The organism is Rhodococcus sp. 15-2388-1-1a (genome assembly GCF_002259145.1).
Lineage (GTDB): Bacteria > Actinomycetota > Actinomycetes > Mycobacteriales > Mycobacteriaceae > Rhodococcoides.
In genome coordinates, this window is the sequence record NZ_NPFP01000008.1 from 57672 (window position 1) to 173014 (window position 115343).

At 65.4% G+C, this 115343-nt stretch carries 110 protein-coding genes, 2 tRNA genes, 1 other RNA gene and 1 pseudogene (2 of these 114 cut by a window edge); 76 read left to right on the forward strand and 38 right to left on the reverse strand.

Going from position 1 to position 115343, the window contains the following annotated elements; all coding sequences use genetic code 11:
- Together CH302_RS04750 and CH302_RS04755 are read left to right on the forward strand one after the other, a co-directional pair.
- A protein-coding gene (locus tag CH302_RS04750; RefSeq protein WP_037189874.1) for a ferritin-like fold-containing protein crosses the window boundary here: on the forward strand, positions 1–354 show its 3' end. 369 nt of this gene lie to the left of the window's left edge; 354 of the gene's 723 nt are visible here — the last part of the coding sequence; the start codon falls outside the window, past its left edge; the stop codon is at positions 352–354.
- A 129-nt stretch (positions 355–483) separates the two neighbouring features.
- The gene (locus CH302_RS04755) at positions 484–711 is read left to right on the forward strand and encodes a DUF3107 domain-containing protein (RefSeq protein WP_032397679.1); all 228 of its coding nucleotides are present in this window, start codon (positions 484–486) and stop codon (positions 709–711) included.
- A 72-nt stretch (positions 712–783) separates the two neighbouring features.
- On the opposite strand, the gene CH302_RS04760 is transcribed toward CH302_RS04755, so the two are convergent.
- Positions 784–1437: a TetR/AcrR family transcriptional regulator gene (locus CH302_RS04760; RefSeq protein WP_037190243.1), complete on the reverse strand. Its 654-nt coding sequence runs from the start codon at positions 1435–1437 to the stop codon at positions 784–786.
- Between the two features lie 300 nt (positions 1438–1737).
- On the opposite strand from CH302_RS04760, the gene CH302_RS04765 reads away from it, so the two are divergent.
- From CH302_RS04765 to CH302_RS04775, 3 genes are all read left to right on the forward strand, one after another.
- Complete coding sequence (locus CH302_RS04765) at positions 1738–2817, forward strand: DUF3152 domain-containing protein (RefSeq protein ID WP_037189873.1); 1080 nt, start codon at positions 1738–1740, stop codon at positions 2815–2817.
- Between the two features lie 89 nt (positions 2818–2906).
- Complete coding sequence (moeZ, locus tag CH302_RS04770) at positions 2907–4073, forward strand: adenylyltransferase/sulfurtransferase MoeZ (protein WP_037189871.1); 1167 nt, start codon at positions 2907–2909, stop codon at positions 4071–4073.
- Positions 4074–4133: 60 nt separating this feature from the next.
- A complete protein-coding gene (locus CH302_RS04775) occupies positions 4134–4988 on the forward strand; it encodes a TIGR02569 family protein (RefSeq protein ID WP_037190242.1) in 855 nt (284 codons plus the stop codon).
- Here CH302_RS04775 and CH302_RS04780 read toward each other — a convergent pair.
- The gene (locus CH302_RS04780) at positions 4978–5688 is read right to left on the reverse strand and encodes a FadR/GntR family transcriptional regulator (RefSeq protein WP_037189870.1); all 711 of its coding nucleotides are present in this window, start codon (positions 5686–5688) and stop codon (positions 4978–4980) included. The two genes, CH302_RS04775 and CH302_RS04780, sit on opposite strands and share 11 nt — an antisense overlap.
- Positions 5689–5769: 81 nt before the next feature.
- On the opposite strand from CH302_RS04780, the gene CH302_RS04785 reads away from it, so the two are divergent.
- The 6 genes from CH302_RS04785 (at position 5770) to CH302_RS04810 (ending at position 13642) form a co-directional block, all read left to right on the forward strand.
- Complete coding sequence (locus CH302_RS04785) at positions 5770–7011, forward strand: MFS transporter (protein ID WP_052047594.1); 1242 nt, start codon at positions 5770–5772, stop codon at positions 7009–7011.
- A gap of 238 nt (positions 7012–7249) precedes the next feature.
- The gene (locus CH302_RS04790) at positions 7250–8635 is read left to right on the forward strand and encodes a nitrate/nitrite transporter (RefSeq protein ID WP_037190239.1); all 1386 of its coding nucleotides are present in this window, start codon (positions 7250–7252) and stop codon (positions 8633–8635) included.
- A gap of 61 nt (positions 8636–8696) precedes the next feature.
- Positions 8697–11192, forward strand: coding sequence for a nitrite reductase large subunit NirB (nirB, locus tag CH302_RS04795; RefSeq protein WP_037189869.1), 2496 nt, complete (start codon positions 8697–8699; stop codon positions 11190–11192).
- 121 nt (positions 11193–11313) lie between these two features.
- Entirely contained in the window at positions 11314–11706 is a 393-nt protein-coding gene (nirD, locus tag CH302_RS04800) for a nitrite reductase small subunit NirD (protein WP_037189868.1), read from the forward strand.
- Positions 11703–12914 carry a uroporphyrinogen-III synthase gene (locus CH302_RS04805; protein WP_037189867.1) on the forward strand — a complete coding sequence of 404 codons (1212 nt, stop codon included), beginning with the start codon at positions 11703–11705 and terminating at the stop codon, positions 12912–12914. The genes nirD and CH302_RS04805 overlap by 4 nt, the downstream gene beginning before the upstream one ends.
- The gene (locus CH302_RS04810) at positions 12914–13642 is read left to right on the forward strand and encodes a sirohydrochlorin chelatase (protein WP_052047538.1); all 729 of its coding nucleotides are present in this window, start codon (positions 12914–12916) and stop codon (positions 13640–13642) included. The genes CH302_RS04805 and CH302_RS04810 overlap by 1 nt, the downstream gene beginning before the upstream one ends.
- On the opposite strand, the gene CH302_RS04815 is transcribed toward CH302_RS04810, so the two are convergent.
- The 6 genes from CH302_RS04815 to CH302_RS04840 are packed head-to-tail and all read right to left on the reverse strand — an operon-like array spanning position 13596 to position 18486.
- Entirely contained in the window at positions 13596–15383 is a 1788-nt protein-coding gene (locus CH302_RS04815; RefSeq protein ID WP_037189866.1) for an NTP transferase domain-containing protein, read from the reverse strand. The two genes, CH302_RS04810 and CH302_RS04815, sit on opposite strands and share 47 nt — an antisense overlap.
- Positions 15384–15396: 13 nt before the next feature.
- On the reverse strand, positions 15397–15843 hold the full coding sequence (locus CH302_RS04820) for a PaaI family thioesterase (protein WP_037189865.1): 447 nt from the start codon (positions 15841–15843) through the stop codon (positions 15397–15399).
- Complete coding sequence (locus CH302_RS04825) at positions 15840–16181, reverse strand: MGMT family protein (protein ID WP_037189864.1); 342 nt, start codon at positions 16179–16181, stop codon at positions 15840–15842. The genes CH302_RS04820 and CH302_RS04825 overlap by 4 nt, the downstream gene beginning before the upstream one ends.
- Positions 16182–16958: an alpha/beta hydrolase gene (locus tag CH302_RS04830; RefSeq protein WP_037190235.1), complete on the reverse strand. Its 777-nt coding sequence runs from the start codon at positions 16956–16958 to the stop codon at positions 16182–16184. It abuts the gene before it with no gap.
- 23 nt (positions 16959–16981) lie between these two features.
- Positions 16982–17758: an ABC transporter permease gene (locus tag CH302_RS04835; RefSeq protein ID WP_037189862.1), complete on the reverse strand. Its 777-nt coding sequence runs from the start codon at positions 17756–17758 to the stop codon at positions 16982–16984.
- Complete coding sequence (locus CH302_RS04840) at positions 17755–18486, reverse strand: ABC transporter ATP-binding protein (protein WP_037189861.1); 732 nt, start codon at positions 18484–18486, stop codon at positions 17755–17757. Before CH302_RS04840 ends, CH302_RS04835 begins: the two co-directional genes overlap by 4 nt.
- Before the next feature lie 136 nt (positions 18487–18622).
- On the opposite strand from CH302_RS04840, the gene CH302_RS04845 reads away from it, so the two are divergent.
- The 4 genes from CH302_RS04845 to CH302_RS04860 all read left to right on the forward strand — a co-directional run bounded on the left by CH302_RS04845 (position 18623) and on the right by CH302_RS04860 (position 27180).
- On the forward strand, positions 18623–19744 hold the full coding sequence (locus tag CH302_RS04845) for a sensor histidine kinase (RefSeq protein WP_037190234.1): 1122 nt from the start codon (positions 18623–18625) through the stop codon (positions 19742–19744).
- The gene (locus tag CH302_RS04850; protein WP_037189860.1) at positions 19741–20385 is read left to right on the forward strand and encodes a response regulator; all 645 of its coding nucleotides are present in this window, start codon (positions 19741–19743) and stop codon (positions 20383–20385) included. Before CH302_RS04845 ends, CH302_RS04850 begins: the two co-directional genes overlap by 4 nt.
- A gap of 64 nt (positions 20386–20449) precedes the next feature.
- Positions 20450–23767, forward strand: a complete 3318-nt coding sequence (locus tag CH302_RS04855; RefSeq protein ID WP_037189859.1) for an ATP-dependent helicase — start codon at positions 20450–20452, stop codon at positions 23765–23767.
- Positions 23764–27180 (forward strand): ATP-dependent helicase, encoded by a 3417-nt coding sequence (locus tag CH302_RS04860; protein ID WP_052047535.1) that lies wholly within the window; start codon positions 23764–23766, stop codon positions 27178–27180. Before CH302_RS04855 ends, CH302_RS04860 begins: the two co-directional genes overlap by 4 nt.
- Here CH302_RS04860 and CH302_RS04865 read toward each other — a convergent pair.
- Entirely contained in the window at positions 27143–27529 is a 387-nt protein-coding gene (locus tag CH302_RS04865; RefSeq protein ID WP_037190232.1) for a DoxX family protein, read from the reverse strand. The two genes, CH302_RS04860 and CH302_RS04865, sit on opposite strands and share 38 nt — an antisense overlap.
- Positions 27530–27634: 105 nt before the next feature.
- Between CH302_RS04865 and CH302_RS04870 the strand changes: the two genes are divergently transcribed.
- Positions 27635–28702, forward strand: coding sequence for a potassium channel family protein (locus CH302_RS04870; protein ID WP_032398311.1), 1068 nt, complete (start codon positions 27635–27637; stop codon positions 28700–28702).
- Positions 28703–28726: 24 nt separating this feature from the next.
- Positions 28727–29629, forward strand: coding sequence for an NAD(+) diphosphatase (gene nudC, locus CH302_RS04875; protein WP_037190229.1), 903 nt, complete (start codon positions 28727–28729; stop codon positions 29627–29629).
- Positions 29630–29635: 6 nt separating this feature from the next.
- Here the strand turns inward: nudC and CH302_RS04880 are convergent, their stop codons facing one another.
- Complete coding sequence (locus tag CH302_RS04880) at positions 29636–29905, reverse strand: mycoredoxin (RefSeq protein WP_032398313.1); 270 nt, start codon at positions 29903–29905, stop codon at positions 29636–29638.
- Between the two features lie 117 nt (positions 29906–30022).
- Here CH302_RS04880 and CH302_RS04885 point away from each other — a divergent pair, with 117 nt between their 5' ends.
- Both CH302_RS04885 and CH302_RS04890 read left to right on the forward strand, forming a co-directional pair.
- Positions 30023–32137, forward strand: a complete 2115-nt coding sequence (locus tag CH302_RS04885; protein WP_371828427.1) for an ATP-dependent DNA helicase UvrD2 — start codon at positions 30023–30025, stop codon at positions 32135–32137.
- A 603-nt stretch (positions 32138–32740) separates the two neighbouring features.
- Positions 32741–33061, forward strand: coding sequence for a WhiB family transcriptional regulator (locus tag CH302_RS04890; RefSeq protein WP_037189857.1), 321 nt, complete (start codon positions 32741–32743; stop codon positions 33059–33061).
- A 34-nt stretch (positions 33062–33095) separates the two neighbouring features.
- On the opposite strand, the gene CH302_RS04895 is transcribed toward CH302_RS04890, so the two are convergent.
- The 3 genes from CH302_RS04895 to CH302_RS04905 all read right to left on the reverse strand — a co-directional run bounded on the left by CH302_RS04895 (position 33096) and on the right by CH302_RS04905 (position 36922).
- Complete coding sequence (locus CH302_RS04895) at positions 33096–34406, reverse strand: ABC1 kinase family protein (protein WP_037189855.1); 1311 nt, start codon at positions 34404–34406, stop codon at positions 33096–33098.
- Positions 34407–34498: 92 nt separating this feature from the next.
- Positions 34499–35392 (reverse strand): hypothetical protein, encoded by an 894-nt coding sequence (locus tag CH302_RS04900; RefSeq protein ID WP_037189853.1) that lies wholly within the window; start codon positions 35390–35392, stop codon positions 34499–34501.
- A 123-nt stretch (positions 35393–35515) separates the two neighbouring features.
- Positions 35516–36922, reverse strand: coding sequence for a zinc-dependent metalloprotease (locus CH302_RS04905; protein WP_037189851.1), 1407 nt, complete (start codon positions 36920–36922; stop codon positions 35516–35518).
- Between the two features lie 146 nt (positions 36923–37068).
- On the opposite strand from CH302_RS04905, the gene CH302_RS04910 reads away from it, so the two are divergent.
- Positions 37069–38094 carry a YlbL family protein gene (locus CH302_RS04910; protein ID WP_037189850.1) on the forward strand — a complete coding sequence of 342 codons (1026 nt, stop codon included), beginning with the start codon at positions 37069–37071 and terminating at the stop codon, positions 38092–38094.
- Positions 38095–38107: 13 nt separating this feature from the next.
- On the opposite strand, the gene CH302_RS04915 is transcribed toward CH302_RS04910, so the two are convergent.
- Positions 38108–38686 (reverse strand): PPA1309 family protein, encoded by a 579-nt coding sequence (locus CH302_RS04915; protein ID WP_037190227.1) that lies wholly within the window; start codon positions 38684–38686, stop codon positions 38108–38110.
- A 276-nt stretch (positions 38687–38962) separates the two neighbouring features.
- Here CH302_RS04915 and CH302_RS04920 point away from each other — a divergent pair, with 276 nt between their 5' ends.
- A complete protein-coding gene (locus CH302_RS04920; RefSeq protein WP_170946050.1) occupies positions 38963–41923 on the forward strand; it encodes a UPF0182 family protein in 2961 nt (986 codons plus the stop codon).
- 144 nt (positions 41924–42067) lie between these two features.
- Here CH302_RS04920 and CH302_RS04925 read toward each other — a convergent pair whose 3' ends face one another.
- On the reverse strand, positions 42068–42631 hold the full coding sequence (locus tag CH302_RS04925; protein ID WP_037189848.1) for a transglycosylase family protein: 564 nt from the start codon (positions 42629–42631) through the stop codon (positions 42068–42070).
- A gap of 502 nt (positions 42632–43133) precedes the next feature.
- On the opposite strand from CH302_RS04925, the gene CH302_RS04930 reads away from it, so the two are divergent.
- Positions 43134–43210, forward strand: a tRNA-Met gene (locus CH302_RS04930).
- 111 nt (positions 43211–43321) lie between these two features.
- Positions 43322–43837, forward strand: a complete 516-nt coding sequence (locus tag CH302_RS04935; protein ID WP_037189845.1) for a putative immunity protein — start codon at positions 43322–43324, stop codon at positions 43835–43837.
- Between the two features lie 39 nt (positions 43838–43876).
- Here the strand turns inward: CH302_RS04935 and CH302_RS04940 are convergent, their stop codons facing one another.
- Positions 43877–44062 (reverse strand): hypothetical protein, encoded by a 186-nt coding sequence (locus tag CH302_RS04940; protein ID WP_037190223.1) that lies wholly within the window; start codon positions 44060–44062, stop codon positions 43877–43879.
- A 69-nt stretch (positions 44063–44131) separates the two neighbouring features.
- Between CH302_RS04940 and CH302_RS04945 the strand changes: the two genes are divergently transcribed.
- Entirely contained in the window at positions 44132–44677 is a 546-nt protein-coding gene (locus CH302_RS04945) for a GNAT family N-acetyltransferase (RefSeq protein ID WP_037189844.1), read from the forward strand.
- Here the strand turns inward: CH302_RS04945 and CH302_RS04950 are convergent.
- From CH302_RS04950 to CH302_RS04965, 4 genes are all read right to left on the reverse strand, one after another.
- Positions 44650–45930 carry an RNA polymerase sigma factor gene (locus CH302_RS04950; RefSeq protein WP_037189841.1) on the reverse strand — a complete coding sequence of 427 codons (1281 nt, stop codon included), beginning with the start codon at positions 45928–45930 and terminating at the stop codon, positions 44650–44652. The genes CH302_RS04945 and CH302_RS04950 overlap by 28 nt on opposite strands.
- Before the next feature lie 31 nt (positions 45931–45961).
- Positions 45962–46306: a YciI family protein gene (locus CH302_RS04955; protein WP_037189838.1), complete on the reverse strand. Its 345-nt coding sequence runs from the start codon at positions 46304–46306 to the stop codon at positions 45962–45964.
- A gap of 185 nt (positions 46307–46491) precedes the next feature.
- A complete protein-coding gene (locus tag CH302_RS04960) occupies positions 46492–47712 on the reverse strand; it encodes an acyl-CoA dehydrogenase family protein (RefSeq protein WP_037189836.1) in 1221 nt (406 codons plus the stop codon).
- 44 nt (positions 47713–47756) lie between these two features.
- Positions 47757–49166, reverse strand: a complete 1410-nt coding sequence (locus CH302_RS04965; RefSeq protein ID WP_037190220.1) for an acyl-CoA dehydrogenase family protein — start codon at positions 49164–49166, stop codon at positions 47757–47759.
- A gap of 142 nt (positions 49167–49308) precedes the next feature.
- On the opposite strand from CH302_RS04965, the gene CH302_RS04970 reads away from it, so the two are divergent.
- Positions 49309–49677, forward strand: coding sequence for a DUF1304 domain-containing protein (locus tag CH302_RS04970; RefSeq protein ID WP_037189835.1), 369 nt, complete (start codon positions 49309–49311; stop codon positions 49675–49677).
- On the opposite strand, the gene CH302_RS04975 is transcribed toward CH302_RS04970, so the two are convergent.
- Both CH302_RS04975 and CH302_RS04980 read right to left on the reverse strand, forming a co-directional pair.
- A complete protein-coding gene (locus tag CH302_RS04975; RefSeq protein WP_037189834.1) occupies positions 49674–50477 on the reverse strand; it encodes an inositol monophosphatase family protein in 804 nt (267 codons plus the stop codon). The two genes, CH302_RS04970 and CH302_RS04975, sit on opposite strands and share 4 nt — an antisense overlap.
- Positions 50478–50536: 59 nt before the next feature.
- Positions 50537–51028: a beta-class carbonic anhydrase gene (locus tag CH302_RS04980; protein WP_037190218.1), complete on the reverse strand. Its 492-nt coding sequence runs from the start codon at positions 51026–51028 to the stop codon at positions 50537–50539.
- Positions 51029–51252: 224 nt separating this feature from the next.
- On the opposite strand from CH302_RS04980, the gene prfB reads away from it, so the two are divergent.
- The 18 genes from prfB (at position 51253) to CH302_RS05070 (ending at position 68832) form a co-directional block, all read left to right on the forward strand.
- Positions 51253–52365 carry a peptide chain release factor 2 gene (prfB, locus tag CH302_RS04985; RefSeq protein ID WP_027496571.1) on the forward strand — a complete coding sequence of 371 codons (1113 nt, stop codon included), beginning with the start codon at positions 51253–51255 and terminating at the stop codon, positions 52363–52365.
- A gap of 38 nt (positions 52366–52403) precedes the next feature.
- Entirely contained in the window at positions 52404–53303 is a 900-nt protein-coding gene (locus CH302_RS04990) for a mechanosensitive ion channel family protein (RefSeq protein WP_037155702.1), read from the forward strand.
- Positions 53300–53746, forward strand: coding sequence for a hypothetical protein (locus CH302_RS04995; protein WP_037189833.1), 447 nt, complete (start codon positions 53300–53302; stop codon positions 53744–53746). Before CH302_RS04990 ends, CH302_RS04995 begins: the two co-directional genes overlap by 4 nt.
- A gap of 86 nt (positions 53747–53832) precedes the next feature.
- Positions 53833–54522: a cell division ATP-binding protein FtsE gene (ftsE, locus tag CH302_RS05000; RefSeq protein ID WP_027496574.1), complete on the forward strand. Its 690-nt coding sequence runs from the start codon at positions 53833–53835 to the stop codon at positions 54520–54522.
- A gap of 66 nt (positions 54523–54588) precedes the next feature.
- Positions 54589–55494, forward strand: coding sequence for a permease-like cell division protein FtsX (gene ftsX, locus CH302_RS05005; protein ID WP_037189832.1), 906 nt, complete (start codon positions 54589–54591; stop codon positions 55492–55494).
- 83 nt (positions 55495–55577) lie between these two features.
- A complete protein-coding gene (smpB, locus tag CH302_RS05010; protein WP_032397704.1) occupies positions 55578–56051 on the forward strand; it encodes an SsrA-binding protein SmpB in 474 nt (157 codons plus the stop codon).
- 8 nt (positions 56052–56059) lie between these two features.
- A complete protein-coding gene (locus CH302_RS05015) occupies positions 56060–56914 on the forward strand; it encodes a DMT family transporter (RefSeq protein ID WP_037189831.1) in 855 nt (284 codons plus the stop codon).
- A 31-nt stretch (positions 56915–56945) separates the two neighbouring features.
- On the forward strand, positions 56946–58406 hold the full coding sequence (locus tag CH302_RS05020) for an SDR family NAD(P)-dependent oxidoreductase (protein ID WP_052047534.1): 1461 nt from the start codon (positions 56946–56948) through the stop codon (positions 58404–58406).
- Between the two features lie 65 nt (positions 58407–58471).
- Positions 58472–58842: a transfer-messenger RNA gene (gene ssrA, locus CH302_RS05025) on the forward strand.
- A gap of 118 nt (positions 58843–58960) precedes the next feature.
- The gene (locus CH302_RS05030) at positions 58961–59656 is read left to right on the forward strand and encodes an alpha/beta fold hydrolase (protein WP_037189829.1); all 696 of its coding nucleotides are present in this window, start codon (positions 58961–58963) and stop codon (positions 59654–59656) included.
- Entirely contained in the window at positions 59635–60924 is a 1290-nt protein-coding gene (locus tag CH302_RS05035; RefSeq protein WP_371828438.1) for an NAD(P)/FAD-dependent oxidoreductase, read from the forward strand. The genes CH302_RS05030 and CH302_RS05035 overlap by 22 nt, the downstream gene beginning before the upstream one ends.
- A complete protein-coding gene (locus CH302_RS05040) occupies positions 60915–61694 on the forward strand; it encodes a DUF1365 domain-containing protein (RefSeq protein ID WP_082323599.1) in 780 nt (259 codons plus the stop codon). The genes CH302_RS05035 and CH302_RS05040 overlap by 10 nt, the downstream gene beginning before the upstream one ends.
- Entirely contained in the window at positions 61691–63004 is a 1314-nt protein-coding gene (locus CH302_RS05045) for an SAM-dependent methyltransferase (RefSeq protein ID WP_082323598.1), read from the forward strand. The genes CH302_RS05040 and CH302_RS05045 overlap by 4 nt, the downstream gene beginning before the upstream one ends.
- Positions 63001–64326 (forward strand): SAM-dependent methyltransferase, encoded by a 1326-nt coding sequence (locus CH302_RS05050; protein ID WP_052047533.1) that lies wholly within the window; start codon positions 63001–63003, stop codon positions 64324–64326. Before CH302_RS05045 ends, CH302_RS05050 begins: the two co-directional genes overlap by 4 nt.
- A gap of 56 nt (positions 64327–64382) precedes the next feature.
- Positions 64383–65114: a DUF1295 domain-containing protein gene (locus CH302_RS05055; protein ID WP_230596247.1), complete on the forward strand. Its 732-nt coding sequence runs from the start codon at positions 64383–64385 to the stop codon at positions 65112–65114.
- A gap of 70 nt (positions 65115–65184) precedes the next feature.
- Positions 65185–66825, forward strand: a complete 1641-nt coding sequence (gene pgm, locus CH302_RS05060; RefSeq protein WP_094649896.1) for a phosphoglucomutase (alpha-D-glucose-1,6-bisphosphate-dependent) — start codon at positions 65185–65187, stop codon at positions 66823–66825.
- A 77-nt stretch (positions 66826–66902) separates the two neighbouring features.
- Positions 66903–68060: an MFS transporter gene (locus CH302_RS05065; RefSeq protein WP_052047593.1), complete on the forward strand. Its 1158-nt coding sequence runs from the start codon at positions 66903–66905 to the stop codon at positions 68058–68060.
- A 25-nt stretch (positions 68061–68085) separates the two neighbouring features.
- Positions 68086–68832 (forward strand): DsbA family protein, encoded by a 747-nt coding sequence (locus tag CH302_RS05070; RefSeq protein WP_037189821.1) that lies wholly within the window; start codon positions 68086–68088, stop codon positions 68830–68832.
- On the opposite strand, the gene CH302_RS29935 is transcribed toward CH302_RS05070, so the two are convergent.
- Positions 68825–68989, reverse strand: a complete 165-nt coding sequence (locus tag CH302_RS29935) for a hypothetical protein (RefSeq protein ID WP_155292893.1) — start codon at positions 68987–68989, stop codon at positions 68825–68827. The two genes, CH302_RS05070 and CH302_RS29935, sit on opposite strands and share 8 nt — an antisense overlap.
- On the opposite strand from CH302_RS29935, the gene CH302_RS05075 reads away from it, so the two are divergent.
- A tRNA-Ala gene (locus tag CH302_RS05075) sits at positions 68960–69032 on the forward strand. The two genes, CH302_RS29935 and CH302_RS05075, sit on opposite strands and share 30 nt — an antisense overlap.
- Before the next feature lie 133 nt (positions 69033–69165).
- On the opposite strand, the gene CH302_RS05080 is transcribed toward CH302_RS05075, so the two are convergent.
- Positions 69166–69510: a histone-like nucleoid-structuring protein Lsr2 gene (locus tag CH302_RS05080; protein ID WP_037190211.1), complete on the reverse strand. Its 345-nt coding sequence runs from the start codon at positions 69508–69510 to the stop codon at positions 69166–69168.
- A gap of 537 nt (positions 69511–70047) precedes the next feature.
- Here CH302_RS05080 and CH302_RS05085 point away from each other — a divergent pair.
- Together CH302_RS05085 and CH302_RS05090 are read left to right on the forward strand one after the other, a co-directional pair.
- Entirely contained in the window at positions 70048–71118 is a 1071-nt protein-coding gene (locus tag CH302_RS05085; RefSeq protein WP_037190209.1) for an N-acetylmuramoyl-L-alanine amidase, read from the forward strand.
- 11 nt (positions 71119–71129) lie between these two features.
- Complete coding sequence (locus CH302_RS05090) at positions 71130–72176, forward strand: CobW family GTP-binding protein (protein WP_037189818.1); 1047 nt, start codon at positions 71130–71132, stop codon at positions 72174–72176.
- 5 nt (positions 72177–72181) lie between these two features.
- Here the strand turns inward: CH302_RS05090 and CH302_RS05095 are convergent, their stop codons facing one another.
- The 3 genes from CH302_RS05095 to CH302_RS05105 are packed head-to-tail and all read right to left on the reverse strand — an operon-like array spanning position 72182 to position 74785.
- Complete coding sequence (locus CH302_RS05095; RefSeq protein WP_037189816.1) at positions 72182–72595, reverse strand: molybdenum cofactor biosynthesis protein MoaE; 414 nt, start codon at positions 72593–72595, stop codon at positions 72182–72184.
- Entirely contained in the window at positions 72588–73598 is a 1011-nt protein-coding gene (gene moaCB, locus CH302_RS05100; RefSeq protein WP_082323629.1) for a bifunctional molybdenum cofactor biosynthesis protein MoaC/MoaB, read from the reverse strand. Before moaCB ends, CH302_RS05095 begins: the two co-directional genes overlap by 8 nt.
- A complete protein-coding gene (locus CH302_RS05105) occupies positions 73595–74785 on the reverse strand; it encodes a molybdopterin molybdotransferase MoeA (protein WP_037189814.1) in 1191 nt (396 codons plus the stop codon). Before CH302_RS05105 ends, moaCB begins: the two co-directional genes overlap by 4 nt.
- A 177-nt stretch (positions 74786–74962) precedes the next feature.
- Between CH302_RS05105 and moaA the strand changes: the two genes are divergently transcribed.
- A complete protein-coding gene (gene moaA / locus CH302_RS05110; protein ID WP_052047591.1) occupies positions 74963–76021 on the forward strand; it encodes a GTP 3',8-cyclase MoaA in 1059 nt (352 codons plus the stop codon).
- Positions 76014–76268 carry a MoaD/ThiS family protein gene (locus tag CH302_RS05115; protein WP_037189809.1) on the forward strand — a complete coding sequence of 85 codons (255 nt, stop codon included), beginning with the start codon at positions 76014–76016 and terminating at the stop codon, positions 76266–76268. The genes moaA and CH302_RS05115 overlap by 8 nt, the downstream gene beginning before the upstream one ends.
- A gap of 42 nt (positions 76269–76310) precedes the next feature.
- On the opposite strand, the gene nadE is transcribed toward CH302_RS05115, so the two are convergent.
- On the reverse strand, positions 76311–77156 hold the full coding sequence (nadE, locus tag CH302_RS05120) for an ammonia-dependent NAD(+) synthetase (protein ID WP_037189807.1): 846 nt from the start codon (positions 77154–77156) through the stop codon (positions 76311–76313).
- Between the two features lie 55 nt (positions 77157–77211).
- Between nadE and CH302_RS05125 the strand changes: the two genes are divergently transcribed.
- Entirely contained in the window at positions 77212–78000 is a 789-nt protein-coding gene (locus CH302_RS05125; RefSeq protein WP_052047590.1) for a fructosamine kinase family protein, read from the forward strand.
- Between the two features lie 61 nt (positions 78001–78061).
- Here CH302_RS05125 and CH302_RS05130 read toward each other — a convergent pair whose 3' ends face one another.
- The gene (locus CH302_RS05130) at positions 78062–78661 is read right to left on the reverse strand and encodes a TetR/AcrR family transcriptional regulator (RefSeq protein ID WP_037189803.1); all 600 of its coding nucleotides are present in this window, start codon (positions 78659–78661) and stop codon (positions 78062–78064) included.
- A 104-nt stretch (positions 78662–78765) separates the two neighbouring features.
- Between CH302_RS05130 and CH302_RS05135 the strand changes: the two genes are divergently transcribed.
- From CH302_RS05135 to nrdF, 7 genes are all read left to right on the forward strand, one after another.
- A complete protein-coding gene (locus CH302_RS05135; RefSeq protein WP_037189802.1) occupies positions 78766–79332 on the forward strand; it encodes an NAD(P)H-dependent oxidoreductase in 567 nt (188 codons plus the stop codon).
- 43 nt (positions 79333–79375) lie between these two features.
- Positions 79376–79498 (forward strand): type B 50S ribosomal protein L36, encoded by a 123-nt coding sequence (gene ykgO / locus CH302_RS05140; RefSeq protein ID WP_037189801.1) that lies wholly within the window; start codon positions 79376–79378, stop codon positions 79496–79498.
- 400 nt (positions 79499–79898) lie between these two features.
- Positions 79899–80132: a redoxin NrdH gene (locus tag CH302_RS05145; RefSeq protein WP_032398330.1), complete on the forward strand. Its 234-nt coding sequence runs from the start codon at positions 79899–79901 to the stop codon at positions 80130–80132.
- 24 nt (positions 80133–80156) lie between these two features.
- Positions 80157–80618, forward strand: a complete 462-nt coding sequence (gene nrdI, locus CH302_RS05150) for a class Ib ribonucleoside-diphosphate reductase assembly flavoprotein NrdI (protein WP_037189800.1) — start codon at positions 80157–80159, stop codon at positions 80616–80618.
- A gap of 36 nt (positions 80619–80654) precedes the next feature.
- Positions 80655–82820, forward strand: a complete 2166-nt coding sequence (gene nrdE, locus CH302_RS05155) for a class 1b ribonucleoside-diphosphate reductase subunit alpha (protein WP_037189798.1) — start codon at positions 80655–80657, stop codon at positions 82818–82820.
- 67 nt (positions 82821–82887) lie between these two features.
- Positions 82888–84282: a DUF2252 domain-containing protein gene (locus CH302_RS05160; RefSeq protein ID WP_082323596.1), complete on the forward strand. Its 1395-nt coding sequence runs from the start codon at positions 82888–82890 to the stop codon at positions 84280–84282.
- A 161-nt stretch (positions 84283–84443) separates the two neighbouring features.
- Entirely contained in the window at positions 84444–85409 is a 966-nt protein-coding gene (gene nrdF / locus CH302_RS05165) for a class 1b ribonucleoside-diphosphate reductase subunit beta (RefSeq protein ID WP_008717549.1), read from the forward strand.
- Between the two features lie 25 nt (positions 85410–85434).
- On the opposite strand, the gene CH302_RS05170 is transcribed toward nrdF, so the two are convergent.
- From CH302_RS05170 to CH302_RS05185, 4 genes are all read right to left on the reverse strand, one after another.
- Entirely contained in the window at positions 85435–85632 is a 198-nt protein-coding gene (locus tag CH302_RS05170; RefSeq protein ID WP_037189794.1) for a hypothetical protein, read from the reverse strand.
- Positions 85633–85635: 3 nt separating this feature from the next.
- Complete coding sequence (locus CH302_RS05175; protein WP_037189793.1) at positions 85636–86553, reverse strand: SPFH domain-containing protein; 918 nt, start codon at positions 86551–86553, stop codon at positions 85636–85638.
- 97 nt (positions 86554–86650) lie between these two features.
- Complete coding sequence (locus tag CH302_RS05180) at positions 86651–87124, reverse strand: NUDIX hydrolase (protein ID WP_037189792.1); 474 nt, start codon at positions 87122–87124, stop codon at positions 86651–86653.
- A 4-nt stretch (positions 87125–87128) separates the two neighbouring features.
- Entirely contained in the window at positions 87129–88133 is a 1005-nt protein-coding gene (locus CH302_RS05185; RefSeq protein WP_052047589.1) for an iron-siderophore ABC transporter substrate-binding protein, read from the reverse strand.
- 383 nt (positions 88134–88516) lie between these two features.
- Here CH302_RS05185 and ctaD point away from each other — a divergent pair, with 383 nt between their 5' ends.
- The 4 genes and pseudogenes from ctaD to yczE form a co-directional block, all read left to right on the forward strand.
- Positions 88517–90307, forward strand: a complete 1791-nt coding sequence (gene ctaD, locus CH302_RS05190; RefSeq protein ID WP_037189791.1) for an aa3-type cytochrome oxidase subunit I — start codon at positions 88517–88519, stop codon at positions 90305–90307.
- A 144-nt stretch (positions 90308–90451) separates the two neighbouring features.
- Positions 90452–91678 carry a phosphoserine phosphatase SerB gene (gene serB / locus CH302_RS05195; RefSeq protein WP_037189788.1) on the forward strand — a complete coding sequence of 409 codons (1227 nt, stop codon included), beginning with the start codon at positions 90452–90454 and terminating at the stop codon, positions 91676–91678.
- Positions 91679–91704: 26 nt separating this feature from the next.
- Positions 91705–92496 carry an aminoacyl-tRNA hydrolase gene (locus tag CH302_RS05200; protein ID WP_230596227.1) on the forward strand — a complete coding sequence of 264 codons (792 nt, stop codon included), beginning with the start codon at positions 91705–91707 and terminating at the stop codon, positions 92494–92496.
- A 65-nt stretch (positions 92497–92561) separates the two neighbouring features.
- A pseudogene (yczE, locus tag CH302_RS30530) lies at positions 92562–93143 on the forward strand (membrane protein YczE); the annotation flags it as partial.
- 11 nt (positions 93144–93154) lie between these two features.
- Here the strand turns inward: yczE and glgX are convergent.
- Positions 93155–95320 (reverse strand): glycogen debranching protein GlgX, encoded by a 2166-nt coding sequence (gene glgX / locus CH302_RS05210; protein ID WP_371828426.1) that lies wholly within the window; start codon positions 95318–95320, stop codon positions 93155–93157.
- Positions 95321–95351: 31 nt separating this feature from the next.
- Between glgX and CH302_RS05215 the strand changes: the two genes are divergently transcribed.
- The 5 genes from CH302_RS05215 (at position 95352) to CH302_RS05235 (ending at position 100193) form a co-directional block, all read left to right on the forward strand.
- Positions 95352–96194: an ABC transporter ATP-binding protein gene (locus CH302_RS05215; RefSeq protein ID WP_037190200.1), complete on the forward strand. Its 843-nt coding sequence runs from the start codon at positions 95352–95354 to the stop codon at positions 96192–96194.
- 48 nt (positions 96195–96242) lie between these two features.
- Positions 96243–97064 carry an NUDIX hydrolase gene (locus CH302_RS05220; RefSeq protein WP_037189787.1) on the forward strand — a complete coding sequence of 274 codons (822 nt, stop codon included), beginning with the start codon at positions 96243–96245 and terminating at the stop codon, positions 97062–97064.
- A 20-nt stretch (positions 97065–97084) separates the two neighbouring features.
- On the forward strand, positions 97085–97864 hold the full coding sequence (locus tag CH302_RS05225) for an enoyl-CoA hydratase/isomerase family protein (RefSeq protein WP_037189786.1): 780 nt from the start codon (positions 97085–97087) through the stop codon (positions 97862–97864).
- 105 nt (positions 97865–97969) lie between these two features.
- Positions 97970–98980, forward strand: coding sequence for a methyltransferase domain-containing protein (locus tag CH302_RS05230; protein WP_052047587.1), 1011 nt, complete (start codon positions 97970–97972; stop codon positions 98978–98980).
- A gap of 40 nt (positions 98981–99020) precedes the next feature.
- The gene (locus CH302_RS05235) at positions 99021–100193 is read left to right on the forward strand and encodes a THUMP-like domain-containing protein (protein WP_037189784.1); all 1173 of its coding nucleotides are present in this window, start codon (positions 99021–99023) and stop codon (positions 100191–100193) included.
- On the opposite strand, the gene CH302_RS05240 is transcribed toward CH302_RS05235, so the two are convergent.
- Positions 100181–101503 carry an outer membrane protein assembly factor BamB family protein gene (locus tag CH302_RS05240; protein WP_037189781.1) on the reverse strand — a complete coding sequence of 441 codons (1323 nt, stop codon included), beginning with the start codon at positions 101501–101503 and terminating at the stop codon, positions 100181–100183. The two genes, CH302_RS05235 and CH302_RS05240, sit on opposite strands and share 13 nt — an antisense overlap.
- Before the next feature lie 147 nt (positions 101504–101650).
- Here CH302_RS05240 and CH302_RS05245 point away from each other — a divergent pair, with 147 nt between their 5' ends.
- Positions 101651–102412, forward strand: coding sequence for an acyltransferase (locus tag CH302_RS05245; RefSeq protein ID WP_037189779.1), 762 nt, complete (start codon positions 101651–101653; stop codon positions 102410–102412).
- Positions 102413–102423: 11 nt separating this feature from the next.
- Here CH302_RS05245 and CH302_RS05250 read toward each other — a convergent pair whose 3' ends face one another.
- The 3 genes from CH302_RS05250 to CH302_RS05260 are packed head-to-tail and all read right to left on the reverse strand — an operon-like array spanning position 102424 to position 106063.
- Positions 102424–103671 (reverse strand): glycosyltransferase family 4 protein, encoded by a 1248-nt coding sequence (locus CH302_RS05250; protein ID WP_037189777.1) that lies wholly within the window; start codon positions 103669–103671, stop codon positions 102424–102426.
- Positions 103668–105200 carry a 1,4-alpha-glucan branching protein domain-containing protein gene (locus CH302_RS05255; RefSeq protein WP_052047586.1) on the reverse strand — a complete coding sequence of 511 codons (1533 nt, stop codon included), beginning with the start codon at positions 105198–105200 and terminating at the stop codon, positions 103668–103670. Before CH302_RS05255 ends, CH302_RS05250 begins: the two co-directional genes overlap by 4 nt.
- Before the next feature lie 23 nt (positions 105201–105223).
- The gene (locus CH302_RS05260; protein WP_052047532.1) at positions 105224–106063 is read right to left on the reverse strand and encodes a class I SAM-dependent methyltransferase; all 840 of its coding nucleotides are present in this window, start codon (positions 106061–106063) and stop codon (positions 105224–105226) included.
- Between the two features lie 155 nt (positions 106064–106218).
- Here CH302_RS05260 and CH302_RS05265 point away from each other — a divergent pair, with 155 nt between their 5' ends.
- From CH302_RS05265 to ligA, 10 genes are all read left to right on the forward strand, one after another.
- Positions 106219–107019: an electron transfer flavoprotein subunit beta/FixA family protein gene (locus CH302_RS05265; RefSeq protein WP_037189774.1), complete on the forward strand. Its 801-nt coding sequence runs from the start codon at positions 106219–106221 to the stop codon at positions 107017–107019.
- Between the two features lie 42 nt (positions 107020–107061).
- A complete protein-coding gene (locus CH302_RS05270) occupies positions 107062–108018 on the forward strand; it encodes an electron transfer flavoprotein subunit alpha/FixB family protein (protein ID WP_037189773.1) in 957 nt (318 codons plus the stop codon).
- Between the two features lie 147 nt (positions 108019–108165).
- Positions 108166–108984, forward strand: a complete 819-nt coding sequence (locus CH302_RS05275; protein WP_037189772.1) for a GNAT family N-acetyltransferase — start codon at positions 108166–108168, stop codon at positions 108982–108984.
- Positions 108981–109907 (forward strand): lysophospholipid acyltransferase family protein, encoded by a 927-nt coding sequence (locus CH302_RS05280; RefSeq protein WP_052047531.1) that lies wholly within the window; start codon positions 108981–108983, stop codon positions 109905–109907. The genes CH302_RS05275 and CH302_RS05280 overlap by 4 nt, the downstream gene beginning before the upstream one ends.
- A gap of 82 nt (positions 109908–109989) precedes the next feature.
- Positions 109990–111228 carry a cysteine desulfurase family protein gene (locus CH302_RS05285; RefSeq protein WP_037189766.1) on the forward strand — a complete coding sequence of 413 codons (1239 nt, stop codon included), beginning with the start codon at positions 109990–109992 and terminating at the stop codon, positions 111226–111228.
- Positions 111228–112316: a tRNA 2-thiouridine(34) synthase MnmA gene (mnmA, locus tag CH302_RS05290; RefSeq protein ID WP_037189765.1), complete on the forward strand. Its 1089-nt coding sequence runs from the start codon at positions 111228–111230 to the stop codon at positions 112314–112316. Before CH302_RS05285 ends, mnmA begins: the two co-directional genes overlap by 1 nt.
- Positions 112313–113332, forward strand: a complete 1020-nt coding sequence (locus tag CH302_RS05295; RefSeq protein WP_037189764.1) for a methionine synthase — start codon at positions 112313–112315, stop codon at positions 113330–113332. Before mnmA ends, CH302_RS05295 begins: the two co-directional genes overlap by 4 nt.
- Before the next feature lie 131 nt (positions 113333–113463).
- Positions 113464–114651, forward strand: coding sequence for a GGDEF domain-containing protein (locus tag CH302_RS05300; RefSeq protein ID WP_052047530.1), 1188 nt, complete (start codon positions 113464–113466; stop codon positions 114649–114651).
- A 65-nt stretch (positions 114652–114716) separates the two neighbouring features.
- Positions 114717–114899, forward strand: a complete 183-nt coding sequence (locus CH302_RS05305; protein ID WP_032398339.1) for a hypothetical protein — start codon at positions 114717–114719, stop codon at positions 114897–114899.
- Between the two features lie 157 nt (positions 114900–115056).
- On the forward strand, positions 115057–115343 hold the 5' portion of the coding sequence (ligA, locus tag CH302_RS05310; protein WP_052047585.1) for an NAD-dependent DNA ligase LigA. 1762 nt of this gene lie beyond the right edge of the window; the window shows 287 of its 2049 coding nt (coding positions 1–287); its start codon is at positions 115057–115059; its stop codon lies off the right edge, out of view.

The following is a 115343-nucleotide window of genomic DNA, read 5'->3' on the forward strand; positions in this document are numbered from 1 at the left end:
TACGTGGGAGACGGCATCGCGGCCGATTTCTACCGGCAGATCGCGCACAGTCTCGACCCCGACGTGGCCGAGATCGTTCGCGACGTGCTCGCCGAGACCGGGCACTCGGAGTTCGTGGTGCACGAGGTGTCCGACCGGGTTCGCGCGAGCTCGCAGGAGAAGGCGCGACTGATGCTGTGGGGTCGTCGTCTGCTCGGCGAGGCCATCACCCAGGCGCAGTTCGTGCTCGCGCGGCGCGAGTCACTGACCGATCTCGTCATCACCGCGTCGGGAGACCTCAACGGTGTCGTCGCACTGTTCGACCGCATGCAGGAGCAGCACGCGGAACGGATGTCCTCACTCGGACTGGACTGACCGCTGTGGCCGGTGTTCGCCGGCAGCACAGGGCGGTGTTCGCTGACAGCACAGGGCGTCGGGCGTCTGGTTCGACGCCGCTGCACTAGCCTGGCGTGAGCAGAGTTGTCGAGAGTTCGGAGGTTGACCGTGGAGGTCAAGATCGGTGTTTCGGAGAGTTCCCGTGAGCTCGTCGTGAACAGCACGCAGTCCCCGGCCGAGGTCGAAGCGCTCGTATCGACCGCCTTCGCCGGTAAGGACGGAGTGCTGTCGTTGGAGGACGAGAAGGGACGCAAGTTCTTGATCCAGGCTTCCAAGGTGTCGTACGTCGAGATCGGTCCGTCCGATGCTCGGAAGGTCGGATTCGCGACCGCCTGAGACTGCTCGGAACGCACGACACGCCCCTCACTCGAATCGAGTGAGGGGCGTGTTGCGTTCGTGGGTCGGTATCTACGGTGACTGCAGGGGCACGTGTGACAGACCGCCCCAGGCCAGCGACACCGTGGTGTCGACGGCGTCTTCCTTGGAAATCGGCCGGTCGGCCTCGAGCCAGTACCGAGCGGTGAACTGGCTTGCACCGACCAGACCGACGGCCAGCACGCGGGCCCGGTAGGGATCGAGTCCGGAGTCGTGGGCAACCAGGTCGAAGACGGCGTCGACACACGCTTCGGTTGCCTGCTCGACGCGAGAGTTGACCTGCGGGTCGCCCATCAGATCGGACTCGAAGACCAGGCGGAATCCCTGAGTGTCGGTGTCGACGAAGTCGTAGAACGCCAGCACCGCAGCACGAACGCGCTGCCGATTGTCCGTGGTTGAGCGCAGGGCCTGGCGTACTCCTGCGATCAGAGTGTCCACGTAGCTCTGCAGCACCGCCAGGTACAGCTCGAGCTTTCCGGGGAAGTGCTGGTACAGGACCGGCTTGCTGACGCCCGCGCATTCGGCGATCTCGTCCATTCCGGACGCGTGATATCCGCGGGTCACGAATATTTCGCTCGCAGCAGCGAGCAGTTGCGCCCGACGGGCATCGCGCGGCAACCGTGCGCTGCGGCGATTGCCGGTGGTGGCCGGCCGGTCGGAAGACCGCCGGTCGTCGAGATCTGTCATGAATTCTGTTCCCATCCGCGTCGACAACTGCGCTCGTCTTGGTTCGACAACGAACTGTCCGGCATGAACTTCCGGCGGGTGGCCGTCGGTTCGGACCGCTCGTAGCGCAGATCACGGGCAACGATACGCGTGGCTGCCTTCACTCACGGGATCCTGGGGGACCGTTGCGGAAAGTGAGCAATACCGGATCACGTCGAGCGGTTTGTTCGTACGATGTTTTCGTACCTGAAACCCGATAGTTCCCGTCCCGGTATCGGCGTGCCGAGCGGCGGGCGGTGAGGATTGTGAGATCGTGAGCGAGTGACTGACCGAGGCGGGCCGCGTATCCGCGGTGGTGTGCAGTCGGGCGGCGTCGACGAGGGGTACGACGATCGGTCGGACGACTACCCACGCACAGTGGGAAGTCGCGGGTCGCATCAACCGCTCCGCGCTCAGTGGGATCCGACACAACGCGAGGTCAAGCAGCGCAGTCGTCGTCCGGAACGCGACGTCAAGAAGCAGAGCAAGCTCGGAAAGTTCGCGTCCACCTATGGATGGCGGGCGTACGCGGTGCCGATTCTGATCGTGGTGACCGCACTCGTCGTCTTCGATGCCGTGCGCACCGGTGACCCCGTCACCGGCACTGTCGCGCAGTCCACCAACGCCGATCCCGGATTCGGCACCTTGAGTTCGGATACGACGTCGGGCACCGGAATCATCGGTGTGCCGCCGCAGGCCGACGGCAATTTCGCGGCGTCGATCTCGTCGGGTGAGCTGCCCGACGGTGGTCCGTTCGCAGTGCAGGGAGCCGGAACGTGGCACACCGTGCCTGGCACCACCGAGCAGGTGGGGCAGGGGACCGAGCGGGTGTTCACCTACACGGTCGAGGTCGAGGACGGCGTGGACACGGTCGGGTTCGGCGGCGACGAGTCGTTCGGCCGCTTGGTGGATCAGACCCTCGCCAACCCCAAGAGTTGGACGAACGACCCACGGTTCGGATTCCGTCGAATCGATCAGGGCGATCCCGACTTCAGGATTTCGCTGACGTCGCAGATGTCGATCCGGCAGGCCTGTGGCTACGACATCCAACTCGAGGTGTCCTGCTACAACCCCGGCATCGAGCGAGTGGTGCTGAACGAGCCGAGGTGGGTGCGCGGGGCGATCTCGTTCCAGGGCGACATCGGCTCGTACCGCCAGTACCAGATCAATCACGAGGTCGGCCACGCGATCGGTTATCAGCAGCACCAACCGTGCGAGACCGACGGCGGGCTCGCCCCGGTGATGATGCAGCAGACGTTCGGGACGTCCAACGACGACATCGCGCGACTGGACCCGGCGGGCGTCGTGCCCATGGACGGCAAGACGTGCCGATTCAATCCGTGGCCCTACCCGCGAGGCTGATCGGTCGAGAGTCGGACAGGCTGAGTTAGATTCGAACGTGGCGATCGGGTCACCGGCCGCCGTGTCGAGTCGAGGAGCGTCGCTGCGTCGTGGTCCACCTACCTCCGCTGGTCGAACCCGCAGGCGAACTGACGCCCGAGGACGTCGCGCGGTACAGCCGGCACCTGATCATCCCCAGTGTCGGAACCGACGGTCAGAAGCGACTGCGCAACGCCCGCGTGCTCGTCGTCGGTGCCGGGGGACTGGGCTCACCCGCGCTGCTGTATCTCGCAGCAGCCGGTGTCGGAACTCTGGGCATCGTGGAATTCGACGATGTCGAACTGTCGAACCTGCAACGGCAGATCATTCACGGCCGATCCGACGTGGGTCGTCCGAAGGCCGACAGCGCCAGGGACTCGATTCTCGAACTCAACGACGGCGTCGAGGTGGCGCTGCACCGTGTTCGACTCGACTCGTCGAACGCGCTCGAGCTCTTTCGGCAGTACGACCTCGTGCTCGACGGGACCGACAACTTCGCCACCCGATACCTCGTCAACGACGCGGCCGCCCTGGTCGGAATCCCGTACGTGTGGGGTTCGATCTACCGGTTCGAGGGGCAGGTGTCGGTGTTCTGGGATCGGGCCCCCGGCGACGCAGGCATCAACTATCGCGACCTCTACCCCGAGGCTCCGCCGCCGGGCATGGTGCCCTCGTGCGCCGAGGGTGGGGTGCTGGGGGTGCTGTGCGCGTCGATCGGGTCGGTCATGGTCACCGAGGCCATCAAGCTGATCACCGGAATCGGCGAGACGTTGCTGGGCCGATTGATGATCTACGACGCCCTGGCGATGAGCTATCGAACCGTCGGTCTGACTCGGGACCCGCATCGAACGCCGATCACCGAGCTGATCGATTACGAGGCATTCTGCGGAGTGGTCCCGGCCACCGAATCCACCGGTGAGTCGATCACCCCGGCGGAGCTGCACGCAATGATGCAGGCCGGTCGCGAGGTTGCCCTCATCGACGTGCGTGAGCCGGTGGAGTGGGACATCGTCCGCATCGACGGTGCGCGTTCGATACCCAAGGATCGAATTCTGTCGGGGGCCGCAATGGCAGATCTCCCGCAGCACATCCCCATCGTGCTCTACTGCAAAACCGGCATCAGGTCCGCAGAGGTGCTCTCCGCCCTCGTCGGTGCCGGTTTCTCGGACGCCTCCCATCTGCACGGCGGAATAGTGGAGTGGGCCAAGCAGATCGATCCCGGTCTGCCCATGTACTGATGCGGTCCGTGTGTGCGCGTCGTTCGCAGTGGCACCGCGATCGGCGGTAGCGTGGCGCTCGTGAGCTCTGTCGAACCTCCTCAGCACGTGATCTCTACGTTCGGGCTGCGCGATGTCGAGCCTGCACCTCTCGGCGCGGACTGGGACGGTGGATGGCGTCTGGGTGACGTCGTGCTGTCTCCGGTGGCAGACCATGCCCGCGCCGCGTGGTCGGCCAAGGTGCGCGAGACCTTGACCGTGGACGGGGTTCGTCTCGCCCGACCGGTGCGTTCCACCGACGGCCGTTACGTCGTGTCGGGCTGGCGAGCGGACACGTTCGTCGCCGGTGAACCGGAGCCCCGTCACGACGAGGTGATCTCGTTGTCGATGCGGTTGCATGCGGCGACCGCGCAACTCGAGCGACCCCGATTCCTGGTTCAGCCGCCCGTGGCGCCGTGGGCCGACGTGGACGTGTTCGTTGCTGCCGACAGAGCTGCATGGGAGGCGGTCCCGCTGCGCTCGGCTCGCGGTGCAGGCGCACCCGAGCCGTCGTCCAGCGATGGCAAGAGCAGCCTGGAATTGGTCAAACAGCTTGCGACACTACGCAAGCCGGTCGAGTCGCCTGATCAGTTGGTGCACGGTGATCTGTTCGGAACGGTGTTGTTCTCCGGTAGCGATGCCCCCGGAATCAGTGACATCACCCCGTACTGGCGTCCCGCGCCGTGGGCTGCCGGGGTGGCCGTGGTGGACGCCCTCTCCTGGGGTGACGCCGACGACGGTCTGGTCGGCCGCTGGGACGATCTACCGGAATGGCCGCAGATGTTGTTGCGCGCGTTGATCTTTCGTCTCGCAGTGCACGCGCTTCACCCACGTTCGACGTCGGAGGCCTTCCCCGGCTTGGCACGAACAGCAGATCTGGTGCGCCTCATTCTGTGAGTTCTGCTGCGCGAGCCGGGAGTTCCTCTGCGCGAGCCGGTGATTCGGAGAGTTCGTGGAACAGAGACCGAGCGGCATGCATCGCGCGGGCGGCGTCACCGTCGATGACCGCCGCCACGAGTGCGGTGTGTTCGTCGATGTAGTCGTCGTCGTGCTCGATGGCATGGTGGCGCATGGCGTCGTGGATCACCGGCAGCAGTGAATCGTAGAACTCCAGATAGATGGCGTTGTGGCTGGCCGCGACGATGGCGCGGTGCAGGCGTGCGTCGATCCGAACGGCATCCGCCAGCGGCGTTTCGTCGGACCACGCCGCATTGCGATCGGCCAGTGCGCTCAGCATGGCGACGATGTCGTCGTCGTCGCGTCGGTCGGCGGCAAGAGCCGCCGCGGTGACTTCCAGTGTCTCGCGTAGCTCGGTGACGTCGCGGTGCCGAGCGTCCGAGAAGTACTTTCCCAAGGTTCCTCCCAGGTCGGAGCACGTCATGACGAACGTGCCCGAACCCTGCCTGCGTTCGACCATGCCTGCGTGGACGAGTGCCTGCACTGCTTCACGCACGGTGTTTCGCCCGGTGCCGGTCATCTCGCACAGTTCGGGTTCGGTGGGAATGCGGGTACCCACCGGCCATCGCTGCGAGGTGATCTCCTCGCGCAGCGCAGCCGTCACCTGGGAGATCAGGCTCGATCGCTGGACCTGCCGCACGTGGGCTCCTCATGCCGGGGACGTTGCAGCGTCGATAGTAATGCTTTGCACCCAATGATCCGGTCATCCTATGATTACGCGGTGAGTGCGCCTACCGTCCCCGCCGCCCGAACCGTCGGTACCTCGCTCCTGCGCGGGCGAATTCTCGTCTTCTCCGCGATCGTTCTGTCAGCACTGACGCTGCGGGCGGCAGTGACCTCGATCAGCCCGCTGTTCGGCAGGATCGGCACCGACCTCGAGTTCGGCGACACGGTTGTCGGCGTCGTCGGAATGTTGCCCCCGGCGATGTTCGCCGTGTTCGGTCTGGCAACACCGTTTCTCGCCAAGCGCACCGGTCTCGAGCGAGCTGCGCTGCTGGCCATGGCACTGACCACCATCGGCATGGCCACCCGTGCATTCGCGCCGAACACCGCCTCGTTGCTCGCCCTGTCCGCGATCGCCCTCGCGGGAATGGGAATCGGGAACGTCGTCATCCCGCCGTTGGTCAAGCGGTACTTCTCCGATCGTCTCGCTGTGGTGAGCACCGTCTACATCTGCGTCATGCAGATCAGCACCATGGTCCCGCCGCTGCTCGCGGTACCCATCGCCGACGCGCACGGATGGCGTGTGTCCATCGGGATCTGGGCCGTGGTCGGCGTCGCGGCCGCACTGCCGTGGCTCGGTGTGGTGGTGGCCCGACGCGGCCACGACGAGAAGGACGTCTCGGCCGAGTCCGGATCGGCCGCGGTGCGCGTGGAACCGAGCGGCCGAATTCATCGATCCTCGCTGGCGTGGGGGATGGTGATGATGTTCGCAATGACCTCCCTGATCACGTACTCCATGCTCACCTGGTTGCCGACGCTGTTGATCGATGCGGGGATCGGAGAAGGCTTGGCCGGTGCTTCTGTCGCGGCCTTCGGCGCGATGGGTTTGGTCACGTCGCTGGCCGCACCGACTCTCTGTGCGCGAGTGCGCAATCCGTTCGGCCTCGTGGTGGTCGCCGCGGTCTGCTATTTCGGCGGCTTCTCGGGTCTGCACTGGTCGCCTGCCGCCGGTACGGTCGTGTGGGTGTGCCTGGTCGGGCTGGGCACGATGACCTTCCCGATGTCGCTGACGCTGATCAACCTCAGGACGCGTACCGCGGTGGGATCGTCCTCGCTGTCGGGGTTCACTCAGGGACTGGGTTACGTGGTGTCCTCGACCGGTCCGATTCTGTTCGGGCTGCTGCACACGCAGTCCGGTGGGTGGGGACTCTCGTTGGTGCTGCTGACCGGGTGTGTGGCGGTTCTGCTGGTCGGAGGGTTCCTGTGCTGCCGACCGAGGATGCTCGAAGACACCTGGTGACGCACGGCGACCGTTGACGCTTCATCTCACGTCGGTGCCCGTGATCGCGTGAGACCGAGTTAATCTTCCGAGTCATCGCACGCAGCGCCGCTGCAACATGGCTTTCCTATGTTCGGTCCACACACCGATCAGGAGGCCACACGTGACCAGCCTTTCTCGCAGCGCTTCGGCAGATGCCGGCTCAGCCACCACGGCGACCGTTCCGCCCGGAACGGTTCCCGTCTCCGTCAATCATCACATCGCGCACTGGAATTCCGAGGACGTCGAGGCATGGGAGGCCGGCGGCAAGCAGATCGCCAAGCGCAATCTGATCTGGTCGGTCATCGCCGAGCACGTCGGATTCTCGATCTGGTCGATCTGGTCGGTCATGGTGCTGTTCATGCCGTTGTCGGTCTACGGCATCGACGCCGCGGGCAAATTCTTCCTCGTGGCCGTCCCCACACTCGTCGGCGCGATCCTGCGGATTCCGTACACCTTCGCCACGGCGAAGTTCGGTGGGCGTAACTGGACCATCTTCAGTGCTCTGGTGTTGCTGATCCCCACCGTGCTGACGATGTATTTCATGCTGAACCCGGCGTCGTACACCACGTACATCATCGTTGCGGCGTTCGCCGGACTCGGCGGCGGTAACTTCGCGTCCTCGATGACGAACATCAATGCGTTCTATCCGCAGCGCGAGAAGGGATGGGCTCTCGGCTTGAACGCGGGCGGCGGCAACATCGGTGTGCCCGTCATCCAGCTCATCGGTTTGCTGGTCATCGCCACCATCGGTAACACCGCCCCCGAGATCGTGTGCGCCGTCTATCTCGTCTTCATCGCGCTGGCCGCCGTCGGTGCCGCGCTGTACATGGACAACCTGGACAACCAGAAGACCAACGGGCGCTCCATGATCGACGTGTTGAAGTTCTCGGACTCGTGGTGGATCGCCTTCCTGTACATCGGCACGTTCGGATCGTTCATCGGCTTCAGCTTCGCGTTCGGGCAGGTACTGCAGATCAACTTCCTCGCCGGACTCACCGACGGGGCACCCGCAACTCCCGCTCTGCAGGCGCAGGCATCGCTGCAGGCCGCTCAGATCGCCTTCATCGGACCGTTGCTCGGGTCGTTGTCGCGGCCGTTCGGTGGCAAGCTCGCCGACAAGATCGGCGGCGGCAAGATCACCCTGTACACGTTCGTGGCCATGACGTTCGCCACCGGAATTCTGGTCGCGGCCAGCACCTGGGACGATTCGACTCCCGGGGCGGCCAGCGGAACGGTGATGGTGCTCTTCGTCGTCGGATTCATCGCCCTCTTCCTGCTCTCGGGCCTCGGAAACGGATCGGTCTACAAGATGATCCCCGCCATCTTCGCTGCGAAATCTGCTCAGCTTCAGGGCATGACGGTCGACGAGCAGCAGCACTGGTCGCGCAAGATGTCCGGTGCCCTCATCGGTATCGCCGGTGCGATCGGCGCTCTCGGCGGCGTCGGAATCAACCTGGTGCTGCGGGCGTCGTACTCGGGTACCGCGAAGTCCGCGACCACCGCATTCTGGGTGTTCCTCGGCTTCTACATCGTCTGCGCGATCGTCACCTGGGCGATCTACCTGCGCAAGACCGACTCCGCCGACGCACCGGTAGCCGTCTGAGGATCCATCACCGGCAATGACGAAACGCCCTGCACGGCAACGTAGATCGGAAGGACCCGCAATGAAGAACGCGGTAGTGGTAGGTCACGGGATGGTCGGACACCGATTCGTCGAAGCGTTGCGTGCGCGCGACGAGGCGGCCGAGTGGAAGGTCACGGTCCTGTGCGAGGAGGCACTGGCGGCGTACGACAGGGTGGGACTGTCGTCCTACGTCGGTGCCTGGGACCACAAGGAACTCGCTCTGGCGGGCAACGATTATCCCGGCGACACACTCGTCGAGATGCGCACCGGAGTACGTGCCGATCGCATCGACCGTGACCACCGCACCGTCGTGACCTCGGCGGGAGACACGGTCGAGTACGACGCTCTCGTCCTCGCCACCGGTTCCTACCCGTTCGTGCCGCCGATCACCGGACACGACCTGCCCGCGTGCTTCGTCTACCGCACCCTCGACGACCTGGACAAGATCCGTGCCCGCGCCGACGCTGCGGGACCGGGAGCCGTCGGTGTGGTGGTCGGCGGTGGCCTGCTCGGGCTCGAAGCGGCGAACGCGCTGAAGAAGATGGGCATGACCCCGCACGTCATCGAGTTCGCTCCACGATTGATGCCGCTGCAGGTGGACGAGGGCGGCGGTGCGCTGTTGGCCCGCCTCGTCACCGAACTCGGGCTGAATGTACATGTGGGAGTCGGCACGTCGTCGATCTCCGAGAACGACAGCGCCGGCCTGACGGTCGAGCTGAGCGACGGCAGCACCATCGACGCCGCGTTGCTGGTGTTCTCCGCCGGTGTGCGTCCCCAGGATCGGCTGGCACGCGAGAGTGGCCTCGAGGTCGGTGAGCGCGGCGGCATCATGGTCGACATCGGCTGCAGTACTTCCGACCCGGCCGTCTACGCGATCGGCGAATGTGCCGCCGTCGAGGGTCGGTGCTACGGGCTGGTCGCTCCCGGATATTCGACGGCGGAGGTCGTGGCCGACCGATTGCTCGGCGGCGCAGCACAATTCCCGGGTGCAGACATGTCCACCAAGCTCAAGCTGATGGGTGTCGACGTCGCCAGTTTCGGCGACGCGATGGCTGCCACCCCTGGTGCGCTCGAGGTGGTGTTCAGCGATGCGCCCAAGGGCACGTACGCCAAGCTCGTCGTGACCGACGACGCGAAGACCCTCCTGGGCGGCATCCTCGTCGGCGATGCTTCCGCGTACTCGCTGCTGCGTCCGCTCGTCGGACGCGAGTTGCCCGGCGACCCGGGAGCCCTGATCTCACCGGCGGCCGAACAGGTCGGGATCGGTGCACTTCCCGACGACGCCGAGATCTGTTCCTGCAACGGCGTGAGCAAGGGTGCCATCTGCTCGGCGATCGCCGACGGGGCCTGCGATCTGGCGGCCGTGAAGAGCTGCACCACCGCGGGCACCACCTGTGGCGGATGCCTGCCCTCGATCAAGTCGCTGCTCGCCGCGTCCGGTGTGGTCCTCTCGAAGTCGTTGTGCGAGCACTTCTCTCAGTCCAGGGCCGAGCTGTTCGAGATCGTGCGGGCCACGAACACCCGCACCTTTTCCTCGCTGATCGCCAAGTACGGTGCGGGAACGGGGTGCGACATCTGCAAGCCCGTCGTCGCGTCGATCCTCGCGTCGACCTCCTCGGATCACATTCTCGACGGCGAGCAGGCGTCGCTGCAGGACACCAACGACCACTTCCTGGCCAACATCCAGAAGAACGGCACGTACTCGGTTGTGCCCCGGATGCCCGGCGGCGAGTGCACGCCCGAGCAACTGATCGTCATCGGTGAGGTCGCCCGCGATTTCGGGCTGTACACCAAGGTGACCGGAGGTCAGCGCATCGACATGTTCGGTGCCCGTGTCGAGCAGCTACCGGCGATCTGGAAGCGCCTCGTGGATGCGGGTATGGAATCGGGCCAGGCCTACGGAAAGTCGCTGCGGACGGTCAAGAGCTGCGTCGGATCGAGTTGGTGCCGTTACGGCGTCCAGGATTCGGTGGGGATGGCGGTCGATCTCGAGAACCGCTACCGAGGTCTGCGGTCGCCGCACAAGATCAAGTTCGGGGTCTCGGGCTGCGCACGAGAATGCGCCGAGGCTCGCGGCAAGGACGTCGGAATCATCGCGACGGAGGGCGGCTGGAATCTGTACGTGGCCGGCAACGGCGGTCAGTCACCCAAGCACGCTCAATTGCTGGCCTCCAACCTCGACGATGCAACCCTGGTCAGCTACATCGACCGCTACCTCATGTTCTACGTGCGCACTGCCGATCGGCTGCAGCGCACGGCACCGTGGCTCGAATCGCTCGACGGGGGACTCGATCACCTCAGAGCGGTCGTGTGCGAGGACAGTCTCGGGATCGGTGCGGAGCTCGAGGCCGACATGGGACGCCATGTCGCCGGATACAAGGACGAGTGGGCAGGCGTGCTCGAAGACGACGAGAAGCTCGGTCGATTCGTCTCCTTCGTCAATGCTCCGGACGAGGCCGACCCCACCATCGCGTTCGACGAGTCCGGGGCGCGCAAGGTACCCGTGCTGATGGGAATGCCGCGCATCGGCGCGTGAGCCGACGCGGGAGCTGACAACCGGCAGGTCACGAAACTGAGTGCATGTGCACAGACGAGTAATCGCGACTTAACGGGTCAGAAACACAAGCAACGTGGAATAGCTGATCAGGAGGTGCGCCATGACTGTCATCGATTCATCAACAGTGAAGTCACCAACAGCGGTACCGAACGGCATCGCTCGTGATTGGACCCCGGCCTGCACACTCGACGCGCTGATTCCAGGGCGCGGAGTGGCGGTGCTCCTGCGAGGCGGCACCCAGGCAGCGCTGTTTCTGCTCGACGACGGACGACTGTTCGCGGTGGGCAACATAGATCCGTACGGACGTGCAGCAGTGATGTCACGCGGACTGGTGGGAGACCGTGGGGGCGAACCCACCGTTGCATCGCCGCTGCTCAAGCAGGTCTTCTCCCTGGCCGACGGGCGCTGCCTCGATGACCCGGAGGTCACCCTCGGATCCTTCGAGGTCTCCTGCGTCGAGGGCGTCGTGCTCGTGCGCGGCGGTTCTACGTGAGCGAAATCGCCGGGGCAGCAACGCCTCTGGCCGGGTTCACCGTCGGGATCACCGCGTCGCGTCGGGCGGAGGAGTTCGCGACTCTGCTCGAGCGGCGCGGGGCCACCGTGATGCATGCCCCCGCAATTCGCATCATCCCATTGGCCGACGACGCCGAACTCGAACGCGTCACCGCCGCCGTCATCGCTGATCCGCCCGAGATCGCCGTCGCCACAACAGGAATCGGATTTCGCGGCTGGATCGAGGCGGCGGACGGGTGGGGTCGGGCAGAAGAACTGGGGCGCGCACTCGGCGCGTCGCGCCTGCTGGCTCGCGGACCTAAGGCGAAAGGTGCCATCCGAGCGGCCGATCTGCGCGAGGAATGGTCGCCCGCCTCGGAGTCCTCGGCGGAGGTACTCGAACATCTGCTCGCCGAAGGGGTGGAGGGCAAACGCGTCGCCGTGCAGCTGCACGGCGCGACCACCGAATGGGAGCCTGTTCCCGACTTCTGCGAGGTGTTGCGCTGCGCAGGAGCCGAAGTGGTTCCGGTGCCGGTGTACCGCTGGACCGCGCCCGACGACCAGAGCCCGATGGACCGCATGATCGAAGCCGTCGTCGTCGGCGATCTCGACGCCCTCAGCTTCACCTCGGCACCGGCGGTGGCGTCGATGCTGATGCGCGCCGACGAGAACGGCGTGCTCGAACCTCTGCTGCAATCCATGCGATCGAGGGTGCTGCCGGTGTGCGTCGGACCGGTCACGGCCGCGCCCCTCGAGCAACTGAACGTGGCCACCACGCAGCCCGCACGGGCGCGTCTGGGGGCACTCGCGCGGCACATCGCCGAGGAACTGCCGAGGCGAACCGGCCGGCTGCATGCCGGCGGGCACGTCGTCAGCGTCCGCGGTAAGTGCGTGGTGGTCGACGGTGAAGTTCGACCGGTGTCCCCGGCAGGCATGGCACTGATGAAGACATTGGCCCGCAATCCCGGACGCGTCGTCTCCCGTGAGGACCTGTTGGCCTCGCTGCCGGGCGGAGGCGGCGACACCCATGCGGTGGAAACCGCGATGACCAGACTCAGGTCATCGCTCGGCGCGCCGAAAGCGATCCAGACCGTGGTCAAGCGTGGCTATCGCATCGCACTCGATCACATAGAGACCGAAACGGACTGCGATCCCGACGAGCCTGCCGTGCGCGCACGTGCGGCCGTCGTAGAAGGGGGAAAGTACTGATGACACCGACTTTGGTGTTGGTTGCACACGGCACCCGGAACCCCCGTGGTGTCGAGATGATCGCCGCACTCGCCGATGCCGTCTCGACGCAGATCGGTACCACGCGCGTGGCATTCGTCGACGTACTCGGGCCGTCCCCGGCCGAGGTGCTGCGTGACACCCCCGAGTCGGCGGTCGTGGTTCCCGCTTTCCTTGCATCGGGTTACCACGTCCACACCGATGTGCCGCGAGAGATCGCCGACAGCGCCCACACGTCGGTTGCGGTCACCCGCGCTCTCGGACCCGACCGGGTGCTGGCCGAGGTCATGCTGGACCGATTGCGTGATGCAGGATGGCAGGCGGGTGACTGCATCGTGCTCGCTGCCGCAGGATCTTCCGACGCTCGAGCGTTGGAAGAACACCGGCGCGCGGCAGCGATGCTGGCCGACGTCGCTCGGGTCCCGGTACGGATCGGGTACGTCGCCACCAGTACTCCCACCGTGTCCGACGCGGTGTCGACTCTGCGCGAAGCCGGGCACACACGTGTGTTCGTGGCGTCGTATCTGTTGGCGCGCGGGCTCTTTCACACTCGTTTGGGTGACGCCGGGGCCGACGGCGTCGGTGAACCCCTCGGAGTGCATGCCGCGATCGTCGATCTCGTTGTCGCTCGGTATCGCGAGGGTGTTCGCTCTCTCGGTGAATCTAGCGGTGCGGCAGCGGAAGAATTGTCACCGGCTCGTCGGCGCTGACCTCGGCCGGAATCACAGCCAGTGCGTCGCGGCCGACGAGGTGACCCAGGTGCGCCGTGCGGACCTGGGTATCTGCTCGCCACCGCGTGCCGTCCGCGGTGACCGGGACGATGCGGGGAGTCGCGGACCGAACCTCGGCGACGTTGGACAACAGGCCGATCCGCGATGGGCGCACCGTTCTCCCGGTCAGGGCATCGACGATGGCGGGCGCGGTGAGCATCGCGGTACCGACGGCCGCCAGCGGGTTCCCCGGTAGGCCGAGCACCACCGTGCCGTCGGGCAGTGCCGCGGTGATCTGAGAACCGCCGGGACGCATGCGCATTCGTCCGACGACGGTTTCGGCATCGATGCCGGCGAGGGTCGCGCGGAGCTGATCGGCCGCCCCGCCTCCGGTTGCCCCGACGACGACGATCACGTCCACGTCCTGGGTTCGGGTCAGCACGTCTCGAAACCCCGTCGCAGAGTCGTCGAGCAGCGTCACATCGACGACGGTGATGCCGCAGTGTGCAAGATACTCCGGCAACACCGACCCGAGAACGTCCCTGGTCTCGCCGGGAGCGAGTGGTCCGGTGGATCGAATCTCGTTGCCGCTGATGATTACTCGTCCGCGTACCGGACCGCGCACCGCCACCTCGAACACCTCGGCACTGGCGGCGAGTGACCGTACGGCCGCATCGATCGGGGTGAATGCTGCGACGAGTTCGGTCCCGGGCAGCCAGTCCTCGCCGCGCCGACGCGTGTCGTCGGATTGCGGAGCCGTCGGAATCCGCCGAGCCGAATCGTCGGACTCGCGAGTCATGTGTTCGTCGCGAACCACCGATGTCGCTCCGGGCGGAAGCGCAGCGCCGGTCGCGATGCGCACGGCCGTTCCTTCGGTGAGTCGGGCGATGTCGGCGCTTCCGGCGTACGCGATGTCGGACCGGAGCGTCCATGGTTCGGTGCCGCAGACCGCGTACCCGTCCATCGCGGAGATGTCGACTGCGGGCAACGCGGTCTGGGATACGAGGGGTTCCGCGAGGACGGTTCCGGCGCTGTCCTGCAGGGGAATTCGCCTGATCGGCAGGGCGGGGATCCGGCTCCGAATGCGGTGGAGTGCGTCGCTGACCTCGAGCGTTTCCGACGGCCGTGCGGCCAGGCGGGCGGCGAGAAGATCGGCGCGGGTGTCGCAGTCCTCGACACCGGAGACTGCGATCACCAGATGATCGGCCGGAAGGATGGTGCGCATGGGCGCGCCCTCCACCGAATCCGGCTGTGCCACAGCGGAACGCAACGCGGCATACCGCCAGACTCCCAGCAGGAACTGCGTGCGACCCGCATCGTCGCGCGCGAAGACGGCGTCGGCCTGCGTGTTCTGCATCGAATCGATCAACGAATCGACCGCCTGGGCGTCGAGAAACGGGATGTCCGACGCGATGACCACCACCAGATCTGCAGTGCCCTCCGGATCTGCACGGTCGTCGAGTGATCGCAGTCCCGCGGCGAGGGCGGCGACGGGCCCACCGCCCGCGGGGGACTCCCGAGTCTGCGCCACGTACTCGGGTACTCCGGTACGGATCGGACCCACCAGAACCGTTCTGCGGCAGCCCGATACTGCGTCCACGGCAATGTCGACCATGCGACGACCGCCGACGGTCATGGCAGGCTTGTCGACCTCCTGCGGCGCAGTGGGGTGCTCGGGATCTGCCATCCTGGACCCTCGGCCGCCGGCGAGGACGATCGCGTCGCAGACCGGCTGTGTCACGGTGCGAGCTCTGTCATGTCGGCAGCGGCACGTTCTGCAGGCGAACCTGCCCGCGTGCAATGACTTTTCCGCTGTCCGAGGCGGTGATCGTCACGAGCCACAGTTGCTGAATTCTGCCTTGCTGCAACGGTTCCGCGACAACGTCGACGCGGCCGCCCTTGCTGGCACGCAGAAAGTCGGTGCCGTTGTGTACGCCGACCGCGAACTCGCCACGATCCTTGACCGCTTCGCTGGCACCGATGCTGGCGGCGCTCTCGACGGCAGTGGTGTAGACGCCGCCGTGGACGACGCCCCACGGCGTGAAGTGCTCGTCCGTCAAATCGATGTGCCCCGCCACCCTGGTGCCCGAGACCTCGTCGACGACGAGACCGGCGGAGGCGACGAAGGTGCTCGCCTTCGACAGCGCGAACTTCGCCGTGGGGCGTGGATCGAACTGCTCGAGTGCGTCCCTGATGTTCATTCTCCGAGATTAGTGGTCGGTGCAGGTGACGGTGGGAGCGCCCCGAAGTCGAATCGAATCGAGCTCAGTGGCACCCGCCCGTCGTGAATCTGCACGCCTTCGCTGCGCAGAGTCTCGAGCTGCCTCGAGGCCAGGTGCGGGGCGGGTTTTCCGCTTGCGCCGAGGACTCGATGCCAGGGCAGGTCGGCGGAATCGGTGCGCATGATCCATCCGACGATGCGAGGGCTCGACAGGTCGGCAGCGGCCGCGATGTCTCCGTACGTGGCGACGAATCCCGAGGGAATGGACGCGACCAACGCGCGAACTCGCTCGACCTGGTCTTCGGTGATCGGGGCCATCTAGAGCACGGATCGCACCAGCTCGGCCACCTCGACCGGCTTGGCCTGGCCGACCATGTGATCGCAGTCGAGTTCGACGGTACGCAGGTTATCGCCCAGTCGATCTCGCAGCGCCGAGAGAAATTCCTCTGTGACATAGGGAGGTTGGACGCGCATGGCCCGCACCACGATGGTCGGGACGGACTCGGCGGGAACCACGATCGGACGCGCGAGCTCGCCCCACGTCGCGACGATCGCCGGAATCGACATTCGCCATGCGACCTTGCCGCCGTCGGCGGGGACCAGGTGATCGGCGACCTCGCGGTCGAGCAATTCGGTCGGTACATCCGCCCACGCCCCGTGGATCTTCTCCGAGCGCGCCTCGTCGGCGTCGGTGTAGTCGGGGGATTTCGCGGTCGCTTCGGCCACCTCGAGCAATTCCTCCGGCGGCAACGCGATCGCGGGATCGAGCAGAACCAGGGCACGTACCGCTTCGGGGAACCTCTGCGCGAGATGTACGGCCAACGCGCCGCCGTACGAGTGTCCGAGGACCACGACCGGGCCACGTGCATGGGCGTCGAGCACGGACTTCAGGGCGGTGACCTGAGCGTCGATGTCCCAGGGTGGCGTGGACGGCGAATGTCCGTGGCCGATGAGATCCGGAGCCAGAATCCTGGCTTCGGGGAGGTGATTGTCGGCGAGGTCCCACCAGCGGGCACCATGGCCGGTCACACCGTGAACGGCGAGGATTTCGGGACCGTCTGCGGGTCCGAACGTATGCAGATTCAACTCGGGCACGCCGACCACTATGCCGCATCGCGCTAGGACCAGCGAAACAACCGGATCGCGCATGCGGTTCCGGCAATCACCGCGACCACGAGTCCGATGGCTCCGCCGATGTCGACAGGCGTTCCGGCCCAGGCAGATCCCAGCGCAGTGACGGTGGCACCGAAGGGAAGTACCTCCCCGATGGCCATCACCGGGTCCGGCAGATCTGTGACCGGTCCGAACAGCCCGCCGGTGGCACCGAGAAGCAGGAACAGGGTCAGGCCGATCGCGACGGCCGAGTTCGCTGTCGGTGCGACGGCGGCCACCACGATCCCCAGCGAGTACATCGCCGCGGCACCCAGCATCAGAATTGCCGCAACCAGGATCGGGTTGTGCGGGGGCGTGATTCCGAAGAGCACGGCCGCAGTGCCCAGTGCGATGCCGATTCCGAGTGTCGCTTGGACGGCGCTGGTGATCACCTGTGCAGCCAGCACCTGCGTCGGTCCGATCGGTGTCGTGGACAGGCGCTTGAGCACGCCGGACTTGCGATAGAGCGCAAGAAAGCTCGGCATGTTCACGATGCCGATGACGGCGACGATCATGGTCAGGGCAAGCGGTAGTACGAACCGATCGAACGCGGTCATCTCGCCCGGACCGATGATTTCCGCCGAAGTACCCGAGCCGTTCATCACCAGTACCAGAACCGGGAGTGCGATGGGGACGATCAGGCCGGCCGTGTCCCGGGTGACCATGCGCAACTCGGCCCCGACGAGTGCGCGCGTGGCACGCAGGCCAGGGCGAGGTGCAGCGTGAATGTCGTGTGCGGTCATGTCGAACTCCGTGCGGTCAGCGTCAGGAATGCGTCCTCGAGGGTGGCCCGGTGGTCGCCTCCGAGGCCGGCGTCGGCGATCAGAGAATCCGGTGTGCCGGTCGCCACGACGGACCCACGATCGAGAACGGTGATGCGATCGCACAGGCGATGCACTTCGTCCATGTGGTGGCTGACCAGCAGGATGGCGACGCCGTCTGCGCGAAGGTCCTCGATCAGTCGCCACACGGTGCGCCGCGCGTCCGGGTCGAGTCCGGTGGTGAGCTCGTCGAGCATGACGACCCGAGGGGAACCGATCAGGGCGAGGACCACCGACAACCGTTGTTGCTGGCCTCCGGACAGCCGCTCGTAGCGCACCCGGCGGTGCTCGTGCAGGCCCACCGCACGGACGAGAGCGTCGCGATCGGCAGGCCGATGGTAGAAAGAGGCGAACAGATCGACCAGTTCGGCAACGGTGAGCGCGGTGTGAAGGTCGTTGGACTGCAGCTGTACCCCCAGAACGGCGCGCACTCGATCGCGGTCCGTGACGGGATCGAGTCCCAGAATTCGCACGGCACCCGAGCTCGGTCTACGAAGGCCGGCAACGGTTTCGACCATTGTCGTTTTGCCGGCACCGTTGCGCCCGAGCAGGCCGTGCGTCTCGCCTTCGGCGATCGTGAGGCTGACGCCTGCCACGGCGGTGCGCCCCCGATACCGCTGGGTGATGTCTCGAACGTCGATCGCTGCCATCCGATGCTCCCTTCTCGATTGTCTCGAACTCGACGCTAGATCCGCCCTGGACTGCGCACAGGTGCCGATCGTCACCGATCGTGATCGTGACTTTCGGCAGGGGTGTGCGGACGAAACGGGCGATAGGGTCGACAGAATGAGACGCCTCGGACCCGACGTTCTGGCCGGTGCGTTCGTGTCTGCGCTCGCTGTCGTCATGGGCGCTCTCGTCGTCTTCGATCGGTCGATCGCCGACGAGCTCGAGGTTCCACTGTGGGTCTGGGCTGCGCTGTTCGCGGCCTTTCTGTCGGCGCAGACCGCGGGCATGTGGTGGGAGGATCGGCTGCCGGATCGTCTCGTGCGCGCATGCTTCGCCGCGCAGGTGGTGCTGGCACCGGTTCTGGTGCTGACCGCCCCGACGGCGGGTTGGCTGCCCATTCTGCTGGTCTTCACCTCGACGTTCGCCGTGTATCGGGTGACCGGGTCGTCGGTGGCGGTCATCGTTGCGGTCTACACCTGCTGCGTGGGGGTGTCGGTTGCGATCCGGGGTGGACGGATCTCGGAGATCGCGCTGATCATGTCGATCTATGCAGCGCTGCAGGTGGCCAGCGCGTTGTCGGTGACCGCGCAGCTGCGACAGGCTCGGTTGCGTCGGGAACTTGCGGTCGCTCACGCCGAACTTCGTACCGCCAGTGCGTTGTTGGACGATTCCTCCCGTGCCGACGAGCGATTGCGCATCGCGCGAGAGTTGCACGACGTGCTCGGTCACCAGCTCACCGCACTGAGCCTCGAGCTCGAGGTGGCGTCCCATCAGGTCTCCGAGCCTGCGCGCGAGCATGTCGTTCGGGCCCGATCCATCGCACGTGACCTGCTCGGCGACGTCCGGTCGACGGTCGGCGAGGTGCGCAGCAGGACCCCGGTGCTGGGGGAGTCGCTCGATCGTCTGGTTGCGCACTTGCCCGAACCGGTCGTGCATCTGACGGTCGACCCCGAGATCAGGGTCGACGACGCTCGCGCGGTGGCGGTGGTCCGCTGCGTGCAGGAGATGATCACCAACACCATTCGCCATGCGAATGCCGATGAGATGTGGATCGAGGTACGCGCGGATCCGACCGGTGCGCTGTCGGTCTCGGTGCGCGACGACGGTCGGGCGTCGGCCGATTTCGAGCCGGGGCACGGGCTGCAAGGAATCCGAGAGCGCATCGAAGGACTGGGCGGCACGGTCACGTTTTCGGTCGATCGCGGGTTCGTGGTCCAGGCGACGGTGCCCGCACCGTGATCACGGTCTTGATCGTCGACGACCACACTCTGGTTCGGCAGGGTATCCGCAGCCTGCTCGAACTGGACCCCGACATCGAGGTGACCGGGGAGGCGGACGACGGCGCTGCTGCGGTCGCGTCGATCGAACTCGATCCTCCCGATGTGGTGTTGCTCGATCTACGTATGCCGCGGTTCGACGGCCTGTGGACGCTTCGTACCCTGCAGGACAGAGGAATTCGGGTTCCGGTCCTGGTTCTGACGACGTTCGACGACGACGAGTTGGTGCTCGGGGCGCTGCGCGCGGGCGCGAAGGGCTATCTGCTCAAGGACGTGACCTTCGAGCGGCTCGGCGGTGCTGTACGTGAACTCGCGGCCGGTCGAACAATGGCACAACCTGCCATCACCGAGAGACTGCTGGACGCTCTTCGGGCCGGGAAGCACCGCCCTAGCGACGTCGGAGTCGCCGACACACTCACTGCCCGCGAGATCGACGTCCTCCGGCTCGTCGCAAGCGGGTACACCAACAGATCTATAGCCCACGCACTGCATCTGGCCGAGGGAACCGTCAAGAACCACATGTCGTCGGCCATTCTCAAACTCGGTGCCAACGACAGAACCAGCGCCGTTCTGCGTGCATTGCGGGACGGGTTGCTCGACTGATCTCCTCCAGGGTTCCGTCCGGGCGGCGGCCGATGTGTCGGTGGCTCGTGATTGCATCTGTGTCATGAGCTCGGACGGCAGACACGGCGCGACGGTGACTCTCGTCCGTGCACCCAAGGTCGCTCGCCCGGCACGTGAGTGGACCGGATCGGCAGCTGGGCTGCTGTCGTCGACACCCGACTCGGCAGCAGAGGCCGCGAAAGGCGCTCCACGATGGAATCCGTGGCAGATCCTGGGTGGCCCCGGCACGGGTAAGACCTCGCTCGTCGCGGACTACGCCGTCTCGCGCATCGTCACCGGTGATCCGGAGTCGGTTCTGGTGCTCACGCAGTCCAAACGGGCGGCAACCGCGGTGCGCGAGGTCATCACCTCGGGTCTCTTCAGCGGCGATCACGCACTGCGGGCGACTCGTGAGCCGTTGGTACGCACCGTGCACTCCTACGCCTTCGCGGTGCTGCGGCTACAGGCCTCCCTGTACGGCAATCCGCCACCGCGATTGCTGACCGGTGCCGAGCAGGACGCCGTGGTGCGCGAGATGCTGCGCGGCGATCTCGAGGACGGGGCAGGCGACTGGCCGGAGCGGCTGCGTCCGGCACTGGGCACCGCGGGATTCGTCACGGCGGTGCGAGACATGATGCTCAGGTCAGCCGAACGCGGGATCGGTCCGGAAGACCTCGTCAAACTCGGTCGCAAACACGGCAGGCCCGAGTGGGTTGCCGTCGGGAGATTCGCTGCCGGATACGAGCAGGCCATGTTGTTGCGTGGTGCCGTAGGAGTGGAAGCGGCAGGAGCGACGGCACCGGGTCTGGACGCCGCCGAGCTGATCGGTGCCGCGCTGATGGCGTTCGCCACCGATCCCGAACTGCTGCGCAGCGAACGCGCCCGCCTCCGGCACCTCGTCGTCGACGACGCGCAGCACCTCGATCCGCAAGCAGCACAGCTGGTTCGGCTGATCGGCACCGATACCGAATCCACCGTCGTCGCCGGAGATCCCGATCAATCCGTGTTCACTTTCCGGGGTGCCGATCCCGCCTTCGTGGCCGACCTGGTTGAGGTGGACTCGCCGCGCCGCGTCGTGCTCACTCGCAATCACCGGTCCGTGCCCGAGGTCGCGGAGCTGACCGACATCGTCGCCGGACGGCTGCCCGGGCTCGGTCGGCACCGCTGTCCGGAACCGGTGGGCACCGCCCGCTTCGGTGAACCGACAGCGCGAGTGCACGTCGTGTCCTCGCCCGCGAAGGAAGCGGCGATCATCGCCGACGCCATGCGTCGTGCCCACCTGATCGACGGCATGCCATGGTCCGAGATGGCGATCGTGGTTCGTTCCGTGCCGCGCACCCTCGCGCCGTTGCGTCGGGCTCTGCACGGCGCAGGGGTGCCGATGATCACCCCGACCTCGGAGCTACCGCTGCACCGCCAGCACGGGGCCGTGGGTCTCCTGCTGGTACTGCGGGCGATCTCCGACCCGAGCTTCGACGGTGAAGATGCACTGGCGTTGCTCTCCGGGCCGATCGGCGGAGCCGATCCGGTGGGTCTGCGGCGATTGCGCCGGGGCGTGCGCAGGCTCGAACTCGCATCGGGCGGCGAGCGCGACTCGGCCGAGCTGCTCAGAGTCGTACTCACCGACGACGCGCGGGGGAGCGCCGGGTGGACCGGCGGACTCTCGGATGTGGAGTCCGCCCCGTTGCGCAGAGCCCTGGGTGTGATCCGGAAGGCACGAGCGCTCGCCCGCGCGGGCCGCGGTGTCGAGGACGTGTTGTGGGCGGCGTGGCAGGCCTCGGGGCTCGAGCGGCGTTGGTCCACCGCGTCCGCCTGGGGTGGCTCGGCCGGTACTCAGGCCGACCGCGACCTGGATGCGGTGGTGGCGCTGTTCGACGCGGCGGCAGCATATGTCGACAGGTTGCCGCGGGCTCAGATCGGTGGATTCCTCGATTACATTGCGCAGCAAGAGATTCCTACTCTGAATTCACACCGCCCCACGGTCCGGGCCGACGCGGTGACGCTGCTGAGTGCGCATTCTGCTGCGGGTCGGGAATGGGAGCTCGTCGCGGTTGCCGGGGTGCAGGAAGGGCTGTGGCCCGGTCTGCGGTCGCGTGGCAGCCTCCTGGGCACCGACACCCTGGTCGACCTCGTATCCGGCAAGGTCGATGCGGCTGCGGCGCTCGACGGGCGACTGTCGAAGTCGGCACCGCTGCTGGCCGAGGAGCGCACGCTGTTTCTGGTGGCGTGCAGTCGCGCTCGATCGACCTTGCTCGTCACGGCCGTTGATTCCAGTACCGGAGATGCCGACCTGGTCCGGTCTCGATTCGTGGACGAACTACGCGGCATCGACGGCGGAGGCGAGTCGGATCCGGCACTCGAGCTGCCCGGGCCGGAGCCTGAACACCGAGTGTTGGCGTTGCCCATGCTGGTGGCCGAACTCCGGAGTGTGGTGTGCGATCCCGTTGTCGCCGAGCAGGATCCGGACAAGCGAGCCCGAGCGGCGCGGCATCTGGCCACACTCGCCGCGGCCGGTGTCCGCGGCGCGCATCCCGACGAGTGGTTCGGGGTGGCAGGGCCCAGCACCGACGCGCCGCTGTGGCAGCTCGGCGACGGCCCGGTGCCGCTGTCCCCGTCGACGGTGGAACAACTCACCACCTGTCCGCTCCGGTGGATGCTCGAACGTCACGGCGGCAACGACGGCACCAACACCCATGCGGTCACCGGCACGCTCGTGCACACTCTCGTCCAGGCGGTGGCCGGTCGGATACCTTCGGAGCAACTCCGTCGCGCTCTCGAAACAGCATGGGATGCAGTGGATCTCGGATCGCAGTGGTACTCACGGCACGAGCTCGACCGAACCGGGGCGATGCTCGAGACGTTCGAGACGTGGTTGCAGGGCAGTCGAGGCGAGCTCACCGAGGCCGGAGTCGAAGTGCGCGTCGACGGCATACTCGAGGCTCGCTCGGAGGACGAGCCGGCGGTGGCGTTGCGCGGTCGCATCGATCGGCTCGAGCACGATCCCGAAGGCCGACCGGTGATCATCGACGTCAAGACGGCCAAGACCGTCATGTCCAAGGAGGATGCCCAGGGCCATCATCAGCTGGCCACCTACCAGGTCGCCGCGGCAGCCGGTGCCATCGAGGGCGAGCCTGCAGGCGAGCCGGGCGGAGCGCGGCTGGTGTTCGTCGCCAAGCCCCACAACAAGGACGGGGCCACGCAGCGTGTCCAGGAAGTGCCGACACCGGAGAAACTCGAGGAGTGGCGAGACACCGTGCACCAGGCCGCATCGGCAACACAGGGACCCACGTTCGAGGCGCGGATCAACGACGGCTGCAGGCACTGCCCGGTCAAATCCAGTTGCCCGGCACACGAGACGGGTAGGCAGGTGACCGAGCAGTGACGACATCGACGAAGACACGGACCGGTTCGGTGCGGGTGTCGCCGGTCGAGCTCGCCCGCGCGCTCGGGCAGAAGCATCCACCGACCGACGAACAAGCCGCGGTGATCGCAGCGCCGCCCGGCCCGACACTCGTCGTCGCGGGGGCAGGTGCCGGCAAGACCGAGACCATGGCTGCCCGCGTGGTGTGGATGGTGGCCAACGGTTTCGTCGACCCGGATCAGGTTCTGGGTCTGACCTTCACCCGAAAAGCGGCACAGCAGTTGACCTCTCGGATCAGAGCTCGGCTGGCTCGGCTGGCCGGATCCGACCTGGTGCGCGCACTCGACCCCAGCCTGGCACTGCGCGAGCGAATCCTCGGTGCCGAGCCGGAAGTGAGTACTTATCACTCCTATGCAGGTCGACTGCTCACCGAGCACGGTTTGTTGTTGCCGATCGAACCGTCCGCGACACTGCTCTCGGAAACCGAACTGTGGCAGCTGGCCCACCGTGTCGTCAGTACCTGGGACGGCGACCTCGACACCGACCGCAACCCCACGTCGGTGACCGAGGCCGTACTGGCACTCTCCGGTCAGTTGGCCGAGCATCTGGTCGATCCCGAGGATCTGCGCCACGCGCACGTGGAGCTGGAGAAATTGGTGCACACTCTCGGGCCGGGGCCGCGACAACGCGGCGGCCCCACCAAGGAATTGCTGAACATCCTCGACGCGCAACATCAACGAATCGGGTTGTTGCCGTTGGTGGAACGGCTGGCGCAGACACTGCGGCGCGAGGGCGCACTGGATTTCGGCTCGCAGATGTCGATGGCGGCGTGGGTCGCTGCCGAGCATGCCGAGGTGGGAATCGCCGAACGGCAACGCTTCCGGCTCGTGTTGCTCGACGAGTACCAGGACACCGGGCATGCCCAACGCGTCCTGTTGTCGTCTCTGTTCGGTTCCGGCAGCGACCCGCAGTTGGCCCTGACCGCCGTCGGCGACCCGATGCAGTCGATCTACGGGTGGCGCGGCGCATCGGCAGCAAATCTGCCTCGGTTCGCCACCGATTTTCCGAAGGCCGACGGAAGTCCGGCACCTCGACTCGAGCTGCTCACCAGCTGGCGAAATCCGCCCGAGGCCTTGACGCTGGCCAACCTGATCACCGACCCACTGCGCCGCGTCGGTGTGCCGGTGCCGACCTTGCGGGCCCGGCCGGGTGCGGTTCCCGGCGATGTACGACTGGCCGTCACCGACACCGTTCTTGACGAACGAGAGTGGATCGCCGACCGGATCGCGGGGGAGTACCGCGCTGCCCTGGAGCAGGATCGCACCCCGCCCACCGCCGCGGTTCTGGTGCGCCGCAACGCCGATGCCGAGCCGATCGCGGAGGTGCTGCGCAGCCGCGGGTTGCCGGTGGAGGTCGTCGGGCTCGGTGGATTGCTGCACGTTCCCGAGGTGGCCGACATCATCGCGATGCTGCGGCTGGTGGCCGACCCCACTGCCGGTAGCTCGGCGATGCGCATCCTCACCGGCTCTCGGTGGCAGATCGGGCCGACGGATCTGCGGGCACTCTCGCAGCGGGCCCGAGAACTCGAAATCCGCGGCGGGTACGGCACCGCGGGTCGCGTCGACGACCCGGAGGCACTCGATGCGGCGCTCGGTAGCGCCCTGCCCGGCGAGCAGTCGGAGCAGGCCGGCCTGGCCGACGCGATAGCCGATCCCGGTCCGGCCGAGCGGTACTCGGAGGTGGGGCATCGCCGGATCGTCGCCCTGGCGGGCGAGCTGCACCTACTGCGCGATCGAATCGGTCAGCCGCTGACGGAATTGGTCGGCGACATCGAACGGATCATGGGCATCGGTGTCGAAGCTCAGGCCCGCACACCGATCAGCACCGACGGTGCGGTCGGACGTGAACATCTCGACGAATTCGCCCATGTGGTGGCCGATTACGCCGACAATCCGTCCGCCACGGTCACCGGATTCCTGTCGTTCCTCGCCGCTGCGGAGACGGTCGAGGACGGCCTCGCCCCCGGAGAGGTCGATGTCGCCCCCCATCGCGTGCAGGTGCTCACCGTCCATTCTGCGAAAGGCCTCGAATGGGAGGTGGTGGCGGTCCCGCACGTGGCGAAGGGCGTGTTCCCGTCCTCGAACGCATCCTCGACCTGGCTCGGGGCGATGGCCGAGCTGCCGCCGTCGCTGCGCGGTGACCGCGCACTCGACGGCGAAGGCTCGGAAGGGGTTCCGGTCCTCGAACTCGACCGGCTGCACAACCGCAAGGACCTCGAGGACGCCGTCAAGGGTCACAAGGATGCGCTGGCGAGGCGTCGACTCGCAGAGGATCGCCGACTGTTCTACGTGGCACTCACCCGAACCGAACGGGTGCTGCTGGTATCTGCGCATCACTGGGACGAGACCGCCACGAAGCCGCGTGGGCCATCGGAATTTCTCGACGAGTTGCACACGCACATCGAGCAATTCGCCGACACAGCAGTGATCGAGCAGTGGGCCCCGGCCCCGGACGACGGGGCGTCGAACCCGCTCGGGGCGGTACCGCACACCGCGTCCTGGCCACGCGATCCACTCGGTCCCAGACGCGGAGCAATCGAGAGCGGTGCGCAGGAGGTACTGCGCGCGCTGGCAGATGTCTCGGCCACACCGAGCGAAGAGCGTGACGGCGACCAGGATCGAACCCAGGACGACCCCGAGAACTGGGCCGCGGACGTCGATACTCTGCTGGCCGAGCGGGCCGCGAGATCGGTCGCGGGAGTCGACGTCGCTCTTCCCGGCAACCTGTCGGTGACGCAGCTGGTCGACCTCGCGGCGGACCCCGATGCGTTGGCGTCGCGCCTGCGGCGGCCGCTCCCGTTCCCGCCGAACCCGTTGGCGCGTAGAGGAACCGCGTTTCACGCCTGGATCGAGCGGCGGTTCGGCGCGACCCGACTGCTCGACCTCGACGAATTGCCGGGCTCGGCCGACACCGGGGCCTCGGCCGACGTGGACCTCGAAACCCTCCAGCAGGCGTTTCTCGAATCGGACTGGTCGCTCCGCAGCCCCGTCGAAGTGGAAGTGCCGTTCGAGACCTCCGTGGCGGGAACAGTACTGCGCGGGCGCATCGACGCAGTCTTCGCGGACCCGGACGGCGGTTGGACCGTCGTCGACTGGAAGACGGGCGCAGAGCCGACGGCGTCGGAGCGGCGGGCGGTGGCGATGCAGCTTGCGGCCTACCGGCTGGCGTGGGCCGAGCTGATGTCGATCGGGCGCACCGAACCGGTTCCGCTCGATCGAGTGCGCGCAGCGTTCCACTACGTGCGCAGCGGTCACACCATCTCGCCCGAGAACCTGCCGGACGCAACGGAATTGGCCCAGCTGCTCGAGGGGCCGGCCGGGTCCGAGCGGCCGGGGGCTACGGTGCGTTCCGGCGAGCCTTCAGAGCCTCGGTGACCAGTGGGATCTGCAGCGGAAGTCGGGCGAGCATCGCTGCTTTGAGAGCCGGCGAGGTCTTGGGGCTCTGCACGTACTTCCACGCCAGGTTGATGTTGGCGGGAAAGACCACGACGAACAGGGCCGCTGCGAGTGCACCGCCCAGTCGACGGGTCCGCGGTGCGGCAAGCGTTGCGGCCACGGCGAGTTCGGCGACGCCCGAGACCTGCGTGTAGGTCCGCGCCGAGCCGGGCAGGGCCGTCGGTACCTGGGCATCGAAGAACTTCGGCGTGGCGAAGTGCAGAACTCCCGCTCCGGCCAGCAGTCCCGCGAGGCGCAGTGCGGCTGCCTGACTCGATCTCTGTGTCATGCCCATACCGTGCCACACCCAGCGTCGTCGGCACAGAAGCCTGGCATGGGGTTACGCTGCGTGCCGTGAATGATCTCGACTTCGGTGAGTACCTCGGCGGGCGACGTGGCAGGTAGGTTGCGGGCGCGCCTGAGCGACAGTGGCGCGCTGACCGACAAGCCCGACTTCGCGCTCGTGGGAGTGCTCCGGGTACCCGAACTGGAATCGAGTCCGTGGCGCGCCATCTACAAGCGGGTTCTGATGGCGCTGGGGATCCTGTTCCTGGCGGCGTTCGTCGTCTATCTCGATCGCGACGGTTACAGCGACAACCAGAACGGCGAATTGTCCTTCCTGGACGCCTTCTACTACGCAACCGTGTCGCTGTCGACGACGGGATACGGCGATATCGCACCGATGAGCCCGTCGGCGCGACTGGTCAACATCCTGGTCATCACACCCCTCCGGGTCCTATTCCTCATTCTGTTGGTCGGTACCACGCTGTCGGTTCTCACCGAGCGGTCCCGGCAGGCATTCAAAATTCAGCGATGGAGACGCAGCGTGCGCAATCACACCGTGGTCATCGGTTTCGGCACCAAGGGCCGTACCGCAGTCGACGCGATGCTCGGAGACGGCGTGTCGGCGTCCGACATCGTCGTCGTCGACACCGATCAGACGGTTCTCGACGCCGCATCGGCCCTGGGCCTGGTCACCGTTCACGGTTCGGCGACCAAGTCCGACGTGCTCAGACTCACCGGAGCTCAGCATGCGGCGGCCATCATCGTCGCGACCAATCGGGACGACACCGCGGTGCTGGTGACTCTGACCGCCCGCGAGATCGCTCCGAAGGCGAAGATCGTCGCGGCCATCCGAGAAGCGGAGAACACGCACCTGCTGCGTCAGTCCGGTGCCGACTCGGTGGTCGTGTCCTCGGAGACTGCGGGCCGCCTGCTCGGGATCGCCACGTCGACCCCCTCCGTGGTGGAGATGATCGAAGATCTGTTGACCCCGGAGGCAGGCTTCGCCATTGCCGAGCGCGAAGTCGAACGCGACGAGGTGGGTGGATCTCCGCGGCACCTCACCGACATCGTTCTCGGAGTGGTGCGGGGCGGCAAACTGTTCCGAGTCGGCACTCCTGAGGTCGATGCAGTCGAGGCATCCGATCGCTTGCTCTACATCCGTCGCGTGGGTGACTAGGCGAGGCCAAGTAGGGTCGTGCGCGTGCCGAACTTCCAACTCGCCCACCCACCTCGACTGTCCCGATCGCCACTGAACAGGGCAGAGGAACTGCGCCGAGACACCGCAGCGTTGGCAGCGGGTTGGCCGACTGCTCGCATCCTGAACGTGGACGGCAGAGGCAGATTCGCGGTGGACGAGAACGGACTGGTGCTCGACCCCGCCGCGGACGTCGCTGCCGAGCCGACGGCCGACGCGGTCTTTCTCGGAATTCACGGCGATCGACACCTGTGGGCTCGCCGGGTGGAGGTCGTGGCAGGCGCGGTCGGCGACTTGCGTACCGACGGTGATCGATTGGACAGCGACGCGTTGTCGATGGTGACCGGTGCCCTGGCGATCCTCAATTGGCATGCGAGCGCGCAGTTCAGCTCATTGGACGGTGCACCGTCGGTTCCGTCGAGCGCGGGGTGGTCGCGGACGAGCACGTCCACCGGTCACGAGGAATTCCCGCGTACCGATCCGGCGGTGATCTGTCTGGTTCACGACGGTGGCGATCGGGTGCTGCTGGCGCGAGCACCTGCGTGGCCCGAGCGTCGCTTCTCGGTGCTGGCAGGCTTCGTCGAGGCCGGTGAATCGCTGGAAACCTGTGTGACGCGGGAGATCAGAGAAGAAGTGGGCCTCGACGTCTCCGACATCGAGTATCTGGGTAGCCAGCCCTGGCCGTTTCCGCGTTCGGTGATGATCGGGTTCTCCGCCGTCGCCGACCCGGAGCAACCGCTGCACTTTCAGGACGGCGAGATCGCCGAGGCCCATTGGTTCGATCGAGCAGAAGTTCTCGCCGCGCTCGAGCTGGGCGACTGGGGATCGGAATCGACCTCCCGGTTGCTTCTCCCGGGCTCGATCTCCATCGCTCGGGGAATGCTCGAGGCGTGGGCGGCGACGGCCTGACGCCGATCAGAGCGACAGTGCGCGCTTGACCTCGGCCAGAGTGGGGTTCGTCGCCGTCGATCCGTCGGCGAAGAGCACGGTCGGCACCACATGGTTGCCGTTGTTGACGCTGCCGACGAAGTCGGCCGACTCCGGGTTCTGCTCGATGTCGATCTCGGCGTACTCGATTCCGGCCTGGTCGAGCTGGGTCTTGAGCCGACGGCAGTAACCGCACCACGTGGTGGAGTAGACGGTCAGCGCGGCCGGGGTCTGCGGGGTGTTCTCGGTAGTGGTCACGCCAACAGTCAACAGGAGCGCCGACCCGATTGTTCCGACCGACACCTGCATCGGCCGACTCGCCGCCCGGTTCGGCCCCGGGTGGAACTGTCGGTACGCACTGACACAATGGACCTCATGGCTGACGACGCGATGACCGCCGGACTCGATCCGGAGCAATCCGCGGCGGTACTGGCTCCCCGCGGCCCGGTCTGCGTTCTGGCCGGTGCAGGCACGGGAAAGACGCGCACGATCACCCGACGCATCGCCCATCTCGTCTCGGCCGGGCACGTGTCCTCGGGGCAGGTGCTGGCGGTGACGTTCACCGCGCGCGCGGCCGGCGAGATGCGTGGCCGTCTGCGCGAGCTCGGCGTCGGGGGAGACGGTCCTCCGGTGCAGGCTCGCACGTTTCACGCCGCGGCCATGCGCCAGCTCAAGTACTTCTGGCCGCAGGTGGTCGGCGACACCGGGTGGCAGCTTCTCGATCGCAAGTTCACCGTCGTCTCGCAGGCGGCGAACCGTGCCGGGGTGTCGACGTCCACGGACGCGATCCGTGATCTCGCGGGAGAGATCGAATGGGCCAAGGGATCGTTGATCGCACCCGAGGACTATCCACGCATCGCGGCGAGCAATCGCCGTGACGTTCCCATGGACGCGAACAAGGTCGCCGCCGTGTACGCCGGCTACGAGGAGCTCAAGTCCCGCGGCGGCGATGGGATGTTGCTCGATTTCGACGACCTTCTGCTGCACACGGCCGCCGCGCTGGAAGAACATTCGTCGGTGGCCGACGAGTTCCGCGAGCGCTACCGCTGCTTCGTCGTCGACGAGTACCAGGACGTGACGCCGTTGCAGCAGCGGGTGCTCGACGCCTGGGTGGGCGAGCGTGACGATCTCACCGTCGTCGGCGACGCGAACCAGACCATCTATTCCTTCACCGGCGCATCTCCGCGGTATCTACTCGACTTCTCACGGAAGTACCCCGAGGCCACCGTGGTTCGGCTCGAGCGCGACTACCGTTCGACGCCCGAGGTGGTGTCGCTGGCGAACCGCGTCATCGGAGCCGCTCGCGGTCGCATCGCCGGCACCCGACTGCAATTGATCGGTCAGCGTGAGCCGGGACCCGAGCCGGAGTTCTTCGAGTACGACGACGAGCCTGCGGAAGCCGACGGTGTGGCGCGTGCGGTCAAGCGGCTGATCTCGAAGGGCGTCGAGCCGGCCGAGATCGCAATTCTGTACCGCATCAACGCACAGTCGGAGGCACACGAACAGGCGTTGACCGAGCTGAAGATTCCCTATCAGGTGCGCGGCGGCGAAGGATTCTTCACCAGACCCGAGGTGCGGCAGGGAGTCAACGCGCTGCGGCAGGCAGGCGGTCGCGACGATCTGCCCGACGGCGCGCAGGCGGGCGAGGGACTACCGGCTCTGGTGCGAGCGGTGCTGGCCCCGCTCGGCCTGACGGCAACCGAGCCGACGGGCGCGCAGGCCCGCGAGAAGTGGGCCTCGCTCGGCGGTCTTGTGCAGCTCACCGAAGAACTTCTGGTGCACGAGCCGGAGCTGACCCTCGAAAAATTGTTGGGGGAGCTCGCCGCACGTGCCGAGGCGCGGCATCCACCGACGGTCCAGGGCGTCACCCTCGCCTCGCTGCATGCTGCGAAGGGTCTCGAGTGGGACGCGGTGTTCATCGTCGGTCTCGCCGACGGCACGTTGCCGATCTCGCACGCGATCGGCAACGACCCCAGCGCCAACAACGAGGCGGCCGTCGAGGAGGAACGCAGGCTGCTCTACGTCGGTGTCACGCGAGCTCGCGTCCACCTGCATCTGTCCTGGGCGCTGGCCCGCAACGAGGGCGGACGCAAATCGCGGCGCCGGTCGAGGTTTCTCAACGGTCTGATTCCCGAGGACTCACCGGCCTCGCGTATCGCCGCGCCTGCCGCCAAGAAGTCCGGTCCCAAGTGCCGGTTGTGCGGCAAGCCCCTGATCGGCACGTCCGCGACCATGCTCGGTCGATGCGACAGTTGCCCGTCGAACGTCGATATCGCCCTGCTCGACGCGCTGAAGTCGTGGCGATTGGACAAGTCCCGCGAACTCAAGGTGCCCGCGTACGTGGTGTTCAGCGACAACACGCTGACGGCCATCGCGGAACAGCAACCGCAGGACGAGCGTGGGCTGGTGGCGATTCCGGGAATCGGGGCCAAGAAACTGGAACGGTTCGGAGAAGAAGTCCTCACCGTGGTGCGGGCCTCGGACACGTGACGCGAAGGTAGGGAAATCGCCGCAAAACCGCAGGTAGAAAATAACTTGTGCAGATATCGGCGGGGGGCTTAGTCTGTTTCACGTGCCGCGGGAGATCGCGCACCGTCCAATCCGCCTACGAGACCAGAACAGGAGCTGAAAAAAATGATCAACACATTCCACGCCGCCGTTGCCGACGCAACCGTCGCGTTCAGCCCTGTCCTCGGCACGGCACCTTTCGGAGTTGCCCCCCTCGGCACTCATGCCGCCGCCGCAGGCTCTGTTGCGCAGACGTGGATTCGTTCCTCTGCTTTCGGCCCCATGCAGGAGTCCGCATATGCGGACTCGGGGTCGAATTCCGCCCAGGTCGCCCTGGCACCAGGAGCGAAAGCCGTTGCTCAGGCAGCCCGACGTCACCGCGCACCATGTGCGTCCGTGCTCGACAGCAGATACCGACTTCACTGTCGGTAGACGCTTCGACAAGCCCCACCAGGCCACGGACCCGCACTCGCGGACCGTGGCCTTTCTCGTTCAGGTAGTTCCTCTACCCGAGCGTGAGGCCGACAGGTTCGCATCACCCCTCGAACCGATAACGACGCCGCACGAAAAGTAGAGGAGACCGACGTGTCAACCGCCACGATCCGGACGACATGCCGACCAGAGTCCGAGAGTGCCTACGCTGCACAGTATTCGACCGAATCGGTTGAACTGGCCTTGTCGGTGCCCTGCCGAGCGGCGAACCCCGACATGTGGTTCGCCGACACCCCTGCCGAACTCGAGCAGGCCAAGGCGCTGTGCGCCGAATGCCCCATCCGCCGTACGTGCCTGAGCGCGGCGCTCGACCGCGCCGAGCCGTGGGGCGTATGGGGCGGCGAGATCCTCGAGCAGGGTGTCGTCATCGCCCGCAAGCGTCCCCGAGGACGTCCGCGCAAGAACGCAGCATGATGTCCGAGACCGGTGCCCGGTTTCGCCGAACGAATCAGTCGGTGAAGCCGGGCAGCCACTCGGTGAGGATGGCCATGTACGGCGCGTAGGCGTCCAATTGCGCGCAAATTCCGACCAGCCCACCGAGCACCCGGAAGATCATCACGTACTCGGCCGGCATGTTCAACGCGCGAACGGTGCGGAACTGCGCACTGTTGAAATCTGTCGCGGTGCCCGCAGCCTTCTGCAGCCAGGCCCTGGTGAAGTGGAACGATTCGGTGTGAATCGGATCGGTGAAGGGACGCAGATAGTCTTCGATCTCCTTCTCCGTCACCGTTCGGCCCGGAACCACGAAGCCGCTCTCGGTGAACAACACCACGAGCTCGTCGAACTTCTCGTCACGCGCGAGCGAGACCATTCTGCCGAGAACCGGAGGGAGGCCGTCGGGCATCGGAGCGCAGGCACCGAAATCGATGACACCCATGCGTCCGTCGTCGAGCATCATGAAGTTGCCCGGATGAGGATCGGCGTGCAGCAACTTCGCCCGCGCCGGAGACACGAATGCGAACAACGCGAGCAGTTCGCCCGCCTGGTTACGTTCCTCGGCCGTTCCGTTCGCGATCACATCGGCCAGCGGCCGACCCGTCATCCATTCGCTGACAACGACTTTGGGTGCGCTGGCGACGATCTTGGGAATGGCGAACTGGGGATCGCCCGCGAATTCCTTGCTGAAGGCACGTTGGTTGGCCGCCTCGATACGGTAGTCGAGCTCGTCCTCGGTACGAGCCGTCAGTTCTTCGAGCACCGGCTTGACGTCCGTGCCTGCGAGCACCGTGCTGAACAGGTTCGCGAACCGCGACAGCGTCTTGAGGTCGGAGCGCAATGCATCGTCTGCACCGGGGTACTGGATCTTGACCGCGACATCGCGGCCATCCGACCACGTTGCTCTGTGCACCTGCCCGATGCTCGCAGAGGCGATCGCTGTGTCGTCGAAATCGAGAAAACGTGACCGCCACGCAGTTCCGAGTTGCTGGTCCAACACCCGGTGCACGGTCTTCGCGGGCATGGGCGGGCCCTGCGCCTGCAGCTTGGTCAGCGCCTCGCGGTACGGCTCCGAATACTCCTCCGGAACGGCCGCTTCCATCACCGAGAGCATCTGCCCGAGTTTCATGGCACCGCCCTTGAGTTCCCCGAGAACGGAGAAGAGCTGTTCTGCTGCTTTGGCGGCCATATCCGCATCGATTTCGTCGCGATTGCCGCCCGCGAGCTTCTTCCCGAACCCTACGGCGGCACGACCGGCCATTCCGAGGGGAATGCTGGCCAGTTTGGCAGTACGAGTCGATCCACGGCGCGGTATGTCAGACACAGCTCCATCATGGCTGAACCTTCCGACAATTGCTCGGACCGCCCCGCGCCGACCCCTATCGGTCGAGGTGAACTCGCCGCGAGCGCGATTCGTCAGTACCAGCAATCGCAGTGCGGGTGCTTGGACCACGGTCGTTTGTGCACGGTGGTTCCGGTTGCTGCGAAGTCCAGTTCCATCGTGCAGTCCGCAGTCTCGGGAAGCGCGGCGTCGGATCGGCCGATGAGGTTCTCCAACTGAGCGAACGCGAAGGCTGCCGTGGCCAACACCGTCGCGCTGCTCGCTTGGCCGACCGAGCCGAGCAGCTGGGCCGACAGATGCGGCCACTCCGGCTCGAAGTCGCAGCGCGTCAGATCAGCGCACCGCAGGCAACTCGTCCGACCGGGCAGCACGAAAGGCCCGACGATGCCCTTCCCGTCTCGTAGCCGCACCTGCAGATGTGGGATGCGCAGACGCACCAGGTCGGTCACCAGCCGAGGTTCGGCGACCAGATCGTCGGCCAGTACCACGACGTCGTAGTTCCACGACCTCACCACCGAGTGCGGGTAGCGCGTCGGAGTCAGACTGGTCCGGGTCACGGTGACACCGGTGCGACTCAGGCCGGAGGCCAACGCGTCCGAGATCGGCCCCCGCCCCACGAGGTGGACGGTGTTCACCGCCCCCGGTCCGGACTGCGAGGCCCGAAGCGAGGCGTCGGGCACCACCGGTTCGCTCGTGCCGTGCATCAGCAGCCCAGAATCCTCCAACTCTCCGAGCATCGCCGATGTCCGATTGGCGGACATTCCCAATGTCATTGCGTGACAGACGATGTGAGGTCTGGAATGGCCCGCGGCGAGGAGTCGGAGTATTTCGAGTATCGAGCCCGGCTCGGCACCGGGAGGTGGAGTGACGACGACGCTGGTCTCGGGATTCCAGCCCAACTGAACGGTGCCGTCTCGTCGCGGCAGAATTGCCACCGCTGGATCGAGTCGAACGGTCGGTGTGATCATGAGACACACTCTGACAGCGCCGACAGCGAAGAGCGCCCGCTCGGGGCACGTTATCCACAGGGTGGAAGTGCCTCCGAGCAGGCGCTCGACGCGTTCGATCGAAGTGGTGCGAGACCGGCGGGGTCAGGTTGTGGATGAACCCTTCTCGGGATCACCATCGGTGCCCTTGTCGTCGTTTTCGGCGGCACGCTCGGCAGCCTCGGCTCGCTCCTTGGCTTCCATGGCCTCCATCGCTTCGAGCTGCGCGATCGGGTCGTCGAAGCTCGACGTGCCACCGCCGACGACCCTGTCGATGAACGCCGCGGGGTTGTCCAGGTCCGACGAGTCGGGCAGCAGATCGGGGTGTGCCCACACACCGTCACGTCCCTCGATGTCGGATGCGGCGAGGAGCTGACGCCACAGATCGGCTGCCTCGCGGACTTTGCGGGGTCGCAGTTCGAGACCGACCAGCGTGGCGAAGGTCTGTTCGGCCGGGCCTCCCGACGCCCGACGGCGCCGGATGGTTTCGCCGAGCGCGACGGCACCGGGAAGGCGCTCGCCCAGAGCGGCCGCAACCACCGTCTCGACCCAGCCTTCGACCAGGGCGAGCAGCGTCTCGAGACGCTCGAGTGCGTGCTTCTGCTCCGGCGTGGTCTGTGGCTCGAAGGCACCCTGTTGCAGGATCGCCTCGATCTTCGACGGGTCGGTCAGTGCGGACGGGTCGAGTCCTGCGGCGGCCTCCTCGATGGCAGAGAAGTCCATCCGGATGCCGCGCGCGTACTCCTCGACGGTGGCCAGAACCCGCTGCCGCAACCACGGAATGTGGCTGTAGAGCCGCTGATGTGCGGCCTCACGAGCGGCAAGGAACACCAGCACCTCGCGATCGGGCTGCTCGAGTCCTTCACTGAACGACGCGATGGCCGACGGCAGCAGCGCCGCCGTTCCCGACGGTCCGAGGGGCAGGCCGATATCGGTGGACGTCAGAACCTCCTTGGACAGCTGGCCGAGAGCCTGGCCGAGTTGCGAGCCGAAGGCCATTCCGCCCATCTGGGTCAGCATGCCCATCATCGGCCCGGCCATCTGCTGGGCCTCGGCGGGAAGGCCGGAGGTCCACATGCCCGAAATCTGCTCGGCGACGGGGTCGCACAGGCGCTTCCAGGTGTCGATCGTGTTGTCGAGCCAGTCGACCGGTGTCCACGCGACGGTCTTCGTGGCACCGGCGGGCAGCGTCGTCGCCCCGTCCAGCCACAGCTCGGCCAGGTGCGCTGCGTCGGTGATGGCCTCTCGTTCGCCTGCCGACACCGGGCTGAAGTCGCCCATCTGCTGGCGTGCCAGCTGCTTGGCCAGGTCGTAGTTCACCGGTCCCGAACCGGTCCCGCCTGCAGCTCCCATTCCGCTGAGCATCTGGCCGAACTGGGTGAGCATCTGGCCCAGCTGTGCTGGGTCGAATCCCTCGCCACCGAACCCGAAGCCGGCAGGGTTGCCCGAGCCGTCCGGATCCTTCTTCTTGTCCGGGTCGTCGTCGGAGGCACCGAAACCAAAATTGCTCATGACTCAACGGTACAAGCCCGGCGAACGGAGAGAGTGGTGGATCGTCACGCTGACGGCGAACAGTGGGACCCGTGGGAAGTCGGCACGGACGCACTCGGTAGGGGCGGTCTGCACCGTCGACCGTATTCGGATCTAGTGTCTACGGAGTGAACCGAAGGATCGCCACTCTTGTCGCTGCCCTGGTACCCGTGGTGGTGCTGGGCGTCACCGGCTCGGTCGTCACCGTTCCGTTCGCCGCCCTCGGCCCCGGCCCGACGTACAACACTCTCGGCGACGTCGACGGGGTGCCCGTGGTGCAGATCGACGGAACCGAGGTCGACCCGACAACGGGGCACCTGAACATGACGACCGTGGCCGTGCGCGATCAGCTCAATCTGTTCGAGGCTCTCGGCTTCTGGGCCAGCGGCAGGCAAGGACTCGTTCCGCGCGAGGAGGTCTATCCGCCGGACAAGACGAAAGAAGAAGTGCAGGAAGGTAATCAGGCGGATTTCGAGGAGTCCGAATCCAGCGCCGAACTGGCTGCTCTGCACCACCTGGATCTGCCGGTGTCACTGGCGGTGGCCAGTGTGGCCGAGGACGGCCCTGCTGCGGGCGTGCTGAATGTGGGGGACACGCTGGTCTCTGTCGGCGGTACGCCCGTCGCGACCGCGTCGGCAGTTCGCGAGGCTGTCAGTTCCAGAGCGCCGGGTGACTCTCTCGACATCGAGTACGTGCGAGACGGCTCGACGCAGACCAGTGCGGTGGTCCTCGGTGCTCGGCCCGACGATGCATCCCTGGGATACCTGGGAGTCACGCCCGAAGAGCAGCCGGACGTGCCGTTCGACGTGAAGTTCAACCTCGCCGATGTCGGCGGACCGTCGGCCGGTCTGATGTTCAGCCTGGCCGTGGTCGACAAGCTCAGTCCCGGTGAGCTGAGCAACGGAGAGTTCGTCGCGGGGACGGGAACCATCGACGCCGACGGGACGGTCGGCCCCATCGGCGGCATTCCGTACAAGCTGATCGCCGCCCGCGAAGCCGGAGCCACCACGTTCCTGGTGCCGGACGCGAACTGCGGTGAGGCGCAACAGAACGTCCCCGACGGCCTCAGATTGGTCCGCGTCGAGTCGCTGGACAGTGCGGTCGACTCGCTGCAGGCGATCGGGTCCGGCGGCGACGTACCGTCCTGCAGCTGACCCAGCGCTGTCGCTAGTCGTCTTCCATCACGTCGAACGTTGCGTAGAGGCCGTGCACGACGTTGGGGGCCAGGTCCTCCGCGATGCGAAGATCGATGGGCGCGAACGGATCGGCGTCCTCGTCCGGGTGCAACTGCAGCAGAGTCAAGGACGGACCGTCCTTGAGGACCGCGACGATCAACCGAGCATCCCGTTTCTCGGGGTGGTTCTCGGCGGCCGAGCGCGCGGCCTGGTCGGCCGCATCGGGATCGGCGAGCAACGGCATCAAGGCATCGTCGAGGGTCGATTCGGCAGCCGGGGGGAGTACGACGATCTCCTGAACCAGGGCGCATCCGACGACACCCTCGGGCCATGTCGAGGTGGCGAGGAACTCGTCCAGGGCGGGGGAGCCGCCGGTGATGTCCTCGGGGAGTGAATGCTGCTGGATCGGGGTGAGGGCAGCGCCGTCGGCGAGATCGTCGAGGAGTCCCGGCTCGGCCGCGGCGAGCGCTGCAGTGGGAACCAACGCGAACATCTGTGGTGCCTGGTGCCACCCACCTGCATCGACGAAATCCGCCACCTCGCGGGCACATCGAGCCAGAGCCTCGGCCACGTCCTGCCCACCCGACTCGGGGTCGAACTCGCTACCGAAATCGTCTTGGCCGGGCAGTCCGTTGCTGTCGTTGCTCACCGCACTATCCTCGCATCCGAATGGTTCACTGGATGCCGATGCTCCTGACCTGCGGCCTGGCGCGGACGCAGTACGGGTGTCGCAGCCGTAGGATCAACGTACGTACAGTAGGGCGAAACGGACATGCGGCGCACGGCGAGTGCGCCGCCGAAGTCATCTGCGGCGCCGTCGGCGTCGCCCGAAGTTGGAGTGTGGCACGTGGGCATGAGGCCCCCCACCGGTATGCCGTCCTTGTCACGGCGCAGCCGGATCTTGCTCGTATTGGCCTTGGTAGCAGCAGGTTTGCTGCTCATCGGTCCCCGTCTGATCGACATCTACACCAACTGGCTGTGGTTCGGAGAGGTCGACTTCCGCGGCGTCTACACCACCACACTGCTGACGCGATTGGCGATCTTCGTCGTCGTCGCACTGGTCGTCGGACTCATCGTGTTCGCGGCGCTTGCCGTGGCGTACCGCAACCGTCCGGTGTTCGTGCCCGTCGCCGGGCCCAACGATCCGATTGCGCGGTACCGCACCACGGTGATGAGCCGATTGCGCCTGTTCGGCATCGGAATTCCAGTGGTGTTCGGGTTCCTGTCCGGCATGATCGCCCAGACCAATTGGGCGACCGTGCAGTTGTTCCTCCACGGCGGCGACTTCGGGATCACCGATCCGCAGTTCAATCTGGATGTCGGCTTCTACTCGTTCGACCTCCCGTTCTACCGCTTCGTTCTCAACTGGCTGTTCGTTGCCATCCTGGTTGCGTTCTTCGCGAACCTGGTCACTCAGTACGTGTTCGGCGGGATTCGACTGGCCGGACGCGAGGGTGCTCTGACCCGCGCCGCACGCATTCAGCTCGCCGTTCTGGCCGGCACCTTCGTTCTGCTCAAGGCCGTCGCATACTGGTTCGACCGGTACACGCTGCTCTCGAGCAGTCGTAAGGAACCCACGTTCACCGGTGCCAGCTTCACCGATATCAACGCGGTGTTGCCGGCCAAACTGATCCTGCTGGCGATCGCGGTGATCTGTGCGATCGCCTTCTTCGCAGCCATATTCCTGCGTGATCTCCGGATCCCGGCGTTGGCCACGGCTTTGCTGGTGCTCTCGTCGATCCTCATCGGTGCCGTCTGGCCGCTGGTGATGGAGCAGTTCTCGGTGCGCCCGAACGCGGCCGACAAGGAGAGCACATACATCGAGCGGAACATCGCGGCCACCCGAGACGCGTACGGGTTGACCGACGAGCAGGTCACCTACCGGGACTACTCCGGTGAGGCGACTCTGAGCCCGGGCGAGGTCGCAGCCGAGTCTGCGACGATGTCCAACATCCGACTGCTCGACCCGAACATCCTCGCCCCCACCTTCACTCAGCAGCGTCAGATCCGTAACTTCTACGGGTTCCCCGACACGCTCGCCGTCGACCGCTACCCGGATGCAGACGGAAACCTGCGCGACTACGTCGTTGCAGCTCGCGAGATCTCACCGCAGACGCTCGACGCGAACCAGCGTGACTGGATCAACCGCCACACCGTGTTCACGCACGGAAACGGCTTCGTCGCAGCGCCGGCCAACTCCGTCGACGAGGCCGTCGCCGACGAATCCAGCGGTGGGCGTGGCGGTTACCCGAACTACCAGGTCAACTGGATCGAGAACGATTCCGAGGGCACCATCCGTAAGGACGGCCCCGGCGACCTGGACCAGCCGCGTATCTACTTCGGCCCGGTCATCGCCAACTCCGACGCGGACTACTCCATCGTCGGTTCCACCGGCGAGCCCCGTGAGTACGACACCGACAGCAAGAGCTACACCTACACCGGTGCAGCAGGCGTCGACGTCGGCAACTTCTTCAACCGACTCGTCTTCGCCAGCAAGTACGCCGAGCGCAACATCCTGTTCTCGAGCGTCATCGGCGACGAGTCGAAAATCCTGTTCAACCGTGACCCCCGCGACCGCGTACAGAAGGTCGCACCGTGGTTGACCACGGACGGATCGACCTACCCGGCGATCGTCGAGGGCAAGCTCGTCTGGATCATCGACGGGTACACCACGTTGGACAACTTCCCGTACGCCCAGCGGATGTCGCTCGAGGACGCCACTGCCGACAGCATCGAGTCGACGACGACGCGTGCGCTGCCGAGCCGAGAGGTGTCGTACATCCGCAACTCGGTCAAGGCCACCGTCGATGCCTACGACGGCACCGTCAAGCTCTACGAGCAGGACGAGAACGATCCGGTGCTCAAGGCATGGGAAGGCGTGTTCCCGGGAACCGTCATCCCGAAGGACCAGGTGTCCGACGAACTCCGCGACCACTTCCGCTACCCGGAGGACCTGTTCAAGGTCCAGCGTGAGTTGCTGACCAAGTACCACGTCAACGATCCGCGGGAGTTCTTCACGAACAACGCGTTCTGGGAGGTTCCGACCGACCCGACCGCAGAGAACACCGCGGCGAAGCAGCCGCCGTACTACGTGGTCGCCTCCGACATCTCCAACGAGGAGAATCAGCCGTCGTTCCAGCTGACCAGCGCGCTCGTCGGTTACCGCCGAGAGGTGTTGGGCGCATACGTCAGTGCGGATTCCGATCCGGAGAACTACGGCAAGATCACGGTGCTGAGGTTGCCGACGGATACCTCCACTCAGGGTCCGAACCAGGTGCAGAACCAGATGACGACCACCACGGACGTATCCGAGAGTCTCGGCATCGTGCGCCGTGAGAACACCGTGGAGTTCGGCAACCTGCTGACCCTTCCGGTCGGTAACGGCGGGTTGATCTACGTGGAGCCGGTGTACGCCTCGCGTACCAACGAGGCCTCTGCGTACCCGCAGTTGATTCGAGTGCTGGTCTCGTACGAGGGCCGCGTCGGGTATGCCGCCACATTGCCCGAAGCCATCGAGCAGGTCTTCGGAGCAGGTGCCGGTCGTACCGTCACGGCACCCGGTGAGACCGACGGAACCACGCAGCCAGGTGCCGTACCGGAGACGACACCGTCCGACGGCGGGTCGACCCCGGCCACTCCTGCGCCGACGACCGGCGGTTCGACGACCAGGGATGCTGCCGTCACCGGTTTGAACGCTGCACTCTCCGCTGTGCGCACTGCGCAGCAGAGTGGAGATCTGGCGGAACTCGGCACTGCGCTCGAGAACCTGCAGACCGCGGTCGACACGTACAACAGCACCGGCAGTTGATCGACACGTTCACCGCACGATGATGTGAACGAGAAAGAGCCGCCTCACCGAAACGGTGAGGCGGCTCTTTTGTCGTTCGTCACCTGGCTCGTGCGCGGGGCACAGCGGCAAGGTGTGTGGCAGTTCGACGAACTGCCGGGTGGATCAGCGTCCGATGGGCGCGAGCACCGGGGCGTTGGCAGCAACGAGGTGCTGGAACTGGGTGCTCAGGCCGTACTGGTCGGCAAGCTTGGACGCGGCGTCGAATGCGCCCTGTGCAGCCTGCGTGGCCGCTGCGGCCTCGGGAGCCACGGCCGGTGCCGGTGCCGGTGCGGGAGCCGGCTGCGGTGCCGGTGCGGGAGCTGCCTCGGGCTCGGGAGCGGAGGCACCCTTGCTCAGCTGCTGACCGCACACGGGCCATGCGCCCGGTCCCTGGGTCTGAAGAGTGTTCTCCGCGACGCGGATCTGCTCGGCCTTGGATGCGTTGGCCGGTGATCCGGATCCGCCGTTGGCCGTCCAGGTGCTCTGCGAGAACTGCAGGCCACCGTAGTAGCCGTTTCCGGTGTTGATGCTCCAGTTGCCACCGCTCTCGCACTGCGCGACCGCGTCCCAGTTGTTCGGGGCTGCGTTGGCGGTTCCGGCCGAGAGGCCGAGGGGGATTGCTACGGCGGCACCTGCGATGGCGGCCAATCCGAGTGCACGCTTGCCGACATTGTTCAGTGTGGTCATTCGGGGTGAATCCTCTCCGCGCTCTACTGGCGCGACTGGCCTGCAATCGTTTCGCCGGTGTTGATGGCGGTGGCGACCAGGCACTTCGTATCGTCGCGGCTCTGCCCCCGTACGTCTTGGGGACCACACCCGCGGGGCAGAGCGAAAGGAGCGGCGGGGTGGTGCAGGCCCAGCGGTTTAGGGCCGTCCGTGAAGGTAGTCGAGGATCTGCTCACCGTCACTGAGCCGGAATGGGATGACAGGTGTCCACATGTTGGGACGAAAGTAGGTGTTTTCGCAGCTCAGACCAACTTGTGGCGGTATTGTTTCAAGTCTGTAACCCCACCGTTATGTGACTCGAAACACGCATCAAAAGAGACGCGGAGCACTATTTTGAACCGCCTCCGACGTGATAACCGCGCGCTGTGACGCGTTGTCATGCACTCGTTCGAGCGCGTGAGAGCGCCGAGAAGTCATGTGATTTGCATTGGCTGTACACACGGGAGTAACTTCGTAATTGCAACGCGGGGTGGAGCAGCTCGGTAGCTCGCTGGGCTCATAACCCAGAGGTCGCAGGTTCAAATCCTGTCCCCGCTACCACCGAAAAAGACCCAGGACAGATGTCCTGGGTCTTTTTTCATGCTCTGATGGACGCATGACCGGCCGTTCGGGCGACGGCCGAACGCGACACCGCTGGGAGGATCGACTCACATGATTCTTCCCGCCGTCCGAGACTCTCGCCTCGTCACCGTGCGTCGCGGTGGACTTCTGACCGACGACGATCACCGGAGTCTCGCGCTCTGGGCGGCCGAGTGCGCGGAACATGTTCTCCACTTGTTCGAGACTGTCGAACCCTCCGACTCGCGGCCGCGTGAGGCAATCGAGGGCATTCGGGAATGGACGCGCGGCGAACTCGCGATGATGGCTACCCGCGCTCTCGGTGGCCATGCCATGGGTGCGGCACGGCCGCTGAGCGGTGCCGAGCGCTTCGCCGCATATGCGGCCGGCCAGGCGGCGTGTGTAGCTCACGTACCCGAGCACGACCTGGGGGCGGCTGCCTATGCCATCAAGGCGGTACGGGCCGCCGCACCTGCAGGTGCGGAGACGAACACGGGCCGCGAGGAACTGCGATGGCAGCGAGAACGACTACCGAACAGTGTGCGGGAGTTGGTACTGGAAGATCAGCAGAGAAGAAACAGTATCTGCTGGTCCGTGTTCGACGACTGAGCCGTCCACTGCGGCCGCGGACGGCGGTCCGTCATGGCGTCAGTCCGAGACCTGCTCTCGCGCATCGTCGCTGGTGACCGCTTCAGGGGTGTCGCCGTCGGTCGTGTCTGCATCGTCAGCTGTGAGGTCGACGGTGTCCACACCCTCGAGTGCGGTCAGTTCCTGCTCTGCCTCGGCGATGAGGCTCTTCGCGTTCTCTTCGATCTTCTTGATCCACTCGGCCATGACGGTCACACCCTTCGCTCGATCGTGTACCACCGGTCTACCAGACTTCTTCCGCCTAGGATTCACGGTGTGCGAACACGAACCTCGCGTCTCGATCTCGACGAGCCGGTCGGCACGGATCTCGATGCGCTGTACGCGATCTGCAGCGACCCGCAGTCGTGGACGCACTTTCCCAGCCTGCGGCATACCGGTCCCGGTGCAACCGAACGGATGTTGCAGAGCTGGGCGGAGCAGTGGCGGCGGGACGGACTGTCCACCTGGATCATTCGTGAGCGCGGCAACCGCACGATCAGTGGCTACGGCGGATGCTCGAAGCGGCGGAACACCTTCTGGAATCTTGGCTATCGCCTCCATCCCGACGCACAGGGCAACGGGTACGCCGCGGAGATGTGTGAGATCGCAGTCGAGTGCGCGCACCGAACCGAGCCCGAATTGCCGATCGTGGCGTACCTCCCCGAGCACAACGTCGCGTCGGCCCGGGTGGCCGAGCGCGCGGGCCTGGAGCTGATCGCCCGTGGACCCGACGTCGGCAATCCCGACGCCGACGCAGTTCGCTCGGTGTACGCAGACCGCCCGTTGACAGCAGGTCAGGTGGACGTGGTGCTGTCGGCCTGAGCGCGGCAGGTGTTCACCTCCGCGAGCCGACGTCCCAGCAGGCGCTTCTCCGGTGCGGTTCGGGCGAAATCCAACGCTCGTCGATAGTCGACAGCCGCCTCCTCGAACCTGTCGAGTCGTTGCAGCAGATCGGCTCTCGCCGTCGGATAGGGGTGATAGCGGCGCAGTGACGGCTCATCGGCGAGCAGATCCAATTCCTGCAGCCCGGCTGCTGGACCATCGCGCATCGCAAGCGCGACCGCCCGGTTCAGCGCGACGACCGCGCTCGGTGCCCGCGTCATGAGCACGTCGTACAGGGCAACGATCTGAGGCCAGTCCGTGCTGTAGGCGTCCGGTGATTCGTCGTGCAGTGCAGCAATGGCCGCCTGCACGGCGTAAGGACCGCTCCGGCCGCCGCCGAGGGCCTCGACCACAAGGTTCGTACCCTCGGCGATGAACGCGGCATTCCAGAGTCGACGGTCTTGGTCGGCCAACAACACGATTTCACCGTCCGGTCCGATTCGAGCATCGCGTCGTGCGTCGACGAGCAACATCAGCGCCAGTAGACCGGTCACCTCGGGCTCGCCCGGCAATGCGGCGTGCAGGAGTCGGCCCATCCCGAGTGCCTCGTCGGTGAGATCGATTCGTCCGACGTGATCACCCGACGTCGCAGAATAGCCCTCGGTGAAGATCGAATAGACCACCTCGAGCACCATCGGCACCCTGTCTGCCAATTCGTCGGGGCCCGGGAGGCGGAACGGGATCCGTGCGACGCGAATCTTGTTCTTGGCTCGCACTATTCGCTGCGCTGCCGTGGCCGGAGGGATCAGCAGCGCCCGCGCCACCTCGCCGGTGGTGAGACCGGCCAGGCATCGGAGAGTCAGTGCGAGCCGGTCACCGGCGGCGAGGGCCGGATGCGCGCAGGTGAAGAACAACTGCAGTCGGTCGTCGGGCAGACTGTCGTCGAGCGAATTCAGGTGACTCGGTTCGCTACGATCCGTATCCGCCTGCAGCACTCCGACTTTCGCGGCCAGGCTCTGGTCGCGCCGCAGGCGATCGACCGCCTTCCGCCGGGCAGTGGTGAGCAACCAGGCACCAGGCCTGGCCGGGACACCATCGACCGGCCAGTGTTTCAGCGCCGATTCGATGGCGTCCGAGGTCACTTCTTCTGCGAGGTCGAGATCGCGATACCGCTGCACCAGCGAGGCGAGCAGAATCGAGCGCTCGGCTCGGAAGACCGAGTCGAGCGCTCGACGAACCTCGGCATCGGTCACCGAAGAACCCGGTACGTCGGGTTTCGGCGGTTCAGAACTCGGCTAGGGGACGGACGATCACCGTGCCGCCGTCCTGGGAGCCCGGGCATCGGGCCGCCCATTCGAGTGCAGCGTCCAGGTCGGGAACGTCGATGACGTCGTAGCCGCCCAGTACTTCGTGTGACTCGGCGTACGGTCCGTCGGTGACGGTGCGTTCTCCGGTGGTGGCATCGACGCGCACGGCCGTGGCTGTCGTGAGGTCGGCCATGGCGTGACCGGATACGTAGACGCCCGCCTCCTTCATCTCCTTCTCGTAGGTCATCCAGTCCTCGACACTGCTGCAGCCCGGTGCTGCTCCGGGTGCGGTGTTTGCGTTGATCAAGACGATGTACTTCATGGTGCGCTCCTGGGTTCGGTACCTCGGTGTCGCGGCGCGAGTCGCCGTACACGATGACGACGTTCGACAGACCACGATATCGACATCGGCTCCGGAGTTTTCTTTCTTGCGCACGCACAACGGCACCGGACGCAATGTCCGGTGCCGTTGTGTGGTTGATTCTCGGCTCGACGACGAGCCAGGAGTCACTTCAGTTCTGCCGAGGTCTTTCCGAGCACTCGACGAGCAACGATCAGCTGCTGAATCTGCTGGGTTCCCTCGAAGATGTCGAGGATCTTGGAGTCGCGGCTCCACTTCTCGAGCAGTGGGCGCTCCGAGTAGCCGTACGTGCCTGCCAGTTCCACTGCCTTGAGCGTGATGTCGACGGCCGAGCGACCGGCCTTCGCCTTGGACATCGAGGCCTGCAAGGAGTTGGGCTCCTTGTTGTCGGCCATCCACGCCGCACGCAGTGCGAGCAGATGTGCTGCCTCCCAGTCCGCTTCGAGGCGCAGGAACTCTGCGGCTGCCGCGTGCTGGTTGTAGGCGGGCGTCTCGTACGAGATGTCGACTCCGGCGTCCACCAGAATGGATCGCAGCTCCTCGAGTGCCGCGCGTGCGACGCCGATTGCCATACCTGCCACCAGCGGGCGGGTGTTGTCGAAGGTCTGCATGACGCCGGCGAAGCCCTTTTCGACGTTCACCTCGGCGGTGCCGAGCAGATTGTCCTTCGGGATGCGGCAATCCTCGAGCAGCAGGGCTGCGGTGTCGGAGGCCTTGATGCCCAGCTTGTGCTCGAGGCGGGCAACCGACAGGCCCGGAGCGTCACGCGGGACGACGAACGACTTGATGGCCGCGCGGCCGAGCGACTTGTCGACCGTTGCCCACACCACGATGTGGGTGGAACGCTCACCGGCGGTGACGTAGATCTTCTCGCCGTTGAGCACCCACTCGTCGCCGTCGAGGACAGCGGTGGTGGTGACGGCCGCGGAGTCCGATCCGAAGCTGGGCTCGGTGATGGCCATCGACGCCCACACCTTGCCGAAGCGCTCGAGCTGCTCGTCGGTGGACACCGCCGCGATAGCCGAGTTGCCGAGTCCCTGGTAGGGGATCGACAGCGTGAGGCCGACGTCGCCCCAGCAGGTCTCGATCACGTTCACCAGAGCGGACATGTTGCCGCCGTTGGCATTCGCGGTCTTGCTGGGCTTGGCCGACTCGCTGTCCTTCTCGCGGCCACCGGCGGCTCCGCCGATTTCGCCACCGGCGTCGGACATGCCTTCGACCATCGACGCCATGGTGTCGAGCTCCACCGGGTACTCGTGCTCGGCGAGGTCGTACTTGCGGGAAATCGGGCGGAAGATCTCGGCAGCGACCTGGTGAGCCTGATTCGCCTGCGCCCGAAGCTTCTTGGGAAGTTCAAGATTGATCATCGTGTATGTCCTTGGGTGAGTGCCATGGAATTCGGGGCGGCGAGCTAGATGAGAACGATGCCCTCGGCGACGCCGACGGACCGCAAATCGCGGTACCAACGCTCGACCGGGTGCTCCTTGGTGAAACCGTGACCACCGAGCAGCTGCACGCCGTCGGAACCGATCTGCATGCCCTTCTCGGATGCGAGTCGACGAGCCAGCGCGGACTCACGAGTGAACGACAGTCCCTGCTCGGCGCGAGACGCACCGCGCAGCGTGACCAACCGCATGCCGTCGAGCTCGATGGCGATGTTGGCGACCATGAAGGCCACGGCCTGACGGTTGCTGATCGGCTCACCGAAGGCAACACGGTCGTTGACGTACGGAACGACGTAGTCGAGTACGGCCTGGCTGGTGCCGACGGCCAGTGATGCCCAGCCGAGGCGCGCCAGTCCGATGGCGGCGCTGTACTCGGCGGCCCGCTGATCTGCGTCACCGTCACCGAGCAGTGCCGACTCGGGAACTGCGACGTCGGTCAGGATCAGGCGACCCAGGCCTGCTGCGCGCAGGCCCATGCTCGGGTCGGCTTCGACGACAAGGCCCTTGGAGTCGGACTCGACGATGAAGAATGCCGGACGGCCTTCGAGTTCTGCGGCGATGACGAACAGCTCGGAGCTGCCGGCAGCGGGTACGAGACTCTTGACTCCGTTGAGCTTGTAGCCGCTGGGGGAGCGAACGGCCTTGGTCTGCAACGCGTACGGATCGAACAGTGCGCGGGGCTCGTTGACGACCACTGCTGCGTTCGGCACCTTCTCGCCGACGAATGCGGGGAGGTAGGTCTTCTGCTGTGCGTCGGTGCCCCACTGGGTGAGCGCAACGGCGACACCGCTGGGCGCGAGGATGGGCAGTGCCAAGCCCATGTCACCGTGGGCGAGTGCCTCGGCGACGAGAGAATTGGTGACCGCGCCACGCTCGCTGGCGGCCCCGTCGAGTTCCTCGGGAACGTTGATGAGCGTGATGCCGAGCTCGGCGGAACGACGAACCAGATCCTCGGGCGACGAGGCGCTGTGGTCTGCGTCGAAGGCGGCCGGGCGGAGGATCTCCTCGGCGAACTCCTTGACCGTCTCGACGATCATGCGCTGTTCGTCGTCGGGCGTCAGGTCGAAGTAGCTGAGGTTCTTGGCGGCACCGTCGTCGAGACGCTTGGGCTTGCCGCCACCGGTGACCTTGGCGAACGTGCGATTGGCAGCGCCGAGGGTCTTGAACCCGGTCTTGGTGCTCTCGTACGTCACCCGGTCGATGGTCTGGCGGAGGTTGTACTTCTCCGCCAGTTCCGATCCGGTGATGGCGGTCAGAACGCGCATGGCGGTTCCGATCGCATCTCTCTTGAACGGGTTGAGGCCAACCGCAGAAGTATCGCGGGGCACCTTCGGGGCCTTCGCGTCGACCACACTGTCTTGCTTGCTCATGATCACCAGTTCCTCGGCGTCGGGCACGGACTTCACAGATCTTACTCCCGAGTAAGTTAGCTGTCTACTGTCGAGTAAGTACCGGTGGCGCTCGACACTCGAACGACCTTTCGTATCACCCGTCGTATCGGTGTGACAGGCTGTTCGCGTGCATCCGATCGCCCAGGTCTTCGCCGCCCTCGCCGCGGCCCTCCACGTCGCCATCTTCGTCATGGAGAGCGTGCTCTGGTCCAAGCCGGCCGTATGGGCAAGGTTCGGCGTGGCCAGCCAGAACGACGCCGACATCACCAAGCCGATGGCGTTCAACCAGGGCTTCTACAACCTGTTTCTGGCCGTCGGCATCGTGGTGGGCCTCGTCGTGGGCGGATCCGCGGGAGACGCCATCGTCTACTTCGCGTGCGCGAGCATCGTCGGCGCAGCGCTCGTTCTGGCCACCGGCGGAGCAAAGTATTTCCGGCCCGCATTCGTGCAGGGCATCACGCCGCTGATCGCGCTGATTCTGGCTGCAGTTCTCTAGGCGAGATTTTTCGCGCTGGGGGACAGGAGTGCGAGGATCTGGTGTTGCAGTAGGCCGTTGGTGGCCACGGCGCTGCCCCCGTGTGGTCCTGCGCTGGCGTCGAGCGCGGTGAAATCGCCCCCGGCCTCGCGTACGAGAACGTCGAGGGCGGCCAGGTCCCACAGCGAGACCTCGGGTTCGGCGGCGATGTCGACTGCCCCCTCCGCGACGAGGCAGTACGAGAAGAAGTCGCCGTAACCGCGCACCCGCCACACGGCGTCGGTCAGATCGAGGAACCGATCCCTGATACCCAGTTCGGCCCACCCGCTGAGGCTGGAGAAACTCAGACTCGACGACGCCACCGAATCGACCTTCGAGACCTCGATCCGGCGCGGGGTGCCCCCGTCCGATGCCGTCCAGGCTCCCAGATCGAGTGCCGCCCACCACCGCCGGTTCAGAGCAGGCGCGCTCACCACTCCGACGCGAGGTATGCCGTCGTCGAGCAGGGCGATCAAGGTCGCCCACACCGGAACGCCACGGACGAAATTCTTGGTGCCGTCGATGGGATCGACGACCCACTGGCGGCCGCTGAAGGTGGCCGTGCCGCCGTACTCCTCGCCCAGCAACGCGTCTGCCGGACGCTCCGAGCCGAGTTCGGCGCGAATCATCGTCTCCACCGCCAGATCCGCGTCGCTGACGGGCGTGAGATCGGGCTTGGAATCGACCGACAGATCCATGGCCAGAAAACGTCGACGGGTGATGGCGTCGGCCTCGTCGGCGAGTCGGAGGGCGAGAGAGAGATCAGCGGCGTAGTCGGTCACGGGAGAAGACTATCGCCGCGCACACGGCGTCTCGCATACGGCGATCTGTGTGGTCGGGCCTATCCGGTGACTTCGTTCAGCTTCCCGGTTGCCACATCGAAGACGAAGCCTCGAATGGATTCGTGCTTCGTGACGAACGGGCTCTGCTCGATGCGGGCGAGCGATTGGCGAACATCGCTGTCCAAGTCGGAGAACGACTCCGCGGCCCAGTTCGGTTCGATGCCGGTCTCGTCCTGCAGATCTTTCTTGAACTCGTCGTCGGTGAATGTGAGCATGCCGCAGTCGGTGTGATGGATCAGGATGATCTCCTTGGTGCCGAGCAGACGCTGACTGATGGCCAGCGAGCGGATCTCGTCGTCGGTGATCACGCCACCGGCATTTCGGATGACGTGGGCTTCTCCGTCGGCGAGACCGAGAATGCGGTAGACGTCGAGTCGGGCGTCCATGCACGCCACCACGGCGACGTGCTTCGACGGCGGGAGCGGTAGGGGACCGTCGAACGTCGCGGCGTAGGCCTTGTTGTTCTCGAGGTACTGATCGGTGACGGTCATACGACGCTCCTGTGGACTGCGGGTGTGGCCGGCACCGGGCGGTGACAGGCATGTCGACATGCGAATATGCCGATGAGCCGAAAGCTAGCAGTCGACCGGTGGCCTGGCGAGAGTTGAAATCACCGCGGTTCGAACCCTCGACGACGGTCTCCGTCCGGCTCGTGCGGGCCGGCGGAATCGGGGGCGGTCGGGCTCGGGTTCGCGTGCCGGTAACCTTGACTCTCGTGCATCCCGACGTTTCTGCAGACCTCGCCGAGCTCGACACCACTCTCTCCACCGTCGAGTCGGTCCTCGACGTCGAGGAACTGCGGCGACGCATCGACGAACTCGAACATCAGGCGGCCTCGCCGGACCTGTGGAACGACCAGGAACACGCTCAACAGGTGACCAGCCAGCTCTCCCACGCGCAGGCCGAGCTTCGCCGGGTCGAAGAGCTCCGCCAGCGCCTCGAGGACATGCCCGTTCTGTACGAGCTCGCCGAGGGCGAGGAGGGCGAGGCGGCCGCATCGGCCACCGCCGACGCCGACGCCGAACGCGCCTCGCTCCGAGAGGACATCGCAGCCATGGAAGTACGGACCCTGCTGTCCGGCGAATACGACGCGCGCGACGCACTGGTCAACATCCGGTCCGGCGCAGGTGGAATCGACGCCGCCGACTGGGCGGAGATGCTCATGCGCATGTACATCCGCTGGGCCGAGAAGCACGGCTACGGCGTCGAGGTCTACGACACGTCCTACGCCGAAGAAGCGGGTATCAAGAGCGCCACGTTCGCTGTGAAGGCCCCGTACACGTACGGCACGTTGTCGGTGGAGCAGGGCACGCATCGGCTCGTGCGCATCAGTCCCTTCGACAACCAGGGTCGACGCCAGACCTCCTTCGCCGAGGTGGAAGTTCTTCCGGTCGTCGAGACCACCGACCACATCGAGATCCCCGAGAACGACATTCGCGTGGACGTCTACCGCTCGTCCGGCCCGGGCGGGCAGTCGGTCAACACCACCGACTCCGCCGTTCGATTGACACACATCCCGACCGGCATCGTGGTGACCTGTCAGAACGAGAAGTCGCAGCTGCAGAACAAGGTGTCGGCCATGCGAGTGCTGCAGGCCAAGCTGCTCGAGGTCAAGCGCAAGGAAGAGCGCGCCGAGATGGACGCGCTCAAGGGTGACGGCGGCAGCTCCTGGGGCAATCAGATGCGCTCGTACGTACTGCACCCGTACCAGATGGTCAAAGATTTGCGTACCGAGTACGAGGTGAACAATCCGTCTACTGTTCTCGACGGGGACATCGACGGTTTTCTGGAGTCGGGAATCCGCTGGCGCATGCGAGGGGAGCAGTAGATGACCGGTCATTGCGCAGGCTCCACTCCAACGATCCGATGACGGCCTGGCTCAACGTGACGCCCGAGGTCAAGCTCAACGGCCTCGGAATCGTGCTGTACATCCTGGGCGGGCTGCTGGCCGCGCGCTTCGTCACCTGGACCGGATCTCGGATCACTGCCCGCATCGACCAGAACTACCAGCACAGCGACGCGCTCGTGCGATCCGAGGCCGCGAAACACCGTCATGCGCTGGCTCAGGTCATCACCTGGGTGCTGGTCACTCTCATCTACATCCTGGTCACCATCGAGGTACTGCGCCGCTTCGGCTTCGGCGTCGGCGGTCTTGTCGCACCCGCGACGGTCATCGGTGCCGCCCTCGGCTTCGGTGCTCAGCGCGTGGTTCAAGACATTCTGGCCGGCTTCTTCATCATCACCGAACGGCAGTACGGCTTCGGTGACGTCGTACAGATCGCCGTCAACGGCTCCGCCGAAGACGCCGAGGGCACGGTCGAGGACGTCACGCTCCGAGTGACCCGGGTTCGTAGCGTCGACGGCGAGGTCATCACGGTCCCCAACGGGCAGATCGTCAAGGCGATCAACCTGTCGAAGGATTGGGCGCGCGCCGTCGTCGATGTTCCTGTCCCCAGCACCGCCGATCTCACCCAGGTCAACGCGCTGCTCCGTGCAGTCGGCCGGGACGCATTCGCCGATACGCGGTTGCGTCCGCTCCTGCTCGACGAACCGACCGTGATGGGCGTGGAGAGCATCGAGGTGGGGCAGGTCAACGTGCGCCTGGTCGCACGGACGCTGCCGGGCAAGCAATTCCAGGTGGGGCGAGAGCTTCGAGTGAGAGTGGCCGCTGCGCTGCAGCCCGAGGGCATCAACGTTGCCCCCGACGTGAGTACGGCCGGAGTCGCACCCGAATCGTCAGGACGAGATCGGACGGAAGACCAGTGAGTACACCCGACGCCGGAACCGAACGCTCGCAACGAAATTGGCGGCAGTGGCGCATTCCGAACAAGATCTACGGCCGGGTGCGCACGTCCACCGTCGCGTTCGGGATCTGCTTCGTGCTCACAGGCCTGCTCTACGGGCAGGTCAGTGCCGACATCGCAGAACGAGACGCCGAACCAGTGCAAGGCCCGGTCGCCGTAGACCCGGATGCAACCACCCCTTACATCCAACCGCAGACCTCCGAGCCGCGATTCTCGACAACCACGGTCTCGCCCACTCCGACGGCCACCGCCGATCCGGATGGGACGGGAAGCGTCGACGAATCCGGTCAGCCTGCGACCACGACGACTGTGCCATCGACGACGACCGCGCCGTTCGGCGTGCCGATTCCCCCGGCGATTCAGTCGCTGATACCCACCCAACCTGCGCCGACATCCGCGCGCTGAGTCGGCCTTTACCGTCTCTCGGGACTCGCCGCGACGCCCCAGCGGTTCCGGCGGTTACCGGCGAGTAAGGACTACACTGGCGACCCGTGATCAGCACCTCGAATGTCTCCAAGTCCTACAAGACCTCCACCAGGCCTGCCCTGGACAAGGTGACGGTCTCCATCGACAAGGGTGAGTTCGTGTTCCTGATCGGTCCGTCGGGTTCGGGTAAGTCGACGTTCATGCGGCTGCTCCTCAAGGAGGAGACGCCCACCTCCGGCGACATCCACGTCGCCGATTTTCACGTCAACCGGTTGGCGGCCCGACGCGTGCCTCGGCTGCGGCAGAGCATGGGTTGCGTGTTCCAGGACTTCCGCCTGTTGCAGCAGAAGACCGTCGTGGAGAACGTGGCGTTCGCGCTCGAGGTGATCGGCAAGCCACGCTCGATGATCAAGCGCACCGTTCCCGAAGTTCTGGACCTCGTGGGACTCGGCGGCAAGTCGGATCGTCTGCCCAACGAGCTGTCCGGTGGTGAACAGCAGCGCGTGGCCATCGCTCGGGCGTTCGTCAATCGTCCGCTCGTACTGCTCGCGGACGAGCCGACCGGCAACCTCGATCCGGATACCAGCCAGGACATCATGCTGCTGCTCGAGCGCATCAACCGCACCGGAACGACTGTGCTCATGGCCACCCACGACAACCACATCGTCGACTCGATGCGCCGACGCGTCGTCGAACTCGACAACGGACGAGTCGTTCGTGACGAGGCCCGCGGGGTCTACGGCGTCGGGCGCTGACGCCGCCGCCGTTTCAGGACCGCACAGACTTCACGACCGAACGAATCGAAGGGCTCGGATTCCGCGATGCGCGCAAGTTTCATCTTCAGCGAGGTCTTCACCGGACTTCGCCGCAACATCACCATGACTGTCGCCATGATCTTGACGACCGCTATCTCCCTCGGCCTGTTCGGCGGCGGACTGCTCGTGGTGCAGATGGCGGGAAAGACTCAGCAGATCTTCCTCGATCGGGTGGAGGTGCAGATCTTCCTCACCGACGACATCTCGGCGAGCGATGCCGACTGTGCGCAGGAGACCTGCGCGACGTTGCGCTCGGATCTCGAGAACACGCCATCGGTGGTCTCGGTGCAGTACCTCAACCGTGAGGACGCGGTGAAGGACGCAACCGAGCGAGTGTTCAAGGATCAGCCCGAACTGGCCGAACTGGTCAGTGCCGACAGCTTTCCCGCGTCGTTCAAGGTCCGCCTGAGTGATCCCGAGCGGTTCGGGGTGATCAACGACAACTTCGAGAATCGACCGGGAGTGCAGAGCGTGCTCAATCAGCGCGATCTGGTCGAGCGCCTGTTCAGTGTGCTCAACGGCGTGCGCAACGCTGCTTTCGCCATCGCGACGGTGCAGGCGATCGCGGCAATCCTGTTGATCGCCAACATGGTTCAGATCGCCGCGTTCACCAGACGAACCGAGGTCGGAATCATGCGGCTGGTCGGTGCCACTCGCTGGTACACCCAGCTGCCGTTCCTGCTCGAGGCGGTGGTGGCGGCACTGATCGGATCTGCGCTCGCCATCGCCGGCCTGTTCACCGCGAAGAACATGTTCATCGACGATGTTCTATCCGACGTGTATCAGGCCAACATTCTGGCCCGGATATCGAACAGCGACGTTCTCCTCGTCTCGCCGTTCCTCGCGCTGGTGGGAGTCGGCATGGCAGCGGTGACGGCGTACATCACGCTGCGCCTGTACGTGCGCGAATAAATTCACTTGTCGTTCGGTTCTATGCTGGAGCGGTTGCCCGTGGAACCGCTCCACGTGGCGAACGCTCGAGAAAGGGCCCTGCAGTGAGAGAGAAGGGCCGCAAGGCCATCGCGACCAATCGCAAGGCGCGGCACAACTACTCCATACTCGACGTCCTCGAGGCCGGAGTTGCCCTCGTCGGAACCGAGGTCAAAAGTCTGCGTGACGGCAAGGCCTCGCTGGTCGACGCCTTCGCGACCGTCGACGACGGTGAGATCTGGCTACGCGGACTGCACATCGCCGAATACACGCTCGGTAGCTGGACCAACCATGCGCCGCGGCGAAACCGCAAACTGCTCCTCCACCGTCGCGAGATCGATCGTCTTGCAAGCAAGGTCAAAGAGGGAAACCTGACGCTGGTGCCGTTGTCGATGTATTTCTCCGACGGCAAGGTCAAGGTCGAACTTGCGCTGGCCAAGGGCAAGCAGGATTACGACAAGCGACAGTCGTTGGCCAAACGCACCGCCGAACGCGAGGTCACTCGTGAGCTGGGGCGTCGTGTGAAGGGAATGCGCTGACCGCTGTTCTGCTCGCTCTGGTAGCTGCCGTCGGCTACGGGGTGAGCGATTTCGTCGGCGGTGTCGCATCCCGCCGGGTTGCCGCCCTCCGGGTGGTCATCGTGTCCTACCCGCTGTCGCTGGTGATCGTTCTGCTCGTAGCTCCGTTCGTCGGTGGCACCATCGAGCTGCAGGCGATGCTATGGGGACTGGCCTCGGGTGTCGCAGGCGGCGTTGCGGTGTGGTGGTTCTACCTTGCCCTCGCCGCCGGGCCGATGGCTGTGGTCTCGCCTGTCACCGCAGTACTGGTCGCCGGTATCCCGGTGCTGGTCGGGCTGTCGATGGGCGAGCGTCCCGGCATCATCGCGTTCGTCGGCATCGCCGTCGCCCTGGTGGCCGTGGTGCTGGTCAGCAAGGAATCCCCGGACGAGGTGACCGGTGAAGTGGCAGGCGGTCGGGAGATGAAGTTCACCCGAACCGTGGCCTGGTTGACGGTCGGTTCGGGCGTGACGTTCGCTTTCGCGTTCATTTTTCTGCACCAGATCGGCGACGGCAGTGGACTGTGGCCGCTTGCGGCGTCGCGTGCGTCGGCAACCGCAGTGGTCTGGGTAGTAGCTCTGGCGTCCGGGCACTTCTCGCCCCCGCATGGCAGCGTGCTCAAGCTTGCGGCATTCGTCAGCGTGCTCGACGTGGTCGCCAACGCCGCCCTGATCTACGCCTATCAGGACGGTCTTCTCTCGTTGGTGAGCGTGATCGCCTCGCTGTATCCGGCCGCGACGGTATTGCTGGCCATGGTGATGCTCGGCGAAAGAGTCGGCACTCTGCAGAAGATCGGTATGGCGTTGGCGCTCGGCGCGATCGCGATGATCGCCCTCGCAGGTTGAACTGGACCGCTCGGGGGTAATGACCTCGTTTATGACAGCTTCCGATTCGCCGTCCGACATCCCCGTGGTTCAGGACGACGGACGCCCTCCCCGCGTTCTGGTCACCGGTGCCACGGGATACCTGGGCGGGCGTCTGGCACCGCGTCTGCTCGACGAGGGGTACCGGGTCCGCGTGCTTGCTCGCACCCCCAGCAAGCTCGACAACGTGCCGTGGGCGGCGAATGTCGAGATCGTTCAGGGCGATCTGAGCGATCGGGAATCGTTGAAGGAAGCGCTCAGCGGAGTCGACATCATGTACTACCTGGTGCACTCGATGGGCACCGCAGGGCACTCGGATTTCGCCGACACCGAACGCGACAGCGCCGAGAACGTCGCGGCCGTTGCTGCCGAGTGCGGCGTCGGTCGCATCGTCTACCTCGGCGGGCTGCATCCGCCGACCGGTGAGCTCTCGCCACACTTGAAGTCTCGTGCCGAGGTGGGTCGCATTCTGATCGAGTCGGGCGTTCCCACCGTGGTGCTGCAGGCGGGGGTCGTGATCGGATCCGGCTCGGCGTCGTTCGAGATGATCCGGCACCTGACCAACCGGCTTCCGGTGATGACCACTCCGCGGTGGGTACACAACCGCATCCAACCCATCGCTGTGCGCGACGTGTTGCACTACCTGATCGGGGCCGCGAGTGCGCCGATCACCGAATCCAGAACGTTCGACATCGGTGGTCCCGACGTCATGCAGTACGGCGAGATGATGAACATCTACGCCGACGTCGCGGGTCTGCGGCAGCGTCGAATCATCGTGCTCCCGGTGTTGACGCCGCGTCTGGCAGGCCACTGGATCGGGCTGGTGACTCCCATTCCGCGCGGGCTGGCGATGCCGCTCATCGAGTCACTGCAATACGACGCCGTCGGCCACGAGATGGACATCGACGCCGTCGTACCCCGTCCGGACGGCGGTCTGACCGGCTACCGCGACTCCGTGAGATTGGCACTGCGCAAGATCGACGACGGTGAGGTGGAGACGCGGTGGACCGACGCCACCGGCACCGCGGCACCGTCGGACCCGCTGCCCTCGGATCCGGCGTGGGCAGGCGAGGTCGTCTACACCGACACCCGCGTCGCCCGAAGCGCAGCGAAGTCGACCGCGATCCGGCCCGCACTCGAACGATTGGCCGACGCCGACGTTCTCACCGGCTGGCACCGCGACGTCACCGGACCCGACGCATCCGCGTCGGGCACCGAACACACCACTCGGCTCAAGTCCTCCACCCGACTGCCCGGCGAGGCCTGGCTCGACCTGACGGTCGGCGGCACGGCGAAGCAGCCGACGATCGAGCAGCGGTTGGTGTTCTTCCCCCGTGGTCTGGCCGGTCGCGCGGTCTGGTACGCCTCTCTGCCGGCACGGTTGGTCGTGGCGCGCCGAATGCTGCGCACGGTGGTGCAGCGTGTGGACGCCGATGCCGCATCGCGCGCGACGGATCGCCGTGCCGGCAGTTAATGGGATGAAAGTGGCCATGCGAGGCGTTACACTGAACAGCCCGGACACAGTGTTCGGGAACATACGGGGCTGAACGGTTTCGACTTTGTATGTTGAGTCAGGGGAAGCGTGTCGGTGCAGGCGAGAGACCACCGTAAGCGTCATCGCAACCTTATAAGCGCCGATTCCAATCAGCGCGACTACGCACTCGCTGCCTAAGTAGCGACTGCGTGTCTGTCAGTCCGGGCTTGCCCTCGGTCCGGGTACTGGCATCAGCTAGAGGGCTCACCGATTCATCCGGCCGCGGGATGATGAGGAACATCAAACAGTGGCTGGGATCGTCATCCTGACTTGTTCGCGAGATCGGGAGATCCAAGTAGAGGCATAGCGGACTGCACACGGAGAAGCCCTGGTAATGCAGCAGAGGACCCGGGTTCGATTCCCGGCAGCTCCACCGACGAAGACCGGGCCGAGAGACACACTCTCGGCCCGGTCTTCTTTTTCTGTCGGACAGGTCACAATCGCCCCGTCCGAACCGATCCCACCCGAAGCGGCCGCGGTGCCGAATAACCGGCATGAGCAACGAGCCGACTCCAGTTCTGCGCACCGGCAGAAGAGTGTCCGAGCCTGCACTGGTCGTGTTGGTCCTCGGCGGCGGCAAGGACGTGAGCCGGGCGCGCAGTAGGCCGTGGCACCTCGCCGGTCTGCGGATGTGGCCGTTCACCTGGATGCTTCGGCGCGTGGGACGCGCACACGACATTTCGGTGCAGCAGTTGCAGTACCGGTTCCGCGGCTGGAACGCCCCCGAACGGTCTCCGGTCGAGGACGCCCGGTGGGCGCTGAACCGAATCCGCGCGGAGCATCCCGACGTTCACGTGGTGGTCGTCGGCCATTCGATGGGTGGCCGCACCGCAGCTGCCCTGATCGACGACCCTTCTGTCGTGGGAGTGGAGCCTGCAGGAACGACCCAGAAAATCTCGGGTGTCGTCGCCTTGGCCCCGTGGTGGCCGGAGGGTGTGGAGGCCGACGGATTCGGCGCGCATCATGCGTTGCTCGTCGTTCACGGGACTGCAGACAAGTGGACCGATCCGAGAACCTCGCGCCGTGCGGTCGAACGTGCGGCGGCGCGCGGGGCTTCCGCTCGCTACCTTTCCGTTCCGGGTGGGCACTTCATGCTCCGCAATCCGCAGCTCTGGTCGAGGGCGACGCGTGACTTCGTTCTCGGTATCGCCGCCGATGCGCAGGCCGACTGCATGGGCAAACCGTCGTGACGCGCCGTCGTATCGCGGTGGTCGGGAGCGGTATCGCAGGCCTGACGGCCGCATACGCACTGTCGAAGAACTCGTCGGTGACGCTGTACGAGGCGGACTCTCGGCTCGGTGGTCACGCGGACACGCACTATGTCGACGGCCCCGACGGTCCGGTAGGCGTCGACACCGGGTTCATCGTGCACAACGACCGGACGTATCCGACTCTGCTGCGCCTGTTCGACGAACTGAACGTGCCGACGCAGGATTCGGACATGAGCATGTCCGTGCGCTGCGACGGGTGCGGGCTCGAGTACTCGGGCGGCCAGGGCATGAGCGGAATCCTCGCGCAACGTACGGCGGTGTTCAAGCCACGGTTCGTCTCGATGTTGCTCGACGTCAAGCGTTTTCATCGCCTGGCCAACGAACTGCTGGACAGTGCCGAACCGGTGGAGTCCGAGACGACTCTCGCGCAGTTTCTCGAAGATCACTCGTTCTCGGCGTACTTCGAATCCCACTTCATGACGCCGTTGGTGTCCGCGGTGTGGTCGTGCGATCCGGATACTGCTCTCGCCTACCCGGCTCGCTACCTGTTCACTTTTCTCCGCCACCACGGAATGCTCACCGTCACAGGATCACCCACCTGGCGCACCGTCACCGGCGGGTCCATCGAATACGTTCGCCGGGTTGCGGAGCACATCGACGAGGTACTGCTCGATACCCCGGTGCGCGCGGTCTACAGGTCCGAGGACTCCGTGCAGATCCGTGACGCCGCAGACCGCCTGCGCACGTTCGACGCGGCCGTGATCGCCGTGCATCCCGGTGCCGCGCTGAAAATGCTCGCAGAACCGACGGCCCTCGAGCACACCATCCTGGGAGCGATGCCGTACTCCACCAATCACACGCAACTGCACACGGACTCGTCGGTGTTGCCGAAGAACACCAGGGCGCGTGCATCGTGGAACTACCACCTCCCGTCGTGCACGGCCAGGCCCGACCGGGTGCTGGTCAGCTACGACCTGACCAGGTTGCAGCGCCTGGGGGACACCGATCGCAGAATGCTGGTCACCCTCGGTGGAGCGGATCGGATCGACCCGAACGCGGTACTCGACGAGATGACCTACGAACACCCTCAGTACACCCCCGAATCGGTTGCAGCGCAGCGTCGACTTCCCGAATTGAATACCGACACAGTGGTATTCGCCGGTGCGTACCACGGCTGGGGATTTCACGAGGACGGTGCGTTGTCGGGCGCGCGCGCCGCACAACGGGTGGGGGCCACGTGGCTCTGACATCGGTTCTGCCGACCACCCGCGCACACGGGGCGGCGTTGTATCGCACTCGGATCGACCACATTCGACGCGCGCCGATTCGAAACACGTTCTCGTACAAGAGTTACAGCTGGTTCGTCGATCTCGACGCTCTTCCCGAATTGCCCCGGATACTGCGACCGCTGGCCTCGTTCGATCCCCGTGACCACCTCGGTGACCCCGACGCCACCATCCGCCAGAACGTCGACGCGTTCCTGGCGGAGAGCGGTATCGACCTCGGCGGCGGACGGATCACGATGTTGGCCAGTGCGCGGGTGTTCGGGCACACGTTCAACCCATTGAGTGTGTACTGGTGTCACGATCGCGACGGAGAGCTCCGCTGCGTGGTGGCGGAGGTGCACAACACCTACGGCGAGCGATACCGGTATCTGCTGCACACCGATCATCGCGGTGCGGCCCGCACGACCAAGGAGTTCTACGTATCGCCGTTCAACGACGTCGACGGCGAATACTCGATGCGGCTACCCGAGCCGGACGCCGCACTCCGTCTGTCGATCGTCCTCGAACGACCCGGTCGGCCTCCGTTCGTGGCGACCGTCCACGGCCGTCGTCGAGAGGTGACGTCGCGGTCCATTCTCCGCACCGCACTCGAGATCCCGTGTGCGCCGTTACGGGTGGTGATACAGATCCGCTGGCAGGGCATTCGGCTCTGGGCGCGGGGTCTGAAGATCGTGCAGAAACCTGCCCCTCCCGGGGCGCGAGAATTCCAGAAGGAAGGGGCCAACAGATGACAACTGTGTCGAAGGCCGATTCTGTGTCGAACCCGTACGGTGGTTCCGCTGTCGTTCCGCGCCCGCTGGTGGATCCACGGGTCTGGCCTCAGATCGCCCAGGTTCCCGGTGGCATGAAGGTTGCAGCCGCAGCACCAGTCGCCGACTTCCTCTTCCGCCGCGCGGTCGCGCGATTGCAGGTTCGGGTGGCGATGCCCGACGGCGAGGTCATCGGGGCCGGCTCGGCCGATGCACCGTTGATGACCGTCTATCGACCACACGACTTCGCCGCACGGGTCGGCGACAGCGGACTCATCGGATTCGGTGAGGCATACATGGCCGGAGACTGGGATGCCGAGGATCTCACTGCTGTGCTCGAGGTCTTCGCCCGGCGCATGGCGTCCCTGATTCCGAAGTCCCTGCAGCGCCTCCGAGGGCTCTATATCCCCAAGCCTCCACGGAGCGAGCGGAATACGACCAAGAACACGCGATCCAACATCTCGCGCCACTACGACCTGTCGAACGACCTCTTCGAACTCTTTCTCGACGAGACGATGACGTACTCCAGTGCGTTGTTCGCCGAATCGGGAAACGACGACGACAGGGAGGAGCTCGCCGACGCCCAGCGTCGCAAGATCGACCGGCTACTCGACCGGGCGGGCGTCGGCGAGGGAACCAGGGTGCTCGAGATCGGTACCGGATGGGGTGAGCTGGCCATCCGTGCGGCAGCTCGTGGTGCGACGGTCCGGTCGGTGACCTTGTCGACCGAACAGCAGGAATTGGCGCGTAAGCGCTGTGCCGCTGCCGGTTACGGAGACCGGATCCAGATCGATCTCCTCGACTACCGCTTGGTCGACGGCGAGTACGACGCGATCGTGTCGGTCGAGATGATCGAGGCCGTCGGGCATCAGTATTGGGCGACGTACTTCGAGACGATCGACGCGCTGCTCGCACCGGGTGGGCGGGTTGCCCTCCAGGCCATCACGATGCCGCACGACCGAATGCTGGCTACCCGAAACACGTACACCTGGGTCCACAAGTACATATTTCCCGGCGGATTCCTGCCGTCCGTGCGGGCCATCGAGGAGGTGACCGAGCAGAGCACTTCGCTTCGGGTTCGCGAGCGTCTGTCGATGGGCGATCACTACGCGCGAACCCTCGCTCAGTGGGACAGGCGCTTCCGTGAATACCGCAGCGAGGCCGAGGAGCTCGGTTTCGACGAGGTGTTCGCGCGAATGTGGCATTTCTACCTGTGCTACTCGGAGGCCGGATTTCGATCCGGATACCTCGATGTTCAGCAGATCGTGCTCGACCGAAGGGACAACCGATGACCACCTCGACACTTTCCGTCGACCGGACCGACCGCAGTGTCGGTGTCGCACACCGGATTGCCGAGCTGATCGAACCCCTGGTTGGTGGTCCGCTTCCCGTTCGGCTGCAGGCGTGGGACGGATCCGTTGCGGGAGATGCGTCGGCACCGCGAGTGCTGTTGCGGAGCCCGAGCGCCCTTCGTCGATTGCTGTGGAGCCCCGGCGAACTCGGTGCTGCACAGGCGTACGTCACCGGGGAGCTGGACGTCGACGGCGATCTCGCCGCGGCCCTCGATCACGTCTGGGGTGTGGTGCGTGAGCGCCGACTCTCGGCGATACGACCGGGGCCGGCGTCGCTCCTGCGGTTGGCGAAACTGGCCAAGGATCTCGGAGTGTTCGGCCGTCCTCTGCCGCCGCCCGTGTCGCAGGCATCGGTGAAAGGGCGGCTGCACTCGGTGCTTCGCGACCGCGCCGCGATCAGTCACCATTACGACCTGTCGAACGACTTCTACGAATTGGTGCTCGATTCCCACATGGCGTACTCGTCGGCGTACTGGACCTCGGATTCGCCGGACTACACCCTCGACGATGCCCAACGCGACAAACTCGACCTCGTTTGTCGAAAGATCGGTCTCGACAAGCGTGCCGGGCAACGCTTTCTCGACGTCGGCTGCGGCTGGGGGTCCCTGAGCCTGCATGCGGCTCAGGAGTACGGAGCGCAGGTCGTCGGAGTGACCATCTCGCGCGAACAGAAAGCCTTCATCGACAAACGAATTGCCGACCGAGGACTGCAGGACAACGTCGAGATCCGAATTCAGGATTATCGAGAGATTCCGGACGGGCCCTTCGACGCGGTGGCGTCGATCGAGATGGGTGAGCATGTGGGGGAGGCCAATTACCCGACCTACACCGCCGCACTGCACACCAACGTCAAGCCGGGTGGACGCGTGTTGATTCAGCAGATGTCGCGAAGAGAAGGTGACAACCCCGGCGGCGGAGCCTTCATCGAGTCGTTCATCGCGCCGGACATGTACATGCGCCCCGTCGGGCGGACCGTCGCGATGATCGAGGAGGCAGGGCTGGAGGTTCGCGACGTTCACGCCCTTCGGGAGCATTACGTGCGGACCGTCGATGTCTGGACCGAGCGCTTCGAGGCGCGCTACGACGAAGTGGTGGCGATGGTCGGCGAAGAGGTCGCGCGCGTGTGGCGGCTGTACCTGATCGGCGGCGGAATGGCCTTCCGGGACAACAGGATGGGCGTCGACCAGATTCTGGCGGTTCGGTCCGAGAACGGGACGTCCGAGATGGAACCGGTGCGGCCGTTGTGGGTGGGCCCGCGGTGAACTGGTCCGACTTCCTCACCGTATCGCTTGCGAGCCTCGGCGGTACCGCCGTCCTGATGATCGTCACCGCCCTCATCGGCGCGCGCATCGGACGCCACAACGTCGTGGACGTGACGTGGGGCGGCGGGTTCGTTCTGATCGCGCTGATCTCGGCTGCGACCGGAACAGGCGAATTGTGGCGTCGAATACTTCTGCTCGTCCTCGTCGGGGTGTGGGGACTTCGTCTCGCAGTGCACGTCTTTCGACGCTCGCGTGGGCACGGTGAGGATCCGCGCTACACCGAACTGCTCGCCAAGGCCACCGGTAACAAAACCCTGTATGCCCTGCGGAAGATCTACCTGACGCAGGCGGTTGCATTGTGGTTCGTGTCCCTGCCGCTGCAGGTATCCGCCGTCGCCCACGGATCCGTTCTGCCGGTCGTCGTACTCGGCGTACTGGTCTGGATTCTCGGATGGACGTTCGAGGCAGTGGGGGATGCGCAGTTGACGGCCTTCAAGGCCGACGCGTCGAACAAGGGCAAGATCATGGATCGTGGGCTGTGGTCCTGGACGCGGCACCCGAACTACTTCGGTGACTCGGCAGTCTGGTGGGGACTGTTCCTCGTCGCGGCGTCGGCGTGGCCCGGAGTGTTCACGCTGCTGTCGCCCATAGCGATGACGTACTTCCTGGTGTTCGCCACCGGTGCGCGGTTGCTCGAGCGCAGCATGGAAAAGCGTCCGGGGTATCGCGAATACCAGCAGCGGACCAGCTATTTCCTCCCACGGCCGCCGAAAGGCCCCAGCAAGTAGCTCGTGGGGGAGGCAGCGGCGCTAGGGTTGGTCGAGGATTTCGGTTCGTCGATCAACGAGGAGGCGCATCGTGGCGCACGAGAGAGCTGGAACCACTGCACTGCCGGAGGATCTGGTAGATCTTTCGCAGCTCGTGACGGCGTACTACTCGCGAGTTCCCGACGTGTCGGAACCCAGCCAGCAGGTGGTGTTCGGCACATCAGGGCATCGAGGATCCAGCTTGGATTCGGCGTTCAACGAGGCACACATCGTCGCGACGACGCAGGCGATCGTGGAGTACCGCGCTGCGCAAGGCATCACCGGGCCGTTGTTCATCGGCCGGGACACCCACGCGTTGTCGGAACCCGCCTGGACGACGGCTCTGGAAGTGTTGGCGGCCAACGACGTCGACGTACTGGTCGATTCGGGGGATCGGTACACCCCGACCCCGGCCGTCAGTCACGCCATCCTTCGGTACAACGAATCGGGCCCCGCGGCGAAGGCCGACGGCATCGTGGTGACTCCGTCGCACAACCCGCCCCGGGACGGCGGCTTCAAGTACAACCCTCCGCACGGCGGTCCTGCCGACAGTGATGCCACATCGGTCATCGCCGCTCGCGCGAACGAGCTTCTGCGCACCGGCATTTCGGGCATCGAGCGGGTGACGCTCGCGCAGGCGTTCGCGGGGAGCGTCTCGCGCTACGACTTCCTCGGCACCTATGTGGACGACCTGCCGAACGTGCTCGATCTCGATGCGATCCGTGCTGCCGGAGTTCGCATCGGCGCAGATCCGCTGGGCGGCGCGAGTGTCGATTACTGGGATGCCATCGCCGAGCGGCACAATCTGGACCTGACCGTGGTGAACCCGTTGGTGGACGGCACATTCCGCTTCATGACTCTCGACACCGACGGCAAGATCAGGATGGATTGCTCGTCGCCGAACGCGATGGCGTCGCTCATCGCAGCCCGCGATCGGTTCGACATCTCGACGGGCAACGATGCCGACTCCGACCGGCACGGCATCGTCACTCCCGACGGTGGCCTGATGAATCCCAATCACTTCCTCGCCGTCGCCATCGACTACTTGTTCACGCACCGACCCGATTGGTCGCCCACGGCGGCAGTGGGCAAGACGTTGGTGAGCTCGTCGATGAGCGACCGGGTCGTCGAAGCTCTCGGCCGTCGTCTGCTCGAGGTGCCGGTCGGGTTCAAGTGGTTCGTTCCGGGTCTGCTCGCAGGCGAGCTCGGATTCGGCGGTGAGGAGAGCGCAGGAGCGTCGTTCCTCCGACACAACGGCCGAGTCTGGACCACCGACAAGGACGGCATCGTTCTCGCACTGCTGGCGTCCGAGATCACCGCCGTCACCGGATCCACGCCGTCGCAGCGCTACGGCGAGTTCACTGCGAAGTTCGGGAATCCGACGTATGCCCGCGTCGATGCACCGGCAACCCGCGAGCAGAAAGCCGTTCTCGCCAAGCTCTCGCCCGACCAGATCACCGCCACCGAGCTGGCAGGCGAACCGATCACGGCAACGCTGACCGAGGCTCCGGGAAACGGAGCCGCCCTCGGTGGCCTGAAGGTGACGACGGAGAGCGCCTGGTTCGCTGCGCGCCCGTCCGGAACCGAGGACGTCTACAAGATCTACGCAGAGTCGTTCCAGGGCGAGGAGCATCTCGCCCGGGTGCAAGCCGCAGCACGTGAACTGGTGTCGTCCGCACTCGAGAGCTCGTGACCGACTCACCTCCACCCGACAACGACAGTTCGGCTCCCGAGCCGGCATTCCGACCCGGAGGCAAGCTCCCACCGGAGATCTGGGTTCTGGTGTCGGCGGCGTTCGTCATCGCGCTCGGATTCGGCATCGTCGCGCCCGCTCTGCCACAGTTCGCCCGGGAATTCGGCGTCGGGTACACGGCGGCGTCGGCGGTCATCAGTGCATTCGCTCTCATGCGGTTGCTGTTCGCACCCGCCAGTGGTGCTCTGGTGCAGCGGCTCGGCGAGCGGCCCGTATACCTGATCGGACTGCTGATCGTTGCGGTGTCCACCGGTGCGTGCGCTCTGGCCCAGACGTATTGGCAGCTGCTGGTGTTCCGCGGACTCGGCGGCATCGGCTCGACGATGTTCTCGGTGTCGGCACTGGGACTGCTGATCCGGATCAGTCCTCCGACCAGTCGTGGCCGCATCTCCGGCCTGTATGCGACCGCCTTCCTGTTGGGAACCATCGGCGGTCCGCTCGTCGGCGGCGCGCTCGTCGGATTCGGTCTGCGGGTGCCCTTCGTCATCTATGCCGTGGCTCTCGTGATCGCCGCGGCCGTCGTGTACTTCACCCTGGGCAATTCCGACCTCGTCAAGCCGGAGAAGGGCTCGGCGCCGCCGACGATGTCATTGCTTGCCGCGCTGCGGATCCCGTCGTACCAGGCGGCGCTGGCATCGAATTTCGCCAACGGTTGGGCTGTGTTCGGTGTTCGGGTGGCCTTGGTGCCGTTGTTCGTGGTGGAGGCGATGCAGCGATCCGAGGTGTTCGTCGGTATCGCGCTGACAGTGTTCGCAGTGGGAAATGCGCTGGTTCTCACCAGTGCAGGTCGCCTGTCCGATGTGCGCGGACGAAAGCCCTTCATGGTGGGTGGGTTGGCGGTGTGCGGCCTGGGGACCGTCGTGATGGGGTACGTCCACGATCCCGTGCTGTTTCTCGTGGTGTCGTTGATCGCCGGCATCGGATCGGGTCTGATGAGCCCCGCCCAGCAGGCCTCGGTTGCCGACGTGATCGGCTCGAAGGCGCGCGGAGGGCCCGTACTGGCTGCATTCCAGATGGCCTCCGATGTCGGCGCGGTCATCGGCCCGATCGTGGCCGGGATGATCGTCGAACAGGTCTCGTTCGGTCCGGCTTTCGCCGTGACGGGAGCGCTGCTTCTCCTGGCAGGACTCTGGTGGTCGCGAGTTCCGGACACCCTCGGACGCGAGCGCGCCTGACGGACGCAACCGTAGTATTCGCTGTGTGAGCCAGAAGAAGATATCGAGTACGAAACACACACCCGAGGCAACCTCCAACACGATGACCTACGTATTGGGTGGCATCGCATTCGTCGTAGTGGTGATCGTCATCGCGGTGGCGATCATGTGGCAGAGCGGAAGCGACGCTCCACGCAACGACGGCTACGGAACGGTCAAGAATCCGGCGGTCGAATTGTCGTTGCCGGGTGACGGGGTGGTGCAGCTGTCGCGTCCGGAAGCGCAGCGGGTCATCGATGTCTTCGAGGATCCGATGTGCCCGTTCTGCGGCGACCTCGAAGTGAAACACGGCCAGGAGCTGGCTCAGAAAATCGACGACGGTGTCGTCTCGGTGAATTACCACCTGGTCAATTTCCTGGATCCGCAGTCGCCGTCCGGTGACTATTCGACGCGTGCCGTAGCGGCGTCGCACTGCGTGGCAGCGACAGAGAACGCGCGGGTCTACTCCGCATTTCACGCCGGTCTGTTCGACCCGGAATTTCGCCCCGAAGAAGGCGGTGACTCCGACCGAACCGATGCCGAACTCGCGGAACTCGCCCGATCCGTCGGAGCCAGCGATCTGGCAACGGAATGCATCGCCGCCGGTGCGCAGCGCGACGCAGCAGTAGCGGATGCGAACACCGGACGGGACGCGTTGGCGGCGTCGGGTGCCCGTGGAACGCCAGGGGTCCTCGTCGACGGTCAGGTCGTCGATGCGCTCGGTGACTCGGAATGGCTTGCGTCGATCAACTGATCTCCTGGGCGTGGGTGCGGTCGGTGATCGAGGATTCGGTACCGGCCGCACCAGGTGATTTGTTGCTGCTGCGACCGATGGTGTAACTTCGTTCGAGCAACCGCATGAGCGGGAGCACGCAGTACTCGGGGCTATGGCGCAGCTGGTAGCGCACCACACTGGCAGTGTGGGGGTCAGGGGTTCGAGTCCCCTTAGCTCCACCGTGAAGGACAAGCTCGTTTTCGGTCAATGAAAAAGCGTCGCCCCCGGGCGACGCTTTTCTTGTTTCGGTGTCACCGACCGCCGAGTCGGCATCCGAGCGTCCCGCCCGGAGCCGATTCGTCGATCGACGGCTCAGTGTGCTGCGTCGAACGCCTGCTCGACCTCGGCGGGGATTCTGCCTCGCGCCGAGATGTTGTGGCCGTTCGCCTTGGCCCATTCTCTGATGGCTTTGGTCTGATTGGCGTCGCGCTTGGCGCCGGTTGCGGGAGTGCTCGACTTCTTCGTTCGCTTTCCACCGACCTTGGTGGAGTGCTCGATGTAATAGTCGAGCTTGCGGTGAAATTCCTTCGCGTTCTTGTCGCTCAGGTCGATTTCGTAGCTGACTCCGTTGACCGAATAGGTTATGTGTTCGCCACCGGATTCGATCGGTTTTTCGTCGATGTCGTCGACTAGTTGCACATAGACTTTTCTGGCCATGCTGCAGCTCTCCAATGATGCAGGGGATGATGCGGGGATGTCCAGATCGAACTGAAGCGACTATACGGCTGAACAATGTGGTTATCCACGCGGGCCGGGGAATTGTTACGTAATTCCCAGAATTGTCTCGAAATCGGATCGTGTGGTTACCGAAACGTCGATATGCATGCGAGAACATTGTCTCGCTGCGACCGTGTGTCATAAAGGAGACAAAAGACGAACCGGCCGGTTCGAAGGCGGTTTTCCATCATCGAGTCGGTTCGTGGTCGTTTCGGTGGGGCCGTGGACGATCTCGGCGCGAAACGACCATTCGTGTCGGCAACGAATCGGTCACGGAAGGCACTCATTTCCCTAACGAATCATTGTGCGAGTCTCCCCGGGGCCGTCTTCTGCTTCACTTGAGGCGCAAGTGTCTGTTGTGACGTGTGGTGCCCCGCGATGCGGTGACCGCTCGGATCAGCGGTGTCCGAGGGGCCGAGAGGGGAGTAGCGCAGCGAGCTCCACCGTTGCGCCAACGACGATATGAAATCTGCACCGATGACAAGGTCGGCAGTAGCGGCGCTGATGTGCGCCGGAGTGCTCGGTGTCGGAGTGCTCGTGTCGGCGCCGGCCATCGCCGCACCGTCCAGCACGGCACCCGCCGCCGGCACCGAGTTGTCGGGGAAGACAGTGTTCCTCGACCCGGGTCACCAGGGCACCGCACACTCGGAGAATCTGCAGCGGCAGGTGAACGACGGGCGGGGAGGCACCAAGGATTGCCAGACCACCGGTATGACCACACTGGACGGCGTGCCCGAGCACACGATCAACTGGAAAGTCAGCGAGCTGGTCCGATCGAGCCTGGAGAGTCTGGGTGCGACGGTCGAGACGAGTCGAGCCGACGACACCGGCTGGGGCGGATGCGTCGACGACAGGGCGCGGGCCGCCAGCGACTCCGGTGCCGACGTGGCCGTGAGTATTCATGCGGACTCCACGAGTACGACGACCGATGCAGACAAGCACGGGTTCCATCTGATCGTTCCCACTCTTCCGATTCCGAGCGCGGCTGCCGATGCTGCCCAATCCGAGGGGGGACGGTCGGCATCGACGCTGATGCGAGACTCCTACGTGCGCGCAGGCTTCGAGCCCGCGAACTACGCAGGGGTCGAGAACGGGATACAGGAACGATCCGATGTCGCCGGGCCCGCGCTGACCACGGTGCCCCTCGTGTTCGTCGAGATGGGCAACGGATCCAACCCCGACGACGCAGCTCTTCTCGAGAGCTCGGACGGTCAGCTCGAGCATGCGATCGCGATCTCGACGGGGATCATCGACTACCTCCTCGGGGCCGAAACCGCCTCCACCCCAGCGGACGCCGTCACCACGCCTGCGGCTACCCCCGCCGCGACAGCGACGACCGACACCGCCGCGCCCGCAGCGACGTCAACCGGCCCCGCAGGCCCCGCGGCCGAGGGGCGTAGCGCATTGTCGAGGTTGCTCGAGAGCGTGTCCCCGTACGTGAATGCATTCGGCGTCGACGGCCTGGCAGGACTCGCGACCCCGGACAACGTGAGCAGTGTGTCGACGTTCGCTCGAGGCCTGCTGAAACAGATTCTCATCGACCGGTAGTCTCGGATGCCGTGGCGCGTCGACGAATTCCGGTGGTGATAGTTGCGGGCTTTCTCGGAGCAGGTAAGACCACGCTTCTGAACCACCTGCTGCGCAATGATTCCGGCATCCGAATAGGGGTCGTGGTCAACGACTTCGGGGCGATCAACATCGACTCGATGCTCGTGGCCGGCCAGGTCGATTCGATGGTCTCACTCGGTAACGGCTGCATCTGTTGCGCCGTCGACATCAGCGATATGGACGCGATGTTCGACGCCCTCGCGCACCGTCGGTCCGCCATCGACGTGATCGTGGTGGAGGCCAGTGGCCTGGCCGAACCCCGCAATCTCATCAGAATGGTTCGGGGTAGCCAGAACGAATTCATCGTCTACGGCGGGCTCGTCGGTGTCGTCGACGCGGTGGAGTTCCGGCGGACCCGCGCGCGCCATCCAGAGATCGACCAGCACCTGCAATTGGCCGACCTTGTGGTGCTGAACAAGTCGGATGCGGTGACCGAGTCCGAGCGCTCCGCGGTGGTGTCGACGGTGCAGTCCGTCGTAGGAGACGTGCCCGTCGTACCCGTGGCCTTCGGTCGCGTCGACCCGCTGCTGCTGTTCGATCGGCGTGACGATCACTCGGTGGATTCGGCAATGGCGGTGCAGCTGTCGTTCGACGAGCTACTCCGGGAGAACCACGATCACGACCACGATCATGACCATCACCTGCACGCGCAGTACTCACACACCGAATTCGTGACGACGGTTCCCGTCGAACCGCGCCGTTTGATCGAGTTCTTGGAGAATCCTTCCGGAAACCTCTACCGCATCAAGGGATTCGTGCACTTCGGCATCACCGGCTACACGCAGAAGTTCGTCGTGCACACGGTGGGCCGACACATCCGATTCGAGGCTGCGTCGTGGGCCCGGGGTGAGCCCGAGCAGACGTCACTGGTGCTGATCGGTACCGATCTCGATGCGTCGGCCGTCGAGCAGCGGTTGCGTGCCTGCGTGCGAGGACCGGACGACGCCGACGACGCCTCCGCCATGCTTCCGGTCCATCGTTATCTCGAGACCGGTTAGTTCCTTTACAGCCCGACCCACTCGGTACGTCCGCCCTCGAATCCCTGACGCTTCCAGATCGGGACCTCGGCCTTGATGCGCTCGACGAGTCGGGCGCAGGCTTCGAACGCTTCGGCGCGATGAGCCGAGCCGACGGCCGCGACGAGCGCGAGGTCGCCGACCCGTAGATCGCCGACGCGATGTACTGCGGCCACTGCCAATCCCGTCTCTGCCGATACCTCCGAGCAGCAGCGGCTCAGGAAGCGTTCCGCGTCGGGATGTGCGCGGTATTCCAGAGTCTCCACCGCATGCCCGCCGTCGTGGTCGCGCACGATTCCGCTGAACAGTACAACGGCACCGTGACGCGAATCCTGAACTGCCACCTCTACTTCGGCAGTGCTCAACGGTTCGTTCGAGATACGGGCGACGAGCTCACTCATCGTGGGGGCCTCCTCCGGCGATCTGGGCCAGCACATGGTCGAGGAGCGGGTCGAGAACGGAGAGTCCGTCCTTCACGCCACCCGGCGAGCCCGGCAGGTTGACTACGAGCGTGCGTCCGATCAGGCCCGAGACACCGCGGCTGAGCACCGCATGAGGTGTCGCAGATGTTCCGCGGGTTCGGATCGCATCGGCTATCCCCGGCATGTCGATGTCGAGGAGCGCCGCCGTCGCCTCGGGGGTCGCATCGGTGGGGGATACACCGGTGCCGCCCGTGCTGACGATCAGCGACGGTTCGCCGCGTAGGGCGTCCTGCAACCCCGTAGCGATGTCGGCATCGGCGTACACCAGTGGGCCACGCACGGCGAAGCCCCGATCGGTCAACCAGGACGCGATGGTGGGGCCGGTGGTGTCCGGGCGAGATCCGTTCGCGCCGCCGGTCGAGGCGACCAGAACCGCTGCGGACCGTGCGGACTCGAATATCGGCGCAGCCGCAGAATCGGGGGAGTCCGCTGCGTCGTCCCGTTGCCAATGTCCGTGCTTACCGCCGTCTTTGGTGAGCAACCGGACACTGTTCATGGTGGCACCGGGATCGACGGCCTTGACCATGTCGTGCAGCGTCAGGCCGGCTACGGCGACCGCGGTCAGTGCTTCCATCTCCACCCCGGTACGTCCGGTGGTGCGGGCGGTTGCCTCGACCGTGATGGACGAGTCGGTGAATCCGAACGAGATCTTCACCGAGGAGAGGGCGAGCTGGTGGCACAGCGGAATCAGTTCCGACGTCTTCTTCGCCGCCGAGATGCCCGCGATGCGGGCGGTGGCGAGAACGTCGGCCTTGGGCATGTCGTCCGCGCGCACGAGCGCGACGACCTCGGCGGTGGTGACGAACTCACCGGCGGCGACGGCCGTGCGCGAGGTTTCCTTCTTGTGCGCCACATCGACCATGCGGGCGCGGCCCTGATCGTCGAGATGAGACAGTTGGGGTTGCGGTACATCGGTGGTCACAGTGGCCACACCTCCACGTCGGATCCTGCAGCGAGTTCGGTTGTCTCGGAGTCGATGTCGATCAGCACATCGGCCCATGCCAGTGCAGCGACCAGGTGCGAGCCGGGACCGGCGACGAGCTCCACCCGCCCGTCGTCGCGCAATCGACCACGGAGCAGTTGTCTTCGACCGGGCGGAGACACGATCGGTTCGTGCAGGGCCGCAGTGGTCGAGAGCACCGGCGGCAGACCGGCCGCTCGCCGAACGATGTTGCGCGCGAACATGATGTACGAGACGACCGTACTGACGGGATTGCCGGGAAAGCTGAGCACGGGAACACCGTCGAACATCGTGATGCCCTGCGGACCACCCGGCTGCATACGAACCGACCCGAAGTTGCCGCCGAGCGGCCGGAGTACGTCCTTGACCACCTCGAAGTCGCCCATCGATACTCCGCCGGACGTGATGATCAGCTCGACCGATTCTGCTGCGGCGTCGAGGATCTCGCGAAAGCGGCTCGGCTCGTCGGAGCTGCGCGAGACGGAGACCACCTCTGCGCCGCTGGCGCGAAGGTGTGCGGCGAGGGTGATGCCGTTCGAGTCGTAGATCTGACCGGGCGTCAGCGTCGAGCCGGCGTCGACCAGTTCGGCACCGGTGGTCACGACGGCCACGCGTGGACGCGAACGGACGTCGATGTCGCCGAAGCCGACGGCAGCGAGAACGGAGATGTGTCGGGGTTCCAGAACGCGGCCCGACTCGACCAGGACCGTTCCGACGCGTACGTCGCTGCCCTGCTCGCGTACGAATTCACCTGCTGCGCGGCTTCTTTCGATCGTCACGGAACCGGCCGCCGGTACGGAGGTGTCTTCGACGGGGACGATTGCGTCCGCTCCGTCCGGAATGGGGGCACCGGTCATGATCTTGGCGGCGCTGCCCGAGGCGAGGACTGCCGATTCCGTCGGGCCTGCGGCGATGATCGTCGAGACCGGAAGCGTCACCGGGGTCGTGGCCACGGATCGAGAATCCACGGCATAGCCGTCCATCTGCGAGTTGCGGAACAGCGGCAGATCGACCGGCGATCGCACGTCCTCGAACGCGACGCGTCCCAGCGCGTCGTCGAGAGGAATTCGCTGAGCTGTTCTCGTGGTCAACGCCGCGAGCAGAGTCTCGACCGCGGCGGTGTGTTCCTCGACCGATACAGCGGTCACTGTGCGAATCCAGTGATCGCGTGCGTGTGCTCAACCGTCATGGGTGCCAATCCTAAGCACGCCGATCCGTCCACTCGGTGTGGGCTGCGGCATAATGGGTAGACACACGAACGACAGACGTGATTTCCGACGGAGACGAGGTACGAGGTGACGGTGGACAGTGTCACCTCGCTGGGCATTCCCGGGTTCGGCACCACCACGGGTTCGACGGCAGGCAGTGTCGGCCCGGTGTCCGACCGGCCGGACGTGCCGCATCTGATCGATCGATTCGGCCGAGTCGCGCGCGACCTGCGTATCTCCATCACCGAGAAGTGCTCCTTGCGGTGCACCTACTGCATGCCGGAGGAGGGGCTTCCGGCTATTCCTGCGTCGAACCTGCTCACGCCGGCCGAGATCGCGCGAGTGGTGTCGGTGTCCGTGCGGCTGCTGGGTATTCGGGACGTGCGCTTCACCGGAGGCGAGCCGTTGATGCGCCGCGACCTCGACGAGATCTTGAGGCTGTGCTCCGATGCTGCGGCAGGTGTACCGCTGTCGATGACCACCAACGCAGTGGGTCTGGAGCACCGCGCCGGGGCACTGGCCGATGCCGGTTTGACCCGGGTCAACGTGTCCCTGGATTCGGTCGACCGCGAAGATTTCGCGCGGCTGACCAGACGCGACCGATTGCCGTCGGTACTGGCCGGCATCCGAGCGGCGAAGCGAGCGGGCATCGGTCCGGTGAAGATCAACGCAGTTCTGATGCGCGACACGCTGTCCGGTGCAGTCGATCTACTGCGCTGGTGTCTCGACGAAGGGGTGGCACTGCGCTTCATCGAGCAGATGCCGCTCGATGCCGACCACGAGTGGGCTCGGGCCAACATGATCGACGCCCAGACCTTGCTCGACGAGCTGTCCACCGAGTTCGACCTACGTGAGGTGGGGCGCGCCGATCCGTCGGCACCGGCCGAGGAATGGAGCGTCGACGGTACCGATGCGACCGTCGGCATCATCGCGTCGGTGACGCGCTCGTTCTGCGGTGATTGCGACCGCACCAGGATCACTGCAGAAGGAACGATTCGGTCCTGTCTGTTCAGCGACGACGAGACCGATCTTCGGGCAGCTCTGCGCGGCGGTGCCACCGACGACGAACTGGCAGCGGTGTGGCGCGGGGCGATGTGGAACAAGTGGGCGGGGCACGGCATCGACGCCGACGGCTTCGTACCTCCCACCCGCAGCATGGGAGCCATCGGTGGCTGACACCCGGGTGGAGGTGCGGTACTTCGCTGCAGCGGTCGACGCGTCGCACTGCGAGTCCGAGTACCTCACCGTGCCGGTCGGTGCCACCCTCGCCGATCTGCGAGAGCTGATCCTGTCTCGGCACGGCGCGCCGATGGAGCCGATTCTTCGGGTCTCGGCCTACCTGGTGGGAGATGATCTCACCCGCGATCTCGGGCGCACGATCGGCGGCAGGGTCGACGTACTGCCGCCCTTCGCCGGCGGCTGAGCACACCCGGTTCGCCGCGCCACCGACCTGTGGCTGCCCGATTCAGCTGCTTCTCTTCCACCAATCGTCGAACGGCGTCACGGGCACCGTGCGCTTGTGACGAGTTGCGAGGAACATCTTCTCCAGCTTGTCGGCGACCTCGTCGGTGACGTCCTTGCCCTCCAGGTAGTCGTCGATCTGTTCGTACGTGACACCGAGCGCTTCCTCGTCGGGTAGCGCCGGACGATCGTCCTCGAGATCTGCGGTGGGAACTTTGCGCCAGGTGCTCTCGGGTGCTCCCAGTTCGCGCAGCAGCGCCGCACCTTGACGCTTGCTCAAGCCGGTCAGCGGAGTCAGATCGACGCCGCCGTCACCGAACTTGGTGAAGAAACCGGTGATCGCCTCGGCGGCGTGATCGGTGCCCACCACGACGTAGCCGAGTTCGCCGGCGAGTGCGTACTGGGCCACCATGCGCTGGCGGGCCTTGATGTTGCCGCGGACGAAGTCTCGGATTTCGGCACTTCCCAGCGCGTCCGCGGTCGCGGCCGCTGCGGCGTCGGCAGCGTCCTTGATGTTCACCGTCACCGTGCGGTCGGGATCGATGAATTTCAACGCGATCGATGCGTCGTCCTCGTCGGCCTGCACACCGTAGGGGAGGCGAACGGCGACGAACTCGGCCTCGTGTCCGTCGGCTCGGAGCTCCGTTGCTGCCTGTTGGGCGAGTTTGCCGGTGAGCGTGCTGTCCTGACCCCCACTGATTCCGAGTACGAATCCCGAGGCCGGAGTCGACGCCAGGTAGTCCTTGAGAAAGTCCACTCGTCTGCGGACCTCCGTGATCGGGTCGATGGTCGACTGCACGGCCAGCTCACGCATGATCCCCGAGCGCAATTCCGAGTTGATGTGTCCCATCACGCCATCCTAATGACGAGTGCCGGGATTCGATCTCGCGCCGTGCGTAGTGTCGGTGGTCGTGAGTGGATCCTCCGATACCTTCGTCAAGCGAAACCCCCAGGCCCACCCCGACTTCTACGCCGCCGAGGCCGCCGGGCTTCGGTGGCTCGGCGAGGCGGCGGCCCCGGTCGTCGGAGTGATCGGGCACGACCGGACGTACATCGAACTCGAGCGGCTGGCCGCGGCCCGTCCCACGCTCGCCGCAGCCGAACGATTCGGGCGCGCGCTGGCATCGACGCACTCTGCCGGAGCCGGTGGGTTCGGTGCGCCGCCGGTCGGCTCCGACGGCGTCGCTTTCTCGGGTCAGCTGTTCATCGGATCCCGGCCCATGAGCAGTACGGTGCACCGAACCTGGGGTGCCTTCTACGCGGCCGAACGAGTGGTGCCGTTTCTCCGAATCGCGGTCGACGCCGGCACGGTGACGCAGGGCGAGGCGGCGATCGTCGAATCGGCGTGCGGACGCATCGCGGACGGCGACTTCGACGACGCGGAGCCGCCGAGCCGTATTCACGGCGACCTCTGGAACGGCAACGTGTTCTGGACCGACGCGGGAGTGGTGCTGATCGACCCGGCAGCGCACGGTGGGCACCGCGAGACCGATCTGGCGATGCTCGCGCTGTTCGGCTGCCCCCACCTCGACGTCGTCGTCGACGGCTACGAGGCGGTGCAGCCGTTGCGATCCGGGTGGCGCGAGCGCACGGCTCTGCATCAGCTGCATCCGCTCGCCGTTCATGCGGCCGGGCACGGCCGCTCGTACGGCACCGCGCTGCACGCGGCGGCCGCGGCCGTCGTCGGGCTGTGAGCGACGGATCTACCGAAGGCGAGTTGCCCCGATGGCTATCGGACTCGAGTTGCCCCGATGGCTATCGGACTCGAGTTGCCCTGCGTACCAGGTCTTCCCAGCCGTCGGCCAGGCGATCCATCGGCATTCCCAGATCCCGGTACTGGTGGAGTACCAGGGTGGCCTCGAGTGGTGTGAGCAGCCAGTACGCGAGCAATTCGAGATCCCCGTCCACCTCGGCTGCGCGGAGCAGCGACAGGACGTGGGTGAAGTTGACCATGTGCGCCGGGGCGGAATATCGCGCGTCGTCAGCGCTCTCCGCGGCGCGCAGCACTTCCCCCTGGACGTTGACGAACTCCAGTCGAGCTCGGCCGAAAGCGACGAGGCGATCGATCGGGTCGGCTCCCGGGCCGAGCGGCGGGTCGCCGAACATGAACGAGTGCTGCAGCTTCTTCTCGGTGTGGTCGAGCAACGCGCGCATCAGCCCGGCCCGGTTCCCGAAGCGACGGAACACTGTGCCCTTGCCCACTCCGGCCTTGCTGGCCACTGCGTCCATGGTGATGGCGTCGGCTCCGACGGTCGCCACCAGATCCGTTGCGGCGTCGAGGAGCAGCCGACGGTTGCGCGCTGCGTCGCACCGTTCGGATTCCTCGCCCGCTATGGGCAGCATCGGGCCGGTCACAGCCAGAGCCTACCTTGCCGGGAACATAAATGGACCACGGTCCGTTTGGATGGTAGGAATTGACACGACGATCACGTCATCCGAACTTGCGAAGGAATAACCTCATGTCAGACGCTCATGTACTCGTTCTCGTCGGAAGCCTGCGCGCCGAGTCGGTGAACAGGCGAATCGCCGAGACCGCTGTCACCGTGGCACCCGCCGGTGCCGAGGTAGTGGTCTACGACGGACTCGGAGATGTCCCCTTCTACAACGAGGACATCGACGTCGAGGGATCGGTGCCCGAGGGCGCACTCGCGCTGCGGGCCGCTGCCGAAAAGGCCTCGGCGTTGTTGCTGGTCACGCCCGAATACAACGGCACCATTCCGGCCGTGCTGAAGAACGCCATCGACTGGCTCTCCCGTCCGTACGGTGCCGGTGCCATGGTGGGCAAGCCGGTCGTCGTCATCAGCGCGTCGCCCAGCGGCAACGGAGCCAAGTGGGCACACGAGGACACCAGCAAGGCCGTGCGCATTGCAGGCGGAACCGTTCTCGAAGATGTCCAGCTCTCCATCGGCGGCACCATGGACAAGTTCGGTTCGGCGCACCCGCGCGAGAACGCCGAGGTCTCCGGTGAGATCGGCCATGTCGTCGCCGAGTTGGTCAAGGCTGCCGACGAGCTCGTGAGTGCGTGACCCTGTTTCGTTTATGAGAATCATTTTCATGTAAGATGGTTTCATGAAGGTGAGAAACTCGTTGAAATCGCTCAAGAACAAGCCCGGTGCACAGGTGGTACGACGCCGTGGCACGGTGTTCGTGATCAACAAGAAGGAACCGCGGTTCAAGGCGCGTCAGCGCTGACGACTGCGTGATCGACGACGAGGGCCCTCGGAGAAGTTCGAGGGCCCTTCGTCGTGCTGGGGGAGGGTCGGCACGCGTCACTGTCCCGGCCGAGTTCCGTTGTGATGGACAACACCCAGTCGGTGTGACGTGCGACACGCCGATGCAGCTCGATATTTCCGGCCCGATAAAGCCGTGACCAGCGAATACCAAGCATGTTGTTCGCAACATCTCGTGTTGTAGGCAGATGTCGGACACTAGGTGTAGTGTTTGACCGACCGAGAGGCCACAACTCGAAGAACGTGCACAACGGGCTCGAGCAGGTCGAAGTCGCCCTGAGCGGGAGATGTTCTCGGTGCCACACGCAGAGCACATCGGTCGCGTCGGTGCACCCGATGGCGACAACGGAAAGAGGGACACCATGAGCATCACCGTTTACACCAAGCCCGCCTGCGTTCAGTGCAATGCCACCTACCGCGCCCTCGACAAGGCGGGTATCGAGTACTCGGTCATCGACATCTCGCAGGATCCCGAAGCGCGCGACTACGTCATGGCCCTCGGTTACCTGCAGGCCCCGGTTGTCGTCGCCGGTGACGATCACTGGTCCGGCTTCCGTCCGGACCGTATCAAGACCCTCGCAGCGAACGCTGCTTGAACAGAACGAGAAAGTGAGTGAGCGGTGAGTTCGCAACCGCAGTCCTCCCACTCACTGGTCTACTTCTCCAGCGCGTCCGAGAACACTCATCGCTTCGTCTCGAAGCTGGGCATTCCCGCGACACGAATCCCTCTGCGTGATCCGGACGGCACCTTTCGTGTCGACACTCCCTACGTTCTCGTCGTGCCGACGTACGGGGGAGGGACCACGTACTCCGGGCGCGACACCAACTACGTCCCCAAGCGAGTGATCAAGTTTCTCAACGACGAGCACAATCGCTCGTTGATCCGAGCTGTCATCGCTGCCGGAAACACGAACTTCGGTGACTCGTTCTGCTTTGCGGGAGATGTCATTTCGCAGAAGTGCGCAGTTCCGTATCTGTACCGATTCGAATTGATGGGCACCCCCGAGGACGTAGTGCGGGTCCGCGAGGGGCTGGAGGACTTCTGGGAACGTGAAGTCCGACGCGCCGCCCACACGCACTAGAGCACCACACACCACATACCCAGTAGGAGCATCGCCGTGGCACCGACCATCACCGACGCAGCACCCGTACCCACCACCGTCCGCGGCGACGGCGACATGGATTACCACGCGCTCAACGCGATGCTCAATCTGTACGGTCCCAACGGTGAGATCCAGTTCGAGAAGGATCGCGAGGCTGCCAATCAGTACTTCCTGCAGCACGTCAATCAGAACACCGTGTTCTTCCACGATCTGGACGAGAAGTTGGACTACCTCGTCGAGGAGAACTACTACGAGCCCGAGGTTCTGGATCAATACTCCCGCGAGTTCGTCAAGTTCCTGATCAACCACGCGTACTCGAAGAAGTTCCGGTTCCCCACGTTCCTCGGGGCGTTCAAGTACTACACCTCGTACACGCTCAAGACGTTCGACGGCAAGCGTTACCTCGAGCGTTTCGAGGACCGGGTGTGCATGGTGGCGCTGACGCTGGCCGCCGGGGACGAGGCTCTGGCCACCGATCTGGTCGACGAAATCATCGCCGGCCGCTTCCAGCCCGCTACACCGACCTTTCTCAACTCCGGCAAGAAGCAGCGCGGCGAGCCCGTCTCGTGCTTCCTGCTACGTATCGAAGACAACATGGAGTCCATCGGTCGCTCCATCAATTCGGCCCTGCAGCTGTCCAAGCGCGGCGGCGGAGTTGCCTTGCTGTTGAGCAACATTCGCGAGGCCGGTGCGCCCATCAAGCGCATCGAGAACCAGTCCTCGGGTGTCATCCCGATCATGAAGCTGCTCGAGGACTCGTTCTCGTACGCCAACCAGCTCGGTGCACGTCAGGGCGCAGGCGCGGTGTACTTGCACGCGCATCACCCCGACGTCTACAAGTTCCTCGACACCAAGCGTGAGAACGCGGACGAGAAGATCCGCATCAAGACGCTCTCGCTCGGAATCGTCATCCCGGACATCACGTTCGAGCTGGCGAAGAAGAACGAGGACATGTACCTGTTCTCGCCGTACGACGTCGAACGCATCTACGGCGTCCCGTTCGCAGATATCGACGTCTCCGAGAAGTACTACGAGATGGTCGACGACAAGCGGATTCGCAAGACCAAGATCAAGTCGCGTGAGTTCTTCCAGACGCTCGCCGAGTTGCAGTTCGAGTCCGGTTACCCGTACATCATGTACGAGGACACCGTCAATCGTGCGAACCCGGTGAAGGGCAAGATCACGCACTCCAACCTGTGCTCGGAGATTCTCCAGGTCTCGACGCCGTCGACGTTCAACGACGACCTCTCGTACAGCCATGTCGGCAAGGACATCTCGTGCAACCTGGGCTCGCTGAACATCGCGAAGACGATGGATTCACCCGACTTCGGTAAGACCATCGCCGTGGCCATTCGCGGCCTCACCGCTGTGTCGGATCAGACGCACATCTTCTCCGTGCCGTCGATCGAGCAGGGCAACAACGATTCTCATGCCATCGGCCTGGGTCAGATGAACCTGCACGGCTACCTCGCCCGCGAGCGCATTCACTACGGCTCGACCGAGGGAATCGACTTCACCAACATCTACTTCTACACGGTGTTGTTCCACGCCATTCAGGCCTCGAACCAGCTGGCCAAGGCGCGCGGCCAGTACTTCAAGGGCTTCCCGGATTCCAAGTATGCGTCGGGGGAGTTCTTCGACAAGTACACCGATCAGGTCTGGGAACCCGCTACGCCCAAGGTCGCGAAGTTGTTCGCCGACTCCGACGTCACCATTCCGACGCAGGCCGACTGGTCCGCGCTGAAGGCGTCGGTGCAGGAGTACGGAATCTACAACCAGAACCTGCAGGCAGTGCCGCCGACCGGCTCCATCTCGTACATCAACAACTCCACCTCCTCGATTCACCCGGTGGCGTCGAAGATCGAGATTCGCAAGGAAGGCAAGATCGGCCGCGTCTACTACCCGGCACCGTACCTCGACAACGACAACCTGGATTACTACCAGGACGCGTACGAGATCGGGTACGAGAAGATCATCGACACCTACGCTGCCGCAACGCAACACGTGGATCAGGGCCTGTCGTTGACGCTGTTCTTCAAGGACACCGCCACCACCCGCGACATCAACCGCGCGCAGATCTACGCATGGCGCAAGGGCATCAAGACGCTGTACTACATCCGTCTGCGTCAGTTGGCCCTCGAGGGCACCGAGGTGGAGGGCTGCGTGTCCTGCATGCTGTAGTCGTCGCGGTCGGTAGACCCGTGGCGAATACCGCTGTACCGCGGCGCGCTGCGGAGCATAATCAGGCATGGACACCGAAGTGGGCGGCGAGGTCGAATCCGACACCGATGTGACGATTGCTCGGAAGGACGCGCGTCCTTCCGAGCAATTCTTGCGTGGTCGACACGCCCGCCGGCGCGTACCCCGCAGCCGCTTGGCCTTGTGGGATCCGGCCTCGCGTGGTCACGATGCGCTCGAAACAGTGCTGGCGCAGAACGTCATTCGGGTGCCGGAGCTGCTGCCGATCCGATACGCCCGAATGTCCGCATCGCCGTGGACCTACTTCCGTGGTGCCGCTGCCGTGATGGCAGCCGACCTCGCGTCGACTCCGCACACCGGCGTCGAGGTCCAGTTGTGTGGAGATGCGCACGTGCTGAACTTCGGATTGTGGGCCACTCCCGAACGAAACCTGTACTTCGACCTCCGCGACTTCGACGAAACCCTGCCCGGCCCGTTCGAATGGGACCTCAAACGGCTGGCGACGTCACTGGTGGTCCTCGGGCGAGAGAACGGGGTCGATGCGCAGCGTTCCGATCGGGCGGTCGCAGCAATGACGGCGGCGTATTGCAGAAAGATGAGGGCATACGCGAACACGCCGGAGATCGACATCTGGTACGACCGCATCGACGTCGCAGGTCTGCTCGGTCACTTCTCGTCGGGCATCGCCCGTCACGCAGAGAAACTCATCGAAACGAAAGCCGAGCGTCGGACCAGCCGTGGGGCGTCCCGCAAGTTCACCGAGACGAGGGACGGGCGTCGAAGAATTCGCGAGGACGCACCTTTTCGCACGCACGTGGGTGATTCCCAGATCGAGCTGGTGCAGGCGGTGATCGCCGGTTACAGCGAGTCGGTCGACGACCACATCTGGAGTCTGCTGTCCAGGTTCCGAGTTCTCGACGTCGTTCGACAGGTGGTCGGCGTCGGGAGCGTGGGAATGCGGGTGTATCTGGCACTGCTGGAAGAACGGCGGACGTGCGACCCGTTCTTCCTGCAGATCAAGCAGGCAGGGCCGTCGGTGTTCGAGCAGTTTCTCGAACCGAGCAGGTACGACAATCACGGTGCCCGCGTGGTCAACGGACAGAGAATGCTGCAGAGCGCGACCGACATGTTCGTGGGATGGACGGCTGTGGGGGACATGAACTTCTACGTTCGGCAGTTCCGCGACATGAAGGTCATTCCCGACGGCGAGATCATCGGGCCGTACCTGACCGAATTCGCCACCGCGTGCGGTGAGGTTCTCGCGCGAGCGCACGCCCGTAGTGGTGACGCGGAGGCGATCGCCGACTATGTCGGCCGCGGAGACAATGTCGATCGGGCGATGGTTGCCTTCGCGCATGCCTACGCCGATCAGAACGAGCGTGATCACGCGCAGTTGGTCGCTGCCATCGAGGCCGGAACCGTCCCGTGCTCGGTGGGGTGGTGACCGTCGAAACGTGAGACCACGGTCGTTCCCCGCGGCAACACTCCGGGCACACTTTGTAGTGCCTCCCTGAACTGTCGGACACAACGGGTAGTGTTCTTGTCAGCGACTTTTCACGTAGCTTCGTCCCCACTTCTCGCTCATCGACCTGTAGGTAGGCACTCATGGTAAAGCTCATCGATCGTGTCTCCGCGATCAACTGGAATCGGGTCCAGGACGACAAGGACTCCGAAGTCTGGGAGCGTCTCACCAGTAATTTCTGGCTGCCCGAGAAGGTGCCGGTGTCCAACGACATCCCGTCGTGGGCGACGCTGACCGCTGTCGAGAAGCAGTTGACGATGCGCGTGTTCACCGGACTGACGCTGCTGGACACCATTCAGGGCACAGTCGGCGCTGTCAGCCTCATCCCGGACGCCATCACTCCCCACGAGGAAGCGGTGTACACCAACATCGCGTTCATGGAATCGGTGCACGCCAAGAGCTACAGCTCCATCTTCTCCACCCTCAGCTCCACCCGCGACATCGACGACGCGTTCCGCTGGTCCGAGGAGAACGTCAACCTCCAGCGCAAAGCCGAGATCGTCCTGAACTTCTACCACGGTGACGATCCGCTCAAGCGCAAGGTCGCGTCGACCCTGCTCGAGTCGTTCCTGTTCTACTCCGGCTTCTACCTGCCGATGTACTGGTCCTCACGGGCCAAGCTCACCAACACCGCTGACCTGATCCGTCTGATCATCCGCGACGAGGCCGTGCACGGGTACTACATCGGCTACAAGTACCAGAAGGGTCTCGAGAAGGTCAGCGAGGCGCAGCGTGAGGAGCTCAAGAACTACACGTTCGAGTTGCTGTTCGAGTTGTACGACAACGAGGTCGAGTACACCCAGGACCTCTACGACGAGATCGGCCTGACCGAGGACGTCAAGAAGTTCCTGCGCTACAACGCCAACAAGGCACTGAACAATCTCGGCTACGAGGGCCTGTTCCCCAAGGACGAGACGGACGTCAACCCGGCGATCCTGTCGGCGCTCTCACCCAACGCCGACGAGAACCACGACTTCTTCTCCGGTTCGGGTTCCTCGTACGTCATCGGCAAGGCCGTCAACACCGAAGACGAGGACTGGGACTTCTGAGACCGCTCGCGCCGTTCCGGGACGCTCACGAATTCGGTGGGCGTCCCGGCGGGCGAATGTCCTCGGCGTCCTTGGGCATTCGGCCCTTCTCGCTCAGCGCGCGGCGCAGCAGGAACTCGATCTGAGCGTTGGTGCTCCGCAATTCGTCGGAGGCCCAGCGGGCGAGGGCGTCGTGCACCGCTGGGTCCAACCGCAGCAGGATCTTCTTACGTTCGACGGCCATGACTCACTGGTACAGCGATCCGGTGTTGACGACAGGTTGCGTGTCGCGGTCGCTGCACAGCACCACGAGCAGATTCGACACCATGGTGGCCTTGCGCTCCTCGTCGAGCTCGACGACGTGCTTCTCCTCGAGCTTCCCGAGCGCCATCTCGACCATTCCGACGGCACCTTCGACGATCTGCTGACGGGCGGCGATGACCGCCCCGGCCTGCTGACGCCGCAACATTGCCTGGGCGATCTCCGGGGCATAGGCCAGACGATTGATTCGGGTTTCGATCACCTCGACCCCGGCCGAACGTACACGTGCGTGCACCTCCTCCGACATGGCGGCAGTGATCTCGTCGGCGTTCTCCCGCAACGACATTCGCCCTTCGGCGTCGTACGGGTAGCTACCGGCGATGTGCCGGACGGCAGACTCGGTCTGGACGGCGACGAACTCCTCGTAGTCATCGACCTGGAACGATGCCAGTGCAGTATCGGCAACCTGCCAGACGACGATGGCGGAGATCTCGATCGGATTGCCGTCGGCGTCGTTGACCTTCGATTGCCCGGTCTCGTGGTTGCGGATTCGCGTCGAGATGGCCCGGCGGTACGTCAACGGATTGGTCCAGCGAAGTCCCGGCGTCCGCAGGGTGCCGCTGTACGAACTCCCGAGAAGCTGAAGAACGCGAGCCTGATTCGGTTGCACCAGCGTCAAGCCCATGAGTGCCGGCAGTGAGAGAACGAACAGAACGACCCCGGCTGCGACGAGTCCTACGACGGTGAACACGAGCCCGAGCGCGAACGCGGCGATTCCGCCGAGGAACAGCGTGAGGCCGATGCCGAGCATCGACCAGCCGGGCAGATCCCATCCCGGGCGCTCGGCGATGGTGGTGGTCGGGGTACCCGTCGGCTTCTCGGCGACGGTTGCAGGTGCGGACATGAGAACCTCCCTCTCGATGTTGATAGTAAAGTGATATCACATTATGAATCGAGAGGGGACGGTTCGGTGGAACGGTGTCCTCGGTGGGGTGGGGGAGTCAGCGCCGGAACCACGCCGACGGCTCGCCGGCGATGGCCTTCTCTATGCGCAATCGCGAAGTGGCCGTGAGGTTTTCCGGGAGCGCGTCCAGTGCGAACCAGGCGACGTCGAGATTCTCGTCATCGGCAACATGAGGCGTGCCTCCGGTGTACCGAGCGAGGAACGTGATGTCGAGATACTGCGCGACGTCGCCGTTGGGGTACGTGATCGGCTCCGTCACGTCGACACTCGTCAGGCGCACGATCGAGGCGTCGACCCCGGTTTCCTCGCCGATCTCGCGCAGGGCGGCCGGGGCGGGTTCCTCGCCCGGTTCGAGGATTCCGGAGACCACGGCCCAGGTGTTGTTGTCCGCTCGCAGGGTCAGCAGCACGCGCCGGTCGTCGTCGAGAACGACAGCGCTGACACCGGACAGCCACAGCGGCGACGTACCGACGACGCTGCGCAGGGCGCGGACGAATTCGGGAATCGGCATCGCGTCAGGAGACGTAGGCGTTCAGGGAAGCGGACAGATCGTCCAGAACGGCCCGTGCGGCGACGACGCCGCTGCCCGACCACACCGTGTCGTTCACGGCGAACACCCGACCGTCGGTGACCGAACCGAGAGCGTGCCACGCGTCACCGTCCATCACCTCGCGCCCGAACGTCTCGCCGTCGGGGCCCGCGAATCGCACGTAGACGATGTCTCCCTCGACCGGCGAGAGGTTGTCCGACTCGACCGAGAACGTCGCGTCGCGCTGGCTCTGGGGCCGACCGACTCCCACCTCGTCGAGTATCTGGCCCGCGAACGAGTTCGGTCCGTCCACCTCGATGGAGTCCGCAGCGAATCGGACGACGGACGCCTGGGTCTGGGTGGCGTCGATCTCGCGACCAACTCGTTCGGCATCCGCGGAGAACGACGCGAGTGCCTCGAATCCCGCTTGGCCACGACCGAGCGCCGCCGCGGACTGCAGGAAGGTGTCCTTCCAACCCTGCCCGGTTGCGGTGAAGACGGTCGGGGCTATCGCCGTGAGCCTGTCGTAGGTATCGGATCCGAGAGAATCGGCACCCAGGATCAGGTCGGGGTCGAGGGCGGCGATGGCATCGATGTCCGGTGCACCCACCGGGCCGACGGACGGGACGGACGCCAATCCGGTGCCCAGGTACAGCGGTTGATCGCCGTCACCGCGGAAATCGGGGTCGATCGTGGCCGCCCCGACGACACGCTCCCAGATTCCGACCGCGCAGCTCGCGTCCAGTCCTGCGGCATCGAGTACGACGATGCGCTGGGGGTCGGCCGGAATGGCGCTGATGCCCTCGGCATGGCCCACGGGTCGGGTGTCACCCTCGATGCCGGTCGGGTCGAGTGGTGCCAGTGCTGGGCACAGGCCCACGGTGTCCCGGTTGTTTCCGACCACTCCGGCGCCGGCGATGTTCGTGGTCGTGCGGATGATGGTGGACGCGTCGTCCTGCGTCTCGGAGTCGGAGCAGCCGGCCAACGCCATGGTTGCGGCGAGGCATACGGCGGCGACGGCACCGATCCTGCGCGGCGCACACGAACGGGGGACTCGCGGGTGGAGTGGCAACGCGGGACTTCCTTCGACGGGTCGGGTGGTCTCACACAGTATCGGAAGGCCGCCCTCGCAGAACACCCGAACGGACGCCGTCGAGCGTGCGGAATCGGCGACGATCGCGGCGTTCCCCGCTGCGTCGGAAATGCCGACAGCGCAGGCAGATCGCGCGATCCGGGCCTTCTCGATTCGGCCCAATACGACACACGGTAGGACCGGTTCGGCAAGTGCCGGTCCGACGGTCTACGATTCGAGGAGCGCACGACTAGATGACGTCGCCTCGTGGTTCGAGGTCCGACGCGCAATCAGGAGGATCTGTGACTGCCCTAGCGCCTAGGCCCGCTCCCGCGGTGGATGCTGCTCGGCCGTTCCCGCCGAGGACGGGACCGAAGGGGTCGTTTCTGCACAAAGCGGTGACGACCACCGATCCCAAGGTGTTGGGAATCATGTACATCGCGACATCGTTCGCGTTCTTCCTCGTCGGTGGACTCATGGCGCTGCTGATGCGCGCCGAGTTGGCCATTCCGGGAATGCAGTTCCTGTCCAACGAGCAGTACAACCAGCTGTTCACCATGCACGGCACCATCATGCTGCTGCTGTACGCGACGCCGATCGTGTTCGGATTCGCGAACTACATTCTTCCGCTGCAGATCGGCGCTCCCGACGTCGCGTTCCCGCGGTTGAACGCGTTCTCGTACTGGCTGTACCTGTTCGGTGCCTTGATCACCACGGCCGGGTTCATCACTCCCGGCGGCGCAGCAGACTTCGGTTGGACCGCGTACACCCCACTCACCTCGGCTCTGCATTCGCCGGGTGTGGGTGCAGACCTGTGGATCATGGGTCTGGCCATCGCCGGTCTCGGCACCATCCTCGGCGGCGTGAACATGATCACCACCGTGATCTGCTTGCGCGCCCCCGGTATGACGATGTTCCGCATGCCGATCTTCACCTGGAACATCCTGGTGACGTCGATCCTGATTCTGCTGGCTTTCCCGCTGCTGACGGCGGCCCTGCTCGGCCTGGCGGCCGATCGTCACCTGGGTGCGCACCTGTTCGATCCGGCAACCGGTGGCGTGTTGCTGTGGCAGCACCTGTTCTGGTTCTTCGGTCACCCCGAGGTCTACATCATCGCGCTGCCGTTCTTCGGAATCGTCTCCGAGGTGTTCCCCGTCTTCTCGCGTAAGCCGATCTTCGGTTACTCCGGTCTGATCTACGCAACGATCGCGATCGCAGCCCTCTCCATCGCGGTGTGGGCGCACCACATGTACGCCACGGGCGCTGTGTTGCTGCCGTTCTTCTCCTTCATGACGTTCTTGATCGCGGTGCCCACGGGCGTGAAGATCTTCAACTGGGTCGGCACGATGTGGCGAGGCCAGGTGACATTGGAAACGCCGATGCTGTTCTCGCTCGGCTTCCTGATCACCTTCGTCTTCGGCGGCCTGACCGGTGTTCTGCTGGCGTCGCCGCCCATCGACTTCCAGGTCACCGACACGTACTTCGTGGTCGCCCACTTCCACTACGTGGTGTTCGGCACCGTGGTGTTCGCGACGTACGCCGGCATCTACTTCTGGTTCCCGAAGATGACGGGCCGGATGATGGACGAGGCACTGGGCAAGTGGCACTTCTGGCTGACGTTCTTCGGATTCCACGCCACGTTCCTGGTGCAGCACTGGCTCGGAAACGAGGGCATGCCGCGTCGCTACGCCGACTACCTTCCCTCGGACGGATTCACCGAGCTGAACGTCATCTCCACGATCGGTGCCTTCATCCTCGGTGCCTCGACGCTGCCGTTCGTGTGGAACGTGTTCAAGTCCTACCGATACGGCGAGGTCGTCACCGTCGACGATCCGTGGGGCTACGGCAACTCGCTGGAGTGGGCTACTTCCTGCCCGCCGCCGCGACACAACTTCACCGAACTGCCTCGGATCCGTTCCGAGCGTCCGGCGTTCGAGTTGCACTACCCGCACATGGTCGAACGGATGCGCGCGGAAGCGCACGTCGGGCCGGGAGCACACGGTGGTAAGACCACCGCAGTCCTCGAACAGGCCCGCCGGGCTCCGATCGCCACCAGCGATCACGAAGGGTCCGGAGACCCGGATCCCAAGTAGTCCACAGCAGAGCGAGAGCCCCTCCCGGCTACCGGGTGGGGCTCTTCGCTTGCGACAATCTCGTGGCGTGTTCGGGCTCGCTCGTCCACGACAGGTGACACGAAGACCTATCCGGCCGCTGGCCGTGCGCGAAAGGGAGATCCGGTGACTTCGAGCGACACCGCAGTGCTGGTGACGGTGACAGGACCCGACAAGCCGGGCGTCACATCGGTGCTGTTCGCAGCACTGTCACGGCACAACGTCAGCCTCCTCGACGTCGAACAGGTGGTCATTCGCGGCAGGTTGACTCTGGGCGTTCTCCTGTCCTGCCCCCGCGACCCCGAAGCTCTCCAGGAAGAGTTGGAGGACGCGATGGCGACGGTCGGTGTGCACGTCGATGTCGAGATCGACACCGCGCGGGGCGGCGGTCAGATCCTGGCCACCCACGTCGTCGTCGTTCTGGGCCGACCGGTGACCGCTCGTGCCTTCAGCACCATCTCCCGTGAACTCGCCCGACAGGGCGCGAACATCGATGCCATTCGCGGAATCGCCGACTATCCGGTCACGGGCCTCGAACTTCAGGTGACCGCGTCCGACACCTCGCCGGATGCCGACCTGCAACTGCGCACCGGCCTCGCGGCCATCGCAGCCGGAATCGGCGTCGACATCGCCGTGCAGCGCGGCGGAATCGCACGGCGATCCAAGCGGCTGATCGTGTTCGACGTCGACTCGACGCTCGTCCAGGGTGAGGTCATCGAAATGTTGGCTGCCCGCGCCGGGCGAGAGGACGAAGTTCGTGCGGTCACCGAAGCTGCCATGCGCGGTGAGATCGACTTCGCGGAGTCGCTCGAACAGCGCGTTGCCGTGTTGGCGGGGCTCGACGAATCCGTCATCGACGAAGTGGGCGAGAGCCTGGAACTGACGGCGGGCGCCAGGACCACCATCCGTACCCTCCGTCGTCTCGGATTCGCCTGCGGCGTCGTATCCGGAGGATTCCGGCAGGTCATCGAGGGACTCGCGCACGAACTCGAACTCGACTACGTCAAGGCGAACACCCTCGAGATCGTCGACGGCAAGCTCACCGGCCGGGTGATCGGAGAAGTGGTCGATCGTGCTGCGAAAGCGACGGCACTGCGCGAGTTCGCGGCACAGTCGGGAGTGCCGATGGAGCAGACCGTCGCCGTCGGCGACGGAGCGAACGACATCGACATGCTGACGGCCGCGGGCCTGGGGGTCGCCTTCAACGCCAAGCCTGCGTTGCGAGAGATCGCCGACACGGCTATCTCGCATCCGTATCTGGACGCGGTTCTGTTCATCCTCGGCGTCACCCGCAACGAGATCGAAGCTGCGGACGCAGTCGACGGGGGAGTCCGCCGCGTCCCGATCCCATGATCGGCGATGACATGAACGGCGACGACATGACCGGCGTTGACATGACCGGCGATGCACCGGATGACGTGGCGGCTGTGACTGTGGCCGAGGAGTTCTCGCCGGACAACACGTTCGTCTCGCGCCACGCCGAGCTCGCTCGTGGGTACGGCGGAGCGGAGGACCCGGCAGATCCGTCCCAGGTTCTGGCCATGCCGTTGGTGCTGCACATCCCCAAAATCGATCCGCCCCTGCGTAGCGAGTTGCTCGAGGCAGCTGCCAGAGCCACCGTTGCGCTGTGCCTGGACCCACGAGTGGGCGTGGGCGCGTCGTGGAACGAGGCCTTCACCGAGTGGACGTCGGCTCGCATCCGAAAGGTTGCCCGACGTGCGCGCGGTGCCCAGTGGCGTGCGGCGCAGGAAGTTCCGGGTGTGACGGTCGACGTCGGGGGAGCGTCGGCACGCGCTTTCGTGCCCGGTCGGGTCGGAGATCTGGATCCGCGGATCAAGCGGCTTCAGATCGGTGGGACCGACGTGTCGGCCGAAGACGAACCTTCGGTCTCGGCAGGCCCGGTGCTGTGGATCGACGCCTCGCTGTCCATGACGGTGGGCAAGTTAGCCGCGCAGGTGGGTCACGCGTCGATGCTGCTGGCGGGTGCGATGAGCACAGCGCAATGCCGCGAGTGGGCTGCGTCGGGCTTCGAATGTTCGGTTCGGTCTGCGAGCCCGGAACAGTGGACGCGTGCGTTGGACCAGGTTCGCGCTGGACGTGCCGTCGCGGTGCGGGATGCGGGCTTCACCGAAGTGGCACCCGGTTCGACGACCGTGATTGCCGTTCCCTAGATCTGGGGTCCACTGTCGCACAAGTGGCTATGCCGAACATATCCAGTAGCCCCGAGACTGGAAGCATGTTCATCTCACCACGTCGTGTTGTCGCCGGTCGCCGGCTACCTTCTCGGTTGGCCGCCCTCTACGTGGGGCTGTGGCTGTACGGGGCGTCGATGTCGTTGATGATCGCCGGCGGACTGGGCGTCAACCCCTGGGATGTCTTTCACCAGGGTCTCGAGAGTCACCTCTCGCTCAGCTTCGGAACCATCACCGCGATCACCGGCGTGGCCGTACTGCTGATGTGGATCCCGCTGCGGCAACGTCCTGGCCTGGGCACCGTGAGCAACGTGGTGGTGATCGCCGTTGCGGTGGATGCGACGTCGGCGGTGTTGCCGCATCTCGACGGGCTTCCGATCAGGACTCTGGCCATGGTGTCCGGCATCGTGGTCAACGCGTTCGCAACCGCGCTGTACATCGGTGCCGGGATGGGTCCGGGGCCGCGAGACGGACTGATGACCGGTCTGGTGGCCAGGACCGGATGGTCGATTCGGCTCACCCGCACCGGAATCGAGTTGACCGTGGTGCTCACCGGTTGGTTGCTCGGTGGGACGCTCGGTGTCGGGACGGTTCTCTATGCGCTCGGAGTCGGTCCGCTCGTGCAAGTGTTCATGACTCACCTGCCTGCGCTGCGCAGTACCAGGACCGTCGATCCGGTCACCGATATCGTCGAACCCGCTTCCAGCGCAGTGGTATCCGAGGGCACCCCGTCCACACACGAGGAATCGAGGACCGGAACGAACCGCGACGACGACCAACTCGGGCACGCCAGAGTGATGTCGGCGGGACCGCCGGAATGGAGGACGAGGAGCGAGCTGGCGTCGTCGACCTGCCCGCCGTCGGAGGCATAGGAGCGCACGTCGGAACCGTCCACCCAGGCCTGAATGGTGCGCACCGAGTCGTCGTTCCATCGGTCCGTGTCGAATTCGACTCCGGCGGAATCGAACCACACCAGATCGGGTCGGCCGGTCGGTGTCGCGCGGCCGGTGAAGAACTCCTGCTGACGCAGGGTCGGAGCGCTCGCGCGGACGCGGAGCAGTCGGCCCACGAAGCGAATCATGTTCTGATCGGCACTGTCCCAGTCGATGGCCCAGGCGTCCGCCGCCGGTGCGTCCTCGGCGATGCAGTACGCGTTGTTGTTGCCTCCCTGGCTGTGTCCCAGTTCGTCGCCGGCGAGCAGCATCGGTGTACCGGTGGAGAGCGTCAGGGTCGCCAGTAGCGCCCGAACATGGCGTCCCCGAGCCTCGACGACGGATGGATCGTCGCTCGGACCCTCGACGCCGTGGTTGACCGACGAATTGTTGTCGGTACCGTCCCTGTTCTCTTCGCCGTTGGCCTCGTTGTGCTTTCGTTCGTACGACACCAGATCTCGGGCGGTGAACCCGTCGTGCGCGGTGACGAAGTTGATCGACGCCCACGGCAGGCGCCCGCCGCCCGCGAAGAGGTCTTCCGAACCGGCCAGCCGCGAGGCCAATTCGCGAACCCCGTGCTGGCCCGCCCAGAAGCGTCGCACCGTGTCGCGGTAGCGATCGTTCCATTCCGACCACGCCACTCCGAAGTTGCCCACCTGATAGCCGGCACCGGTGGCGTCCCACGGCTCGGCGATCAATTTGACCCTGGTCAGGACCGGGTCCGTGGCTATGGCGGTCAACAACGGTGCGCGAGAATCGAATCGCCAACCACCGGGCCGGCCGAGAGTGCTGGCGAGGTCGAATCGGAACCCGTCCACACCCATGTCCTCGACCCAGTACCGAAGGCTGTCGCACACCATCCGCACGACCGCGGGTGATGCGGAATCGAGAGTGTTGCCACAGCCGGTCAGATCGACGTCCGATCCGCGTCCGTCCAGCAGGTAGTAGCCGGGTGCATCGAGCCCACGCCAGCTGATCGAGGGGCCGTCGACCGCGGATTCGCACGTGTGGTTGTAGACGACGTCGAGGATCACCTCGATCCCGGCAGCGTGCAGCGCGTCGACCATGGTGCGAAATTCGTCCACCTCGTCACCGGGAACAGCGGCGAAACGCGGGTCGGGTGCGAAGTACGCACCCGTCGAGTACCCCCAGTGGTTTCGCATACCCCGGGCGCGAACCCCGGGTTCGGTGAATGTGGTGTGTACGGGCAACAATTCGATCGACGTGATGCCGATGCGCCCGAGATGCTCGAGCACCGCAGGCTCGGCGAGACCCAGGTATGTCCCGCGAAGATGCTGGGGCACAGCAGGATTGCGGGCCGTGAACGACCCCACGTGCAGCTCGTAGAGTACCGTTCGGTCCCAGGGCACGTCGGGGCGCGCGGGACGGCCGACTCGATCGGCAGCTGCGCGGACGACGCCGAGCGGGAGGTGTCCGAGCGAGTCCCGAGAACTGGGCGCACCGAACGGGTCGTCCTCGTAGGCGAGCAGTGCCGACGGGTCTCCGAATGCGCCCGTCACCTGGCGCGCGGCGGGATCGAGCAGAATCTTCGCGCCGTTGAACCTACGGCCGGAGTGCGGATCCCATTTTCCGTGGGCGCGGAAGCCGTATCGATCACCGGGGCGCACTCCCGGGACGAAGGCATGTCGAACCCCGAAGGTGCGGGTGGTCAGCTCCACCCGACGTTCACCGCCGTCCGGATCGATCAGACATACCTCGACTCCATCGGCCTCGGGTGCATGGACTGCAAATTGAGTGCCAGTCGACAGTGCAGTGGCACCCAGTGGGAACGGAGACCCGGGGGGATTCGAGGCGGACTCGCCGCCGGCGGTCCGGCGGGAGCTACGAGGCAGATCGTCATTGGGCGACACGCGTGCACATCCTGCCGTGAATGCACGGTCGATGTGCGGGAAGATAGGCGTCGTGTCTGAACCGGATCCCGACCTGCTCGTAGATTTCACCGACGTAGTCGTCCGCCGTGGCGGTGCGACCCTGGTGGGACCCGTCACCTGGAAGGTGGAACTGGACGAACGGTGGGTCGTGCTCGGCCCGAACGGCGCCGGGAAGACGTCCCTGCTTCGTATCGCTGCGGCCGAGATCCATCCCACGTCCGGTGTCGCCCACGTTCTCGGCGAAATCATGGGCAAAACCGACGTCTCCGAACTCCGACCGCGGATCGGCCTGTCGTCCTCCTCGCTTGCGCAGCGCATTCCCGCCGACGAACTCGTGTCCGATCTGGTGGTGTCCGCCGGCTACTCGGTACTGGGGCGTTGGCGAGAGAAATACGACGCGGTCGACACCGAGCGTGCAGTCGAGATGCTCGAGAGCCTCGGTGCAGAACATCTCGCCACCCGCACCTACGGCACGCTGTCCGAAGGCGAACGAAAGCGTGTTCTCATCGCCCGCGCCCTGATGACCGACCCCGAACTTCTCCTGCTGGACGAGCCGGCGGCCGGCCTCGACCTCGGTGGACGCGAGGAGCTGGTGGCACGCCTGACCGACCTCGCGGCCGATCCCGACGCCCCCGCGACCGTGCTGATCACCCACCACGTGGAAGAGATCCCGCCGGGCTTCAGTCACGCGTTGTTGCTCAAGGAAGGCGGCGTGGTGGCACAGGGACTCATGGACGACGTCATCACCGCAGAGAACCTGACCGAGGCGTTCAGCCAGTCGATCGCACTCGATCGCGTCGACGGTCGGTTCTTCGCGCGGCGGACCCGCGCTGCGGGAGCGCACCGCCGGTAGAGCGGACCGAGCGATTCCGCTGCGAAGCGCAGCGGTACGTTGCCCTGCATGAGCTCGAACAATGCTGCCGATCACGCGCAGGCGCGGGACGCCTCGACGGTCATCTTGATTCGTGACGGTCTGTCACGACCCGACATCGAGGTTTTCCTGCTCGAGCGAGTCGGTGGTATGGCATTCGCGGGTGGCATGACGGTGTTTCCCGGTGGCGGCGTCGACCCCTCGGACGCGGCAGCGGACGTCCGCTGGGCAGGGCCGCCGCCGTCGTGGTGGGCCGAGCGCTTCGGAACGGACGAGGGCAAGGCTCAGGCCCTTGTGTGTGCTGCGGCGCGCGAAACGTTCGAGGAGTGCGGCGTGCTGTTGGCCGGCTCGACGCCGGATTCGATCGTTGCCGATACCGCCCCGTTCGCGGCGGAGCGGGGTCGGCTCGAGCGCCGCGAAGTGTCGTTCGCCGAGTTTCTCACCGCCCACGACCTCGTGCTGCGATCGGATCTGCTCCGGCCGTGGTCTCACTGGATCACCCCGGTCGGCGAAGCGCGACGGTACGACACCCGGTTCTTCGTCGCGGTGCTGCCCGAGGGGCAGAGTGCGGACGGCGAGACCAGCGAAGCAGCGTCGGTGAGTTGGCGCTCGACCGGTGACGCATTGGAGGACTGGCGGTCGGGAAACACAATTCTCCTTCCGCCGACCTGGAGCCAGCTGGACGCACTGTCTCGGTTCGACACCGTCGCGCAGGTCGTCGAGCACGACCGCGAGATCGCCCCGGTGCTTCCGATTCTCACCCGCGACGACGGTACGGTCCGGGTGGTCTTCGAGGGCGACGATGCGTACTACGCCGGAACGCGACATCCCTGGTCGGATCGTCGGTCCTAGGCCCGGTAGCCTTTCGGCCCATGGCTGAGTTCGTGAATCTCGAAGTATCCGACGGTATCGGCACCATTCGCCTGGATCGTCCGCCGATGAATGCGCTCGATCGGCAGATGCAGGAGGAGATCCGAGCGGCGGCCCGCGAGGCCACGGTGAATTCCGAGGTCAAGGCCGTCGTCGTCTATGGCGGCGAGAAGGTCTTCGCCGCCGGTGCCGACATCAAGGAGATGGTGGCGTTGTCCGCGGCCGAGATGGCCGAGATCGCCGAAGATCTGCAGTCCGCCCTCGGCTCGCTCAGTACCATTCCCAAGCCCGTCGTTGCGGCGGTGACCGGATACGCACTCGGTGGTGGGCTCGAGGTCGCATTGGGTGCGGACCGCCGGATCGCGGGCGACAACGCGAAGTTCGGTGTTCCCGAGGTGCTGCTCGGTGTCATTCCCGGCGGCGGCGGAACGCAGCGGCTGGCTCGGCTGATCGGCCCGAGCCGTGCCAAGGACATGGTCTTCACCGGCCGCTTCGTCGGTGCCGAGGAAGCGTTGCGTATCGGATTGGTGGACGAGGTGGTGGCACCGGACGAGGTCTACAACGCCGCCCGCGCCTGGGCCATGCAGTTCACCACGGGTGCATCGCGAGCGCTCGCAGCGGCCAAGGCGTCGATCGACCAGGGGCTCGACGTCGATCTCACCACCGGTCTGCGGATCGAGGCGCAGCAGTTCGCGGCCTTGTTCGCGACCGACGATCGCACGATCGGCATGAAGTCCTTCGTGGCCGACGGCCCGGGAAAGGCGACCTTCACCGGACGGTGAAGCAACGGCCCCACGGAGAAGAGTTGTTCCACAGCTACCGGATAGTAGGCTCGCCTGATGACTGCAAGCCCCCACGACGGTGTCGATCGATCGATCTCGAATGCGATGCCTTCGGCCTCGTCCGAGATCGATGACCGCCAGGTCGATCCAGCCCCGAATCCGCATGCCACTGCCGAGCAGGTCGAGGCAGCCCGGACGGACACCAAACTGGCGCAGGTGCTCTATCACGACTGGGAAGCCGAGACCTACGACGACAAGTGGTCGATCTCCTACGACGAGCGATGCATCGACTACGCGCGCGGCAGGTTCGATCAGGCGGTCTCCGGTGACGCGTCGGCGCAGTCCGCACTGCCGTACGGCCGCGCGCTCGAACTGGGCTGCGGTACCGGGTTCTTCCTACTGAACCTGATGCAGGCCGGCATCGCAGACAAGGGCTCGGTCACCGACCTCTCGCCCGGCATGGTCAAGGTCGCTCTTCGCAACGCCGAGCACCTCGGCCTGGACGTCGACGGCCGCGTCGCCGACGCGGAGACCATTCCCTACGAAGACGACACGTTCGATCTCGTCGTCGGGCACGCCGTCCTCCACCACATCCCGGACGTCGAACAGTCCCTGCGCGAGGTGCTGCGGGTGCTCAAACCGGGCGGCCGCTTCGTGTTCGCGGGCGAACCCACCACGGTGGGCAACTTCTACGCACGCTGGCTCGGACGCATCACCTGGGAAGCGACCACCCGCGCCACCAAGCTCCCGTTCCTGGCGAGCTGGCGCAAGCCACAAGAAGAGCTCGACGAATCCTCGCGAGCAGCGGCGCTGGAGGCCGTTGTCGACCTGCACACGTTCGATCCGACCGATCTCGAGAACATCGCGCTTTCGGCCGGTGCCGAGTCCGTCCAGGCGAACACCGAGGAGTTCGCCGCCGCTCTGCTCGGCTGGCCGGTGCGTACCTTCGAGGCCGCTGTACCCGCGGGCAAGCTGGGGTGGAACTGGGCGAAGTTCGCCTTCGGTGGATGGAAGACACTGAGCTGGGTCGACGAGAACGTGCTGCAGCACGTGGTACCGCGCGGACTGTTCTACAACGTGATGATCACCGGCACCAAGCCCGCTCCTCGCGCTTGATCGGCTCGGACCGCCGCAGACTCTGCGCTCGAGTCCGCTAGTGGGCTACGAATTCACCGGCACCGACCTCGACTTCCTACGAAGCGAGGCCGGTGCCGGAGCGCTTGCTGAGGTCGACGACCTCGAGCTCAGCGCTCGAACATCGGTGCGCGACACGGCCTCGGTGCGCACTCGATTCCCCGACCACGCGAGTGCACTGATCGAAACCGTGACAGTCCGCCGCAAGGCCCGAGTGAAGTTGTTCGACTCCGACCGATGGTGGGTCACCGACGAGGCGGTACAGCAGGCCACGCCGACGCTCGTCGCGCGCAGGCGGGCCGCTCGACTCGCCGGACGACGGGTGCACGATGTCACGTGTTCGATCGGCAGTGAACTGTCCGTGCTGGTCGGCACCACGGAGTTGGCGGTGGGCAGCGATCTCGACCCGATTCGGCTTCGGATGGCCGCACACAACGTCCCGGACGCCACCGTGCTGCGCGCCGACGCTCTGACACCGACGACGCGCGACACCGTCGTCGTGGCCGATCCCGGCCGCCGAGCAGGTGGGCGGCGACGCCACGACCCGGCGGCGCTGCAACCACCGCTACCGGACCTGTTCGACGCCTATCGGGGCCGAGACCTGGTCGTCAAGTGTGCGCCCGGCCTGAATTTCGACGCGGTCGACTGGGCAGGCGAGATCGAGGTGGTCTCGCTCGACGGGGGAGTGCGAGAAGCCTGCCTCTGGTCGGAAGGGTTGAGCGAGAACGGTGTTCGGCGGCGGGCAGCTGTTCTTCGGTCCGACGGCAGTGTTCTGGAATTCACCGATGCAGAATCCGAAGACATTCCGGTTCGGCCCCCTGGCAGCTACCTCGTCGATCCGGACGGCGCGGTGGTCAGGGCCGGTTTGGTTCGGCACTACGGTGCCAGATTCGGTCTGTGGCAACTCGATCCGAGAATCGCGTATCTGACCGGCGACACCGTCCCGGACGGGGTGCGCGGCTTTCGGATTCTGGAGCAGTCCAAGTTCTCGGAGAAAGTGCTTCGGCAACAACTGAATCGGATGGACTGCGGCTCGGTGGAGATTCTCGTCCGCGGGGTCGACGTGGATCCGGCAATACTGCGGCCCAGGCTCAAACTGCGCGGATCCGTGGCGTTGTCGGTGGTGATCGCCCGAGTCGAACGGTCTGCGGTGGCGTTCGTCTGCGCTCCGGGCGCTATCGGTCAGCCTGTGTAGGTGAAGATTTCGCCGAGGTAGCTTGCGGTGACGACCTGGCCGTCCGGGCCGAGGGAGGTGCCGACGGTGGTGCCGACGACGTCGGGAACGGACTGCACATCCACCGTCTCACCGGTGGCTGCGTCGAAAGTGAGCAGTGCCAGTCCGTCGTTTTCACGAACGACGGTGTGCCCGCGTCCGTCTGCGGATTGGGCTGCGCTGCCTGCCTGTTCGATGTCGTCGCGAACCCAGACTCGCTCGGCGGAATCTCCGTTGTCTCGGACGCCGACGAGGGTGCCGTCGCCGCCCGAGGGCACGATCGTGCCGTCCGAGGCGATCGAGGGACTCGCACCGATGCCGAGCCCGGTGCCCTCGGTCCACTTCTGTCGCCCGTCGGCGGTGTCGAACGCGGTCAGCCTGCCGTCGACATCGGCCAGGTAGACCGTCGACCCGTCCTCGGACAGCACCGGACTCGATGCGACTCCGGCGGGCAGCAGGTCCGAGGACCAACGTTCGACGAGACCGGGAGAGCCGTCTCGGTTGTACTGCAGGGAAACGAGCTGTGGCGCAATCGAACCGGGACGCCACAGCGTCAAGTAGATCGTTCCGGTCGCACTGTCGACCGCGGGCGCTGCGGGAACGGGGCATTCGGATCCACCCGAGCTGCACTGGGCGAGCCCGGTGTCGACCGGCAGGAAATCGGAATTCGGGTCGGTCAGGAAATTCGGCGTCGGAATCAGATCCAGGATCGGTACTCGAAGTTGCCCGTTCTGCGAATCCAGAACGCTGACCTGCCCCATCTGGGTGACCGAGAGCACGCTGCCGTCCCCGAGGAACTGGGCGGACTTGGGCACTCCGTACACCGGTGTGCGCCAACGTAGTTGCCCGTGGTCGTTGTACGAGTTCATGCCGCCGTCGTCGCCGATGTAGACGTTGATGGCCGAATCGACGGTCGGCGTGGCAGTGACGACGGACGGCCCGACGCGATTGCACCAGCGCTTGCGTGCGGAGTCGATCTCGAAGGAGAAGAGGTTGCAGCCGGATTCGGTGGCGGCAGTGACGAACATCTGACCGGTCGACCCGATGGACACCGGAGAGGTCACCGTGCCGCCGGTGGGGCGCGTCCAGTCCAGGGACAGTGGAGTCGACACCGACACTGCGGTGGCACCGCTGTTGTGCGAGTTCCCGTGCGCTGCAGGCCACGAATCGGGAGAGAGTGGTTCTATGGCCGACGTATCGGTGCCGCAGCCGCTCACGGTCACCAGCGCGAGCGCTGCTGCGACCGCCGTGACCTTTCTGCCGGTCCTGCCCTTGGCCCTGACGCCGCGCATCGATCGCTCCCCATGACTCGAGTCCGTGCCCGACGTGGTGCCGGGGCGTCTGTTCGTTCTGCCGACGAGCAACAGTCGACAGGCAACCCTAGCCCGCGCGAGGGTGGCGGCAGAGAGCGGGCGAACGAGAAACTAGGGTGAACGTCCATGACGAGTATGTGGAACGCGCCGCTGCGGACACGCTGGCGCGGGTCGAGACGACGCGACACCGAACAGGCGCGATTCCTCACGCGTGCGTCCCTCGACTGGGTGCTCGCCAACAAGGCGTACACACCGTGGTACCTGGTGCGCTACTACCGTCTCGCGAAGTTCAAGCTGGCCAATCCGCACGTGATCCTCAAGGGCATGGTGTTTCTCGGCAAGAACGTCGAGATTCATTCCACTCCCGAGCTCTCGCGCCTCGAGATCGGTCGCTGGGTACACATCGGCGACGGCAATGCCATTCGCTGTCACGAGGGTTCGCTGCGGATCGGCGACAAGGTGGTGTTCGGCAAGGACAACGTCGTCAACACCTACCTCGACATCGAGATCGGCGCGTCGACGCTGGTGGCCGACTGGTGCTACATCTGCGATTTCGATCATCGGATGGACGATGTCAACATGCCGATCAAGGATCAGGGGATCGTGAAGGGGCCCGTGAGAATCGGTCCGGACACGTGGATCGCGGCCAAGGTGACGATTCTGCGCGAGACCCGGATCGGCCGGGGCTGCGTGCTCGGGGCCCACGCGGTGGTCAAGGGTGAGATCCCGGATTACAGCATCGCGGTCGGTGCCCCGGCCAAGGTCGTCCGCAATCGCAAGGTCGCCTGGGAGGCAGGTGCCGCCGAACGCGCGAAGTACATTGCTGCGCTGGAGGATATCGCCCGCAAGAAGGCTCTCGGACAGGCCGAGGCGGCGCGGGAGAACTGAGCTTCCTGTTTTCAGGTACGGCCGGGGAGCGCGCGTTCGACGATGTGCGGGCGAGCCAGCGGATGCCGAACCTTGCGTTTGGCTTCCAGATAGACCTCGGCCGTCGATTCGGCGACGTGCTTCCAGTCGAAATCGACGGTGAGGCGCTCGCGGGCGGCCACGGCACGTTCCTGGGCGGCATCGGCGTTGTCGAGAACACGCCGCACGGCGGCGGCCAGCCCACCGACGTCGCCGGGCTCGAAGGACAGGCCGGTCACGCCGTCGACGATGGCTTCACCCAGACCGCCTGCGGTGGACGCGACCAGCGGGGTGCCCGCAGCGGCGGCCTCGAGCGCGATGATGCCGAACGGCTCGTACCGACTGGGCAGGACGATGGCGTCGGCTCCGTGCAGCCAGCCGAGTAGTTCGGTGTGGTCGAGGTTGCCCAGGAACGACACTGCGCGGGCAACTCGGTGCGTGCGCGCCAGACCGGCCAGCCAAGCGAACTGTGTTCCTTCGCCGGCGATGTGCAGGGTGGTACCCGGGTGGCTTCGTCGGATGCGGGGTAGGGCTGCGATGGCATCCTGGATGCCCTTCTCGTACTCGAGTCGGCCGACGTAGAGCAACTTGGCCGGCTCCGATCGAGGCTCTCGTCGCCGAAAGTGCCAGGTGGACCGGTCGATTCCGTTGCGAATCACCTTCACCGCCGACTCGGATACTCCGAACAGGGTGGTGACCTCGTCCTTCATCGAAGCCGAGCAGGTGATCACCGCATCGGAATCGTTGGCGAGCCACCACTCGACGGAGTGCACCTGGCGGTTGACGGGGCCGGAGATCCAACCGCTGTGGCGTCCGGCCTCGGTGGCGTGGATGGTCGAGACGAGAGGCACGTCGTAGAACTCGGCGAGCGCGATCGCCGGATGCGCGACGAGCCAGTCGTGGGCATGAACGACGTCGGGTTGCCAGCCGTCTCCCAGACCCGGCTTTCCCAGCGCAACGCCGGCACGCACCATCGCGTGCCCCATCGCGAGGGTCCACGCGAGCATGTCCTCACCGAAGACGAAGTGAGCCGGGTCCTCGGCGACGGCGACCACGAGCACCCCGTCCTCGATGTGATGGGACGTCGGGTGAGTGGCGGCGTCGGTTCCGGTGGGTCGACGCGACAGAACCACGACCTCGTGCCCGCATCGGACCAGTTCGGTCGCCAGGTGATGCACGTGCCGACCGAGACCGCCGACCACCACGGGTGGGTACTCCCACGACACCATCAGAATCTTCATCGACGCCCCCCTGCACCTTCTCGCTCGCCGCCACCGTGTGCACCGGGCAGTCGGCGCGCATCCAGCGCAGGAAACAGTCCGTCCGCGCGGTTCCATTGCCCAGCCAGGTCGTGCGCCCGGCCGGGTGAACCACCTGCGGCCGCGGCAGCGATCTCGCGCAGCGCATGTGCGTGGACGTGCGCCCGTTCCCGGGCATAGCCTGCGGCGGAATCCTTGCTGACCATGAATGCCCAGTCGCTGGCCACGGCCATCAGTGTCTCACGCAGTATCTGATCGTTGACCCGATTGCGTAGTTCCGGTCCACCGGCGCGACGCTGCGCATCTCGGGCGGTATCTACGGCGTCGAGAGCGGTCCGAGACACCTCGGAGTTGAGCGCGACCAGGTCGGCGACGTCGTCGCCCGCCCACACGCGCCAGTCCTTGCCCGATCCCCACGACGAATCCTGCAGTTCGAGTGGCGCTCCGACGTAACCCTGCTCGCGCGCATCGCCGAGCGTGCCGACGGTGATGCCAGCGGCGGGAAGCGCGCGCATGAGCTTGCCGAGCCACTGTGGGCCCTCGTGCCACCAGTGTCCGAACAGCTCGGTGTCGAATGCAGCGACGACCAGGGCGTCGCGACCGATCCGCTCGGATTCGGAGATCAGGCGCCTGCGAACCACATCGACGAAGTCGGCGACGTGACGGTCCACCGTGGCCGCAGCCCGCTCGGGATCGTAGGGAGCCTTGTCGTTCGACGCGACGGAGCGGCCGGTGACCCGGGCCGGCTTGAGACCGGTGGCGTGATCGTAGGTGTGGAAATCCCGATAGGAACCGTGGCCGGGATAGCCGGACTTCGGTGACCAGACGCGGTAGCTGACCGGAAGATCGCGTCCGAACGCAACGACGTCGGAGTCCCACACCGGCCTGCCGAGAGAGGTGTCTCCGCGCATCGCGGGCCCGTCGACCATGAAGTGCGAGACCCCGGCCGCGGCGTATTCGGTTTCCATGCCGGGGGTGAATCCGCATTCGGGTGCCCAGATGCCTCGGGGCGTGGTGCCCCACCGAGCACGGGCGTCGAGCAGGCCTTCCCGAAGCGAGAATGCGCGTAGTCGGGGATCGAGCAGCGGCTGGAACGGGTGCGCCAACGGGCCGCCCAGCAGTTCGACGGTTCCGGTGTCGACCAGCGGTCGAAGCACCGCGGACCCGCCGTGCCGCCACCGGGACTCGAACCGATCGAGCGCAGCGGCAGAACCTCGATGTTCACGAACGGACAGGTCGCGGTCGGTCGCCTCGTGCGCTCTGAGCTGCCAGTTTCCGAGCCAGTGGTGCATTCCGGACAGGCAGTGTGGGTCGTCGAGTTGAGCAGCGAGCACCGGGGTGATCCCCAGCGACAGCACGTCGGTGTAGCCGTCGTCGGCCAGCTGCTCCAGTGCCGCGGTGAGCGGCAGATAGCAGTCGGCCCAGGACTGATACAGCCATTCCTCGCCTACCGGCCAGCGTCCGTGATTGGCCAACCACGGCAGGTGGGAGTGCAGAACGAGGGAGAACATGCCCGGCACGGTTGCACCGGATGTCACCCGATCACCGTGCTCGAGCTCTTGCGGGCGACGGCGACCAGGTCGAGGCTGTCGTCGATACGGTCGGCGCTGATGTCGAAATCGTCGATCGAGATTGCCGCGACGTCCTCGGTGAGTTCGGCAGGCCAGGGTTCACCGGCCAGTGCTCGTTCGATCTGGGCGTCGATGAACGAACCGCCGTGCTTGGCGTCGAGAGCGGCCAGGGTGCGTCCGTGCCGCACTCCGGTGAGTTCGTCGACCTCGAGCCGAGCGTCCACGAGAAGCTCGGTGAGTTCGGCCGCGTCGAGTTCGCGGGTGTGGAAGGGGTTGAGCGGTGTGTCGCGGCCGGGCGAGAACGTGATGCGGTTCGGCGTGCTGATCAACAGAATCCCCCCGGGTGCGAGCACCCGGTGCACTTCGGCGAGGAACGCACCTTGATCCCACAGGTGCTCGATCACCTGGAAATTGACGACGACGTCGATCGAGGAATCGGCGACGGGAAGGCGGTCGAGGTTGCCACGCAGCATCGTCACCCTCGGGTAGCGGGCATGCACGTGTGCGGCGGCCGACGCGTCGTAGTCGAGGCCGAGCACGTTGGTCGCGACATCGGCAATCATGTTGGCTCCGTAGCCTTCTCCCGATCCCGCTTCGAGCACCGTTCGATTGCGACAGCGCTCGACGAGTGCGCGGTAGACCACCTCGTGGCGGCGGAACCAGTAGTTCTCCTCGGCGATACCCGGCACCGTTCTCTCGCCGGTGAGGGGGAGTGGTTCCGGTACCGGTGCCTGAGCCGAAGAATCGTTCACCGACGGAAGGTTAGTGGAGGCGTGGGAGAGGTAAGCCAACGTGGTCTCCATAACAGTCGGGGTACAGATGTATGGTCGGACAGGCAGGGAGGTATGTTACCCACGGGTAACTACGGTGAGGTAACCTCGTCCCAGACCGTAGAACTGCACGAACCGTTAGAACACTCACGATCAGCAGAACATGACCAGGAGGTCGACGCAGACCCATGACGAACATCGTTGTTTTGATCAAGCAGGTTCCAGACACGTGGTCCGAGCGCAAGCTCACCGACGGTGACTACACCCTCGATCGCGAGGCTGCCGACGCCGTCCTCGACGAGATCAACGAGCGGGCCGTCGAAGAAGCACTGCTCATCAAGGAAGCCCAGGGCGGTGAGGTCAAGGTTCTGTCCGCAGGCCCCGATCGCGCCACCGATGCCATCCGCAAGGCCTTGTCGATGGGTGCAGACAGCGCAGTGCACCTCAACGACCCGACCCTGCACGGCTCCGACGCGATCCAGACCGGATACGCGCTGGCCGCAGCGCTCGGCAACGTCGCATTCGAGAACGACGAGCCGGCCGATCTCATCATCGCAGGCAACGAGGCCACCGACGGTCGCACCGGTGCCGTTCCCGCGATCATCGCCGAATACCTTCAGATCCCGGCCCTGACGCAGCTGCGCAAGCTCACCGTCGTCGACGGCAAGGTCACCGGCGAGCGGGAAACCGACGAAGGCATCTTCGGCCTCGAAGCCGCATTGCCCGCCATCGTGAGCGTCACCGAGAAGATCAACGAACCGCGCTTCCCGTCGTTCAAGGGCATCATGGCCGCCAAGAAGAAGACGGTGCAGACCATCACGCTCGCCGACATCGGTGTCGAGGACGGCATCGTCGGCGTCGACAACGCCGGAACGACAGTCACGTCGTCCACCCCCAAGCCTCCCAAGACTGCAGGCGAGCGGCTCACCGACGAGGGCGACGGCGGCGACAAGATCGCCACCTACCTCGTCGGCCAGAAGATCATCTGATCCCGCCCCACCGAGCAATCGAAGACAAACGAGGAGCAAGTCATGGCAGAAGTACTCGTGCTCGTGGAGCACGTCGAGGGAACACTGAAGAAGGTCAGCACCGAGCTGATCACCGCCGCTCGTGCGCTGGGTGAGCCGTCCGCGGTCGTCACCGGCCCGGTCGGCACCACCGACAAGGTCGCCGACGCGCTGACCGAAGCCGGTGCCGAGAAGATCTACGCCGCAGAATCCGACGCAGTCGACGGATTCCTCGTCACCCCGAAGGTCGACGTGCTGTCGGCACTCGCGGAGTCGGTCTCGCCTGCAGCGATCATCACCGCAGCCACGATCGAGGGCAAGGAAGTTGCGGGACGACTCGCAGCACGCCTCGGCTCGGGCTACCACAACGACGTCGTCGCCCTGAACGGCGACGGCAGTGCCGTCTACTCCATCTTCGGTGGCGCGTTCACCGTCGAGGCCAAGGCCAACGGCGACGTTCCGGTCATCTCGCTGCGTCCCGGCGCAGTCGAGGCCGAGCCCAAGGCCGGAGCGGGCACCCGCGAAACCGTCGAGGTCCCCGCGCAGGAAGAGGGGGCCGTCAAGGTCACCTCGCGTGACCCGATCGTCGGCGGCGACCGTCCGGAGCTCACCGAGGCGTCGGTCGTCGTCTCCGGTGGACGCGGTGTCGGCAGTGCCGACAAGTTCTCCGTCGTCGAGGATCTGGCCGACTCGCTCGGTGCCGCAGTCGGTGCCTCGCGCGCCGCTGTCGACTCCGGCTACTACCCCGGCCAGTTCCAGGTGGGTCAGACGGGCAAGACCGTCTCCCCGCAGCTGTACGTCGCACTGGGTATCTCCGGAGCCATCCAGCACCGTGCAGGCATGCAGACCTCGAAGACGATCGTCGCGGTCAACAAGGACGAGGAAGCGCCCATCTTCGAGATCGCCGACTACGGCATCGTCGGTGACCTCTTCAACGTCGCACCGCAGCTGACCGAAGCAGTCAAGAAGCACAAGGGATAGCTCTTCCGAGCGCTGTTCCGACAGGCCCCCACCGCCCGCGCGGTGGGGGCCTGTCGTGTCGAGCAGCGCAACCTTGTTCACACAAACTCTTCCGACACGTTTCCCCGACGATGCCCGGTGGCCTTCCCCGCTCGTTAGACACACCTCATGACCACTTCCGTCATGAGCTCGACTGCATCGATCGTCCCGGCCACCGACCGCTACTCGCTCGTGTTGTCCACCGACCCGGAGCACCGACTCGCGGCGCAGCGTCTGCGCTACGAGGTGTTCGCTTCCGAGCCGGGGTTTTCCATTCCCACCGACACCGACGGCCTCGACGCCGATCGGTTCGACGAATTCTGTGATCACCTGCTCGTTCGTGACCAGTGGACCGACACGTTCGTCGGCTGCTACCGCATGTTGCCGCCGCAGGCCGCCGTGTCTGCAGGCGGGTATTACACGGCTACCGAATTCGATATCTCCGCACTCGATCCCGTCGGCATGAATATCGTCGAAATGGGAAGGGCTGCAGTTCATCCCGACCATCGATCCGGGTCCGTGCTCGGGTTGATGTGGGCCGGAATCCTGCACTACCTCGATGTGACGGGATACGAGTGGGTGATGGGATGCGTGTCGGTGCCCATGCAGTCGGCACCAGGGGACCCCATCGGGGCCAACGTTCGCAGTGTTCGAGACCGCCTGTTGGGCAAGCACGCTACGCCGCTCGACCGTCGGGTCCGGCCGTATTCTCCGGTCGTCGTCGACGGGGTGGACCTGATCGACATCGAACCCGCGAAGCGAACCTCGATGCCGCCGTTGATGAACGGTTACCTTCGACTCGGTGCCTCGATCTGCGGTGAGCCGGCGCACGATCCCGAATTCGGTGTCGCCGATTTCGTTGCTCTGCTCGGCCTGCACGAGACCAACACTCGCTATCTCGACCGCTTGCGTTCGGCGGCAACGACGTTCGAGTCGGGTGTCCGGTGACACGACCGATCGTGCGCGCGCACGCGTGGATGCCGTCGTCGCCGTGCAGTGACGGCTGTCTGCCGAAGAACCCACCGACGGTGGGACGAGTGGTCCTAGCGCTCCGAATCGTACTGGCGGTGGCGGCGTTCGGACTGCTGCCGGTGTTGGTCGTCCTCGGGGTTCCTTTCCCGCGGGTTCGCCGTTCGCTGACGCGGATCGGCGCTCGTACTCTGCTGTTCGCCATCGGGATCGACCTGACGGTGCTCGACGCTCGCTCCGAGCGCGAACGCTCCCGAACCGCCGCCGGTGCACTGCACGTCGCCGGTCACATCTCCTGGACCGACGTCGTCGTGCTCACCGCGGTACAGCCGTCGACCTTCGTCGCACGTGCCGACCTGATCGACTGGCCGGTGCTCGGTCGCCTCGCGCGGGCCATGAAGGTACTTCCGATCGATCGAGCTCGACTGCACCAGCTCCCCGGCGTCGTCGATCAGGTGGCCGATCGTGTCCGCGCCGGCGGATCGGTCGTCGTCTTCCCCGAGGCCACCACCTGGTGTGGTCGCGCATACGGCTCGCTACGGCCGGCGCTGCTTCAGGCCGCGATCGATTCGGAGACCTGGGTACAGCCCATTCGTTTGCGCTACCTGGACCGGACCGGCGAGCAGACCACCGCCACGTGCTTCGTGGGAGACGAAACGATCGGTGCATCCATCGGCCGGATCTTCCGGCTGCGCGGATTGCGGGCCGAGGTCGAGTTCACTGCCCCGGAGGCACCCGGTGGCGATCGACGCGACCTCGCCCGACGGTGCGAGGCCGCGATTCGACGCGACGGAGTGGAGCTTGCGGAACGACCGAGGAAGGACGTCTACGACCCCACCGTGCACGAGGTGATGGCCGAGGCCGATCGCAGCCCGATGCCGCCGACGGTTGCGGCGGCCTGACCGAGCATCGATCACCGTGACCGCGGACCCACCTCGCGCAGGTAGGTCCGCGGTCACGGCAGCGGGTATCGTCTAGCCTGTTATGCCTTCTGTGCGCAGTACGACTGCTCCCGTCCCGCCGCGGCCACCGGTGTACCTCGATCACGCAGCGACGACCCCGATGCTGCCGAGCGCGATCGAGGCGATGACCTCTGTGTTCGCCACGGTGGGCAACGCGTCCTCGCTGCACACCTCCGGTCGGTCCGCTCGGCGTCGGGTGGAGGAATCTCGCGAATCGATCGCCGCCGACCTGGGTGCGCGCCCGTCCGAGGTGATCTTCACCTCCGGTGGCACCGAGAGTGACAACCTCGCCGTCAAGGGCATCTTCGCCGCACGTCGAGACTCCGATGCCGCACTGACCAGGATCATCGCCAGCTCGGTGGAGCATCACGCGGTGCTCGACGCGGTGGAGTGGCTCGTCGCACACGACGGTGCGAGTGTCACCTGGCTCCCGGTAGACGCGGAGGGGCGGGTCACTCCGGACGCGCTGCGCGCCGAGCTGGCCCTGCATGCCGACGAAACCGCACTCGTCACCGTGATGTGGGCCAACAACGAGATCGGCACCGTCATGCCGATCGCCGAGCTCGCAGCCGTGGCCGCCGAGTACGGCGTCCCGATGCACAGCGATGCGGTCCAGGCCGTGCCGCATCTGCCCGTCGGGTTCGCCGAGAGCGGCCTGTCCGCGCTCAGTATCGCCGCACACAAATTCGGTGGACCCCAGGGCGTCGGAGCGCTGCTGCTCGGCCGCCAGGTCCCGTGTGTTCCACTCTTCCACGGCGGGGGGCACGAGCGAGACGTTCGATCGGGCACCCCGGACACTGCGGGAGTCGTCGCGATGGCAGCTGCGCTGCGGTCGACCGTCGAGAACTCGGTGCGGCACCGCGCAGAACTGAGAGCGCTCCGCGATCGGTTGATCGACGGAATCAGAGACGCCGTTCCCGACGCGATCCTCAACGGGCCGGACGGCGACGACCGGCTGGCCGGGAACGTGCATTTCACCTTTCCCGGGTGCGAGGGTGATTCCTTGTTGATGCTGCTCGATGCGGCAGGCATAGAATGCTCGACGGGCTCGGCGTGCACCGCAGGTGTGGCCAGCGCCAGTCATGTCTTGATTGCGCTCGGGTGCGATCCGTCCGTCGCCCGTGGATCACTGCGGTTCTCGCTGGGAACCGGCTCGTCCGAATCGGACGTCACCACTGTGCTTGCGGCTCTGCCGCAGGTCGTCGAACGCGCTCGTGCCGCCGGATTGGCCGGCGTCGGAGCTCGAGGAGGAAATCGCTGATGCGTGTTCTGGCTGCTATGAGCGGGGGAGTCGACTCGGCTGTTGCCGCGGCCCGTGCCGTGGACGAGGGCCACGACGTCGTCGGCGTGCACCTGGCTCTGTCGACCGCTCCGGGCGCACTGCGCACCGGTTCGCGTGGTTGCTGCTCCAAGGAAGACGCGGGTGACGCTCGCCGAGCTGCCGACGTACTCGGGATCCCCTTCTACGTATGGGATTTCGCCGATCGCTTCAAGGAGGACGTCATCGACGATTTCGTCGCCTCCTATGCCGCCGGTGAGACCCCGAATCCGTGCCTGCGCTGCAACGAGAAGATCAAGTTCTCCGCTCTGGCGGACCGCGCTCTCGCGCTGGGTTTCGATGCCGTAGCGACCGGGCATTACGCGCAGCTGCACGACGGAGTGCTGCGCCGCGCCGTGGATGCGGACAAGGACCAGTCGTACGTGTTGGCCGTACTGAATCAGGCGCAGCTCTCGCGTGCGATGTTCCCCATCGGAGACACCCCGAAGTCGGAGATTCGTGAGGAGGCTGCCGAGCGTGGCTTGGCCGTCGCCGACAAGCCCGACAGTCACGACATCTGCTTCATCCCGTCGGGCGACACTCGCGCATTCCTCGGTGCTCGTATCGGCGTGCGCCCGGGCAAGGTCGTCGACTCCGAGACCGGAGTCGAACTGGCGGATCACGAGGGCGTGCACGGCTTCACCATCGGCCAGCGCAAGGGCCTCGGCGTGGAAGGACCGGCCGCGGACGGCCGTCCCCGCTACGTGACGTCGATCGAACCCGACAGTGGCACGGTCATGGTCGGCTCTGCGCAGAAGCTCGACGTCTGGGCGATCAGCGGAGACCGCGCGGTATGGACCGAAGGTACCGCCCCGACCGGCCCCATCGAGTGCGTCGTCCAGGTTCGCGCACACGGCGGACTGACCGAGGCCGTCGCCGAGGCAGCGGGCGACGGTATGGAGATCCAACTGCGGGCTCCACTGACCGGTGTGGCCAAGGGGCAGGCAGCGGTGCTGTACCGCAAGGACATTCACGGAGACATCGTCATCGGTAGCTCGACCATCTCGGGCACTCGATCCGAGCGCGAGTGACACCGAGCGATTTCGCTGGACTGTCGACCGGCATCGGTTCGTGGCCGGGCACCGACATCCGTGAGGCCGCGGCAGTCGTCGTCGGGGAGTTCACCGAGCTACCGCACATCGTCGAACTTCCGGCCCGCGGCCTGGGTGCCGACATGATCGGTCGCACCGGAGCCATCATGGTCGATGTCGAACTGGACGTGCGCACCTCCGGCTATCGGGTCGTTCCACGTCCGATGCTCGCCGGTCGCCGGGCGACCGATTTCCTGGCCGAGGACCTCGACGTACTCGAGGAACTGTGGGAGGTGTCGGGGCTTCGCGGCAGCGGCCGCACCATCAAGGTCCAGGCCGCCGGTCCGTTCACGATGGCAGCGCAGGTCGAACTTCGGCACGGGCATCGGGCTCTGACCGATCGCGGGGCGCTGCGGCATTTCGCCGAATCCCTCGGCGAAGGACTGCGCCTGCACTGCGCGGAGTTGACGCGTCGGCTCGGAGTCGAGGTCCTCGTTCAGCTCGACGAACCCAGTCTCGCAGCCGTTCTGGCCGGTAGCCTGACGGGCATCACCGGGCTCGATTCGGTGCGGGCGGTCCCGGAACCGGATGTTCTCGACCTGCTGGATTCGCTGATCGAGACGATCGACCTTCCCGTTGCGGTGCATTGCTGCGCCGGCGACGTTCCGTTCGACCTGCTTCGTCGTTCGCGTGCCGTCGCGGTCGCCGTCGACGCGACTGCGCTGCGCCGCAGCGACTTCGACGGAATCGGTGAGCTGCTGCAATCCGGCAAGACGCTGATGCTCGGGTTGATTCCGTCCGAAGCCCCCGTGCTACCACCCCATTGGCGTGAACTGGCCGAGCCGGGTGTCACGTTGATCGACCGACTCGGTTTCGACAGATCGGTTCTCGCCTCCCGTATCTCTGTGACGCCTGCATGTGGATTGGCCGGCAGCACACCGGAGTGGGCCCGTCGCGCAACAGGACTCGCCCACGATGTGGCTGCCGCGTTCGGAGACTCACCCGATTCTTTGTGAGATCCCACAGCCGGTCGGAGTGAAACACCGGGGTCTTCTGCCGATCGAGGCCACTCCCGTCAGGACGCCGAACAGGTGTGACACTATTCACATGGCCGTTGGGGGTCTGTTGAATACGTGGGAGTTCGGAAATGGCATCAGGTGGTCGGGACTTCGATGAGGTTGCCTCCCTCCGGCGTTCCGGCAGGCACCGCCGAGGCCTCCTCGCGAAACTGGCCGCGGCCACCTCCGACTGGTATCGGGCCCCGCACGATTTCGAGTGGATCCTCAATCACCGGTCGACCCGTCCGCTGACCGGGATCATTCGTGCCGTGTTCGGCACCGCCACCACGATCTATGCCTTCACCTCGATTCTGATGCTGTTCAGCGACCTCGGTCCTCAGGGCAGTGTGGCGATCGGATGGGTTTTCTTCGTTCTCGTCACTCAGGTGTTCGTCGCCGCACGGTGCGTCCTCGGACCGCTCCCGGGGAAGAAATTCTTCGTCGTGTTTCTGGCCTTCGGGGACATTCTCACGACCTCGGTGTTGATTCTGTACGCACCTGTCGCGTCGCTGATCGGAACCGTGCTGTTCGCAGTCACCGGAGCGTTCTGCACCTACTTCCTCAGTCCGCGACTGCTGGTGGCGCACCTCGTGTGGACCGCGACGTTCATCATCGGGTTCGGCGTTCGGACCTTCCTGTCGGTGATGGACGGCGAGGTGGACTCCATCGACGGACCCGCTGTCGCGACCGCGACGGTGGTTCTCCTTCTGGCGACAGTGGGAGTACCCGTGTTCGCTCAAGTGGCGTGGACGACGCTGTCCAACGACGCCAAGCGGTCGGTTCTCGATCCACTGACCGGGGTGTACAACCGGCGCGGCATCGACAGCGAACTGCTGGACCTGTGGCACCAGGCCAGCAAGCGGGGTATGTCCATGGCCTTCCTGGTTGTCGACATCGACAAGTTCAAGTCGGTCAACGACCGATTCGGGCACAGCCGCGGCGACGAAGTGATCGTGCGGGTCGCCGATCGGCTGCGCCGCTTGGTCCGGCATCAGGGCGGAGTGCTCGCCCGAACCGGTGGCGAGGAGTTCCTCGTCGCCATGGTCGGTGATGCGCGGGGGATGGTCGATCTCGGCTTCGACGTCGTTCGAGTGCTCTGGGACCGCCGTGACGACATCCCCGTCACCGTCAGTGTGGGAATGGCGTTGTTGCGCGAGGACTCGGCTCTGTGGGACGTGGGCAAGTCGGTGGTCGGCAGAGCAGCCCGCACGGCGGACGCGGCGATGTACCGGTCCAAGCAGTCCGGTGGAAACAGCTTGGTCATCGACGAGATCTGAGGCCTCGAACCGACCTCGTTCGATGCGCCGGTGTGCTCGGGTGCGACCTCTGCGATGATCGTGCGATGTATCGGCTATCGGATGCCCAGCGACGTGGACTACCCGCCGGAGTGCTGTTGTCGGTGATGGCCTCCGTGCTCGGCGGCATCTACGCCGACTCCTTCGTGACCGGCTTCGCATTGACCGCCGGTATCTGTGCGGTGGCGATCGTCGCCGCGACGCTGTTGCTGGGTCTGATGGGACGGTAGTCGCTGCGCTGCAGCCGGTGCCACTCTGTCGGTGGGGTCGGATAATCTTCGACACGTGCCCGAATCGACCGAACCGCCCGTAGGAAACGACGAGACCGCAGGGACCGTCGATGTCGAACTCGACGCCGCGTCGTCGGCCGATCGCGAGCGATGGCAGATGCTGGCCGAGGAAGTGCGCGGTCATCAGTTCCGCTACTACGTTCGCGATGCGCCGCTCGTGTCCGACGGCGAGTTCGATGCGCTGCTGCGTGAGCTGAACGATCTGGAAGAGGCGCACCCGGATCTGCGCACGGCGGATTCACCGACGCAACTCGTCGGGGGTGGCTTCGCGACGGAATTCACCGCCGTCGACCATCTGGAACGAATGTTGAGCTTGGACAACGTGTTCGATCACGACGAGCTTCGTGCCTGGGCCAAACGGGTCGAGACCGAGGCAGGGCCGGA

Bases quoted from the DNA above. Each gene is read 5' to 3' on its own strand.
- CH302_RS05225 (WP_037189786.1), top strand. From the start codon at position 97,085: ATGGCTGAGTTCGTGAATCTCGAAGTATCCGACGGTATCGGCACCATT.
- CH302_RS04840 (WP_037189861.1), bottom strand. From the start codon at position 18,486: ATGGCAGCGATCGACGTTCGAGACATCACCCAGCGGTATCGGGGGCGC.
- CH302_RS05250 (WP_037189777.1), bottom strand. From the start codon at position 103,671: ATGAAGATTCTGATGGTGTCGTGGGAGTACCCACCCGTGGTGGTCGGC.
- CH302_RS05180 (WP_037189792.1), bottom strand. From the start codon at position 87,124: ATGCCGATTCCCGAATTCGTCCGCGCCCTGCGCAGCGTCGTCGGTACG.
- CH302_RS05200 (WP_230596227.1), top strand. From the start codon at position 91,705: ATGACCGGCGTTGACATGACCGGCGATGCACCGGATGACGTGGCGGCT.
- CH302_RS05080 (WP_037190211.1), bottom strand. From the start codon at position 69,510: ATGGCCAGAAAAGTCTATGTGCAACTAGTCGACGACATCGACGAAAAA.
- CH302_RS04810 (WP_052047538.1), top strand. From the start codon at position 12,914: ATGACACCGACTTTGGTGTTGGTTGCACACGGCACCCGGAACCCCCGT.
- nrdF (WP_008717549.1), top strand. From the start codon at position 84,444: ATGGTAAAGCTCATCGATCGTGTCTCCGCGATCAACTGGAATCGGGTC.
- CH302_RS04905 (WP_037189851.1), bottom strand. From the start codon at position 36,922: ATGAGCAATTTTGGTTTCGGTGCCTCCGACGACGACCCGGACAAGAAG.
- CH302_RS05085 (WP_037190209.1), top strand. From the start codon at position 70,048: ATGACAAGGTCGGCAGTAGCGGCGCTGATGTGCGCCGGAGTGCTCGGT.
- CH302_RS05230 (WP_052047587.1), top strand. From the start codon at position 97,970: ATGCCTTCGGCCTCGTCCGAGATCGATGACCGCCAGGTCGATCCAGCC.
- CH302_RS05145 (WP_032398330.1), top strand. From the start codon at position 79,899: ATGAGCATCACCGTTTACACCAAGCCCGCCTGCGTTCAGTGCAATGCC.
- CH302_RS04935 (WP_037189845.1), top strand. From the start codon at position 43,322: ATGATTCTTCCCGCCGTCCGAGACTCTCGCCTCGTCACCGTGCGTCGC.
- CH302_RS04925 (WP_037189848.1), bottom strand. From the start codon at position 42,631: ATGACCACACTGAACAATGTCGGCAAGCGTGCACTCGGATTGGCCGCC.
- CH302_RS05215 (WP_037190200.1), top strand. From the start codon at position 95,352: ATGTGCGGGAAGATAGGCGTCGTGTCTGAACCGGATCCCGACCTGCTC.
- CH302_RS05245 (WP_037189779.1), top strand. From the start codon at position 101,651: ATGACGAGTATGTGGAACGCGCCGCTGCGGACACGCTGGCGCGGGTCG.
- CH302_RS05220 (WP_037189787.1), top strand. From the start codon at position 96,243: ATGAGCTCGAACAATGCTGCCGATCACGCGCAGGCGCGGGACGCCTCG.
- CH302_RS05285 (WP_037189766.1), top strand. From the start codon at position 109,990: ATGCCTTCTGTGCGCAGTACGACTGCTCCCGTCCCGCCGCGGCCACCG.
- CH302_RS05185 (WP_052047589.1), bottom strand. From the start codon at position 88,133: ATGGCGTTGGCCGGCTGCTCCGACTCCGAGACGCAGGACGACGCGTCC.
- CH302_RS05300 (WP_052047530.1), top strand. From the start codon at position 113,464: ATGGCATCAGGTGGTCGGGACTTCGATGAGGTTGCCTCCCTCCGGCGT.
- ykgO (WP_037189801.1), top strand. From the start codon at position 79,376: ATGAAGGTGAGAAACTCGTTGAAATCGCTCAAGAACAAGCCCGGTGCA.
- CH302_RS04990 (WP_037155702.1), top strand. From the start codon at position 52,404: ATGACGGCCTGGCTCAACGTGACGCCCGAGGTCAAGCTCAACGGCCTC.
- CH302_RS05270 (WP_037189773.1), top strand. From the start codon at position 107,062: ATGGCAGAAGTACTCGTGCTCGTGGAGCACGTCGAGGGAACACTGAAG.
- nirD (WP_037189868.1), top strand. From the start codon at position 11,314: ATGACTGTCATCGATTCATCAACAGTGAAGTCACCAACAGCGGTACCG.
- CH302_RS04940 (WP_037190223.1), bottom strand. From the start codon at position 44,062: ATGGCCGAGTGGATCAAGAAGATCGAAGAGAACGCGAAGAGCCTCATC.
- CH302_RS04955 (WP_037189838.1), bottom strand. From the start codon at position 46,306: ATGAAGTACATCGTCTTGATCAACGCAAACACCGCACCCGGAGCAGCA.
- CH302_RS04835 (WP_037189862.1), bottom strand. From the start codon at position 17,758: ATGACCGCACACGACATTCACGCTGCACCTCGCCCTGGCCTGCGTGCC.
- CH302_RS05020 (WP_052047534.1), top strand. From the start codon at position 56,946: ATGACAGCTTCCGATTCGCCGTCCGACATCCCCGTGGTTCAGGACGAC.
- mnmA (WP_037189765.1), top strand. From the start codon at position 111,228: ATGCGTGTTCTGGCTGCTATGAGCGGGGGAGTCGACTCGGCTGTTGCC.
- CH302_RS05260 (WP_052047532.1), bottom strand. From the start codon at position 106,063: ATGGAGACCACGTTGGCTTACCTCTCCCACGCCTCCACTAACCTTCCG.
- nirB (WP_037189869.1), top strand. From the start codon at position 8,697: ATGAAGAACGCGGTAGTGGTAGGTCACGGGATGGTCGGACACCGATTC.
- CH302_RS04960 (WP_037189836.1), bottom strand. From the start codon at position 47,712: ATGATCAATCTTGAACTTCCCAAGAAGCTTCGGGCGCAGGCGAATCAG.
- CH302_RS05255 (WP_052047586.1), bottom strand. From the start codon at position 105,200: ATGTTCTCCCTCGTTCTGCACTCCCACCTGCCGTGGTTGGCCAATCAC.
- CH302_RS04760 (WP_037190243.1), bottom strand. From the start codon at position 1,437: ATGACAGATCTCGACGACCGGCGGTCTTCCGACCGGCCGGCCACCACC.
- ftsX (WP_037189832.1), top strand. From the start codon at position 54,589: ATGCGCGCAAGTTTCATCTTCAGCGAGGTCTTCACCGGACTTCGCCGC.
- CH302_RS05045 (WP_082323598.1), top strand. From the start codon at position 61,691: ATGACAACTGTGTCGAAGGCCGATTCTGTGTCGAACCCGTACGGTGGT.
- CH302_RS05055 (WP_230596247.1), top strand. From the start codon at position 64,383: ATGATCGTCACCGCCCTCATCGGCGCGCGCATCGGACGCCACAACGTC.
- CH302_RS05135 (WP_037189802.1), top strand. From the start codon at position 78,766: ATGTCAGACGCTCATGTACTCGTTCTCGTCGGAAGCCTGCGCGCCGAG.
- CH302_RS05240 (WP_037189781.1), bottom strand. From the start codon at position 101,503: ATGCGCGGCGTCAGGGCCAAGGGCAGGACCGGCAGAAAGGTCACGGCG.
- CH302_RS05175 (WP_037189793.1), bottom strand. From the start codon at position 86,553: ATGTCCGCACCTGCAACCGTCGCCGAGAAGCCGACGGGTACCCCGACC.
- CH302_RS04980 (WP_037190218.1), bottom strand. From the start codon at position 51,028: ATGACCGTCACCGATCAGTACCTCGAGAACAACAAGGCCTACGCCGCG.
- CH302_RS05050 (WP_052047533.1), top strand. From the start codon at position 63,001: ATGACCACCTCGACACTTTCCGTCGACCGGACCGACCGCAGTGTCGGT.
- CH302_RS04845 (WP_037190234.1), top strand. From the start codon at position 18,623: ATGAGACGCCTCGGACCCGACGTTCTGGCCGGTGCGTTCGTGTCTGCG.
- CH302_RS04820 (WP_037189865.1), bottom strand. From the start codon at position 15,843: ATGAACATCAGGGACGCACTCGAGCAGTTCGATCCACGCCCCACGGCG.
- CH302_RS04855 (WP_037189859.1), top strand. From the start codon at position 20,450: ATGAGCTCGGACGGCAGACACGGCGCGACGGTGACTCTCGTCCGTGCA.
- CH302_RS04885 (WP_371828427.1), top strand. From the start codon at position 30,023: ATGGCTGACGACGCGATGACCGCCGGACTCGATCCGGAGCAATCCGCG.
- CH302_RS05030 (WP_037189829.1), top strand. From the start codon at position 58,961: ATGAGCAACGAGCCGACTCCAGTTCTGCGCACCGGCAGAAGAGTGTCC.
- nadE (WP_037189807.1), bottom strand. From the start codon at position 77,156: ATGGGACACATCAACTCGGAATTGCGCTCGGGGATCATGCGTGAGCTG.
- CH302_RS05160 (WP_082323596.1), top strand. From the start codon at position 82,888: ATGGACACCGAAGTGGGCGGCGAGGTCGAATCCGACACCGATGTGACG.
- CH302_RS05170 (WP_037189794.1), bottom strand. From the start codon at position 85,632: ATGGCCGTCGAACGTAAGAAGATCCTGCTGCGGTTGGACCCAGCGGTG.
- CH302_RS05275 (WP_037189772.1), top strand. From the start codon at position 108,166: ATGACCACTTCCGTCATGAGCTCGACTGCATCGATCGTCCCGGCCACC.
- CH302_RS04825 (WP_037189864.1), bottom strand. From the start codon at position 16,181: ATGGCCCCGATCACCGAAGACCAGGTCGAGCGAGTTCGCGCGTTGGTC.
- CH302_RS05265 (WP_037189774.1), top strand. From the start codon at position 106,219: ATGACGAACATCGTTGTTTTGATCAAGCAGGTTCCAGACACGTGGTCC.
- CH302_RS05305 (WP_032398339.1), top strand. From the start codon at position 114,717: ATGTATCGGCTATCGGATGCCCAGCGACGTGGACTACCCGCCGGAGTG.
- CH302_RS04865 (WP_037190232.1), bottom strand. From the start codon at position 27,529: ATGACACAGAGATCGAGTCAGGCAGCCGCACTGCGCCTCGCGGGACTG.
- CH302_RS04900 (WP_037189853.1), bottom strand. From the start codon at position 35,392: ATGATCACACCGACCGTTCGACTCGATCCAGCGGTGGCAATTCTGCCG.
- CH302_RS05095 (WP_037189816.1), bottom strand. From the start codon at position 72,595: ATGAGTGAGCTCGTCGCCCGTATCTCGAACGAACCGTTGAGCACTGCC.